General features: G+C 67.6%; 72 protein-coding genes, 2 tRNA genes and 3 pseudogenes. 32 read left to right on the forward strand and 45 right to left on the reverse strand.

Annotated features, from left to right (window positions below):
* Positions 1-91: 91 nt before the first annotated feature.
* The gene (locus BC793_RS43995; protein ID WP_109602596.1) at positions 92-742 is read right to left on the reverse strand and encodes a PASTA domain-containing protein; all 651 of its coding nucleotides are present in this window, start codon (positions 740-742) and stop codon (positions 92-94) included.
* Positions 743-875: 133 nt separating this feature from the next.
* On the opposite strand from BC793_RS43995, the gene BC793_RS44000 reads away from it, so the two are divergent.
* The gene (locus BC793_RS44000) at positions 876-2099 is read left to right on the forward strand and encodes a Hansenula MRAKII killer toxin-resistant protein 1 (RefSeq protein WP_109602597.1); all 1224 of its coding nucleotides are present in this window, start codon (positions 876-878) and stop codon (positions 2097-2099) included.
* Positions 2100-2111: 12 nt separating this feature from the next.
* Here the strand turns inward: BC793_RS44000 and BC793_RS44005 are convergent, their stop codons facing one another.
* Both BC793_RS44005 and BC793_RS44010 read right to left on the reverse strand, forming a co-directional pair.
* Complete coding sequence (locus BC793_RS44005; RefSeq protein WP_109602598.1) at positions 2112-3584, reverse strand: glutamate-cysteine ligase family protein; 1473 nt, start codon at positions 3582-3584, stop codon at positions 2112-2114.
* 159 nt (positions 3585-3743) lie between these two features.
* Positions 3744-4316 carry a YceI family protein gene (locus tag BC793_RS44010; RefSeq protein ID WP_109602599.1) on the reverse strand — a complete coding sequence of 191 codons (573 nt, stop codon included), beginning with the start codon at positions 4314-4316 and terminating at the stop codon, positions 3744-3746.
* 101 nt (positions 4317-4417) lie between these two features.
* Between BC793_RS44010 and BC793_RS44015 the strand changes: the two genes are divergently transcribed.
* Entirely contained in the window at positions 4418-4906 is a 489-nt protein-coding gene (locus BC793_RS44015) for a MarR family winged helix-turn-helix transcriptional regulator (protein ID WP_109602600.1), read from the forward strand.
* 7 nt (positions 4907-4913) lie between these two features.
* Here BC793_RS44015 and BC793_RS44020 read toward each other — a convergent pair whose 3' ends face one another.
* From BC793_RS44020 to BC793_RS44090, 14 genes are all read right to left on the reverse strand, one after another.
* Positions 4914-6071: an acyl-CoA dehydrogenase family protein gene (locus BC793_RS44020; protein ID WP_109602601.1), complete on the reverse strand. Its 1158-nt coding sequence runs from the start codon at positions 6069-6071 to the stop codon at positions 4914-4916.
* 12 nt (positions 6072-6083) lie between these two features.
* On the reverse strand, positions 6084-7607 hold the full coding sequence (locus BC793_RS44025; protein WP_109602602.1) for an acyl-CoA carboxylase subunit beta: 1524 nt from the start codon (positions 7605-7607) through the stop codon (positions 6084-6086).
* A gap of 225 nt (positions 7608-7832) precedes the next feature.
* Positions 7833-8954: a hypothetical protein gene (locus tag BC793_RS44030; RefSeq protein WP_109602603.1), complete on the reverse strand. Its 1122-nt coding sequence runs from the start codon at positions 8952-8954 to the stop codon at positions 7833-7835.
* A 753-nt stretch (positions 8955-9707) separates the two neighbouring features.
* Positions 9708-10586, reverse strand: a complete 879-nt coding sequence (locus BC793_RS44040) for a hydroxymethylglutaryl-CoA lyase (RefSeq protein ID WP_109602605.1) — start codon at positions 10584-10586, stop codon at positions 9708-9710.
* Positions 10583-11911, reverse strand: a complete 1329-nt coding sequence (locus BC793_RS44045; protein ID WP_109602606.1) for an acetyl-CoA carboxylase biotin carboxylase subunit — start codon at positions 11909-11911, stop codon at positions 10583-10585. The genes BC793_RS44040 and BC793_RS44045 overlap by 4 nt, the downstream gene beginning before the upstream one ends.
* A gap of 223 nt (positions 11912-12134) precedes the next feature.
* Positions 12135-12740, reverse strand: a complete 606-nt coding sequence (locus BC793_RS44050; RefSeq protein WP_109602607.1) for a TetR/AcrR family transcriptional regulator — start codon at positions 12738-12740, stop codon at positions 12135-12137.
* 32 nt (positions 12741-12772) lie between these two features.
* The gene (locus tag BC793_RS44055) at positions 12773-15739 is read right to left on the reverse strand and encodes a tetratricopeptide repeat protein (RefSeq protein ID WP_109602608.1); all 2967 of its coding nucleotides are present in this window, start codon (positions 15737-15739) and stop codon (positions 12773-12775) included.
* Positions 15736-17637, reverse strand: a complete 1902-nt coding sequence (locus tag BC793_RS44060) for an HSP90 family protein (RefSeq protein ID WP_109602660.1) — start codon at positions 17635-17637, stop codon at positions 15736-15738. The genes BC793_RS44055 and BC793_RS44060 overlap by 4 nt, the downstream gene beginning before the upstream one ends.
* A 241-nt stretch (positions 17638-17878) precedes the next feature.
* On the reverse strand, positions 17879-18556 hold the full coding sequence (locus tag BC793_RS44065; protein WP_109602609.1) for a hypothetical protein: 678 nt from the start codon (positions 18554-18556) through the stop codon (positions 17879-17881).
* Positions 18553-20031 (reverse strand): hypothetical protein, encoded by a 1479-nt coding sequence (locus BC793_RS44070; RefSeq protein ID WP_109602610.1) that lies wholly within the window; start codon positions 20029-20031, stop codon positions 18553-18555. Before BC793_RS44070 ends, BC793_RS44065 begins: the two co-directional genes overlap by 4 nt.
* Positions 20028-20888 (reverse strand): ABC transporter ATP-binding protein, encoded by an 861-nt coding sequence (locus BC793_RS44075; protein ID WP_109602611.1) that lies wholly within the window; start codon positions 20886-20888, stop codon positions 20028-20030. Before BC793_RS44075 ends, BC793_RS44070 begins: the two co-directional genes overlap by 4 nt.
* The gene (locus BC793_RS44080; RefSeq protein ID WP_109602612.1) at positions 20885-21712 is read right to left on the reverse strand and encodes a hypothetical protein; all 828 of its coding nucleotides are present in this window, start codon (positions 21710-21712) and stop codon (positions 20885-20887) included. The genes BC793_RS44075 and BC793_RS44080 overlap by 4 nt, the downstream gene beginning before the upstream one ends.
* Positions 21709-22284 carry an RNA polymerase sigma factor gene (locus BC793_RS44085; RefSeq protein WP_109602613.1) on the reverse strand — a complete coding sequence of 192 codons (576 nt, stop codon included), beginning with the start codon at positions 22282-22284 and terminating at the stop codon, positions 21709-21711. Before BC793_RS44085 ends, BC793_RS44080 begins: the two co-directional genes overlap by 4 nt.
* Positions 22285-22386: 102 nt before the next feature.
* Positions 22387-23286, reverse strand: coding sequence for a sulfurtransferase (locus BC793_RS44090; RefSeq protein ID WP_109602614.1), 900 nt, complete (start codon positions 23284-23286; stop codon positions 22387-22389).
* Between the two features lie 194 nt (positions 23287-23480).
* Between BC793_RS44090 and BC793_RS44095 the strand changes: the two genes are divergently transcribed.
* From BC793_RS44095 to BC793_RS44110, 4 genes are all read left to right on the forward strand, one after another.
* Complete coding sequence (locus BC793_RS44095; protein ID WP_109602615.1) at positions 23481-25214, forward strand: proline--tRNA ligase; 1734 nt, start codon at positions 23481-23483, stop codon at positions 25212-25214.
* A 34-nt stretch (positions 25215-25248) separates the two neighbouring features.
* Positions 25249-25641, forward strand: coding sequence for a CBS domain-containing protein (locus BC793_RS44100; protein WP_109602616.1), 393 nt, complete (start codon positions 25249-25251; stop codon positions 25639-25641).
* A gap of 384 nt (positions 25642-26025) precedes the next feature.
* Entirely contained in the window at positions 26026-26469 is a 444-nt protein-coding gene (locus BC793_RS44105) for a SufE family protein (RefSeq protein WP_109602617.1), read from the forward strand.
* A gap of 1 nt (position 26470) precedes the next feature.
* Positions 26471-27112 (forward strand): DsbA family oxidoreductase, encoded by a 642-nt coding sequence (locus BC793_RS44110; RefSeq protein WP_109602618.1) that lies wholly within the window; start codon positions 26471-26473, stop codon positions 27110-27112.
* Positions 27113-27141: 29 nt separating this feature from the next.
* On the opposite strand, the gene BC793_RS44115 is transcribed toward BC793_RS44110, so the two are convergent.
* A complete protein-coding gene (locus BC793_RS44115; protein WP_109602619.1) occupies positions 27142-27702 on the reverse strand; it encodes a YbaK/EbsC family protein in 561 nt (186 codons plus the stop codon).
* Between the two features lie 716 nt (positions 27703-28418).
* Here BC793_RS44115 and BC793_RS49275 point away from each other — a divergent pair.
* The gene (locus BC793_RS49275; RefSeq protein ID WP_146246740.1) at positions 28419-28823 is read left to right on the forward strand and encodes a hypothetical protein; all 405 of its coding nucleotides are present in this window, start codon (positions 28419-28421) and stop codon (positions 28821-28823) included.
* Here the strand turns inward: BC793_RS49275 and BC793_RS44120 are convergent.
* Positions 28709-29224 carry an NUDIX domain-containing protein gene (locus BC793_RS44120; protein WP_170167354.1) on the reverse strand — a complete coding sequence of 172 codons (516 nt, stop codon included), beginning with the start codon at positions 29222-29224 and terminating at the stop codon, positions 28709-28711. The genes BC793_RS49275 and BC793_RS44120 overlap by 115 nt on opposite strands.
* Positions 29225-29317: 93 nt before the next feature.
* Positions 29318-29986: a DUF6461 domain-containing protein gene (locus BC793_RS44125; RefSeq protein WP_109602621.1), complete on the reverse strand. Its 669-nt coding sequence runs from the start codon at positions 29984-29986 to the stop codon at positions 29318-29320.
* Positions 29987-30120: 134 nt separating this feature from the next.
* Here BC793_RS44125 and BC793_RS44130 point away from each other — a divergent pair, with 134 nt between their 5' ends.
* Both BC793_RS44130 and BC793_RS44135 read left to right on the forward strand, forming a co-directional pair.
* On the forward strand, positions 30121-30609 hold the full coding sequence (locus BC793_RS44130; RefSeq protein WP_109602622.1) for a GNAT family N-acetyltransferase: 489 nt from the start codon (positions 30121-30123) through the stop codon (positions 30607-30609).
* 121 nt (positions 30610-30730) lie between these two features.
* A complete protein-coding gene (locus BC793_RS44135) occupies positions 30731-31471 on the forward strand; it encodes a cell wall anchor protein (RefSeq protein ID WP_109602623.1) in 741 nt (246 codons plus the stop codon).
* Positions 31472-32284: 813 nt separating this feature from the next.
* On the opposite strand, the gene BC793_RS44140 is transcribed toward BC793_RS44135, so the two are convergent.
* The 3 genes from BC793_RS44140 to BC793_RS44150 all read right to left on the reverse strand — a co-directional run bounded on the left by BC793_RS44140 (position 32285) and on the right by BC793_RS44150 (position 34037).
* Positions 32285-33037, reverse strand: coding sequence for a hypothetical protein (locus BC793_RS44140; RefSeq protein WP_146246742.1), 753 nt, complete (start codon positions 33035-33037; stop codon positions 32285-32287).
* A 375-nt stretch (positions 33038-33412) separates the two neighbouring features.
* Positions 33413-33658, reverse strand: coding sequence for a hypothetical protein (locus BC793_RS44145; protein ID WP_109602625.1), 246 nt, complete (start codon positions 33656-33658; stop codon positions 33413-33415).
* A 175-nt stretch (positions 33659-33833) separates the two neighbouring features.
* Positions 33834-34037: a hypothetical protein gene (locus BC793_RS44150; protein ID WP_109602626.1), complete on the reverse strand. Its 204-nt coding sequence runs from the start codon at positions 34035-34037 to the stop codon at positions 33834-33836.
* Between the two features lie 274 nt (positions 34038-34311).
* On the opposite strand from BC793_RS44150, the gene BC793_RS49280 reads away from it, so the two are divergent.
* Positions 34312-34962, forward strand: coding sequence for a hypothetical protein (locus BC793_RS49280; protein ID WP_146246743.1), 651 nt, complete (start codon positions 34312-34314; stop codon positions 34960-34962).
* 345 nt (positions 34963-35307) lie between these two features.
* Here BC793_RS49280 and BC793_RS49285 read toward each other — a convergent pair whose 3' ends face one another.
* The 4 genes from BC793_RS49285 to BC793_RS44165 all read right to left on the reverse strand — a co-directional run bounded on the left by BC793_RS49285 (position 35308) and on the right by BC793_RS44165 (position 38693).
* Positions 35308-36153, reverse strand: a complete 846-nt coding sequence (locus tag BC793_RS49285; protein ID WP_146246744.1) for a hypothetical protein — start codon at positions 36151-36153, stop codon at positions 35308-35310.
* The gene (locus tag BC793_RS49290; protein ID WP_146246745.1) at positions 36153-36395 is read right to left on the reverse strand and encodes a hypothetical protein; all 243 of its coding nucleotides are present in this window, start codon (positions 36393-36395) and stop codon (positions 36153-36155) included. The genes BC793_RS49285 and BC793_RS49290 overlap by 1 nt, the downstream gene beginning before the upstream one ends.
* A gap of 613 nt (positions 36396-37008) precedes the next feature.
* On the reverse strand, positions 37009-37791 hold the full coding sequence (locus BC793_RS44160; protein ID WP_109602628.1) for an inositol monophosphatase family protein: 783 nt from the start codon (positions 37789-37791) through the stop codon (positions 37009-37011).
* On the reverse strand, positions 37788-38693 hold the full coding sequence (locus BC793_RS44165) for a DUF5919 domain-containing protein (protein WP_109602629.1): 906 nt from the start codon (positions 38691-38693) through the stop codon (positions 37788-37790). The genes BC793_RS44160 and BC793_RS44165 overlap by 4 nt, the downstream gene beginning before the upstream one ends.
* Before the next feature lie 658 nt (positions 38694-39351).
* On the opposite strand from BC793_RS44165, the gene BC793_RS44170 reads away from it, so the two are divergent.
* The 10 genes from BC793_RS44170 (at position 39352) to BC793_RS44215 (ending at position 46944) form a co-directional block, all read left to right on the forward strand.
* Positions 39352-39591: a hypothetical protein gene (locus BC793_RS44170; protein ID WP_109602630.1), complete on the forward strand. Its 240-nt coding sequence runs from the start codon at positions 39352-39354 to the stop codon at positions 39589-39591.
* The gene (locus BC793_RS44175) at positions 39588-39902 is read left to right on the forward strand and encodes a hypothetical protein (protein WP_146246746.1); all 315 of its coding nucleotides are present in this window, start codon (positions 39588-39590) and stop codon (positions 39900-39902) included. Before BC793_RS44170 ends, BC793_RS44175 begins: the two co-directional genes overlap by 4 nt.
* A gap of 155 nt (positions 39903-40057) precedes the next feature.
* Positions 40058-40786 (forward strand): GntR family transcriptional regulator, encoded by a 729-nt coding sequence (locus BC793_RS44180; protein ID WP_109602632.1) that lies wholly within the window; start codon positions 40058-40060, stop codon positions 40784-40786.
* A 100-nt stretch (positions 40787-40886) separates the two neighbouring features.
* Entirely contained in the window at positions 40887-41318 is a 432-nt protein-coding gene (locus BC793_RS44185; RefSeq protein ID WP_109602633.1) for a hypothetical protein, read from the forward strand.
* A gap of 97 nt (positions 41319-41415) precedes the next feature.
* The gene (locus BC793_RS44190) at positions 41416-41745 is read left to right on the forward strand and encodes a hypothetical protein (protein ID WP_109602634.1); all 330 of its coding nucleotides are present in this window, start codon (positions 41416-41418) and stop codon (positions 41743-41745) included.
* Between the two features lie 2 nt (positions 41746-41747).
* Complete coding sequence (locus tag BC793_RS44195) at positions 41748-43178, forward strand: FtsK/SpoIIIE domain-containing protein (RefSeq protein ID WP_109602635.1); 1431 nt, start codon at positions 41748-41750, stop codon at positions 43176-43178.
* Complete coding sequence (locus BC793_RS44200) at positions 43175-43696, forward strand: hypothetical protein (protein ID WP_109602636.1); 522 nt, start codon at positions 43175-43177, stop codon at positions 43694-43696. Before BC793_RS44195 ends, BC793_RS44200 begins: the two co-directional genes overlap by 4 nt.
* Positions 43693-45486: a replication initiator gene (locus BC793_RS44205; protein WP_109602637.1), complete on the forward strand. Its 1794-nt coding sequence runs from the start codon at positions 43693-43695 to the stop codon at positions 45484-45486. Before BC793_RS44200 ends, BC793_RS44205 begins: the two co-directional genes overlap by 4 nt.
* Positions 45483-45704 (forward strand): helix-turn-helix domain-containing protein, encoded by a 222-nt coding sequence (locus BC793_RS44210; RefSeq protein ID WP_109602638.1) that lies wholly within the window; start codon positions 45483-45485, stop codon positions 45702-45704. The genes BC793_RS44205 and BC793_RS44210 overlap by 4 nt, the downstream gene beginning before the upstream one ends.
* A 169-nt stretch (positions 45705-45873) precedes the next feature.
* Positions 45874-46944: a tyrosine-type recombinase/integrase gene (locus BC793_RS44215; RefSeq protein WP_109602661.1), complete on the forward strand. Its 1071-nt coding sequence runs from the start codon at positions 45874-45876 to the stop codon at positions 46942-46944.
* Positions 46945-47008: 64 nt separating this feature from the next.
* Here the strand turns inward: BC793_RS44215 and BC793_RS44220 are convergent.
* The 6 genes from BC793_RS44220 to gyrB form a co-directional block, all read right to left on the reverse strand.
* Positions 47009-47081, reverse strand: a tRNA-Ala gene (locus tag BC793_RS44220).
* Positions 47082-47094: 13 nt separating this feature from the next.
* Positions 47095-47223, reverse strand: coding sequence for a DLW-39 family protein (locus tag BC793_RS50870; RefSeq protein WP_211340665.1), 129 nt, complete (start codon positions 47221-47223; stop codon positions 47095-47097).
* A gap of 162 nt (positions 47224-47385) precedes the next feature.
* A tRNA-Ile gene (locus BC793_RS44225) sits at positions 47386-47459 on the reverse strand.
* 76 nt (positions 47460-47535) lie between these two features.
* Positions 47536-48432, reverse strand: coding sequence for a DUF3566 domain-containing protein (locus tag BC793_RS44230; protein WP_109602639.1), 897 nt, complete (start codon positions 48430-48432; stop codon positions 47536-47538).
* A 3-nt stretch (positions 48433-48435) separates the two neighbouring features.
* Positions 48436-50949 (reverse strand): DNA gyrase subunit A, encoded by a 2514-nt coding sequence (gene gyrA / locus BC793_RS44235; RefSeq protein ID WP_109602640.1) that lies wholly within the window; start codon positions 50947-50949, stop codon positions 48436-48438.
* A 109-nt stretch (positions 50950-51058) separates the two neighbouring features.
* A complete protein-coding gene (gene gyrB, locus BC793_RS44240) occupies positions 51059-53008 on the reverse strand; it encodes a DNA topoisomerase (ATP-hydrolyzing) subunit B (protein ID WP_109602641.1) in 1950 nt (649 codons plus the stop codon).
* 542 nt (positions 53009-53550) lie between these two features.
* Here gyrB and BC793_RS44245 point away from each other — a divergent pair.
* A complete protein-coding gene (locus tag BC793_RS44245; RefSeq protein WP_109602642.1) occupies positions 53551-54117 on the forward strand; it encodes a hypothetical protein in 567 nt (188 codons plus the stop codon).
* 96 nt (positions 54118-54213) lie between these two features.
* Here BC793_RS44245 and BC793_RS44250 read toward each other — a convergent pair whose 3' ends face one another.
* From BC793_RS44250 to dnaA, 6 genes are all read right to left on the reverse strand, one after another.
* Positions 54214-54678: a hypothetical protein gene (locus BC793_RS44250; RefSeq protein ID WP_109602643.1), complete on the reverse strand. Its 465-nt coding sequence runs from the start codon at positions 54676-54678 to the stop codon at positions 54214-54216.
* Between the two features lie 32 nt (positions 54679-54710).
* The gene (locus tag BC793_RS44255; RefSeq protein ID WP_109602662.1) at positions 54711-55172 is read right to left on the reverse strand and encodes a DciA family protein; all 462 of its coding nucleotides are present in this window, start codon (positions 55170-55172) and stop codon (positions 54711-54713) included.
* A gap of 262 nt (positions 55173-55434) precedes the next feature.
* Positions 55435-56565 (reverse strand): DNA replication/repair protein RecF, encoded by a 1131-nt coding sequence (gene recF, locus BC793_RS44260; protein ID WP_109602644.1) that lies wholly within the window; start codon positions 56563-56565, stop codon positions 55435-55437.
* A 3-nt stretch (positions 56566-56568) separates the two neighbouring features.
* The gene (gene gnd, locus BC793_RS44265; protein WP_109602645.1) at positions 56569-57441 is read right to left on the reverse strand and encodes a phosphogluconate dehydrogenase (NAD(+)-dependent, decarboxylating); all 873 of its coding nucleotides are present in this window, start codon (positions 57439-57441) and stop codon (positions 56569-56571) included.
* 39 nt (positions 57442-57480) lie between these two features.
* Positions 57481-58614 (reverse strand): DNA polymerase III subunit beta, encoded by a 1134-nt coding sequence (gene dnaN / locus BC793_RS44270; RefSeq protein ID WP_109602646.1) that lies wholly within the window; start codon positions 58612-58614, stop codon positions 57481-57483.
* Positions 58615-60272: 1658 nt separating this feature from the next.
* Complete coding sequence (gene dnaA, locus BC793_RS44280; protein WP_109602647.1) at positions 60273-62129, reverse strand: chromosomal replication initiator protein DnaA; 1857 nt, start codon at positions 62127-62129, stop codon at positions 60273-60275.
* A gap of 570 nt (positions 62130-62699) precedes the next feature.
* Between dnaA and rpmH the strand changes: the two genes are divergently transcribed.
* The 8 genes from rpmH (at position 62700) to BC793_RS44320 (ending at position 68896) form a co-directional block, all read left to right on the forward strand.
* The gene (gene rpmH / locus BC793_RS44285; RefSeq protein ID WP_093620811.1) at positions 62700-62837 is read left to right on the forward strand and encodes a 50S ribosomal protein L34; all 138 of its coding nucleotides are present in this window, start codon (positions 62700-62702) and stop codon (positions 62835-62837) included.
* A 36-nt stretch (positions 62838-62873) separates the two neighbouring features.
* Complete coding sequence (rnpA, locus tag BC793_RS44290; protein WP_109602648.1) at positions 62874-63230, forward strand: ribonuclease P protein component; 357 nt, start codon at positions 62874-62876, stop codon at positions 63228-63230.
* Positions 63227-63484, forward strand: coding sequence for a membrane protein insertion efficiency factor YidD (gene yidD / locus BC793_RS44295; protein WP_109602649.1), 258 nt, complete (start codon positions 63227-63229; stop codon positions 63482-63484). Before rnpA ends, yidD begins: the two co-directional genes overlap by 4 nt.
* A 1-nt stretch (position 63485) precedes the next feature.
* Positions 63486-64511: a membrane protein insertase YidC gene (yidC, locus tag BC793_RS44300; protein WP_109602650.1), complete on the forward strand. Its 1026-nt coding sequence runs from the start codon at positions 63486-63488 to the stop codon at positions 64509-64511.
* A gap of 128 nt (positions 64512-64639) precedes the next feature.
* Positions 64640-65224, forward strand: coding sequence for a Jag family protein (locus tag BC793_RS44305; RefSeq protein ID WP_109602651.1), 585 nt, complete (start codon positions 64640-64642; stop codon positions 65222-65224).
* A 50-nt stretch (positions 65225-65274) separates the two neighbouring features.
* Positions 65275-66216 (forward strand): 16S rRNA (guanine(527)-N(7))-methyltransferase RsmG, encoded by a 942-nt coding sequence (rsmG, locus tag BC793_RS44310; RefSeq protein ID WP_373871316.1) that lies wholly within the window; start codon positions 65275-65277, stop codon positions 66214-66216.
* 524 nt (positions 66217-66740) lie between these two features.
* The gene (locus BC793_RS44315) at positions 66741-67775 is read left to right on the forward strand and encodes a ParA family protein (RefSeq protein ID WP_373871317.1); all 1035 of its coding nucleotides are present in this window, start codon (positions 66741-66743) and stop codon (positions 67773-67775) included.
* On the forward strand, positions 67772-68896 hold the full coding sequence (locus tag BC793_RS44320) for a ParB/RepB/Spo0J family partition protein (protein ID WP_109602654.1): 1125 nt from the start codon (positions 67772-67774) through the stop codon (positions 68894-68896). Before BC793_RS44315 ends, BC793_RS44320 begins: the two co-directional genes overlap by 4 nt.
* Before the next feature lie 3879 nt (positions 68897-72775).
* Here BC793_RS44320 and BC793_RS44325 read toward each other — a convergent pair.
* A pseudogene (locus tag BC793_RS44325) lies at positions 72776-74175 on the reverse strand (IS3 family transposase).
* Positions 74176-75708: 1533 nt separating this feature from the next.
* Here BC793_RS44325 and BC793_RS52595 point away from each other — a divergent pair.
* Positions 75709-75831 (forward strand): hypothetical protein, encoded by a 123-nt coding sequence (locus BC793_RS52595; RefSeq protein WP_275416309.1) that lies wholly within the window; start codon positions 75709-75711, stop codon positions 75829-75831.
* 627 nt (positions 75832-76458) lie between these two features.
* Positions 76459-77034: pseudogene (locus tag BC793_RS50875) on the forward strand (hypothetical protein); the annotation flags it as partial.
* A gap of 768 nt (positions 77035-77802) precedes the next feature.
* Here the strand turns inward: BC793_RS50875 and BC793_RS44335 are convergent.
* Together BC793_RS44335 and BC793_RS44340 are read right to left on the reverse strand one after the other, a co-directional pair.
* Positions 77803-78765, reverse strand: a complete 963-nt coding sequence (locus BC793_RS44335) for a D-alanine--D-alanine ligase family protein (RefSeq protein ID WP_373871318.1) — start codon at positions 78763-78765, stop codon at positions 77803-77805.
* Positions 78766-78773: 8 nt separating this feature from the next.
* Positions 78774-80087 carry an aminotransferase-like domain-containing protein gene (locus BC793_RS44340; protein ID WP_109602656.1) on the reverse strand — a complete coding sequence of 438 codons (1314 nt, stop codon included), beginning with the start codon at positions 80085-80087 and terminating at the stop codon, positions 78774-78776.
* Between the two features lie 151 nt (positions 80088-80238).
* Here BC793_RS44340 and BC793_RS44345 point away from each other — a divergent pair, with 151 nt between their 5' ends.
* Positions 80239-80901 carry a GNAT family N-acetyltransferase gene (locus tag BC793_RS44345; RefSeq protein WP_109602657.1) on the forward strand — a complete coding sequence of 221 codons (663 nt, stop codon included), beginning with the start codon at positions 80239-80241 and terminating at the stop codon, positions 80899-80901.
* A gap of 25 nt (positions 80902-80926) precedes the next feature.
* On the opposite strand, the gene BC793_RS44350 is transcribed toward BC793_RS44345, so the two are convergent.
* The 3 genes and pseudogenes from BC793_RS44350 to BC793_RS44360 form a co-directional block, all read right to left on the reverse strand.
* A complete protein-coding gene (locus tag BC793_RS44350; protein ID WP_109602658.1) occupies positions 80927-82078 on the reverse strand; it encodes an N-acetylmuramoyl-L-alanine amidase in 1152 nt (383 codons plus the stop codon).
* 90 nt (positions 82079-82168) lie between these two features.
* Positions 82169-82492 carry a thioredoxin gene (gene trxA / locus BC793_RS44355; protein ID WP_109602659.1) on the reverse strand — a complete coding sequence of 108 codons (324 nt, stop codon included), beginning with the start codon at positions 82490-82492 and terminating at the stop codon, positions 82169-82171.
* A 16-nt stretch (positions 82493-82508) separates the two neighbouring features.
* A pseudogene (locus tag BC793_RS44360) lies at positions 82509-82622 on the reverse strand (thioredoxin-disulfide reductase); the annotation flags it as partial.

The raw sequence follows: 82622 nt of genomic DNA on the forward strand, positions 1-82622 counted from the left end.
GAACCCACGACGAGGCTTTTCTATCGCTATGTCCTTCTAACCGAGCATGTTCCAGCCGGAGCCGTTACGTGCAGAACCTCTGCTTACGTGCTTAGCGGGTGGCGCCGTTCGAGGGCGTGGTATTCACGGGCGCCGACGTCGTCGGCGCGCCCGCCCTCGCCGACGCGACGATCAGGGTCACCCGGGTGTCCGACGGCACCTGCTGTCCCTCCGCGGGGTCGCAGTCGATCACCGTATCCGGTTCGGCGTCACTCTCCCGGCGGATCACCCGCCAGCCCAGACCGGTACGCTCCAGCGCCGCCTGCGCGTCGATGAGGGGCATCCCCCGCAGCGCCGGCACGTTCACCTCCTGATCGGCCGCATCGGTCGTCGGCGGGGTGCTCACCGGGGTGGTCACCGTCGGGGTGGTGACGCCCGCCTCCGTCCCGCCCGGCAGCTGACCGGCCGTCGGCGTGGCCTCGGGCGTGTCCACGTCGTCACCGATGCTCTGCACGATCACCATGACGCCGAAGCCGAGCAGGACGAGCAGCACCACCGAGATGCTGCCGACCGCGATCGGTGTCCACCAGCGCCCGGACGGTTCCACCTGGTTCGGGTCGGCCCAGTCACCGTCCTGGTCGTACTCACTGCGTGGCACCGCGCCGTAGGGACGGACTCCGGCCCGGCCGGTCCACACGTCACGGTCGCGATCGCCTGACTCAGGACGATCGCCCGTCGGGTCCGGATCGTGCTCCTCGGGCATCACCGGTTCCTTCCGCTCCGTACATCCGCGATCGCCGCAGCGTCAAGGTATCGAATCTTGCTCGGTCAGGACGGTTTCCACCAGCGTAAAGCGCATTTCCCAGACATCGGCGGTGAGCAGTACAGTGCCCGACATGGCCGAGAAGGGCTGGACAACACAGGCTGCCACCGCGGCCGGGATCGCCGCCGGTGCCGGGGCCGCACAACTGGGTCTGGGCTACGGGCTGGGTGTGATCGCCTGGCCGGTGAGCGCGACCGAGGCGGACAGCGTCTGGCTGGGCAGCCTCGGCTGGGCCGCGTGGATCACGGCGAGTGCGACGGTTCTCGGGGCGGTCATCGCCGGCCGGCTGCGTGCCGAGCGCTCGGATCGCTGGCGTGGGCTGTGGCGGTTCGCGCTGGCGGCGTCGGCCGCGCTGGGCGCGCTGGTGATCGTCGCCCTGGTCGCGTTGCCTGCCCGGGACGCGGTCCGTCCCGGCTCCCTGTCACCGCAGGCGGTCGCTGCCGGCTATGCGACGGCCGGTCTGCTCGCCGGACTGGTGGTGGCGTTCTGGGCGGTCTCGTCCGGGCCGGTCGCCGCCAATCTGATCGGGACCGCGGTGTGGCTGTGGGCACTGGCGATCGCCGGTGTGGTGGCCGAGTTGGTCACCGGGCGCGATTTCGCCACCTATCTGACCAGCTGGCAGTTCGCCGAGTCGGTCAGCCCGGTGCAGTATGGCGGGATCTACTGGCCGAGCGCCCTGCTGACCCTGATCGCGGCGTTCGGCATCGGCCTGGTCGCGGCCGTCCCGGCGGCGTGGCGGGGCGAGCTCGGCCTCGGTACGGCGATCTCCGGCGCGGTCGGGCCACTGCTGGTGGCGTTCTCGTTTCTCACTCTCGCTCCACTGTTGACCGAGGCGATGGGGCCGATCGAGTCGGCGTACCTCATCGCCCCCTATGCCGTGCTGGCCGGGCTCGGCGGCTCGGCGCTGACCGTGGGCATCGTGAAGGGCCGGCGCAGCCGCCTGGAGCGGAGAGAGCAGCCCGCACTCGCGGCGGCGGAGCCGCCGCGGACGGTGGTGCAACCGAGGTTGTCCGAGCAGTCGAAGGCCCCGGAGAAGCCCCCAGCGGCGGCCGAGCCCGTGAAGGACAGGGCTTCCGGGCGCGCGACGCCCACACAGCGGGCCACCGTTCCGCCGAAACCGGCCACCCCGGCGCCCGTCGTCGACCCGGAGATCGCCGCGGCCGTGCGACCCGGCGGGCGGCCCCCGGCGAAGCGGAAGAACGGTAACGGCGAGCCGCCGCGTCCCACGATCACACCGCCGCCGGCGAACCCGACCGTGGCCCGGATCAACCCGGACAAGCCGCCGACCGGCAAGTGACCCGCCCGGCGCTCAGCAGGGCCAGGTGTGCACCGGCTCGTTGGTCTGCTGGTGGTCGAGGTAGCGCTGGGTCATCTCGCGCAGCGCCGCCGGACGGTCCAGGCCGCGCTCCTCGGCGGCCCGGACCGCGGCGGTCTGCCAGGTCGCCCCGTTCCGTCCGGTGCGGCAGCGACCCTCGATGATGCCGAGGAATCGGTCACGCTGAGTGGGGCACACGCCCAACAGATCGAGACCGGCGTACGCGTGTGGCAGCAGCACGTCGAGCATCAGGGTGCTGACCGGCACTTCGCCCACTCCGGGCCAGGTCAGGAAGGCCTCCATGCCGTCGCGGGCACCGGCCCGGAAGTTCGCCTCGGCGGCGGCGAAGCCGAGTCGGGACCAGATCGGCGGATCGTCCTCGGCGAGCCTGCGGACGAGTCCGAAGTAGAGCGCGGCGTTGGCGACCAGGTCGGCGACGGTCGGGCCGGAGGGCAGCACCCGGTTCTCCACCCGCACGTGGGGCCGCCCACCGGAGACGTCGTAGACCGGACGGTTCCAGCGGTAGACGGTGCCGTTGTGCATGCGTAGCTCGTACAGATGCGGGATCTTTCCGGCGTCGCGGACCGCGACCGGATCCTCCTCGTTGAGCTCCGGCAGCAGCGGTGGAAAATATCGGACATTCTCCTCGTAGAGGTCCAGGATCGAGTCGATCCAGCGATCACCGAACCACACCCGGGGACGTACGCCCTGCGCGCTGAACTCGTCCGGCCGGGCGTCGGTGGCCTGCTCGAAGAACGGGATCCGGGTCTCCGCCCAGAGCCGCCGGCCGTAGAGGAAGGGCGAGTTGGCGCCGAGCGCGAGCTGTATGCCGGCGATCGCCTGCGAGGCGTTCCAGTAACGGGCGAAATCGTCCGGTGCGACCTGGATGTGGAACTGGGTACTGGTGCACGACGCTTCCGGCGCGATGGTGTCGCTGCTGGTGATGAGGCGTTCGGCACCGCGGATGTCGATGCGGAAGTCGTCGCCGCGGGCGCCGGCGATCTCGGCGTCCAGGGCCCGGAAGCGCTCGTTGTCGGAGAGGTTGGCCAGCACCACGTGGTCCTGGGTGAGGGTGGGCAGCATGCCGACCAGCACCAGCCGGCACTCGTCCTTGCCGGCGCACTCGGTGGCGCCGAGCAGGGCCCCCAGGATGTCCTGCTCGAATTCGCCCAGGCCGTCGCCGGACAGCGGCCGGGGCGGGACGTTGAGTTCCAGATTGAAGCGACCCAGCTCGGGCTGGAAGCGGGGATCGCCGAGGTCGGCGAGCACCTCGGCGTTGCGCATGGCCGGGGCGGCGTCCGCGTCGACCAGGTTGATCTCGATCTCCAGGCCGGCGGTCGGGCCGTCGGCCTGGAACGGCACGGTGCCGAGCATGTCGGCCAGCACGTCCAGGCAGCGGCGCACCTTCCGGCGGAAGACGACCCGGTCATGCGGCGAGAAGGCGGCGGCCACCAGATCCTTGCCCATGATCCCTCCCGGGGACGGCTGAGGACGAACCGGACGTCGATCACCGCTCTGTGAACGAACGCATGCGTTCGGTTCACCCTGCCATCTTGCGCTGTGGACCGCCAGAGATTCGAAAAGCGCCGCCCGGGACCCCGGACGGCGCTCTCGACAGTGGAGGGATCAGCCCTGCTGGAGGATGGCCTCGCCCTCGATCTCGATCTTGACCTTCTTGCCGATCATCACGCCACCGGCTTCCAGGGCCATGTTGTAGGTCAGGCCCCAGTCCTCACGGTCGATCTCGGTGTGCGCGCTGAAGCCGAAGAGGTGCTGCCCGTACGGGCTGGTGGTGGCGCCCTCGAACTCGACGATCAGCTCGACCGGCCGCGTCACGTCCTTGATGGTGAGCTCACCCTCGAGGACGAACTCGGCGCCGGCGTGCGACTTCACGCGGGTGCTCCGGTACTCCATCGTCGGGTACTTCTCGGCCTCGAAGAAGTCGCCGGTGCGCAGGTGGTTGTCCCGGTCGACCTGGCCGGTCTCGACACTCGCCGTCTTGATCGAGGCGGTGACCGCGGAGTCGAGCGGATTCTCTCCGACCACGATGGTGGCGCTTGCCTCGGCGAACTGACCGCGGACCTTGCTGACCATGAGGTGCTTGACCACGAACCCGACCCGCTTGTGCGCCGCGTCCAGCTCGTAGGTGCCGGCGGCGGGGATCTGGAGGCCTTCGAACGCACGGGTGCTGACGGTCATGACACTGCCTTCTTTCGAAGCTCTGTGGGGATGCTTGTCTGACGGAGCAACTATATGCTCGGCAATATTCCTCCTGTCAAGTGCCTGGTAGAGTTCACCCCGTGAACAAGGACCTGGACGACCCCCGCCTCACCGCAGTCGGCCTGCTCGCTGAGGCGTACACGGGATTGATGAACCGGCTCGCCGCGCAGTTCGAGGAGCACCGCCTCTCCCAGGTGGAGTTCGAGGTGCTGATGCGACTGGCCCGGTCCCCCGGCAACCACCTGCGGATGACCGATCTGGCTGGTCAGACCACACTTTCCACGAGTGGCGTGACCCGGGTCGTCGACCGCATGGAGCGCACCGGCCTGGTCCGGCGGGAGGCCTGCCCGAGCGACCGGCGCAGCTCCTACGCCGTGATCACCGACTCCGGGATGCAGCGTCTCGCCGACGTCCTGCCGGGCCACCTGGAGCTGGTCCAGAGGTGGTATGTGGGATTGCTCCCCGAGACGAAGCTCACTGAGCTGCTCGACTCGCTGCGCACGATCCGCGACGCGGTCAACCCATGCGCGACGGCGGGCAGCGCGGAAACCGCACTGCCCGCCGCGTAGGACAGGTCTACAGCCCGAGGCCCCGGGCGATGAGCATGCGCTGCACCTCGGAGGTGCCCTCGCCGACCTCGAGGATCTTCGCGTCCCGGTAGAAGCGGCCGACCGCCGACTCGTTCATGAACCCGTACCCGCCGTGCACCTGGGTGGCCCACCGGCTGTTCTCCATGGCGGCGTTGCTGGCGTTCAGCTTGGCGATGGCCGCATACCGCTTGAAGTCCTCACCGGCCAGCATCCGGGCCGCCGCGTCGTAGTAGCCGAGCCGCGCCGTGTGCGCACGCAGATCCATGTCCGCGATGAGGAACTTGACCGCCTGGTAGTCACTGATCGGGTGGCCGAACGCGTTGCGGTTCTTCGCATAGGTGATCGACTCGTCGACGCAGCCCTGGGCCAGCCCGACCGACAGCGCCGCGATCGCGATCCGGCCCTCGTCGAGGATCCGCAGGAACTGGGCGTACCCGCGGCCGCGCTCGCCGAGCAGGTTGGCGGCCGGCACCCGGACGTCGTCGAAGGACAACTCGTGGGTGTCCGACGCGCACCAGCCGACCTTCGAATATCCCGGCGCAACCGTGAAACCGGGCGTCCCCGAGGGCACGATGATCGTCGACAGCTCCTTGCTGCCGTCCGGGTTGGTGCCCGTCACCGCCATGACGTTGACCAGGCAGGTGATGTCGGTGCCGGAGTTCGTGATGAACGCCTTCGTCCCGTTGATCACCCATTCGTTCATGCTCTCGTCCAGCACCGCCCGGGTCAGCGTGCCGGACGCGTCCGAACCGGCACCCGGCTCGGTCAGCCCGAACGCGGCGAGCGCCTCACCGCTGGTCAACCGGGGCAGCCACTCTCTGCGCTGCTCATCGGTGCCGAACCGGTAGATCGGCATGGCACCCAGCGAGACGGCCGCCTCCAGGGTGATGGCGACCGAACTGTCCACCCTGGCCAGTTCCTCCAAGGCGATGCAGAGCGCGAAGTAGTCACCGCCCATCCCGCCGTGCTCCTCCGGGAACGGCAGGCCGAACAGGCCCATGCCACCCATCTGGCGAATGACCTCGTACGGGAAGGTCTTCTTCTCGTAGTGGTCGGCGATGACCGGCGCGACCTGCTCACGTGCGAACTGGCGCACGCTGTCGCGCAACTCCTCGTACTCCTTGTCGAGCCGGAAGTCGACCATCTCAGCCTCTCTCTACACAGGATTGACGCCGTGCCGGCGCCGTGAGAAGGAGCGGTCCCGGCCCCGCGCGGCGGAGAACCGTCGCACCAACTCGGCCCGCAGGTCGCCCGGCTCCACCACGGCGTCCACCACGAGCTCGCTGGCCAGGCGCATGATGTCGATGTCGCGCTCATACTCGGCGCGGCGCTCGGCGACGAACGCGGCCCGTTCCTCCGGGTCCTCGATCGCCGCGATCTTCTTGGCATAGACGGCGTTCACCGCCGCCTCGGCGCCCATCACCGCGATCTTGGCGGTGGGCAGGGCGATCGTCGCGTCCGGGTCGAAACCGGGACCGGCCATCGCATACAGACCGGCGCCGTACGCCTTACGAACCACCACGCAGATCTTCGGCACCGTGGCCTCGGAGATCGCGGTGATCATCTTGGCCCCGTGCCGGATGATGCCCTGTTTCTCCACCGCGGTGCCGACCATGAAGCCGGGCACATCGGTGAGGAACAGCAGCGGGACGTTGAAGGCGTCACAGAGCTGCACGAACCGGCTCGCCTTGTCGGCCGAGTCGACGAACAGCACACCGCCCTTGAACATCGAGTTGTTACCGACCACGCCGACCACCTCGCCGTCGAGGCGGGCGAATCCGACGGTCAGCTCACGGGCCCACAGCGCCCAGATCTCGAAGTACGAGTTCTCGTCGACCAGGCCCTTCACGTACCTCCGCATGTCGAAGGCCTGACGCTCGGAAGCCGGGACCAGAGCGGCCAGATCGACCGCGGCGGGCTTGGCGGCGGTGGCCGCCGGCGGCTGTGCGGTCCAGTTCGACGGGAGGTAGGACAGGTAGGTCCGGACCACGTCGAGCGCCTCGCGCTCGGACTTGCAGAGGAAGTGGCCGACACCCGACTCGGTGCAGTGCACCCGGGCACCGCCCATCGCCTCGAGCGTCGTCTTCTCCCCGGTCACCATCTCGACCATCCGGTCGGAGCCGAGGTACATACTCGCGTTGCCCTCGACCATCGCGACGACGTCGCAGAACGCCGGAATGTACGCCCCACCGGCGGCCGACGGCCCGAACAGCGCGCAGACCTGCGGGATCGAACCGGACGCCTTGACCTGGGTGTGGAAGATCTTGCCGGCGCCGCGACGGCCGGGGAACAGGTCGACCTGGTCGGTGATCCGGGCGCCGGCCGAGTCGACCAGGTAGACCATCGGGACACTCTGCTGGTAGGCGCGCTCGATGATGCGGATGATCTTCTCGACCGTACGGGCGCCCCAGGAGCCCGCCTTGACCGTCGAGTCGTTCGCCATCACGCACACGTCGCGGCCGTCGATCCGGGCGGCTCCGGTGATCACACCATCCGCGGGCAGCCCGTCGGCCAGACTGTTGGCGAAGAGTCCGTCCTCGACGAAGGAACCCTCGTCGACCAGCAGCGCGATCCGCTCGCGGGCGAAGAGTTTGCCCTTGTCGGCGTTGGCGGCGTGATAACGCTCCGCACCGCCCGCCAGCACCCGCTTGCGCGCTCCGGCGAGAGCCTCCGCGTCCATGCCTGCCTCCGCATCCGTAGCCGACGATGTCGACTTAACGAGCGTTAGGTTATCTCACCAAGTGGACGGCGGGCAATGCCGAACGGGAGCCCCCGTGGCTCGGGGGCTCCCGTTCGTCTTCACTGCTACCGGCGCTGTGGAGGAGCGCCGGCGATCATCGGCGCCGAAGCGAACCGATGCGGGTCACGCCCGGGACCGGCGCAACCCGGTCTTTCACGCGCTGATTCAGCGCAGGCCACCCAGCAGGTCCAGGGCGCCCAGGCCGCTCAGACCGCGGGGGAAGCTGGTGGCGGAGAACCGCTCGGCGTCCCGGGCGCTGCCCTGGTCGTAGCCGGTGACGTCGTCGACCAGCGGGATCTCGACGTCGCGGGCGCCGCCCTGGTCGTAACCGGCCTTGTCGTCCTGCACGTCGTTGTAGCCCTGGGCGCCACGGACGTCGCCCTTGTCGTCGTAACCCTGGGCGCCACGGACGTCACCCTGGACGTTGCGGTGCCGCTTCGGGCCCTTGTGGCCGTAGCCCTGGCCGCGGACGCCGGGGGCGTAGGCGTTGTTGTGGCCGTAGGCCGGACCCCGGACGCCGGCGACGTAGGCGTTGCCGCCGCCGCAGACCTGGACGCAGTCAGAGCCACCGAGGACGTAGGCCGGGGTAGCGGTGTAGACCGGAACGATCGGCTCCACGTACTGCACCGACTGGGTGTAGACCACGTCGGTGCCGCCGCAGGAGCCGTAGGCACCGGCGTAGCCGTACATGCCGAGCGAGCTGCCGCACGTGTCGACCGGGATGGCGACCGGCTCGACGTACTGGGCGGCGTCGTAGGCCGCGTAGTCGACCTGGTCGTAGCCGTAGTCGTAGCTGTCGACGACACCGTAGTCCGCGACAGCGTAGTCGGCGACACCGGCGGCACAGGCGCTGTCGACCACGTAGGCGGAGCAGCTCGAGTAGTTGTCGGCCCGCACGAACTGCTGGCGGACCGGGACCTCGACCGCCTGCACCGCGTGCACGGCCTGGCTGGCGTAGCCGAAGCTGCCGCCGCCGGAGCACGAGCCGTAGGAGCTGCCCGCGCCGAGCAGGGCGAACGAGCTGCCACAGCCGCTGACCGGCATCGAGACCGGCAGGGCGATCTGAGCGCCGTCGATGGTGCTGAAGTCGTTGAAGCTGACCTGGCTGACGCTACCGAAGAGCCCACTGATCCCGCCCAGGCCACCGAGGAGGCCGGACTCGGTGATGCTCTCCACCCGGTTGGTCTTGTCGACGGTGGCCTGTGCCATGGCGGCCGGCGCCAGCAACAGGGCACCCGCGGCCAGGATTCCGACACTCAGAGCCTTACGAACCCAAGTCTTCTTCATCAGAAAAGAGAAGCCTTTCACAAATGGTCAGCATTGATTTTGCTTATTCAGTTGACTGCTCTGTTTTTGGGCACAGTGATGCCCGAGACGGTGATGAACCGCGATCAGGTGAGGTCTCGGGCACTCGTACGATTCGCCGCCTGTACGCAAACGGTTCAGGAATCGCATGTCCCGGAAAAGACGGAACTACGCCACAGGTTCGGGGTTCATCCGCTCAGAGGTGATCACTGGTTCCGCGACGGGCCCCGACGGCGCGGGCAGCGCTCGGCCGTCCGCCGTTCCACCGCTGGTGCGCGGGGAGGCGGACGCCGTACACGGCAGCGCGCCGCCGGTCTCGTCAAGCGGTACCACCGGTGTCGTGAGAATCAACAGGTGGTTCTTCGGTTCGGGCTCCGGCGGCTGGACAGCCGCTTCGAGGAGCCCGTCGACCGCGGGTTCACACCTGGCCAGCCCACAGACGACGAGTGCACGCCGGCGCCACCGGGATCCGGTGCGTCCGGCGCGGCGCTCCGGCCGCCGCTCCGCCCCCTGGCTGTGGGACGGCATGAGCGGGGAGCCGCCGTGGGGATTCACCGCGGACCGGCGTGCCGTGCGCTCGAAGCGCTCAGCCTCCCAGTCCGTCATGATCTTCCCCTCGTCGTCAATAGATGACCGTTCCGGCGGTATTGGTCACTCGGTATTGGTAACGACGCGGAAGAGCCGGAAGTCACGCCGGGAAATCGGGAAAATGGCTATAGAAAATCGCGCGCAGAATCACACCAGACGGGTTCGCGGGCCCGCCCGGAGAACACCGGACGGTAACGGGCGCCCTACCAGGCGTTCCGCCAGAACAGCCGCCTCCAGGAGGGCGTCCAGATCTATTCCGGTGTCGATGCCCATGTCGTGCAACATGTGGACGACCTCCTCGGTGGCCACGTTGCCGGAGGCACCCGGGGCGTACGGGCAGCCGCCCAGTCCGCCCACGCTCGCGTCGAACTCGGTCACGCCCAGGTCCAGGGCGGTCAGGATGTTCGCGAGTCCCGTACCCCTGGTGTTGTGGAAGTGCAGCAGATCGGGCCGCACGGCGGTGAGGAGATCGCGGACCCGTCGCGGGGTCGCCATGCCGGTGGTGTCGCCGAAGGCGATGCGATCCGCGCCGTCGGCGCGGACCCGGGCCACGATGCCGGCGACCCGGTCCGGATCGATGTCGCCCTCGAAGGGGCAGCCGAAGCTGGTCGCCACGATGACCTCCAGCGTCGCGCCGGCCTCGTGCACCAGCGGGATGAGCTGGGCGATGTCGTCGAGGGACTCGTCGGTGGAGCGGTTGAGATTGCGCCGGTTGTGGGTGTCGCTCGCCGACACCACCACCTCGATCTCCCGGAATCCGGCGGCGAGTGCCCGCTGGGCACCGCGGCTGTTGGGGATCAGCGCCGAGTAACGCACGTCGGGGTTGCGCCAGGCAGCCGCCCACACCTCGTCGGCGTCGGCCATCTGCGGAATGGCCTTCGGGTGGACGAACGAGACCGCCTCGATCCGCCCCACACCGGTACGGCTGAGCGCGTCCAGCAGCCGGATCTTCGCCTCGGTGGCCACCGGATCCTCGTTCTGGAGGCCGTCCCGCGGACCGACCTCGCGGATCGACACCGTGGTCATCGCATCCTCCCGACGATGCCGGTGTCGTAGTCGCCGGCGAGGAACTCCGGGTTCTCCAGCAGCTCGGCGAAGAACGGCAGATTGTTCTTGGGACCGGCGATCTCGAAGCCGGCCACCGCGGCACGCGCCTTGGCGATCGCGTCGTCCCGGTCGGTGCCGAAGACGATCAGCTTCGCCATCAGGGAGTCGTAGTTCTGGCTGACCGTGTTGCCCGCGGTATAGCCCGAGTCGACACGGATCCCGTCACCGGCCGGCTCGACCCACGTGGTGATCTTGCCGGGGCCGGGGAAGAAACGCTTCGGGTCCTCGGCGTTGACGCGCAGCTCGATCGCATGCCCGTTCTGTCCTTCTACGACGGGCACCTCCTCACCGGAGGCGATCCGCAGCTGCGCCTCGACCAGGTCGATGCCGTGGATCAGCTCGGTGATCGGGTGCTCGACCTGCAGACGCGTGTTCATCTCCAGGAAGAAGAACTCGCCGGTCGCCGGATCCAGCAGACACTCCACAGTGCCCGCGTTGCGGTAGTTGACCGCTTCGCCGGCCTTGATGGCGGCTTCTTTCATCCGATCGCGCAGCTCAGGGCTCACCGCCGGGGACGGGGCCTCCTCGACCAGCTTCTGATTGCGGCGCTGGACCGAACACTCCCGCTCGGAGAGGGCGATCACCCGGCCGTCGGCCAGGCCGAGGATCTGCACCTCCACGTGCCTGACCCGGGGGAAGTACCGCTCGATCAGCACGTCGCCGCTGCCGAACATCCGCTCCGCGAAGGTGCGGACCTTCTCGTACTCCTTGATCAGCTGCTCGTCGGTCTCGGCGACGGCCATGCCCATCCCGCCGCCGCCCGCGGCGGCCTTCACCATCACCGGGAAGCCGATCGCTTCGGCCGCCGCCCGGGCGGCCTCGACACTGTCGGCCGGATCCGGCGATCCGGGTGCGACCGGCACGCCGGCCGCGGCCATCAGATTCCGAGCATTGATCTTGTCGCCCATCGCGGTGATCGCGTCGGCGCCGGGTCCGACCCACACCAGGCCATTCGCTTCGACGGTACGGGCGAAGTCGGCATTCTCACTCAGGAAGCCGTAGCCGGGGTGCACGGCTTGAGCGCCGGTCGACTTGGCGGCGGCGAGAATCGCCTCGGTGTTGCGGTAGCTCTGGGCCGGGTTGGCGGGGCCGATACACACCGCCTCGTCCGCTTCCAGGACGAACGGCATGTCGGCGTCCACATCGGAATGGACGGCGATGGTACGGATGCCGAGACGCTTGGCGGTACGGATGATCCGCCGGGCGATCTCGCCACGGTTGGCGATGAGCAGGGACTCGATCATGAGTGCTCTCCGTTGGGGTCAGGCTGCCTTGTGGGCGCTTACCCTTTTTATTCTGTTGTGCGGTTTTTGTGAAGTGGATCTGGTCGATCAGCTTTTGTGAAGGGCATCTGATCGATCAGCGCCTGATCGGCGCTTCGCCGAGGTCAGTGGCCGATCAGCGCATGGATCGCCGCCTCGCGGAGGCCAGTGGCCGATCAACGCATGGATCGTCGCGTCGCCGGGGTCAATGGCCGATCAGCGCATGGATCGTCGCGTCACGGAGCAGCGCCGCGCGGCGCACCCGGTCGACCTCGCCGCCCAGGAAGGGCGTCGAGTTCATCAGGCCGAACGCGGCATGGGCGAGCACCCGGGCCTCCGGAGCGGGCAACTCCGGGCGCACCCGGGACAGCACGCTCACCCACTCCTCGACATAGAGCCGCTGGAGCCGCCGGATCTGCCGGCGCGGATCCTCCGGCAGCCGATCCAGCTCATGCAGGTGCAGAGCGATCACCGCGGGGTTGGCCAGCGCGAAGTCGACATGGAAGTCGATCAGATCGGCCAGTGCGGCCTTCGCATCGTCCGGATGCCGGGCGACACGCTCCTTGCCACCCGCCAGCAGGCCCTCGCTGACCGGGATCAGCGCGGCCACCAGCATCGCCTCCTTGCCGGCGAAGTGGTGATAGAGCGCCGGGCCGGTGACGCCGGCAGCCGAGCCGATGTCGTCCATCGACACACCGTGGTAGCCGCGGGACGCGAACAGCCCCACGGCGATCTCCAGAATCTCGTCGCGGCGCGACCGCCGCCTCGGCGCCGGCGGGGTGGTCCGATGCCGCTGATCTACCGTCGTCACCTCGCAACTGTAACCCGTCGTCAAGGGGTTGCTTAACGGTCGTTCAGCCGATGGAGGACCTCGTCGTAAAGCTCACTCGCCAGGTCTCTGGTCGGAGCGTCCGGTCGCATCCGCTTCAGCAGAGCACCGAGGATCCGCTCCGCCTCCTTCGGCGAACCCGACCGCAGCAGCGCCTCGGCGAGCATGCCGTCCAACCGGTCGGCATCGTCGACGGCGCCGATCTCACGAAGGCGTTCCGGCGCACCGTACAGGTGTGGCAGGGCCTCCGCATAGCGGCCACGGCGCATCAGCAGGTTGCCGATCTCGAAAGCGAAGACCGACCGGCCCCAGATCACCCCCGGCTCCGCGGCCGATTCGGCCGGCAGCTCGGCATAACGCCGGGTGGCCAGCTCGATGACCTCCTCCGCCTCCGGCACCTCGTCGGCGTAGTTCAGCGCCATCAGCCTTTTACGCAGCACACGCAGCTCACCGACCAGGTCACCGGCATCACGCAGAGCCTCGGCCGCCGCCCGGAAGGTCAGTGCCGCCTCGCTGTCCCGGTCCACGTCGTAGAGCAGCTGACCGGCCTGCTCACCGACCTGGCCACGGCCGGCCGGATTGCCGTCCAACTGCTCGATCAGGTCGTGGTAGATCTTCAGCGCCCGATCGGTGTCCTGTAGATCCCGGTAGACGGCGGCCAGCAGGAAGCGGGTGTCGGCGGCCGGCTCGTCGAAGCCGAGCCGTTCGAAACCGAGCAGGGCCTCCTCCGCCACCTCGGCGGCCTCAACCGGACGGTTCGCCTGGTGATAGGCCTGCGCCAGCTCCTGCCTGACGAACAATCCGGGCGCGATCCACGCGATCTCGTCTTCGCCGTTTTCCCCAGCCTTCTCGGCCTTTTCGACCTTTGCGGATGTGGCTTGGCCGGATGCGGCTTGGCTGGATGCGGCTTCGCCCGGGGCGGCTTGGTCGCGTGCGGCTTGGTCGCGTGCGGCTTGGTCGCGTGCGGCTTGGCCCGGTGCGGCTTGGTCGCGTGCGGCTTGGCCCTGCTCGGCGCAGAGGGCGACTGCTTCGACGAGGTCGTCGATCGCCTCGGCTGCGCGGTCCAGTCGCATCAACGCTCGGCCCCGGGTGACCCGGACCGGCAGTTGTGCACCCTCCAGACCGAATGCCAGCGGCACACCGAGCGCGGTGACCGCCTCCTCCGGATCGTCGGTGAGCTGGCCGAGAACCATGCCGGCCTCGGCGGTCTCCCGGATCGGGCCGTGCTCGCGGTAGAACACCCACGCCGACCGGGCCGCCTCGATCGCCTCCTCGCTCCGGCCCGCCATCGCCCGGTTCTGCGCCCGGACCATCGCGTGATGCGCCATACGCCGCTGGTCACCGGTCTCCGCAGCCACCCGGTCCGCGCGGTCACCCACCTCGTTCGCGTCATCCAGACGGTCGAGCAGCCGGTAAGCCTGCGACAGGCGGATCAGTGCACTCGCCCGGCTCCCCGGGTCACCGAGCTCCTCCTGCACAGCCACATCCGCGTCGAGCACGGGCAGCAACTCGGCACTCGGCTCACCGTCCCGCGCCCGGTACAGCGCTAGCCGGGCACGCACCGCACTCGCCCGTGCGGTGTCGCCGGCCTCGGTGAACAGGTCTGCCGCCCGCTCCCACGCCGCCGCCGTCCCCTCGACCGCGTCATCGGGCAGGACGAACCCACGCAGCGTCCACAGACGGCCGGCCAGCGACGGATCGCCCGGGTCGTCATGCCGGGCGTCGTAGGCCGCCAGAACCGCCCGGAGTGCATCACCCTGGTCTTCCCGGTAGTGCTGCTCCGCCAGATCGATCAGCTCCGCAGGCGTCGCCGCCTCGTCGATCGTGACCACCGGCTCCTCCCGACGGACCGGCTCCGGCGTCCCGACCGGCACCCGCCGGGCCGTCGGAGACAGCGGAACCTCCACCCCGTACGGCTCGGCGGACATCCGCTCCCGGATCACCTCGCTCTGGTGGCCGGTGCCGTTACGGGCGTCGAACCGGGCCGCGAGGTCGGTCGCGAACGTCTCCAGCTCGACGGCCAGCTCGGCGGCCGGTGTGTCCGGCCGGCCCGCCCGCCGAACCGGGGAGTCGCCGTGCCCGATCGCGGTGATCCGGCGCAACAACTGCACCGCGCAGGCCGCGAAGTTCATCGCCGCGGCAGGTGAGGGCGCCCGGTCCAGCCAGTCGATGTGCCGCTGCAGGATCTCCAGGCCACGGTGCTCGTTGCCGGTCCGCGCGCAGAAGTCGATGTGGTCACCGATGCCCCACAGATCAGCCAGATTGTTCCGTTCGACCAGGTACGAACGCCGGTGCGCGTCCGCCGCCTCCTGGAGCCGGCCCGTCTTGAGATAGACCACCATCAGCTCGCTCAGGATGCTCTGCGGCTGCTCGCTGCACGACAGGTCACCGGCGAGCACCGGTGTCGCCAGCTCGACGGCCTCCTCGAAGCGCCCCTCTGCGGCAAGGTGGTTGACCAGGCTCGTCGGATCACAACCCGCACAGTCGGACAGCGGGTTGCGCGGAGCGGCCTGCCACTTGCGGAACCAGTCGGCCGCCTCGTCGGTCAGCCCCACGTGCTGGGCCACCAGGTAGCGGTGCTTGTAGACGGGCTGCAGGCCGTGACCGCTCTCCCGGTAACGCCGTTCCATGTCGTCGAGCACCGCATACGCCCGTTCCAGCGGCAGTTCCGGGAACCTGGTCATCGAGTGGACCATGTTCTTGAACAGCCACAGCAGGTTGTGCATCCACCGCTCGTGGTACGGGCTCGGATTGCGGTCGAAGTCGGCTACGCACCAGGAGAACGTCGGGAACGCCCGCACCGGCTCGCCGCCGTAGATGTAGGCGGTCGTCGCATACAGGCGGGCGGAGAACTTGAGCGCCGCGTCATCGGTCGTGTCCACGTGCCGGAGCACCTGGTCGATCAGGGCGATCTGGGCGGCGCCGTAGGGCAGCTGCTGTGCCTCGCCGAGCAGGCCCCAGAGTTCCGGAGCAGTCTTCATCGGGTCTCCTCCCCGTCCTGTTCCCCGGTGTTCCGGCCGGTCTGTTCCCCCGTGCCGCGCCCGGTGGTCTGGTCACCCGAGCCGCTCCCGGTCTGGTTCCCCGTGCCGCTCCCGGTCTGGTCGCCCGGGCCGCGGCCGGATGGCTCTGTGCCGGTCTGGCCGGGGACCGCCCGGTCGAGCAGGCCCAGGAACGATGTGGTCAGCAGGGCCGCGTCGGCCGGGCGGATCGGGTGGTGGCCGAGCAGCAGCGCCTGGCCGTACAGCGACTCGACCGCCAGGCCGGACAGTTCGGCGTCGCCGAGCGCGGCCACCCGGCGGACCAGCGGATTGCGGTGGTTCAGTACCAGCTGTGGCCGATCGGTGGGCACCGTCCGGGACAGTGCGTCCAGCACTCCTCCCCACAGGTCGTCGGCCTGATCACGGCTCGCCGTGAACTCGTCGCGGAACGCCGCCGCCCGGCTGACCAGGTAGAGCGCCGGTGTCGTCACCGGGTCGAAGGCGCGCACCACGACCTCGCAGCCGAGCCTGTCCAGCCGGCGCTGCGCGGCCGCCAGGAACGGGCGCATCTGCAACTCGGCCTGTGCGTCCACAGTGGTGAAGCGCGTTGTCAGGTCGGTCGGGTCAAGGCGTTCCGCGTGGACCTCCGGATCGAGGGCCGCCAGCCGCTGGATCAGCTCGGCGTCGTAGACGTAACCGCCGTTGATCAGGCCCAGGTCCTGTGCCGCCGCAACCCCCGCGAGCTGCCGGAACTCGTCGGCGGTGGCCGCATAGCGCAACATGCCGTACCGGGCGCGGAACTCGGCCAGCGTGACCTCGCCCATGTTCGTCTGCATCGGGTACCACTGCTCGACCAGGCGCAACATCTCGTCGTCGTGCAGCGCCAGAGCCTTCACACCGAGATGGTGGATGCTCAGGAACTCGCCGAGCCGACGCGGATCGGTCGCCGACAACCGCACCAGCCAGCCGCGCAGCTGGTCGGCGATAGCCTCCCGGGTCTCGGCCAGCATGCCGTCGTCGTAGAGCGCCTCCCGGCTCGCGGTGGGACGCAACTCGGTGCTGTCCACGACGCAACGGGCGAAGAACGCCCACTCGGGCAGCAGGCCCTCGACGCTCTCGGAGAGGAGCATCCGCTTCAGGTAGACACGGTGACCGCCGCGACTCGCGGGGTTGACCGGGGTCGGCAGCACGAACGCGGCGCCGGTCAGGCCGGCCGCGGGCACGTTCAGCTCGATCACGTCGAACGGGCGGAACCCGAGAGTCCGCTCGGCATAACTGAGGCGGGACTCGGTGGGCAGCTCCCACGGCACCGTGCCGGTGGTGACCTTCCGGCCGTCTACCGACACCGTGACGGGCAACAACGACCCATACGTACGTGCCAGGTCGGTCACCGTCTCACCGGTCAGGTAATGCTCGGCTCCCCGGCGGGGCAGCAGGGTGACCGTGGTGCCCGGCTCCCGCTCGTCGCCGGGGCGGACCGCATAGCGCCCGTCGGAGAAGCCGGTCCAGAGCACCGGGGCGGCGCCCTCGCGGCGGGTGTGCACCCGGATCTCGTCGGCGACCAGGAAGCAGGAGAGGAGGCCGATGCCGAACTGCCCGAGGAACTCGTGCCGGGCGAACCCCAGCTCGTCCCGTTTCGAACTGCGCCCGATGGTGGCGAGCAGCTCGTGCACCTGCGCCTCGGTCAGGCCGATGCCGTTGTCGTCGATCCGCAAAGTGCCATCACCGGTGCCGTCGGACGAGACGACGGAGATCACGCCGGAGTGCTCGGGGCCGACCGCGGTGATCGCGTCGACGGCGTTCTGCAGCAGCTCACGGACGTAGACGCGGGGGCTCGCGTAGAGGTGGTGGCTGAGCAGATCGACAATGCCCCGTAGGTCGACCTGGAACGTGTTGCTCACGCGCGGCACGGTACCGGTTACCACCGACAAAATCCGACCGATATCACTCGGTGAGCCTCGGCGGATGGATCTTGCCGGGTGCCGACCGCGACAACCCCCGTCGGCCCGGTCACCCAGGCGCGCCGCCGCAATCGGCACCGGCTGCCCCGTCCGCAGCTGCCCGGCCGACATCTTTCTCCGGACATCGCCACCCATACGGCGCCTGAGTCCCATCAGCCGTCGCCCCGTCAAGTGCCGGTCATCAGGCGCCGGCCGGACTTGTTGATTCGCGGTTGGCCAGCAGAAGCATGATCAACAAAAGCACCAGGGCGATCGGCCAGACCTGCTGTGCAGCGGTCCAGCCGGTGGGGCCCGGCATCAACCAGGGCGAGGCCTGCTGGGTGAAGAACAGACTTCCGACCAGCAGCACCCCCTGTGCGGCCGGACCGACAAGGGCGCCGGTCGTCGTCTCGCGGTAACGCGCCCCGACCGCGGCGGCTGCCACCGGCAACAACCCGCACACCGCCGCCTGAAGGATCACCAGGCCCGCCGGCCACGTGATGTGCGAAGCAACGGCCTGCCGCACCCCGATGTAAAGCAGTGCCCACACGGCGACCGCCGGCAGCAGCACCAACGCCGCTCGCAGCCACTGCCGCACCCATCGGGACACCGGCGTGATCACTGTGGACCCCATCGCGTCGGGGAGCGCGAACCCGGCCCCGGCCCCCAGCGCACCCGCCGCCAGCCACAACCCGGACAGCACCGCCCAGTCCAGCGGATTCTCGACCAGCACCGACATCTGTGCCAGCACCGCGAGAAGGACCGCTGCTCCGAATGGCCACCACGGCACCGCCCGTACCAGGTGCGGGATCAACAGCCTGGTCGTCGTCAGCAGCCCGCTCAGCGGAAACCCGGCCGTCGTCGGAAGCCTGTCGGTCATCGGCAGACGCCCGCTTCGCTGCGTGGCTCGCCCTGGGACTCGGCCGCGGGAACTGCCGGCGGAGTGAGAGTCACACCGAGGCCGGCAAGTGCGGTCGACGACGGGTCGCGCAACTCCGTCCAGTGCTCCGCCAGATATCCGGCGACCTCGTCATACGGCCGGTCCAGCAGGGTCACGGCGGCGTCCAGTTCAGCCTGGCCATACCGCGCCCGAGGAATCCGGAGCTCACCGTTACGGACCTGTTCGACGCCGTTCGGCAGACTCTGTGCGAGCAGCCACAACGCGGCGGCTGTGCGGTGCTGGCCCGAGGCGTCGCAATCGGTATGGAAGAACCCGCCCGTATACATCTCCACCGACGCTGCCGCGTAGTCCCGCGCCATCCTCGTCCGGGAGTCCGCTGCCCAGCCGCCGATCCGGCCCCACGAGTGGGAGGTGACGATCTCCGGGATTCCCGGGGTGATCGGCTCCCGGTCGTACCCGGTGCCGATCTGCCGCACCGTGGGCCGCTGGGCACCGGGTGGCAGGTGTGCCGCGACCGGCTCCACCGCCTCCCTCCAGTTCTCGATCCAATCCTCGAAGTGGGGCAGCGCGCAGTAGTGGACCTGCTGATGCGTCTGGCAGGACAGGACCGCGGGACCGGTGTACTGATTCACCAGGTCCATGCTGATCACCGTCGGTGTCTCCGCTGTCTGCCGCTCGACCGACACACCGGCGCATGCGACGGCCGCCACCAGGACTGTCGCCGAGGCTTTCGGCCAGGCCCGCCACGCGACGGCCGCGGCCAGCGCGATCAACACCCCGACCAGGTAGATCAGGTGCCATCCAGAAGGGCGGGGTGCCCCGATCTCCCATGGCGGCTCCGGAACCGGCCACAGCGCCCCGGTGTAGTTCAGCGGATAGTTGGGCAGAGCCAGCAACGCGATCAGCAGAGCGCAGAGCGCGACGACGGTGAGCGGCCCGGCCGCGGGCCCCGGTAGCACGCGGCCCACCAGGACACCGATGACCGCGCCGATCGGTGGGATCACCAGGACCACCGCGGACGCCCAGGGATCGAACTCACCGACCGGCCAGGTGGGCAACAGCAGCAGCAGGGACAGCAGCTGGACCGCCGCACCGGTGAGCATGGCGACCGGCACCGACACCAGCATCGCGAGCGCCCGGCGGGCTGGACCGGCAGGCATGGCACTGGTGCTCTCCTCGGCGCCGGCCCTTCGATCCCGGCCGGCGGCCAGGTGCGTGGCCATCAGCAGACCGGCGGACAGGACCAGCGAGCTCATCCCGGAGTTCTCGGCGAAGGTGGCCCAGGTCGGCATCCTCGTCCAGGCCCAGACGACACCGAGTGCTGTCGCCAGGAGAGCCCCGCCCCAGTAGAACGGGCTGTGCAGCAGGCGTCTGGCCTCGGCCCGGCCCAGTGCCACCGTCGCCGCTCGCGGGGTCGCCATCGCCTGCCCGGCAGGCTCCATCGTGACGGTCACCGGGTCGCTCCGGTGGTCACCGCGTTGCCGAGCAGCAGCAGGTATCCGTCCTCGATGGACGGCCTGGCCGCCTCGGCGCCGGCCGGTTGGTGCCCGATCGTCCGGTAGAAGCCGTCCGCGTTCCGCCAATAGGCCGCATTGCCCACCGGCGGCTGTTCGGAGAGCCACACCTGCCCTTCGGCGACGCCGGCCAACTCCCGTGGGCTGCCCTCGAAGACCACCCGGCCGCCGCTCATCACCACGACCCTTTCGCACAGGGCACCGACGTCCTCGGTCTGGTGGGTGGAGAGCAGCACGGTCCGCCGCTCACCGAGCCGGGAGATCAGCGCCCGGAACAGCATCCGCTGCTCCGGGTCGAGACCGACGGTCGGCTCGTCCAGGACCACCAGGGCCGGATCACCGAGCAGCGCCTGGGCCAGGCCGAGCCGCTGGCGCATCCCCCCGGACAGCTTGCGGACCTTGGTCTTCGCCCGATCGGTGAGCTCGACCTCGTCCAGCACGCGGCGCACCTCGGCCCGGCGCTGCCGACCGTCGGTGATCTCCTTGAGGACCGCGACGTAGTCAAGCAGGTCATACGTGGTGAAGTTGGGGTAGAGCCCGGGGTTCTGCGGCAGATAGCCGATCCGTCGCCGCACCTCGGTCCGCTGGGCGGCCACGGCCGGGTCGAGCCCACCCACCCGGATCGTCCCGGCATCCGGGGCGAGCGCGGTGGCCAGGCAGCGCAGCAGAGTGCTCTTTCCGGCGCCGTTCGGCCCGAGCAGGCCGGTCACTCCCACCGTGATCTCCATGTCGACGAAGTCGAGCGCGACCGTCGCACCGTAGCGTTTGGCGAGGCCCTGAACAGCAACGATGGTCATCGGTTTTCCCCCAGGTCGAAGCGGCGGCGGCGCAGGATCAGGACAGCGGCGGCGAGCACCGCGGACACCAGGTAGGCGAGTTGCGCGGTGGGACCGAACATCGACGCCACGGCCCGCTCGTCACTCGCGGCAGCCAGCACACCGGTGATCCAGAGCCCACCGAGAATCCCGGCCGCGACCGGCAGTGACAGGACGGTGGCCAGCGCCAACGTCCCGGTGCAGAGCAGGAGGGCGGGGAGCAGCCAGGCCGCCGCATACCACCCGGGGCCGGGCAGCAGCACCGCGGCGACGGTCGCCATCAGGACGGCGACGCCGATCACCGAGACCGCCCGCCACAGCACCAGGGCCGGCCCCGCGGCGGGAGTGGTGCCGGTGATCTCGTGCATCGGGTCGGCGGGTGGACCGTAAGCCCCCGAGACGGCGATCACCGGGAGGATCGGGGCCAGCACCAGGAAGGCCTGGGCGATCGGCACGGAACTGTCGGCGCCGACCCGGGCTGCGGCGACCGCCAGCATCAACACGGCGGCCGTCGCCAGCACCCACGACCAGCGCAGCGTGGGCGTGGCGGTGAGCAGGCGAAACCGGTGCTCGGGCAACCCGGCACGGGTCAGCAGCCGCTGGATCGAACCGACCCGGGGCGCGTGGATGTCGTCGTAGACAGCGGACCAGCTGTCGGCCAGCCAGGCGTCGTCGGCCGGGATCAGGGCCCGGCAGCCGGCGCAGGCCAGCAGGTGCGCCTCCACCGCCATGATCCGGCTGGGACCGAGAACACCGGTCTCATACTGCTCGAGCAGGCCTGGGTCGAGATGCCAGTCGGTGGTCATGTGAGCAGCTCCCTCAGCCGGGTCCGGGCGCGCATGAGACGTGTTTTCGCGGTGCCCTCGGCGATGCCGAGCAGTTTTGCCGCCTCGCGGACCGAGAGGCCGTCGAGCGCGGTCGCCTCGATCAGCCGGCGCAGCTCGGGGGAAAGCCGGTCAAGGGCCGGGCCGAGAGCGCCGTGCTCGACGCCGAGCAGCACCAGCTCCTCGGCGGAGGGGGTGGTGGCGACATCGGGCAGCTCGTCTGCGGGACCACTCAGCCAGCGGTGCGCCGGCCCGCGCAAGGTCGAGAGGAGCCGCCGGACGGCGATGGTCCAGAGCCAGGCTGCGGCGTCGGCGCTCGTCTCCACATACCGATCGGAGTCTTTCCACACCGCGACGAACGTGTCCTGGATCGCCGCGTCCACCACATCGGGGTCGGCGCATCGCCGGCGCAGTCGGGCACGGAGCCAGCCGGCATGCCGGTGGTGCAGCAGGCGCAGCGCCGACGTCTCCCCGGCGGCGATGGCGTGCAGCAGCTCCGCGTCACTGCTCTGCTCGCTGACCGGGGGTATCGGTCGCTGTCTTCTTCGTCGCACATCTGGACTATCGCGGACGACCCCGGATTTGGTTCACGCAAAGCGGCGCCGCCTGTGGAAGGCGACGCCGCTACGGTTTCTCCGGATGCGGTGGACCAGAGGTCAGCTGAGCCCGCCGGGCTCCGCGCCCTTGGCGATCGGGGCACGGACCAGGTTGCCCCACTCGGTCCAGGAGCCGTCGTAGTTCCGGACCTGGGGATAACCGAGCAGGTGATGCAGCACGAACCAGGTGTGGCTGGACCGCTCGCCGATCCGGCAGTAGGCGATGATGTCGTCCGCCGGTTCGAGGCCCAGCTCGTCACCGTAGATCTTGACGAGTTCGTCGTGGGGCTTGAACGAACCGTCCTCGTTCGCCGCCGACTTCCACGGCTTGCTCACGGCGCCCGGGATGTGCCCGCCGCGCAGCGCGCCCTCCTGTGGATAAGCCGCCATGTGGGTGAGCTCACCGGTGTACTCCTGGGGCGAGCGCACGTCGACCAGCGGCCGCCCGCTGGAGATGTGGCCCATCACCTGGTCACGGAAAGCGCGGATCTCCGCGTCGTTGCGGACCGGGGCCGGGTAGTCGGCCGGCGGACGGGTGGTCTTGTCCCTGGTCAGGGTGCGTCCCTCGGCTGCCCATTTCTGCCGGCCGCCGTCGAGCAACCGCACGTCGCGGTGACCGAAGAGGCTGAAGACCCACAGCGCGTACGCCGCCCACCAGTTGAAGTTGTCGCCGTAGAAGACGATCGTGTCGTCGCGGCTGATGCCCTTGGCGGCGCACATCTCAGCGAACGCCGCCGGGTCCAGGTAGTCGCGGGTGAGCTGGTCGTTGAGCTCCAGGTGCCAGTCGACCTTGACCGCGCCGGGGATGTGGCCGGTGTCGTAGAGCAACACGTCCTCGTCCGACTCGACGACGACCAGGCCGGCAGTGTCCAGATTCGCGGCAAGCCATTCAGTGGTGACCAGTTTGTCAGGATGCGCGTACGCCTGAAGCGCCTGCGCCGGATCGTTCGGAACGGACATGCCTGTCACGCTAGCGCTTATCCGCCGCCGATCGGGACCGGCGACGAACGCTTTGCGACGCCGGGATCGCCCGGAGCAGCCAGGTCAGCGCCGGCTCACCTCGAGGCCGGGTGATCTCGGGCGAAACTGATGTGACGCCGGTGACATGTGGATAACCGGGTGAATTCGTCGTACCCGGTGCCTAGGCTCGCCACATGTTGCTTCGGATGTCCACCTTGCTGCTCAAGACCCTGCGTGAGGAGCCGGCGGACGCGGAGGTGCCGAGTCACCGCCTCCTCGTGCGCGCCGGGTTCGTCCGTCGCGCCGCTCCGGGCGGCTACACCTGGTTGCCACTCGGCAAGCTGGTCCTCGACCGGGTCGTCGCGGTCGTCCAGGAGGAGATGGTCACGGCCGGCGGACAGGAGATCTCGTTCCCCGCACTGCTGCCGAGGGAGCCCTATGAGACGAGCGGCCGCTGGACCGAGTATGGCGATGACATCTTCACGCTGAAGGACCGGCGCGGCGCCGATCATCTGCTCGCGCCGACACACGAGGAGATGGTCACGCTTCTCGTGCAGGACATGACCGGGTCCTATCGGGACTTTCCACTCATCCTCTTCCAGATTCAGACCAAGTTCCGCGACGAGGCACGGCCGCGGGGCGGCCTGCTGCGCGGCCGCGAGTTCCTCATGAAGGACGCCTATTCCTTCGACCTGACCGACACCGGCCTCACCGAGGCGTACGCACGGATGCGTGCCGCCTACCAGCGGATCTTCACGCGCCTCGGGCTGGAGCACTCGATCGTCTCGGCGGTGTCCGGAGCGATGGGCGGCTCGGCGTCCGAGGAGTTCCTGGCCACGGCCGAGGTCGGCGAGGACACCTACGTCGGCTGCACGGTCTGTGACTACGCCGCCAACACCGAGGCCGTCACCACACCGGCCCCGCCCGCCCGCGAGGTGACCGCGGCCCCGACGGCCGTGCACGACACTCCCGGGACCCCCACCATCGCCTCCCTGGTCGAGCTGGCCAACGAGCGAGCACTCGGCGGGCGGACCGACTGGACGGCTGCTGACACTCTGAAGAACGTGGTGGTCACCGTGCAACATCCCGGCCGCGAGCCGGAGTTGCTGGCGATCGGCCTGCCCGGCGACCGTGAGGTCGACCTCAAGCGGCTCAACGCCGCCCTGGCCCCGGCGACCGCGGTCCTCTTCGACGGCTTCGACGCCCGCCCCGACCTGGTCAAGGGCTACATCGGACCGCAGGGCATCAAGATCAGATATCTGGCGGATCCCCGCGTCGCCCCCGGCACCGCCTGGTTGACCGGCGCCAACGAACCCGGCAGGCACGCCACCGACGTGGTCTGCGGCCGCGACTTCACCCCCGACGGGACGATCGAGGCGGCCGAGGTCCGGCCCGGTGATCCCTGCCCGGCGTGCGGTGACGGCAGTCTCACCATGCGCCGCGGCATCGAGATCGGCCACATCTTCCAGCTGGGCCGCCGCTACACCGACGCGTTCAAGGTCGACGTGCTCGGCGCTGACGGCAAGCCGGCCCGGCCGACGATGGGCTGCTACGGCATCGGCCTGTCCCGGGCGGTCGCGGCCGTCGCCGAGCAACACCACGACGATCGCGGGCTGATCTGGCCGGACTCGATCGCCCCCGCGGACGTGCACATCGTCGCAGCCGGCAAGGACGGCCAGGTCGAGGCGGCTCTCACCCTGGCCGGAACGCTGTCAAAGGCCGGGCTCCGCGTTCTCGTCGACGACCGGCCCAACGTCTCGGCCGGGGTCAAATTCACCGACGCCGAGCTCATCGGCATCCCCCGGTGCGTCGTGGTCGGCCGCCGTCTCCCCGAGGGGTACGTGGAGGTACGCGACCGTCGCACGCAGGAGCGAAAGGAAGTGCCCCTTGTGGACGTCTCGGGTGTAATGACAGCGGAGCTCGGGTAACCCCGTGAGGCAACGGCGGTGGAGGAGCAGAGCAATGGTCAGGCTGGTCGCGGACGCGATGACCCGGCGGGTCGTCTACCTTCCCGAGGACACCCCACTCGACGAGGCCGCCCAGGTGATGAGCGACCAGGGCATCGGCGACGTCGTCGTCACCCAGGGCCCGACCATGGCCGGCATCGTCACCGACCGGGACATCGTGGTCCGGGCGATAGCCGAGAAGTTGTCGCCGGCCACCACGACGCTGGGGGCGATCGCCACTCGTGAGCTGTTGATGATCGAGCAGAGCGCAACGGTCGAGGAGGCCGTTCACGCGATGCGAGATCGAGGCGTCCGCCGGCTCCTGGTCTGCGATGCCGACCGCAAGCTGGTCGGCATCCTCAGCCTCAGCGACGTAGCGCTCCTACCGACGTCCTCAGCCGCCGCCTGATCCCACCCGCAACGTGGTCGGCCCGCTTGGAGGCCCGTTCCGCCCAGCGCCCACTGGGATTCCGGCTGTCCGCAATTGACGTCGGTCCGGCATCACGGGCCAGTCAAATGGTGGGCGGCCGGAATCTCGGGCCGGCCACACCACGGACCACCCACGCCACGGACCACCCGCACCACGCACCGCCCGCAGCACGGACCGCCCGCACGACGAGCCGCTCGCACCATGAACCGCCCACCACGAGCCGCCCGCATCACGAGCCGCCCGCACCACGGGCCAGCCGCGACGCCGGTCGCATCGCCGGCCGGGGGAATTGCGGGCGGCAGGGTGAGGTGGTGAGGCAGCGCACGGCAGGCGCTGCGGAGATCAGCGCGTAGGGTCGATGGTGTGAGTGATATGCCGCCGAAGCTGGCTGAGATCGTCGATGAGTTTGCGACCGCTCCGCGCGATGTCGTGCTGGAGATGCTGCTGGAGTTCGCCGATGCGATGCCTCCGCTGCCGGAAGACCTGGCCGGGCATGAGGGCATGGAGCAGGTTCCCGAGTGCCAGACGCAGTTCTTCCTGAAGGCGGTCGTGCAGCCGGACGGCAGCGTGGTGTCCCTGTTCGACTGTCCGCCCGAGTCGCCGACCACGCGCGCGTTCGCCGGCATTCTGGCCGAGGGCCTGGCGGGAGCCTCCGCCACGGAGGTTCTGGCCGTACCCGATGATCTTTATTCTCGGATGGGTCTCGCCAACGCGATCAGCCCGCTGCGGGTGCGTGGCGGGACAGCGATCCTGGGTCGCCTCAAGCGGCAGGTCGCCGAGCAGGTGACCCCTCTCCAGGCTGAGTGACGTGGATATTCAGGTCTGGTCCGACGTTGTCTGTCCGTGGTGCTACCTCGGCAAGGTGCGGCTGGAGAAAGCGCTGGCGACCTTCGGCCCCGAAGCGACGGTCACCTATCGGGCCTACCAACTGGACGCCGCGCCGGTGCCGGAGCCACTGCCGATCAAGCACGTGATGGCCGAGAAGTTCGGGGGACCGGCGCGGGCCGAAGAGATGTTCGCGCGGGTGAAAACAGTGGCCGCCAGCGAGGGCCTGACGCTCGACTTCGATCGGGCACTCGCCGCCAACACCTTCGCGGCACACCGGCTGATCGCCTGGGCGGCAACACAGGACCGGCAGGCCGACATGCTGGACGCCTTGCAACGCGCACACTTCACCGACGGCATCGACATCGGCTCATTACCGGCACTCGCCGACGTCGCCGGCTTGATCGGGCTGGACGCCGCGGCAGCGCTGGCTCACCTCGAGTCGCAGGCCGGAACCGCCGCGGTCAACACCGACATCGAAGAGGCTCGGGCGCTCGGCATCAGCAGCGTTCCCACCTTCGTAATCGACGGGAAGTACGTGCTTTCGGGCGCTCACGACACCGAAACGCTGCTGGCCGCCTTCGAGGAGATCGCCCGACGGGAGAGCGCCAACGCCGGTCTATGACGTTTCACGTGAAACGACATAGACACTCGTCAGTGCACCTCGGGTACGGACCGCGCGAGACCGTCGATGACCTCCGCGCCAGGTAGGGCGCCGATCGCTGGGCCGGCAATAGCGATCTTGCTGTGCCGGAGACCCGAGCCGATGATCACGTGCGGGGTGGCCACCACGCGGGCATCGACCAAGATCGGCCAGTCGACGGGCAGCCCGATCGGGGTGATGCCGCCATATTCCATACCGGTCAATGACACCGCTTCGTCCATCGACGCAAAGCTGGCCTTACGTACGTCGAGGTGCCGGCGGACCACACCGTTCACGTCCGCCCGCGTGGTCGCAAGGATGATGCAGGCCGCATATCTGGTGACTCCACCCCGGGCGCCGGCCACGATCACGCAGTTGGCGGATTCGGCGAGGGCAACGCCGTACGCCTCACAGAAAGCCGCGGTGTCCGCCAGGTCGGGATTGATCGGTGCCACCAGTACGTGGTCGGCGTCGATGGGACCTTCGGGCGGCCAGACCGCAAGAGCCTTGGCGACCGGCGGAGCGAGCAGATCGGGGCGGGACTGGGCGGGTTCGGTCTGGAGGCTTCCCATCATCCCGCCATCCTGACCCAATCCGATGATCACGGCACATCGGGCCACTAACGAGATCCGGCATGCGGAAGGAGCCGGCCGCCCGGATAGCGAAGCCACCCAGGCCGCCAGGTCTATGAGGGAGCTGAGTGGCCCACGCACGCCGTTACTGCCGCCCGCAGGACCAGAACCGCACTGGCGCCTGCTCGCAGGATCAGCGACACGGCCCCTGCTGGGCCTCGGAGCGACTTAACGCCTCAAAATGCCCGAGGCCCAAGCCCGAAGCCCAAGCCCGAAGCCCAAGCCCGAAGCCCAAGCCCGAAGCCCAAGGCCCGACGGAACCGGGAACGAATCCAGGGGGAGCCTACGAGGCCAACTTAGGAGCCTGCGGCGCCCGCGCGTAGAAGCACGCAGCAACGAATCCCGCCCGCAAACCGACGAACCACACGAACCCGCTCCCGAGGCTGACCAAACGAACCGCTCACAAGGCCGATCAACAACGAATCCCACTCGGCGAACCGATGAACAAGGAAGCCGGGGCAGGCGGCCGCAAATCGTGGGGTGCGGCGGACAATAGTCCTGAAATACACCAGATGCAGCCAGATCGGCGTCGGTGAACGCGTTCCGAGCGGGAAAGAGCCGGAAAGCGCTCAGATTCGGCCCGATCATGCCGACCGTCAGGGGTTGTGGAGGATCGTCGGCAAGCGCGCGTAGGGACCGTCAGTGGTCTCGCGTTGATGGTCGGTGCCACAGCGCTGGTCGCCGTCTCCGGCGGCCAGCACTCGGTCTTCGCGGTCCTCGTCCTCGGCATGCTGGCGCTGGTGATGGCGCACGCCCTGGTCGTCGAGATCCAGCGCCAGGCCCGCCGTCGATCGCAAATCGTCTGGTACCGGACCGACACGGTCAACACCATCCTGCTGGGATGCTGGGCCTTCATCGCGGCCGTGACCGCAGTGACACCGTTCGCCGCCCCGCCAGTACGAGCCGTCAGCGCCCTGCTGGCCGCCGGTTACACCGCAGCCTGCCTCTACTTCGTCGCGGAACGCCGACGCGCCGTCACGTCCCCGCTCCGGCCGGCACCCGCGCCCGCCCCGGCCGTCGACTCCAGTGATCCGCTGGCGGGCTCGACCCCGTCGGTCTGACCGTCAAGGGTCGGCAGCACCACCATCAACGGTGGCACCGGCACACCAGTGGTCTCGATCGGCAACTCCGGCACCGGCAGCCAGTCGACCCCGAGCTGTTCGGGCCCGAAGCCGTCATCGCGCCCGACCCGCGGCTCCCCATCCGCCACGGTCACCGCGAAGACCGACGTCATGCCCGACGGATAGGGCATCTCGAGCACGTAGCGGGCGTCGCTGACGATGAGGCCGGTCTCCTCGAAGACCTCGCGCCGCAGGGCCTCCTCGGCCGTCTCACCGGGGCGCAGGCCCCCGCCGGGCAGGGTCCACCACTCTCCGCCACCGGAACGCCGGCTGCGCTCGTGCACCATCAGCACACGGCCGTCTCGGACGATCACGGCGGCGGCCCGTCTTCGTTCATCCACGACATGCAGGCTAACCGCACGACCTGCGCCGTGCAGGCTTCCGTCATTCCCCTGTGGATAACCCGGCACACTCAGGTGCGGTCAAATGCGCATCTATGCCTTCGGAACGGTGACCAGCAGATACGACACCTTCTCCAGCCACGGCTCAGCCAGCTTGATACCCGTCTTGGCGGCGATGAAGGCGAGCGCCGACGCGGTCGGGTCAGCCGGTCCCTTATCTCCGGACAAGCCCGCTGCCAGGAGATCTGGCCGGAGCTCGCGCGCCTTGGTGCCGATGGCCCGGTCTGGCGCGGAGGTATCGAGATCAAGTGCGAGATCTCCGTCACGGAAGATCATGAGTTGTCCGGGGCGGCCGCCGCCTCCTCGGTACCCGAGCACGAGGCCACGCGGCGCGGACAGCGGCTGAACGATCTCCGGGGTCACCCCGAGGGAGCCGTTGTCCTCCACGATGATCGACCAGTTCCCGACGCGCATGATCCCGACGAAGAACCGGGTCCGCACACCCGCCTCACCGTCGCCGGGTCCGAGGACCCGTTGCCATTCCACCCGCTCCAGTTCCTCACCGCCCATTCTCTCGATGAGCGGATGCGGCATGATGCCCCGCACGATGGTGAAGCAGAACCCGCGGGTGAGGTCCGGATGCCGGTCCGGCCAGGTGTAGTCCGGCACGGCGGCGGAGGACGGACGTGGCTCGGCAGCACCGGGTGAGCCACACCCGGCGGCAGCGAGTGGCAACAGGAGCAGGACCGAACGGCGTTTCACCTGCCTAGTAGATCAAAGATCGAAGGTCCGTAACGTCCCAGTCATGGTTGACGTCGGCCCTTCCGTGCCACCTGGCCGTTACCGCGGTGCAAAACGCCTTGCCCGGCCCTCCGATGGTGCGACAGCCTTCGGCGATGATCGAAATGCGCGTACTCGCGGAAAACGACTGGAAGGTGTGGCGTGAATTGCGGCTCGCCGCGCTCACGGAGGCGCCGTACGCCTTCGGCTCCCGACTGGCGGACTGGCAGGGTGACGGCGACGGTGAACAGCGCTGGCGGGACCGGCTCTCCGTTCCCGGCTCGTACAACGTGGTGGCGTTGCTCGACGGACAGCCCGTCGGGATGGCCAGCGGAGTGCCGACTGATCAGGACGGCGTCGTCGAGTTGATCTCGATGTACGTGACGCCGGCGGGCCGTGGCCGAGGCGTGGGCGATCACCTGCTGCACGCGGTCGAGCGGTGGGCTCAGCAGGTGAAGGCGGGGACGCTGCGTCTGGCCGTGGCCGAAGGCAACCGGAACGCGATCGCCCTCTACGAGCGGAACGGCTTCCACGACACCGGAGAACCCGGCGATCTGATGCCCGACGGGATACGCCGGGAGCACATCATGACCAAGCGGCTCTGAAGGTCGGATGTGACGCGGAGTCGAGATGACCTGTGCCCATCGCAAAATCGCCGGGCACACCTCTGCACCCATCGACGGTAGTATCTCCGGGTTTGGCGTTCTACGGGGGAGGAAGAACCACATGCGACGAGGAATTCCGGCCGGCGTACTGATAGCGCTGGCTCTGCTGGTTCCGGCGGCACCGGCGGCCGCCCAGGCCGAAACGCCCGGGCTCAACGCGGCCTGCCAGACGGTCGAGCGCAAGCTCTACAAGGACATCCGCGAGCTGGTCACCATCGACCTGGACACCGCCACCGATGGGGAGGTCCAGCTTGTCGGCAACCAGATCATGGCCGCGGTGAGGACCGACGAGCTGCCCGTCCTGCTTCCGGCGATACAGAAGCATCTGGACGGCACCGCGGAGGACTTGCGGGCCTTCCTCAAGAAGGGCGTGTACAGCGCCAGGACGGCGGATCTGCGGATCGCGGTCGGCCGAACCATGACCGACGCCGGCGCCAACGTGCAGGCGGCCGCGCAGAAGGCGCTCAACAGCGGAACCATCAACGCCTCACTGGCCTATCTGAACGAGGAGTTGTACGCCGCACGTGCGCTTGACTGCGCGTCGCAGCCCACACCGTCGGCGAGCGTCAATCCCAGCGCCACGTCCAGCGTCACACCCAGTGTCACGCCCAGCGCCACGACGACCGCCGCGCCGGTTCCCACCGCCTCCGCCAGCACGGACGCCCCCAGCGGCGAGGGTGGTGGGCTGGCCGTGACCGGTGCCGACATCGGGACGGTGGCCGGCGCCGGCGGTGCACTCCTGCTCCTCGGCGGCGTCGGCTACGTGATCGGACGCCGCCGCCGTTCCCGCTTCGTGGCATAGCGACTTGATCACGCCCGGCTGGATGCTCCGTCGAGCCGGGCAACGGCGTACCGTTTGCTGCGCAGTTATGCCGACGCCAAGCCGAGCAAAAGCAGAAACCCCAGGTCATTGACCTGGGGTTTTCTCGTGGAGCCGCCTATCGGAAGAGGATGCCGACCCTCCGAGAGACCAGTTTGTTTGGTGGAGCCCAGGGGACTTGAACCCCCAATCCAAGATCATGGATCAATGGATAGTTGGATCATCTCCTGAGCTGGCGTTCCTTTAGATCATCTTCTGATGCCTGACAGCACTTTGCAGGCTCATGTGGTCCCGATATGGTCCCGTTGATCTTGCGGATCGGTCGACCTGGCGTCGAGCAGCGCCCCGCACACTCGCCACCAGAGCCACCGCTTCCGGTGGCAAGCCGCGAAGCGGCGCGGCAGCAGCTTGAGCGCAACCCCACGCGAACCCTGAACCTAAGGATTACCCGCGACGCGGTTTGATCAAGCGTCGTACGAGGTCAGACAGCTTGATCAGGATCGGTCCCGGTCGGTCCGACTGCTGGCGTTGCTGTACTTCACTGCTGTACAGCAGTGAAGCCGCCGGGCTGGCCGGCCCCACCGCCCGCCGGTCACCGCCCGGCGGGCGCTGCGCCGTATCCCGGCCCGGCAACACCCGGACCACCGTATTCAGTGGCAAGCCGCGAAGCGGCGCGGCAGCAACTTGAGCCGGACTCACGCCAGACCGACGCCTTCGGGTTGTCCGAGACCCAGATGGGACGAACGCCCGCTTCATGCGGGAAGAATCTGTCTGTCGCTGAGCGCGACCGTGCAGCTATTCGGAAGCACTGCGGTCGGGGTCCGGATCCGCCGACGCCTGTCGCTGCGAGAGGAAGTTCAGGCAGTTCTGCCCGAAGGGACTGAGCTGCCAATAGGGCTCGTAGTCGATGCGCCCGATCCCCTCGTCATAGACGAAGCCAAGGCTGACCAGCTTCGCGACCAGCGCTGGCAACGCTTCCCCAGTGCGAGCCTCAGCAGCGAGTTCCGGCTCCGGCCACGCGTTGATCTGGCCACCATCGCCGGCCTTCAAGACTCGGGGGCCGTGCGTTGCGAGCACTTGCATCACCCTGAGGTGCGGTCCCTCAATCTGGCGGATGCTGTCGACCAGGATGCTGCTCTCATCGATCAGTGCCTGGTCATGGACTCCCACGACATAGACACGAGCGAGGAGGTCAATCTTCTCCTCGTCAAGGGCACGCGATGCAGCCTCAACTGCTCGCGCGAGAACCTCAAGCTTCCGCGGGTCGGTCAGGGCATCGTCAAGCAACTCATCCAGCGACGTTCCCGACTGCTCAGCTACCGTGACGCCGAACCGCTCAACACGTTCCGCGCGGTCCGCCCATCGCTTGGCCAAGAACTCGGTCATTCGCTCGGTCGTCGCTGCGGTGATCGCTGGGGCGCCAACGACCAACAGGGGATTCGCCGTTCCCAGCCCGGCAAGAACCAGTAGGCCCCCAACACCAGCTCCGGCAAGCGCACCAACAGTCTTGGCGCCGATCGGCACTACCCAGCTCTGACCGTCACTCATGAGGCCATTGTGTGCACAGCAGCCAAGGCCGCGAACATCGGCCGGCGCGCTGGCCGATGCCGGGCGGAGCCCGCCAGCAGGCCGAGCGCGACCGGCCAGCGCCGCGCTTGCGCGGCGCCTTGATCCCAAAAAGAGGAATTCGGCAGTACTACATGACCTACACGCCTGGACTGCATCGGCAACCCGAGGGTGACTCCCACACTGCCAGGACGGTGCTCGCTCAAGATTGCTGACCTGCATCGCGCTGACCAGCGGCGGCATAGATCGACTCACCGCCGTTCCCCGCTGGTCGCCGCGAAGGACCGACCCGTCTGGCACGGATCCGGCACGAAACTAGGTGACTGGCCACCCACGCCCCGAGGGCGCACCTCCCGCTTAGCCAGCGTGCGATGCCGACGCAGGAACCACTCGAACGCTCAACCGCCCTTCTATGGCCTCCGGGCTATCGACGTCGAGCGTGATCATCGAGTACGCGAAGTAGGTGGGCAGCCACCGAGCACCGTCGTCGCTGCGCGTCCAGCCGATGAGAGGGTGACGTTCGGTCTCGTCTTCGACTCCCCAGACAGCTTCGATCAGCCAACCCGGTCCGACGGGCCTGAAGTCACTGGCATCAGCAGTCATGCGGCGACCCTAGCGTTTCAGGTCGATGCCTTGACGCGAGCGTTGGGGACTCTTTGACCCCCAGGCACTTTTCGATCTTGGGCGAACTGGCACATCCGGCCCTCGAGCTGCACGCCGCCGTCCACCGTTGTCCATGGCCGTCCACCATGATCACCAGTGATCGTCACCCAGTTAGTCACTCAGGCAACGGATAGGACGCAAACGCGGCCACCGCATTGACCCGTACTACGAGGTACTGCCGCTTGAGTCCCTTCGACGCCGCCTTTTCCGCCGCAGCTTCCGCGTCTCGTTCAGCCTCGGCTCGGTTGAACTCTGAGTCAGCGTAGGTATCGCCGAACTTCGCCATCTCGGCATTGGTCGGGTCGAACTCCATGATCATGATGTGGGAGCTAGACAGCGCACCATGTTCGACGGGGACTCGATGGGCCGGCATCTACGGATCTCCTTCGCTCGGCTTCACTTCGCCACTGCGATCGTATCGATGACTACCCTTGCCCTCTCAGCACTGGACTGTCAGGAAACCGACATACCGCCCCACCCTTGTTGACCGGTATTGACTCCCGCGTCGGGCACGGGACGGGCACGACAGCCTGCATCAAGGAGCGGTCCGGGCGGAAGCGCTCAGAGTTGATTGCTTCGGTCACTCTGGCGGCATGCTGCTGCTCGCTCCCGAACCTAGCACTGCCCCATCGTTGGCCCCGGCCACTGTGCAAGCGGTCAACAACGCCAACCTGGCGCTACTCATCGCCGTCCTCGGCGTTATCGGAAGCCTTATTGTGGCAATCGTCAATCATTTCGCGACGCGAAACCGCGAAAGGGAACGGTGGGCATTAGAGGAGAAGCGGGAAGCCATCCGCTGGGAACGAGAACGTCAGGAACGACGCGAGCAATGGGAACGTGAGGATGCAGCGCGATGGAATCACGAGAGACGGGATTCCTACTCTAACCTTCTCGGCCTCCTCGCTAATTATATTCACATCCTCGAGGGAGGTCTTCCCGCGGAGCTTGAGGACGGTGCTCGTTACGATGCGGACCCTGAAATTTCTAAGGAAGTCCTAGCTGAGCTTGATAAACTCAAGTCTGCCGCGAGAAACGTCTCCATTTGGGCGCCCATGAATATGATGAGTGATGTATGGGAAGCTCTTGCACAATGTGCTGCAGCCTCTATAGATTTCGACAAATTAGAGTCAAGTCCAGTCAGCAACAATGCGGCGGGAACCGAACTCAAGGGACATATAACAGTAATGGAAGCCAACTTTGATGCGCTGAAAACCAGCATCCGGCGAAACCTAGGCGTTACCTAGCCGTCTGACCCGCAGTCAGAAGGCGGCAGACGTTAAGTCATCGGTTAGCGTGTAGGGCCTTGACCAGCGGTACGACATCGCCCCCACTGCGGACGTCACGGACGAGCGGCCGGCCAAGTTCGGAACAGCGCTGGTGCTGCCACTGCACCACCGCTGTCATGAGTCGCCTGCCTCGCACCGAACGTACACAGTCTGGCAGATGATCACCGCAACCTCTGAGTGATCTAACGCAGCAGCGGATATCGCCAGGTCAAGCGTTAATGGCGAAGTTGTCCGACGCCGCGCTAACCGTACTTGCCCCCTGTTGACCGCCTGATCGGGCACGTGGCGGGCACGCGGCGCTTATCACTCTTTTTCGCTGTCTTGTTGGTCTTCTGTCAACGCGGGGAGAGATTCCGGTTCGCCTGCGGGATTAACTGTTGGCGATTCTGGTGCGGGCAGTTCAGGATCTTTCTTGCGGCCAAGTACGCGATCGTTGATATCTTCCAGCCGCTGGAGGTCCTCAGGAGTTAACTTCCTTGCTTCATCTTTAGCGTCGCCGTCGCGCGAAAATACCTTGAGGCCGCCTCCGAACTCGCTCCAACGACTTACTGTCGAGCTAATCTCGCGCAGTGCCTTAGCGGCATGATGCTGACCGTATGTAGAAACCCACATGCGGCTTTTGTATACCGTCCAGTCCAGAACCGCCTTTGTTGGTTTCATTTCTTTACTATGCGAGTCTTTGTAGTAAATCGTGATCTCGAAACGGTCAGGGAGTCCTGCGTCTTTGCGCCTAAGGGTGGAGTCCCAGAAAATCCGCCATTCCTGCCCAGGGGCCATCACTGGCATGATGTCGAATAGTTTCACCGTCTCGGACTCTTTTTCATGCTCAGAAGCGGTCCGCACAAGCGGGGGATTCGACTCGACTCGAACATCGTGAGCGGCCGTGGTTCCGAAGTTCTTGATGGCGAGCTCTAAGATGTGCTGTTCCGCCTGACTCGGCTCCATAAACGCCACCACATATGGTTGAGCTTGTTCTTCGCGAACTTCTCTCGCAATTCGAACTTGCCTGAAAGCGGCCACGCTTGCGATAACAGCTATGCAGGCCGTAGTCCACCCGGCAGCAGCTGCCCACGTATCCGGATTAGTTTTACCAATCCATTCCCAAAAGTCATGACTAGTGCGGGCGATCCAATCCAGAATTTCCGACATCAAAGGACCGAAATTCGGTAAGCTGGGGCAGGGTTTAGGCGGTCGACTTGGATACGACCCCGTTGCAGAAGAATTTCTGCGGCTTCTACCACTTTTGTCGCAGGAACTTCCGTGCCGAGAGTTTCGCTTAGCGCTTTCGCTACGATGCCCGCTGACGTATGAGGGAACTTCGCCGGATCGTTGTCAATCTGGCTCTTCGCCTCGTCAAGGACCATCTGGATGAAGGCTTCAGTCGGTGCCATGCGGATCAGGGTAGGCGATAGCGTCACACTCTTGTCTGACTAAATCCACTGTCAAGACGCGGTTGACGCGGTGCGAGCTGGTAAGGCGGGGCCGGGGCGGCGACGCGCGCACGAAGGCGGGCAGGACACTTGCCTGCCCCTTGACCCCTGATCGCTAGGGCCGCAGAGGCTCCGAGCTCAAGGGCGGCCGCGTGCGGCCGTCGCTTGCGACGCGAAGCGCCCTTGACCTCGGAGGGGCGGCCCGGACACACCGCGCGCCGCCGCCCCGGCACCGACGACCGCAACGCGCTGCGGTTCGGCGCGGCAGCTCGGCCGCGTCGCCCTGGCCGTGCCGGTCGGATGCCGGGCCAACCTAACCCCACACGATGCAACACCGCTGTCACTGTCGTAGCTGCGGCCCGACTCCGCTCCTGCACGCGAGCCGACGGGCTGCCTGCGTGTCCCGGGCCAAGCGACAGCGGCGGCACGGGGCACGCGCCCTGGCGGCGGCGTGAGCGGCCCGTTTCGGGCCGCCTTGAGGACGTACAGCAAGTTTGAACGGCTCCGACCGGCCCGTGTCTCGTTTTAGCGTTCGCTGTAGGGACGCTGAGACGCGGTTCGGTCAGGGTGGCCGTCAATCGGTGAATAGCTCAAGGACTCTGGGCAGCAGTTTGGCGTTGGATGCGATCGTCACGCTCGAATGGATGCTGTGGGGTGATCCGTCGTGGTCGACAATGAGCGCTCCAGCTTCGCGGGCGATGACGACGCCTGCTGAGGTGTCCCATGGTTTGTTGGCGAGCATGATGACGGCGTCGATGTGGCCGGCGGCGAGCCAGGCTAGGTCGATGGCTGCTGAGCCGTGCATGCGGATGCGTTGGACGTTGTTGGCGAGTCGTTGGGTGAGGGCGAAACGAGTTCGGTTCTTGTGTTCGGCGTCATCGCCCACGGCGTAGTCACCAAGGGCGACCACCGCGTCGGCGATCCGGTCGGTGGTGCTGGCGGTGATGGGTTCGCAGTTAGCGTGGGCGCCGTTGCCTTCTGCTGCTGAGTATCGGGCGCCGAGGAATGGCAGGTCGATGACGCCGAGGACCGAACGGTTCTCCGTGATCAGACCGAGTGAGATTGCGCAGAGCGGCGACCCGTGGACGAAGTTGACCGTGCCGTCTACTGGGTCAAGAGCCCAGACCAAACCGCCAGTGGCTCCGCTGGTGCCGTTCTCCTCGCCGAGGAAGCCGATGTCGGGAGTCTGATCTGCCAGAAAGGCGCGGACCTGTTCCTCGATGGCGTAGTCAACCTCGGACGCCATGTCGCGATCGCCCTTGGCTGTCAGTGCGCCGGGTTGCATGGTGCGCATGACGTTGTGGGCAAGGTCAACGGCTTGGTGCGCGATGGGAAGTAGGTCGGCGTAGTCGGTCATCGGGGCTGGCCACCGCTCCACAGTTCGTCGAAGGTGCGCTTGAAGACGTGGTAAAGCCCGGCGGCCGGCCATCGCTTCTTGATCACCATGGTGGGGGACTCGACGCCTCGGGCGTGGGGCAGGTAGTGCTGCGCGATGCAGAGCGAGTCGTTGATCAAGGTGATGTTGGCACGGATGGTCTGGTCGTAGGTGGCCACCTCGATGCGGTCCCGGATGTCGGCGGGGAGTCGGTCGCGGACTCGGAGGACGCCTTGGAGGTTGAGAGTCGTGAGGGCGCCGAGAGTGCCGGCGGTCATGTCTTCCTCGATCTCGCGTTGCCGGATCGCGTTGCCGGCGGGGTCGAGGAAGAGCAGGCGGAGGTGGGCGCCGTTCTGCGCGAGATGGGCGAGCTGGCTGTCCGCGTACTGCTGGCATATCAGGTTGAGGGATAGGCCAACGGCCCGGATGTCGGTGGCGTTGTCGAACAGGTCGTGCGGTGGCATACGGGAGGTGAACTCCGACCGGCTGGGGTAGACGGCCTCGACGTCGCCGTACCGGGCGGTGAGTTCCTGTTCCGTAGCTTGCTGCTCGGCTGAGCTGGCAGCGAAGGCGACGGGTGCGCTGGTGCGGTTGCGTTCGCCGAGTAGCAGGGTGATGCGGGCGCGGCTGGGCATACCGAGGCCGGATGCGATGCGGGTGAGCACGTCGATGCTGCTTACCCGGCGGGAGCCGCTGATGATCTCGCTGACCTGGGCCTGGCTCAATCCGGTGGCGACCCCGAGGTGGCTTTGACTGACCTTGGTTTCACGTTGAACAAGGCGAAAGAGCTGGGCGATGTCACGGGCCGCCAGGGCGTCGAGCACGGGGTCGGTGTCCCAGAGCGGCGCCGGAACAGTGAAGGTTGCGGTGTTTCGGCTGCTCACGTGCCCTCCCGGGCGGCTCGATCCGCGCTGCGGATATCAACCACACATCTCGATATCCGGTCACCGGATAGAAGTTACTCCTTGATGGACTATCGCGGGTGATGGGTTGAAAACCGACAGGCGGCCACGATCGAAGTCATGGCGAATTCCTCGGGGGTGTGCCGGTCCTGTGAAGGGCGTGGCTGGCGGTTGGCGTCAAAGCGTCGGGTGATCCGCGCTGACGAGACCGTCATGCGGATGGTTCGTCGGGCATGTCCTGACTGTTCACCGATCCGCCCGACCCGGAAGTCGTGACTGTGCTGGCCGCTGTCACAGGAATCGCCGATCTGTTGCTCTGGCCCGACCTCCGCTCGCGCCTACCAGGCGATCCCTGCTGGCCGATGGCGCTTCGGCTTGCCTGCCAGGGCTCCCAACGACCGGATGGGGCCGTGATGCACCGGAAAGCCAGACGGAATCTGTTTCGCCGCGCTCGTTGTACGTGCGGGCTGCCGTGGCCGTGCCTGGAATTGCGGCTGGAGAAGATCCGCTCCCAGCCACGACCGGCATTGCCGGACTGGACCGCCCCGACGGAAATGTTTCCCCAGGTTGGGCGGGCCGGGCGGCTCACTCCCGCGCAGGAGTACCGCGCCGGCGGCCGCGCCCCAAGGCGGCGACCGGCATGACGGCCGACGTAAGTACCGGCGCAGAGCATCAGCCGGATCCGGCGACGTACGCATGTAGCGCCTGCACGCTGCCGTGGCCGTGCGCACCGGCGCGGGACTACCTGATCGCCAGTACACCCGACGAGGTCCAGCTTGCGATGCGGATGTGGGACGAGTTGGAGCGGGCCGCTCGCGCGCTTGCCGACCGGCATCCGGCGGACCTGTTCGATCGGTTCCTGCGGTGGACGATGCGGTGAGCGACGACGAGTGGCCCGGAGCCGAGGACCTGCGGCAGCAAATGCGAGCACAGCTTGCTCTGGAGGCCCGGTTTCCCGGGTGGCAGGTATTGCACGCGATGAACGACAGGTGGGTCCGGTACGTGCGCATCCCGGAAGGGTCGTTCTACGCGGTGCACGACCGGCTGGGTGAACTACCGCTATGCGCACCAGATTTGGAAAAGCTCGCGGCCCGCGTTGAGCAGCGGCAGGACGAGCTGCGGAAGATCGCGCGTTGGGTGACCCGGTCGGACCTGACGACCATCATCGCGATGATCCGCCGTCTGCCATGACTCGTCTCACTTAGGTATGCCGGTTGCGTCTGCGCAGCCTGGGCAAAGTCCCTGGCAGGCAGTTGTGGCAGACGGGCAAGGTTCCCTGAGCCCACGTCTTGCTTTACTGTGTTGACAAGTTGAGTTGTTGTCTCATTGAGCGGGCGGAGAGCCGGATGGCCATCAACGTGCCACCGCCGAAGTATGCGGTCGTCGTGAACGCTGTACAGCAGCGCATCGAGGACGGGACGTATGCACCTGGCACGACCATCCCCAGCGAGACGCAACTGATGGCCGAGTTCGACACCTCGCGCCCTACGGTGGTGCGGGCACTCGGCATCCTCCAGCAAGACGGCTGGATCGAGTCGCAGCAGGGCAAAGGCCGGTTCGTGAAAGGCCGGCCCTCCCCTGCCGCTCAGCAATCCGCCGACCGGATGCTCGAACTCCTCGACCAGGGCGAGGAAGCGGATGTGACCCTGCTACGAGTCGGCGCGATCATGACGCCGAACCGGGCGGCCGTAGCTCTGGAACTGGAGTCGGATACCCCGATCATCCTGCGACGGCGTCTCGTCGAGTCCGAGGTCGGCCCCGTTGAGCTGAGTTCGCTCTACGTCCCCGTGGAACTGGCGGCCGGCACCGACATCGGCCGTAAGGCACCTCTGCCCGACGGCGTCCTGCAGCATCTCAAGGCGCGCAAGGGCATCGATTTCGACCACGCCACGGAACGCATCTCAGCGCGGCTTCCCACCGCGGAGGAAGCGGAACTCCTGCGGATCGAAGACCGAGACGCGGTACTAACGGTGCTGGTCACGGTGTTCGACCGGAGTGGCGACCCCCGGTTCGCGGTCGACGTCGTGATCCCGGCTGTCCGGCATGAGATCGAGGGCTCGTTCCCCATTCGCTGATCTTTTTCCATCGACAACCTTGCCGATAGAGGATCGCGAGCTACAATCGTCCATACATAACAAGTCAAGTTGTCGACTTGATAGCCAGACGGAGGATTAAGTGGTTCCCAACTCGATCAAGGTTCCGGTGCCGTGGGACTACGTAGCACCGCACGGCGTGCTCTGCCTCGGGGTGGAGCCGGCCACCGACTTCGACAAGCGCGGCCAGGGCGACGACCAGCTCCGCGACAAGGAGACCGGCGAACGGGTCTGGCTTGTCCGGGTCCTCGACCTGGATCCGGAGGCCGGGAAGTTCGGGGCGTCGAAGGAGTTCAAGGTCAAGGTCACTGCGGCGCAGCAGCCGGTTCCGCCCGCGTCGGCGGTGCCGGGCTATCCGCCGATGGTCGAGTTCACCGACGTGATGCTCACGCCGTATGTGGACTCGCAGCGCTGCAAGGGCGGCGCCAGCAAGTGTCGGTCGCGGCTGGCCTGGTCGATCAAGGCCAGCGCCATGACCGCGCCGCAGCAGGCCAGCCGTGCGACGGCCGCCTGACCAGAAAGTCGCGTCCGGGAGCGGGGCCAACAACCGCCAAGAAGTCATCCCCGGTCCCGGGCGCTCAACCACCCACCTGCAAAAGGAGACGGCTGTAATGGCCAAGGTAGTCGACGCTGCCCGCGTCACCACACCGAGCAACACCGTATGGCGTACCTGCATCGGCTGCACCCAGCCCAAACCCCTCACCGCGGACATCGACCGCTGCGACGACTGCGAAGACGCGGCTGATCAGGAAGCCCTTGAGGAGGGCCTTCGGGAGCACGCGCTCACCGGCTGGGAGCACGTCAACCGGTACGCCGGGGCGATCGGCCGGATCGAGGCGTGGGCGCTGCTGATCCCGAACGTCACCGACGCCGAACGCATCGCCAGCATCCGCGACGTGCTCGCCGCCCTCAACGAGGGTGCCGACAAGGCGGTGAGCTGACCATGCCGCTGATTAACATCATCCGCGGTGAGACCATCCCGGTCGCGCCGCTCAACGTCCGCACACCAGTCTTCCGGCTACCGATCTGGGCGGTCGTCGTCTGGGAGACCGTCAAGGCCCTGGCCTGGCTGGTCGCCACCTACGTCCGCCACTGGTACGTCACCCTCCCAGCGACCGGCTTGACCTGGCTCTATCTCGCCCACGGCTGGCAGGCCCTCGCCGCACTCGTCTGCGGTGTCACGGTCGTGGCGACGGGCTGGGCGTTCGGGCATCGGCCGTCGTGGCTGCGGTTCGGCTGGTGGCCGATCCTCGCCCGTATCCGCAGGCTGGTGTACCAGCGGCGGTGGATGGCCGCGATGGTCACCGCGAAGCTGTCGGTCTCCTACGACAAACGCACGATCATCCCGGAGATCCGCCGGGTCCGCTGCCGCACGGGCTGCGATGAGGTCACCGTGCGGATGGTCACGGGGCAGATCCCCGACGACTTCGCCAAAGCCTCCGAACGACTGGCCCACACGTTCGGGGTGCGGCAGGTCAAGGCCATACCCGGCCCGACCTACGCCACCGTGGTTCTGGTCCTCATGCGCGGGGACTCTCTGCACGAGACGGTGGAGCCGCTGCCGGTGCCCGCCCGGCCGGACTTCACTGCGCTGCCGATCGGTGTCCAGGAAGACGGCGAGGAATACCGGCTGCGGCTGTTCGGCACCCAGGTCCTCATCGTCGGCGCCACCGGTTCGGGCAAGGGGTCGGTGATCTGGTCGGTCGTCCGCGCGTTGGCCGGCGGCGTGGCTGATGGGCTGGTCGAGCTGTGGGGCCTCGATCCCAAGGGCGGCATGGAGCTGGGGATCGGGCGGCCGTTGTTCGCCCGGTTCGCGTCGCGGGATTTCGCCGAGATGGCCGCCATGATCGAACAGGCAGCCAGCACGGCGCAGGAACGGGCCGCCCGCCTGGCGGGCCAGACGCGACAGCACATCCCGACGCCGGATGAGCCGCTGATCGTCCTGGTCATCGATGAGTTGGCGAACCTGACCGCCTACCTCACCGAGCGACAGCTCAAGGACCGCATCAAGGCCGCGCTCGGCATCGTCCTGACCCAGGGCCGCGCCGTGGGCGTGCACGTGGTCGCCGCCATTCAGGACCCCCGCAAGGAGGTGCTGCCCGCGCGTGGGCTGTTCCCGACCCGGATCGGGCTGCGGCTGTCAGAGCCCGCGGAGGTCGACATGGTCCTCGGCGACGGCATGCGCGACCGCGGAGCGCTGTGCGACCGCATCCCCCAAACCCAACCCGGCATCGGCTACGTCGTCCTCGAAGGTGACCCGACACCGATGCGAGTCCGGCTGACCTACTGCGACGACACCACGATCCGCGACATGGCCCACGACCACGGACGACTCCGGCTCGTCAACGGCAAAGCCACGGGAGGTGCGGCATGAAACTCAACGCCGACCGTGTCGAGGGCCTGACCCTGACCGCGATCCTCACCACCGTCGCCCTGGCCGCCGGGTGGGCGTCCTTCTCCCACGTCCACGACTGGACCATGCGCCACGCCCCGACGGGCACGCCGGACGCATTCGGCTGGGTCAACGCGGTCATCTCCGAACTCGTCCCCGTCGCGGCGCTGCTGACGATCAAACGGCGGCGCCGGGCCGGGGCGCCGATCGGCTACCCGCTGTTCCTACTCATCGCCGCCGGCACCCTGTCGCTGTCTGCGCAGCTCGCCGTGGCCCGGCCGAGTCCGTCGGGGTGGCTGCTGTCGGCGGTGCCAGCGCTGGCGTTCATGGCCCTGGTCAAACTCGTCTTCACCAGCCCTACGGCGGCTCCTGAACCCGCCGCCGCTCCGGCTCCGGCGCCGCAGCCCGTGCCTCCTGCGGCCGCGGTGGTGCCGACCGTTCCCGTCCGGCCGATCACCCGCCCCCACGGAGTGCCGGTCATCGGGCAGGTGACCCGATGACCGGCACCACCCTGCCCATCTCGGCCGAGACGACGGCGCCTCGGCCGGGCTCGCGGGCCGCCCGCCTCGCTCTCCCCCGCGCCGTTGACGCGCTCAAAGACCTGGCTGTCGATCACGGCGTCTGCATTCATCCGGTGGCGCTGCGCCGGACCGACCTGGCGACCGGGAAGACGGAGCTCGTCGACCTGCCGTGCGGCGCCACCCTGGAAGCCAAATGCCCGCCCTGCGCCAAGCGAGCACGACGGTTGCGGCAGGTCCAGATCCGGGAGGGCTGGCACCGCAGTGACGAACCGCTGCCCGGTCCGGCGCCAGCCACCCCTCGGCAGCGGGATCTGATCACTGCTCGGGCGCATCTGGAGTTCGAGCGGGCCGCGCTCCAGCTCGCCGCCATGAAACCCGACCAGCGGGCCGCGGAACTGGACCGCATCGACACGGCGATCGGGGCTGTGGAGCAGGAGATCGCGACGGAGGGCCTGCGGGGCAGCGTCGCGCCGGGCCACAGCCGTGACGCACAGGGCGACGACGACAACGGCCCGCGGCGGGTCCGGTCGACCAAACGGCGGCAGGACGTGCCTGACCTGCCCCGGCAGAAGGTCGAAGCGCGCACGGTCGGCCGGACCTACGTCGGCGCCGATGGTGTCGAGCACCGGCCGTCGATGTGGCTCACCCTGACCCTGGACAGCTACGGCCCAGTCCACTCCATCCACCAGGGGCGGCCGTGCACCTGTCGGCGGCGGCACACCGAGGATGACCCGCTGCTGGGCACCCCGGTCGACCCGAGCAAGTACGACTACCGGCGGGCAGCGTGGGATGCGGTGCACTTCCCGCGGCTGCTCGACCGGTACTGGCAGAACCTGCGCCGCGCCGTGGGCTGGAACGTCCAGTACGCGGGGTGTGTCGAGCCGCAACGGCGGCTCGCCCCGCACGCCCACTTCGCAATCCGCGGCACCATTCCGCGGTCGATGCTGGAACTGGTCGCCACCGCCACCTACCACCAGGTGTGGTGGCCCGCGGCCGACCGGCTGCGCTACCCGATCGACCGACCACCGGTCTGGGACAGCAAGGCCGAGACGTGGGTGGACCCGGACACCGGGCTGCCGCTGTCGACCTGGGCTGAGGCCCTGGACGCGATCGACGACGACCCCGACGCTGAACCGGCGCACCTGGTCCGGTTCGGCGCCCAGGTCAAAGCCAAAGGCGTCGACCCCGGCACGCGGGATGCCGAGCGGACGATCGGCTACATCACCAAGTACGTGACCAAGTCCGCCGCCGACTGCCACACCACCACCAGCGACCCGCAACGCCAGCACCTCGACCGGCTCTGGCACGAACTCCGCGTCACCCCGTGCTCCGAACGGTGCTCCAACTGGCTGCTCTACGGCGTCCAGCCCAAGAAGGCCAACGGACGGCTCCGGCCCGGCCACTGCAAGGGCCGGGTGCACCAGAAAACGACCCTCGGCATCGGCGGACGCCGGGTGCTGGTCTCGCGCGACTGGTCCGGCAAGACCCTCGCCGACCACCGCGCGGACGCCCACGCCTGGGTCAAGGCCCTACTCGGCATCACCACCGAGGAACCCGCGCCTGACACCGAGCAAAAGCCGGCGGTCGCCTGGGAGATGGCCCGACACGACGATCCGGATCTCCCGGCGCTCGAACACCGGCTCTTGCGGGCGATCTCCGAACGCATCCACCGCCGCGGGCAGTTGAACGCAGCACGACAACGGGCCAGCGGCGATCCGCCAGGGGATGTCTCGGCAACTGCAACCAACGACATGGGGGAGACACGATGAGCAGGCACCTGACTGTGGTTCCAAGCCCAGACAGCACGCCGGACGGCCCGGAAGAGCTGTGGTCCATCAACGATGCCGCCGCCTACTTGCGCATCCCTCCCGGAACGCTCTACCAGTGGCGCCACCGCCGGAAGGGTCCGCCGGCCTTCAAGGTCGGCAAGCACCTCCGCTACGACCCGGCCGCGGTCCGTGCCTGGGTTCTGGGGCAGGTGGCCTGACGTGGGCGTACACGATCTCTGGTACCTGTCCAAGAAGGACGAGAACAAAAAGCCGATCAAGTCAGGCAAGTACGGGCGCGGCAAACGCTGGCGTGTCCGCTACACCGATGCCACCGGCGAGACCAAAGACAAGGTCTTTGCGCGCAAGACCGACGCTGAAGCCTTCGATGTGGCCTGCCGGGCTGGCACTGCGCCGGACACCGACCTGGACCAGGGCGAGAAGTACATCAAGTTCGCCGCCTACGCCGAACGCTGGCGTCAAGCCAGGGTCATCGGCTGGGCACTGGAGACCCAGACCCGAATCGAGTCGAACCTTCGGCTGCACCTCGTGCCGGCGTTCGGCAACCGTGCACTCCGCTCGATCACTCAGACAGATGTGCTGTTGTGGCTGGCGGAACGCCTCGGCGCGGGGATGGCGCCGTCCAGCCTGCGCCTGTACTTCGAGCTGTTCGACGCAGTGATGTCCGGCGCCGTCACGGACAAGATCACCCCGGACAACCCCTGTGACGGGATCAAGCTCTCCCAGGTGTTCCGTGGGCTGAGCCGCGCCCCGAAGTGGGTTCCCGAGCGGGAGGACGTGCTCCGTCTGTTCGGCAAGGTGCCCGAGCGGTATCACGGCCTGCTCTGGCTCGGCGCTGGTGCCGGGCTGCGGATCAGCGAAGCGCTCGGCTTCGAGCAGGGACCGCGCTGCCTGGACCCCAGCAACGAGGAGTTGCACGTGGTTCAGCAGCTCCGCTACGCGCCCAGGGAATACGGCGGGTTCTATCTCAGCCTGCCCAAGGGCGTGCGGTCCTTCGATCCGGCCGCGGGGGCTGTGGACCTAGACCCGATGGTCGCGGCGGCTCTGGACTACCACGTCCGGGAGTTCCCGCCGGTTGAGGTCGAGATGCCCGACATCACGTCCGGCCCCACGGTCCGGCGCCGGGTGCCGCTGCTGTTCACCACGGTGCACGGCAATCCGTTCACGGACCGTACATGGTCGGCGGAGTGGGTGAAGTGGCGTCGGGCGGCGGGCTGGCCGGAGGAGCACGGCGGCTTTCACGCGCTGCGGCACTTCTTCGCCACCACGCTGATCACGAACCACGCGGACCCGAAGGACGTTCAGCGGGCGCTACGGCACTCAACGCTGTCGATCACGCTGGAGACCTACGTGCACTTCTGGCCGCGCCGCGAACGGCGTCGAGGAATCGTCGGCGAGGCGCTGAAAGAGGCCGTCGCGGGCCGGTGGGACCTGAACTGAAGTGGTCCCGATGTGGTCCCAATGATCTTGGTCTTGCGTTTGGCCTGGTGAGAGGCCGATTTTGTGGAGCCCAGGGGACTTGAACCCCTAACCCCCGCCTTGCAAAGGCGGTGCTCTGCCAGTTGAGCTAGGGCCCCGTGACCCGCAGAACTATCGCAGGTCGGGAGCGGTCGTCGCCTCGTGCCAGAGGGCACGCTCGTCGCTGGAGGCCTTGACCTTCTTGACGACCAGGGCCGCCGCGCCAATGACGCCGGCAATGATGAGGAGCTTCTTCAACACTGAACTGCTACCCCCAACGCACCGCAGGAAAGAACTGTCGCCCACACCAGAGATGGTGCCTCGGCCGTGAGACGAACACCCACCGCAACCGGGCCTCCGGCGAGGATATAACAAGTGGCCCCCGGCCGTGTTTTCCACGGACAAGAGCCACTGTGTCACTCGTGGGGCTAGATGGAATCGAACCATCGACCTCAGAGTTATCAGCTCTGCGCTCTAACCGACTGAGCTATAGCCCCTCACCTGCGAACAGAACGTTACCGCATCGGGTTGCGAGTCTCCAAAGCGGGGGTCCCCGCAACCCGATACGGCTCGTCAGTCGCGTTCGGCCAGTGTGAGCTCAATACCGCCAACCAAATCGGCACAAACGTTGTAGATGAATGCACCCAGAGTCGCCAGTGCAGTGAAAAGCACCACATTGACCGCGCCGATCAGCATCGACGTGCCGATGACGCCCCAGGCGGTGATCCGGAAGGCGCTGGTGGTGCTGCCCTCGGTGCCACCGCTGGCGGTGACGAGCTCCTGGAGGTTGCCGTTGACCGAGCTCCAGACGCCCATCGTGTCGAGGGCGAGGTAGAGCACCGACGTCGCGACGACCACCACGATGAAGAGCACGATCGACACGGCGAACGAGAACTTCATCACGGACCAGGGATCGATCCGCTTGAGGTTCAGCCGGGCACGGCGCGGGCCGCGGGCGGCGGCCGACGACACCGTGGAGCGGGCCGATCGCACGGCCTCGGAGACACGGGCCGCCCCGACGGCTGCCGCACCACCGGCCGTCGGCGTCGACCCGGTGCGCTGCTTCGCGGCTCCGGGTGCGGCCGCCTGCGGCGCCGGCGGGTTGGTGGGCCGCGGCGGAGTCCCCGCCGCGGTCGCCGCGGGAGCACTGACGGGGGTACGACCGGAGGTCGAACCCGGAGCCGCGCCCTTGCCCTTGGTGACGACCGGCACCGACGCCGAGCCCTTCACCGGTGGCTGCGCGCCTGGACGCTTGGGATCGGCGCCGTCGGTGTTGCCGGCGGCCGGTTCACCGGGCGGCGGGGCCATACCCGGCGCCCTGGTGAACTTCGGCGGGGACGGGGCATCGGCGGGGACAGAGGCGCGCCCTGTGCTCTCGCGACCGGCGGGTGCGGCAGCGTCTTTCTTCGCCGCATCGTCCGGAGTCGCTGAGGTCCCGGGGCCCCCCGACTTCGCCTGTGTCTCCGGCATCAACTAGTCCTGTTCGTCAGGCTCGTCGGCATTGCGAGCAAGCGCCACGATGGTTACACCTTCTGGGAGGTCCATCAGCTTGACCCCCATTGTGTTCCGATCCCGTGTGCGCCGTACAGGCTTCACGGGAGTCCGGATGACACCACCATTGCTGGTGATGGCAAACAGTTCATCCTCCGGGCTGATCACCAGAGCGCCGACAAGTCCACCACGACGCTCGGTGATCTTGGCGGTCAGTACCCCCTTGCCGCCACGCCCCTGCACCGGATACTCCTCGATGGGCGTGCGCTTCGCATACCCACCATTGGTGGCGACCAACACATCCATGTCCGGCCGGACCACTTCCATGGCCAGGAGCTCGTCGTTGTCACCGAAGCGCATGCCGATGACACCGGACGTCGCGCGGCCCATCGGGCGCAGCGCCTCGTCGGTGGCGTTGAAGCGGATGGCCTGGGCTTTCTTGGACACCAGGAGGAGGTCGTCCTCCGGAGCCGCCAGCGCCGCGCCTACCAACTCGTCATCCTCCCGCAAGTTGATGGCGATAATGCCACCGCTGCGGTTGGAGTCAAATTCCTCCAGGCGCGTCTTCTTCACGAGCCCATTCTTAGTGGCGAGCACAAGGTAGGGCGCGACCTGGTAGTTCGGGATCTGGATGATCTGCGCGATGTGCTCGTCAGGCTGGAAGGCCAGCAGGTTCGCGACGTGCTGACCCTTGGCCACGCGGGCGGCTTCGGGTAGTTCGTACGCCTTCGCCCGGTAGACCCGGCCCTTGTTCGTGAAGAACAGCATCCAGTCGTGTGTCGAGATGACGAAGAAGTGCGACACGATGTCGTCCTGCCGCAGCGTGGCGCCGCTCACGCCCTTGCCGCCGCGCTTCTGCGACCGGTACAGATCGGTCTTCGTCCGCTTGGCGTAACCGGTACGTGTGATGGTCACCACAACGTCTTCCCGGGCGATGAGGTCCTCCATGGAGACCTCGCCGTCGAACGGGATGATCTGGGTGCGGCGCTCGTCGCCGAACTTCTGAACGATCTCGGCCAGCTCGTCCGAGACGATCGCGCGCTGCCGCTCCGGCTTGGCGAGGATGTCCTTGAAGTCGGCGATCTCGATCTCGATCTTGACCAGCTCGTCGACGATCCGCTGCCGCTCCAGGGCGGCCAGGCGGCGCAGCTGCATGTCGAGGATCGCGGTCGCCTGGACCTCGTCCACCTCGAGCAGCTGCATCAGGCCCTGACGCGAGTCCTCGACGGTGGGCGAGCGCCGGATCAGGGCGATGACCTCGTCCAGCATGTCCAGCGCCTTGGCCAGACCACGCAGGATGTGCGCGCGTTCCTCGGCCTTGCGCAGCCGGAACGCGGTCCGCCGTCGGATGACCTCGATCTGGTGCTCGACGTAGTAGCGGATGAACTGCGCCAGGTTGAGCGTGCGGGGCACGCCGTCGACCAGCGCCAGCATGTTGGCGCCGAAGGTCTCCTGGAGCTGGGTGTGCTTGTAGAGGTTGTTCAGCACCACCTTGGCGACCGCGTCACGCTTGAGCACGAGGATCAGGCGCATACCGGTACGGCCGGAGGACTCGTCCCGGATGTCGGCGATACCGGTGAGCTTGCCCTCCTTCACCAGCTCGGCGATCCGCTCGGCGAGGTTGTCCGGGTTCACCTGGTACGGCAGCTCGGTGACCACGAGACACGGCCGGCCCCGGGCGTCCTCCTCGACCTCGACCACCGCGCGCATCCGGATGGACCCACGACCGGTCCGGTACGCGTCCTGAATCGCCTGCTGTCCGACGATCAGGCCCTTGGTGGGGAAGTCGGGGCCCTTAACGAATTCGAGCAGCGCCTCGAGCGTGGTGGCCTCGTCGACCTCCGGGTGGTCCAGGCACCACTGCACGGCCGCCGAGATCTCGCGCAGGTTGTGCGGCGGGATCTTGGTGGCCATACCGACCGCGATGCCCTCGGAGCCGTTGACCAGCAGGTTCGGGAACCGGGCCGGCAGGATCGTCGGCTCCTTCGTGCGCCCGTCGTAGTTGTCCTGCATGTCGACGGTGTCTTCGTCGATGTCCCGCAGCATCTCCATGGCGAGCGGGGAGAGCTTCGCCTCGGTGTACCGCATGGCGGCCGGCGGGTCGTTGCCCGGCGAACCGAAGTTGCCGTTGCCGTCGATCAGCGGGTACCGCAGGGACCAGATCTGACCCATCCGGACCAGGGCGTCGTAGATCGACGAGTCGCCGTGCGGGTGGTAGTTGCCCATCACGTCGCCGACCACGCGGGCGCACTTGACGTAACCGCGGTCCGGACGGAAACCGGCGTCGTACATCGCGTAAAGGATCTTGCGGTGCACCGGCTTGAGGCCGTCGCGGACGTCGGGCAGCGCACGGCCGACGATGACGCTCATCGCGTAGTCGAGGTACGAGCGCTGCATCTCGACCTCGAGGCCGACCGGCACGACGCGCTCGGTCACACCGCCGCCGGTCGCTTCCGGAGTCTGGTCGCCGTCCGGGGGTTCGGGAGTGTCAGTCACTTTTAACCCTTACTCAAGGTGATGCCAGGCAAATGCAGCCAGAACGGGCATATGGCTGTGGATAACACTGTGGAAATGCCGTACACGCTGTGGATACGGCTCACCGGACTCAGATGTCGAGGAACCTGACGTCCTTAGCGTTGCGTTGAATGAACGACCGCCGAGCCTCGACGTCCTCACCCATCAGCACGCTGAAAAGCTCGTCCGCCACCGCGGCGTCGTCCAGGGTCACCTGGCGCAGGGTGCGGGTGTCCGGGTTCATCGTGGTGTCCCACAGCTCGTGGAAGTTCATCTCGCCGAGACCCTTGAACCGCTGGATGTCGTCCGGCTTCGCGTTCGCCTTCTTCTCCTGCCGCAGCGCGATCAGCCCGTCCCGCTCGCGGTCGGAGTACGCGTACTGCGCGTCGTCACCCCGCTTGTTCCACTTGATCTTGTAGAGCGGCGGGGAGGCCAGGTAGACGTGACCCTGCTCGACCATCGGCCGCATGAAGCGGAAGATCAGGGTGAGCAGCAGCGTCTGGATGTGCTGGCCGTCGACGTCGGCGTCGGCCATCAGGATGATCTTGTGGTACCGCAGCTTCGAGATGTCGAACTCGTCGTGGATACCGGTGCCCATGGCCGTGATCAGCGCCTGGACCTCGTTGTTCTTCAGCACCCGGTCGATCCGGGCCTTCTCCACGTTGAGGATCTTGCCGCGGATCGGGAGGATCGCCTGGATGCGGCTCTCCCGGCCGGACTTGGCCGAACCGCCGGCCGAGTCACCCTCGACGATGAACAGCTCGGTCTCACGCGGGTCGGTGGACTGGCAGTCGGCCAGCTTGCCGGGCATCGAGCCGGACTCCAGCAGCGACTTGCGCCGGGCCAGCTTGCGGGCCTGCTGAGCGGCGATCCGGGCGCGGGCCGCCTGGTCGGCCTTCGTGATGATCAGCTTGGCGTCCGCCGGGTTCCGGTCGAACCAGTCGGCGAGCTGCTCGTTGCAGACCTTCTGCACGAAGCTCTTCATGTCGGTGTTGCCGAGCTTCGTCTTGGTCTGGCCCTCGAACTGCGGGTTCGCCAGAGTCACCGAGATGATCGCGGCCAGGCCCTCACGAATGTCCTCACCGGACAGCTTCTGATCGGCCTTGAGGAACTTCTTCTCGACGCCGTACTTGTTGACGATGGTCGTCAGTGCGGAGCGGAAGCCCTCCTCGTGAGTACCACCCTCGTGCGTGTTGATGCGGTTGGCGAAGGTGTAGACCGACTCGCCGTACGACTCGTTCCACTGCATCGCGATCTCGACGGCCATGCCCTCCTCGGGGGCGTCGGCCTCGAACTGGATCACGGTCCGGTGGATGGCGCTCTTGGTGGCGTTGAGGTGCCGCACGAAGTCGGCGATGCCGTCCTCGTACATGAACGTGACGCTGCGCGGCTCACCGTTCTCGTCGACCTGGTCGGGCCGCTGGTCGGTGTAGTTGATGGTGAGGGCTTTGTTGAGGAACGCCATCTCCTGGAGACGGCGATAGATGGTCTGGTAGTCGAAGTCGACGGTCTCGAAGATGTTCGGGTCCGGCCAGAACTGGACGGTCGAGCCGAGGCTGTCGGTCGGCTCACCCTTGACCAGTTCGCCGGGAACCGAGTAGTCGTACTTCTGCCGCCACCAGAAGCCGTCCTTCTGGATCTCGACGGCCATCCTCGTCGAGAGCGCGTTCACCACCGAGACGCCGACGCCGTGCAGACCGCCGGAGACCTTGTAGGCCTGGCCGTCGAACTTGCCACCCGCGTGCAGCACGGTCAGCGCGACCTCGACACCCGGCTTCTTCAGCGTCGGGTGCAGGTCGACCGGGAAACCACGGCCGTTGTCGGTGACCGAGACACCGCCGTCGGGCAGCAGGACCACGTCGATGGTGTCGCAGTAGCCGGCCAGTGCCTCGTCGACAGCGTTGTCCACAACCTCCCACACCAGGTGGTGCAGGCCGCGCTCACCGGTGGAACCGATGTACATACCGGGACGCTTGCGGACCGCTTCCAGGCCTTCGAGCACGGTGATGGAGCCGGCACCGTATTCCTGATTGTCTGACACCCTCGGCCACTTTCTCGCGCCGGGCCGGTGAGGCCCCGCAACGGGGTTGGCGGGCTCGTCGACGACGGCACGCGCGCGCAGCCGGAACCGGAGATGACACCGCGGGAAGAAGCGGACCACCGGTGGAACCGTGCGCGCCGGTCGCCGCGGACAGCCCGCGGATCGTGATCGGCTGGAAAAACCGCATAGCGTGACGATGAGGGCTGGCACGGTGGCCGTCCGCAACATCAAGCACAGTTTTCCCGGTCGCCGTCGATTCTACTCCGCCGGAACGAATCGGCGAGGGTCCGGCACCCCTTCCGGGTGCCTGAGAGTGCCGTAGCGCGATTTGAGGCGCTACCCACGTAATCCCCTACACGGCACAGTCGCCCCACGCAATGGCAAACGATGCGGCAGTTCCCGCGGTCGGGCGCGCCTGCCGTACCTCGCCCACACTCACTGCGACACTGCTCGACAGCGTCCCGCGCCCGTGTCGTAACCTCGCCCGCGCGGGCCGGAGTTGGCCGGGTGGCCGCAGGGCAGGTCGAGGAGGGGTGGCCCCAATGGCGCACGACAAGGGCCTGGACAACGTCGCGGTGCACTGGCCGCGGACGAACCAGTACTACGACCCGGTGGCTCCCGCCGAGTTCGTCGACTTCGGAGCAATCGCGGACCGGCCCGAGATCGCGGCGCCGACCGGTGCGCTCGCGCTGCACATCGCCAAGACCGGCACGGTGCGCGCGACCGCGTACACCGAGTTGATCGATCTTCTGCTCGGGCTCGAGGGTGTGCTCTACGCCACCGAGGCCGCCGCCGAGGACGAGGACCCGGTCATCGACCCGGACGGCTGCGCATGGATCGCCGGCGGCCTGGAGCGTTTCGTCGAGGGGCACGAGAAGTTCGGTGACCTGGTCACCTTCGACACCGTCACCGAGGTGCTGCGCACCGCGATCTCCACGGGCCGGCTCGCCGAGCAGCAGCTGCGCTGGCTGGACCAGCGGCTCGCGGCGCTGCGCGACGACGCCGGGAACTCGCCGCACTGGAGTTTCGCGCGCACCGAACTGGCGGTGCTGGCCGGCTTCTACCGCCGCTGCGCGGAACGCGGTTTCGCGATCTTCGCGGATTACTGAGCCGGACCGCTGACGCCCGCCGACCGAGCAGGCGGACTGCTCAGCCCGGCTTCCTCGACCCGGCTCCTCCGGCCCGGCTCCCTCGGGCCGGTTCCTTCAGGATCGACGGATCAGCCAGGTCACCCCACCGGCGACGACGATCAGGACGAAGACCGTCCCACCCCAGAAGATCGTCCGGGTACGGCCCCCGCCGCCGTGCCCGGTCGACAGCAGTTCGTTGCCGTCACACGACCACGTCTGGCCCTCGTTCGCGTACACCCGGTACCTGCCGCCCTCGACGAAGTCGTATCCACAGGACGCGCTGTCCTTCATGGTGACCAGTGTCACCGTCTGGCCGGCAGCGCCCTTCAGCACCGACTCGACGGTGAACTCCACCTGGACCTCGTTGCCGAACCAGTCCGGGTCCACCTGGTCGGCCACCCCCACGAACGCCACCTGAGCCTGCTCGAACGGGTCGAAGTCGACGGCACACGAACACGCCCACGCGGGACGGGCGGCGACCGGGATCGGCGCCAGGACGAGTAACAACAGGACCAGGACACGACGCAGATGCAGAGTCATGCCGGTCCGACGCGGCGCGGGCCGGTTCGGTTTCAGCCGTACGTGTCCCGGGGGCCGCGCCCCTGCACCCGACGTGGTCCACGACTCCACGACGGTGCCGCCGGCCCGTGGATGTTGAGCCTGGTCACCACGTTGTGGCCGACCTCGCCCGCGATCTGGCGGAGCAGGGTGGCGGCGAGCATCCGCAGCTGGGTGGCCCACGCGGTGGACTCGGCCTCGACGGTCAGCACCCCGCCCTCGAGCCGCACCGGGCGGCTGTGCGCGGCGATGTCCGCCCCGACCACCTTTCCCCAGGCCCCGAAGACGGTCGCCTCGGCCTTCGGCTTCTCCCAGCCGCGGGCCTTGACCAGCCGCTCCAGCATCGCCCCGAAGAGCTGCGGATCGCGCGGATCCGGCCCCGGCCCGGAATAGCCCCGCAGCCGCCGGCCACTGCCCTGACCGGTCCCGGCCCGGCGTTTCGGCGCCCGGGCCGCCGCCTCACGGCGATGCGCCATCGCGGCGTCGAGCACGGCGCGGGCAAGTTCCGGCCCGGCCAGATCCCCGTTGTCCACAGGCTGTGGAGAAGCTTTTTCCGGGGTACGGCCTGCGCCCGGCCCACCCGGCGGACGGGAAACGCCCTCAGCGCCCCGTGACGAGCCCCGAAGCTCCCTGTCCTCATCCACCCCCGCCCAGAGGTCCCCCAGGGCCTCGGTGAGGCGCTGAGGCGGTTCCTGCGACCGTCGGCGGTCATCACCGGACGACCGATCGCGATCAGGCTCAGGAAACACGGTCCACCGCTCCCGTCACGACGTCGAAGCGCGCACCACGCAGGCTCGCCGGCACGTCCTCCGGAACCGCGCACGTCACCAGCAACTGTGCCGCGTCGGAGACCAGTGCCGCCAGCCGATCCCGCCGTTGCCCGTCCAACTCGGCGAAGACGTCGTCGAGAACCAGCACCGGCTCGATGCCGTCCGAGCGCAGCAGGTCGTAGGCGGCAAGCCGCAGCGCCAGCGCGAACGACCAGCACTCACCGTGGCTCGCATAGCCCTTCACCGGCAGGTCGCCGAGACTCAGCGCCAGATCGTCACGGTGCGGGCCGACCAGGGTGGTGCCGCGTTCGATCTCCACCGGCCGCCGCTCCTCCAGACGCTCCAGGATCGCGGCCTCCAACGCCGGCCGGTCCGCCTGCAACGCCTCACCGAGACGCGAGGTGTAGACGATCGCCGCGGTACCCCGGCCGGGAGCGACCGCGTCGTACGCCTTCGTCAGGTGCGGAGCCAGCGCGGCCGCCAGCTCCAGCCGCCCGGCCAGCAACTCGGCACCGTGATGGGCGAGATGGTGGTCCCAGACCGCCAGCGTCGACAGGTCCTGTCCCCGGGTGCCGCCCACCTTGCGATTCAGGTAGGCGTTGCGCAACAGGGCGTTGCGCTGCTTGACCACCCGGTCGTAGTCGGCGCGCACGCCCGCATACCGCGGCTGCCGCGCCACCAGCAGGTCGTCGAGGTAACGCCGGCGCTCGGACGGGTCGCCCCGGACCAGTTCCAGATCCTCCGGGGCGAACAGCACCATCCGCAGCGCACCGAGCACCTCACGCGGCCGGCGGACCGGAGACCGGTTGAGCCGTGCCCGGTTCGCCCGGCCCGGCACGATCTCCAGCTCGACCAGCAGCTCGCGTCCCTCATGGACGATCGCGCACCGGATCACCGCCGAAGCGGCACCGGCCCGGACCAGAGGCGCGTCGGTGGCCACCCGGTGACTGTCCAGAGTGGCCACATAACCGAGCGCCTCGATCAGGTTGGTCTTGCCCATCCCGTTCTGACCGACCAGCACCGACACGCCGGGATCGAGATCGACCGCCACCCGCTCATACGAACGGAAGTCGGTGAGCTCGACCCGGCGTACGTGCATCGATCAGCGCTTGACGGCGTGGCCGCCGAACTGCTGGCGCAGCGCGGCGACGGCCTTCATGGCGGGCGAGTCGTCCTGGCGGGACTGGAAACGCGCGAACAGCGACGCGGCGATGACATGCGCCGGCACGGCGAGACGCACGGCCTCGTCGACGGTCCAGCGGCCCTCGCCGGTGTCGTCGGCGTAACCCTTCAGAGCCTCCAGCTCCGGGTCCTCGTCGAGAGCCCGGTCCAGCAGGTCCAGCAGCCACGACTTGACGACACTGCCCTCACGCCAGCTCTTGATCACGGCGGGCACGTCGTGGACGTACTCCGAGGCCTTCAGGATCTCGTAGCCCTCGGCGTACGCGTGCATCAGGCCGTACTCGATGCCGTTGTGCACCATCTTCGCGTAGTGGCCGGCACCGTGGGTCCCGGCGTGCGCGAACCCGAACTCACCGAGCGGCTTGAGTGCCTCGAAGATCGGCTTGCAGTGCTCGACCTGCGCGGCGTCACCGCCGACCATCAGGGCGTAGCCGTTCTTGATGCCCCAGACGCCACCGGAGACGCCGACGTCGAGGTAGTGGATGCCCTTGACGGCCAGGCGCTCGGCCCGCGGGGCGTCGTCGGTGAACTTGGAGTTGCCGCCGTCGATGATGATGTCGCCGGCCTCGAGGACCTCGGCGAGCTGGTTGATCGTGTCCTCGGTGATCTGGCCGGACGGCACCATGGTCCAGACGAGCCGCGGCGCGGCCAGTTTCTCGGCCAGCTCGGCCAGGCTGGCGGCGTCGCTTACTTCCAGGTTCTGGTCGTATCCGACGACTTCGTGCCCCGCTGCACGGAGTCGTTCCCGCATGTTGCCACCCATGCGGCCGAGACCGATCAGGCCGAGTTGCATGGTGATCTCCCTAGATGAGCGATTGGTTCAAGCTCAGTATCAGCGAGTTACCCGGATCGGCATGATCAGATAGCGGTAACCCGGGATGATTTCTCCACTTTCGCCAGCGGGCGAGATCACAGCCGGCTTGAACGCGTCGACGAACGAGAGCAGCGCCGTCGGTGCGCCCAGGTTCTGCAGACCATCGATCAGGTACTGCGGGTTGAAGCCGATCGTCAGCGGCTCACCGGTGAACTCGGCCTCCATCGCCTCGCTGGCGCGGGCCTCCTCGGTGCCACCCGCCTCGACCACGAGACCGTCCTCGCTGAAGCTCAGCAGCACCGGCGTGGTGCGCTCGGCGACCAGGGCGACCCGTCGGACCACCTCGACCAGCGCCGACACCGCCACCCGCGCCTCAGCGTTGTGCGAGGCCGGGAAGAGCGAACGCACCGGCGGGTAGTTGGCGCCGTCCAGCAGGCGGCTCGTCGTGCGTCGCGCACCACCGGCGAAACCGATCATGCCCTCACCGGCGCTGCCCTGGGCGAGCGCCAGCGTCACCGCGCCACCGATCGGGCCGAGCGCCTTGGCGGTGTCGTTCAGAGTCTTCGCCGGGACCAGGGCGTTGAGGCTGATCTCCGGGTCCTCCGGGGTCCATTCGATCTCGCGCATGGCCAGCCGATACCGGTCGGTGGCCAGCAACGCGATGTTCGATCCGTTCAGCTCCAGTCGCACACCGGTCATCATCGGCAGGGTCTCGTCCCGGCCTGCGGCAATCGCGACCTGGGAAACCGCTGAGGCGAACGTGGCCGCGTCGATCGTGCCCGCGCTGGACGGCATCTCCGGCAGCGTCGGATAGTCCTCCACCGGCATCGTGGGCAGGGTGAAACGGGCACTGCCGCAGACCAGCTCGAGATGTGCACCGACGGCGGCGATGTCGACCGGCTTGCCCGGCAGCGCCTTGGTGATCTCAGCGAGCAGGCGCCCGGAGACCAGGGCCGCGCCGTCCGCGTCGGCCTGCACCTCGACCGTCACCTGGCTGGAAACCTCGTAGTCGAAGCCGGACACCTGCAGGCGGCCGTCGGTGACCCGCAGCAGGACACCGGCGAGCACCGGCACCGATGGCCGGCTGGGCAGGCTCTTGGCTGTCCACGCCACGGCGTCGGCGAGCGCGTCTCGCTCCACCCGGAACTTCATGCTGTCCTCCGCGATGCGTCCTCATACAGGGGCATGGACCCCCACTGAACTCTATGGCTCCGGCATCGCCCCTGCGTGCCCGACCCCGGTCCGCCTTCATACACCGATCGGACCTCGGGACCCCAACCCTGCTTCTCGGTGCTTGCTTGAAGGCCGGCCCCCGGGGAGCCGCGAGACGCGGATCCACACCTTCCACAACGCTGATGATTGGTTTTTGTTTTCTTAGAAGAGATAACTAGTCGTCTTCATCGGTCCTGTGCATTCTGTGGAGAACCCGAGTTTTGCCTGGTGACAGGGTTATCCACCGGTGATTCACATGTGGGTAACCGGGGTACAACTAGGGGTCTGTGTCCACAGTTCCCGACGCGGCGAGCGTTGTCCACCGTCGTCCACAGGCTATCCACCGGTAATCCACCGGTTCTATCCCCTGCGCTGTGGATTACGCAGGAACGCTACCGGCTCGTCGTCCCCAGAACCTTCAACAGGATATCCACACTCCTCCACAGGCTGTGTGATCTTTTGTAACCGTCCGTGTCTGTCCACATCGATTTCCCCAGGGTTAGTCCACATCTGTGGACGAAGGTGTCGGGAGATTTCCACCGTCTGGGGACGAAGCCTGTGGACGCCTGTGGACAGCTGTGGAAAACGTTGGCACGAAACTGTCACGTCGCGACGTTGACAAACGGCCATTGAGGTCCCTTGGGGAAGGACATCGATCTGCACCTATTTAAGGCGGATCGGCGGATGATCTGGGTACAACCTGTGGACAACCCCGTGTAGAACCGGTGGACAACTCGAGAATTCTCTTGTTTTAGCAGCTCACAGTGTATTCACCCGATCGTGGACAGCCTGTGGGTAACTTCCAAACCGCCAGTGCAGCCGTCGAAGGCCGTCCCTGCGTGCCCGGGCCCTGTGAATTGTGGAAATCCCACGGCGGAGGCGGCCGGTCGCGGTCTTCACCGCCGTCCTGCATCACCCGCAACGTCAACCCCTCATCGGGTACGGGCACGCGCCGCTGAGTCTTCCCACGTCTCCCGTGGCTGTCGGCGCGATCACTCGCCCACTCCCGGGCGATCACTTGCCCACTCCGGGGCGAGCACTTGCCCATTCCCGGGCGATCCGCCTCCCGGGCGATCCGCGACCGCCCGCCACGTCGCCGGCCGCACCTCAGCGTGGTCTCGCGGTCGAAATGCGGCGCCTGGTCCTCCGGGCGGCGGGCTCAGGCCCTGGGATCACGCTGCGATGCCCGGGAGCCGAGGGCGGGACACCGGGATTTGTTGCTACGACTTGGGGCCCGGTTGGGTGGCCCCGGAGCTGGACAGGCGTGACCCCGCGCGTTTGCTATCGGCTGTGGGCGGATCTCGTACACGTGCTCGCGGTCCTTCGACGCCGCCCACCGGCCGGGACTGATCTTCCGCGAGATCGGCTTGGGCGGTGCGCTACCGCGCCACGTCGGTGCGTGGGTGGGTCCTCGGTGAACGGGCAGCAAGCCCGGCAGCGAGTGGCAGCCCGGCAGCGAGTGGCAGCCCGGCAGCGAGTGGCAGCCCGGCAGCGAGTGGCAGCCCGGCAGCGGCGTGGCCGCCGTACCGGGCAGCCACGCCGAAAACGCGAGGTGAGAGCGCTGTGGTGCGGTTGAGGGGTAGTTCACCCGTACAACCTCAGGTGTTCTGTTTGATCCTGTTGGTGAGCTCGGCGATCTGGTTGTAGAGCGACCGCCGCTCCGCCATGTGCTGCCGGATCTTGCGGTCGGCGTGCATGACCGTGGTGTGGTCGCGGCCGCCGAAGGCCTGTCCGATGCGGGGCAGGGAGAGATCGGTGAGTTCGCGGCACAGATACATCGCGACCTGGCGCGCGTTGACCAGCACCCGGCTGCGGGAGTGGCCGCGCAGATCCTCCAGGCTGACGCCGAAGTAGTCCGCGGTGGAGACCATGATCTGGTCGGCGGTGATCTCCGGGCCGGCGCCGTCGGGCATGAAGTCCCGCAGCACCTCCTCGGCCAGCGACAACTGCACCGGCGAGCGGGTGAGGCTGGCGAACGCGGTCACCCGGATCAGGGCGCCCTCCAGCTCCCGGATCGAGTTGGAGACCCGGGACGCGATGAACTCCAGCACGTCGTCGGGGGCGTACATCCGCTCCTGTGCGGCCTTCTTCTGGAGGATCGCGATACGTGTCTCCAGGTCCGGCGGCTGGATGTCGGCCAGCAGACCCCACTCGAAGCGGGTCCGCATCCGGTCCTCGAGGGTGGCCAGCTGCCGTGGCGAACGGTCCGAGCTGATCACGATCTGCTTGTTGGCGTTGTGGAGCGTGTTGAACGTGTGGAAGAACTCCTCCTGCGTGCGCTCCCGGTTCTCGAGGAACTGGATGTCGTCGATCAGGAGGATGTCGACGTCGCGGTAGCGCCGCTGGAACGCCTGCGTCTTGTCGTCGCGCAGGCTGTTGATGAAATCGTTGGTGAACTCCTCGGTCGAGACGTAGCGCACCGACCGCGCGTGCCCGAGGGTGGTGGCGTAATGCCCGATCGCGTGCAGGAGGTGGGTCTTGCCCAGCCCGGAGCTGCCGTAGATGAAGAGCGGGTTGTACGCCTTCGCCGGGGATTCGGCGACCGCCACCGACGCCGCGTGCGCGAAACGGTTGGACGAGCCGATGACGAACGTCTCGAACATGTACTTCGGGTTGAGCCGGTTGCCGTCCTGCCCGCCGGGCCGCGGCGACGTGCCCGGCCCGCGCAGGTCGACCGGGGGGCGCCCGGGACCGTTGTCGCCGGCTCGCACGGGCATCTGGTCCCGCCGGTCCGGGCCGGGCATCTGCCGGTCGTCCGGATGCCGTCGGTTGTCCCGCAGCTGGGCCGCATCGGTCGCCATCCGGTGCGCGACCGAGTCGTTCGGCGTGTCCTGATCGGCCGGGTGTGTCGCGGGCGACCGGTTCACCGGCGGCTGCGGGGCCTGCTGCGGCATCGGGTCGGCGAAGAGCGCCTCCTGGCCGTCCCGGGCCGTCGGCACCCCTCGCGAATACGGCGCCTGCGGCGCCGAGTGCTGGGCGGATCCGGTTGGGTACGGCTCGGGCGCGTGCTCGGCCGGACCGAAGGCGGCCTGCTGGAACGGCGGCTCCGGCATCCGCTGCGGACCGGTGTATCCGGGCAGCTCAGGCTGGTACGGGCCGGGATCGGCATAGTGCCGTGGCTGCGGCTCGACGATGGGTGCCGGCGCCTGATCGGCGGGTTTTCCATACACCGTGCCGGGCATGCCGGAGCCGTCCTCCGGAGGACGGACGGTGACCGCGACCTGTATCGGCCGGCTCAGACGTTTCGTCAGAGCCTCGGTGATCGCCGGGCGCAGCCGGGACTCGATGATGTCGCGGGTGTAGGTGTCCGGAACCGAGAGAAGTGCCGTGTCCTCGACGATGGCCCGCAAGCGGGTGAACTGTAGATAGGCGCGCTGCTGCCGTGACGCGATCTCGTCGGACAACTCTTCCAACGTGTCACGCCACAACGTGCCCAGGTCGACCTGATCGGCCACCGCCGCGCCACCCCCATCGCCACCGACCCCCGGTGGGCCTTGTCCGGCCTCTCGCCTGTGCCTGTCGGCTCCCCCGAACCCAGCACAGTTAACGTGCTGAACACGCACGGCGCCAACCGGCTATCCACAGGTTATCCACAACCCGTGGGGGTGCCGGTGGCCGCTCCCGGCCGGACGGTCGGCAGATTTACCGGAGCCTGGAGTGGCGCGGGCGGTAAACAGGCTCACCGTGGCGAACGATCCACCTGCTTGTCCGGTTTTGGCCGCCGCCTCGCGGTCTGCGAACGGCCGGTAAGACCAGCAACCGCGCACGCTAACAGCGGCGAGAGGTCGACTACAACCGCCGTCCGGGCCATCCGCTGCCCAGAGCGAAGAAAAGATTCACTTTGTGCACGGAAAGACCTGGTCGGATGAGGGTGCCCGCCCATGTCGGCGTGCCGACCCAGGATATGGTTGACCGCCCAGGGGGGCCTGCGTAGGGTTGGGCGGTTGCTCCGCCGCGCTCTGCTAAAGTGGCGTCTTGCAGCGCACGATGCCCCCAGAGTCGTAGTACGAAGACGGAGTTTTGACGTGAGCAAGCGCACCTACCAGCCGAACAACCGCCGGCGTGCCAAGACCCACGGCTTCCGGCTGCGCATGCGCACCCGCGCCGGCCGTGCCATCCTGTCTGCTCGCCGGGCCAAGGGCCGTGGCGAGCTGTCGGCCTGAGCCGACCGTTAGTCCGGTCGGAATGCCCAGGTAGTCGTGCTTGCCGCGGCGCAACGACTGCGGCGTAGTGCGGACTTCGCCGCAGCGATCCGCGGTGGCCGTAGGGCCGGCCGCGGGACCCTGGTCGTCCACCTGCTTGTCGACGAGCCGGCGTTCGCCTCCACGGCGCGCGCCGGCTTTGTCGTGTCCAAAGCGGTGGGCAACTCGGTCGTCCGCAACCGGGTCCAACGACGGCTTCGGCACCTGATCCGGCCGCTGCTCAGCGAGCTTCCGGCGGGCGCGACCGTGGTCGTCCGGGCACTACCCCCGGCGGCCGGGGCCACCTCCGCCACTCTCGCCACCGACCTGGAGGGCGCGCTCGCGTCCGCCCGTAGACCCCGGCGGCAACGATGAGCCTGGCCGCCCGGCTCCTGACCGCTCCGGTCGTCGCGTACCGTCGATACTTGAGTCCGGCGCTGCCGGCACGTTGTCGGTTCTATCCCTCATGCAGTGCCTACGCCCAGGAATCACTGGCGCGGCACGGCGCCCTGCGGGGGACGGGCCTGGCGATCTGGCGGCTCCTACGATGCCATCCCTTCCACCCTGGCGGGTATGACCCGGTGCCTGACCCGATCCGTCACCGTCCTGCCGATGTGACTGGAGCTTAGATTGAGTCTCGACCCGATCTACTACGCCATCTCGTGGATTCTTCTGCGCTGGCATTCCCTGTGGGACGCGATCGGCATACCCGACGGCCGCGTGATCGGCACCAACTGGGCGTGGATCCTCTCCATCTTCTTCCTCGTGGTGACCCTGCGCGTCATCCTCTTCCCGGTCTTCGTCAAGCAGATCAAGAGCCAGCGCGCCATGCAGGCGCTCCAGCCCAAGGTCAAGGCGCTCCAGGAGAAGCACAAGGGCGACCGGGAGACGCTCCAGAAAGAAATGATGGAGCTGTACCGGACGGAGAAGGCGAACCCGCTGATGGGCTGCCTTCCGATGTTCCTGCAGATTCCGGTTTTCTTCGGGCTCTTCCACGTGCTTCAGCACCTGAAGCCCAGCCTCTCCGACGAGATGAAGCAGCTGTACGGCTGGCCGCTCGCCCAGTTCAACAGCGCCGCCGACGCGCACCTCTTCAACGTCCCGATCAGTGCCAAGTTCGGCTCATCGGCCGCTGAACTGTCCGCCCTCGGCGCCAACGGCACGACCGTCAAGATCCTGGCAGCGGTCCTGGTGCTGGTCATGATGGCCACCACGTTCCTCACCCAGCGGCAGATGATCCTCAAGACCGGCTGGGCCGAGGACCCGCAGCAGCTGATGATCCAGCGGCTGATGCTCTACGGCATCCCGTTCACGCTGCTGTTCTCCGGTGCGCTGTTCCCGATCGGTGTCGTCATCTACTGGGTGACGAACAACCTGTTCACCCTGGCGCAGCAGCAGTGGGTGCTCCGTAAGTTCCCGCCGCCCCAGATGGCGAACAAGGGTGGCCCCGGCGCCCGTCCGGCTGCCGGCACCAAGGTCGCGGGCGGCCCGAAGAGCCCGGTTCAGCCCGCCCGGACAGGTGGCCTCTTCAGTCGCAAGACCGAGCCGGAGCCGGTGAGTCCGGTGGTCGACACCAAGGCCCTCGCACCCAAGCCGGGCGCTAAACCGGTGAATCCCAAGAAGGGCGCCCGACCGGCGAACAAACCCAAGGGATGATCGCAGCTCGGGTGCTTCCCGCGGGTGCCCGAGCGCTCCCCTCGGTTTTCAGTGACCTCCCCGCGCTTCACCGCGCGGGAAACAGCGGACCGACTTCGGTCCGGCCCGAACACAACGGAGATGAAACCGTGACCGACACCAGCACTCCCCCTTCCGCCGACTCGTCAGCAGAAGACATCGCTGCCGAGCCGGCCGGCACCGACGAGGCAGGCGCCTCGACTGAGGCCAAGAAGTCGGAGAGCGTCGCCTCGGACGGCGACCTGTTCCGCCAGAGCGAGATCGCCGCTGACTACGTCGAGGGTCTGCTGGACATCCTCGACTACGACGGCGACATCGACGAGCTCGTCTCCGCGGGCCGGCCGATGGTCGAGGTCGTCGGCGGCCGTCTCCAGCCGCTCGTCGGCCAGCGCGGCGCGACCCTCGAGGCGCTGCAGGAACTCACCCGCCTGGCGATCTTCCGGGCCACCGGGTCGCCGAGCCGGCTGCTGCTCGACATCGGCGGCTACCGGGCTGCCCGCCGTAAGGAACTCGCCGCCGTCGCGCGCAACGCGGTCGAGAAGGTCAAGGAGCACGGTGACCCGGTGCGCCTGGAGCCGATGTCGGCGTTCGAGCGCAAGTGCGTTCACGACGTCGTCAACGCAATCCCGGGCGTGCAGAGCGAGTCGGAAGGCGTCGAGCCGAGCCGCCGCATCGTGGTGCGTGTGGCGGACTGATCGTGACTGATACCCGCTACGGCGCGGGTGACTCCGGCCCGGGCGATGGGATGCCCGGGCCGTCGTCTTTCCCCGCCGACTCCTCGCCCTCGTCGGCAGACTCCTCGCCTGCATCGGCCGGTTCCGTGCCTGCATCGGCCGGTTTCCCGCCCTCATCGGCCGGCTCCTCGCCCCTGCCCCCTGGCTCCTCGCCCCTGCCCGCCGGTTCCTCGTCCCCATCCGCCGGCTCCGAGTTAGGGGAGCCGCCGCCCGCTGCCGCTGCCGTCTTCGGTGAGCGACTCGAACTTGCTCGGCGGTATGCCGAACTGCTCGCCACCGAAGGAGTCCTCCGTGGGCTGATCGGGCCGCGTGAGACGCCCCGACTGTGGGAGCGGCATCTGGTCAACTGTGGGGTGATGGCCGAGATGATCCCCGTCGGCGCCGGCGTGGTGGACGTCGGTTCCGGTGCCGGGCTGCCCGGACTCGTGTTGGCGGTGGCCCGGCCGGACCTCGCCATCACGTTGGTCGAGCCGTTGGCACGGCGTACCGCCTTCCTCGATGAAGCGGTGGAAGTTCTCGGTCTGGACAACGTCATGGTCATCCGCGGGCGGGCCGAGGAGGTCGTGGACCACCTGCCCGGTGCCGATGTGGTCACCGCGCGGGCAGTGGCGGCACTCGACAAGCTCACCGGGTGGTGTCTGCCACTCGCGGCGGTCGGAGGGCGGTTGCTGGCCATGAAGGGGTCCTCAGCCGCGGAAGAGATCGCCGAGCATGCGGCGGCGATCGAGGCACTCGGCGGTGGGTCCGTGGAGATCCGGCTGTGCGGCAGCGGGCTGATCGATCCGCCGACGACCGTGGTCGAGATCGTCAAAGAACGGCATGTCCTGCCTGGGCGGCAGAAGGCCGGTCCGGTGTCGGCCCGCAAGGCCGCACGGTCATCCCCCTCCTCGGGTACGGGTGGCGCCAGGAACAGTGGCCGTGGCGGCGGGCGTGGGAGATCGCGTAGAGGGTGAGTTACCGGCCCGTAGGCGATTCTCCCGTGGCTGGAGGGTCTGGTGGGACTCCGCGACGGGACGGGCTTCGTTGAGCGGTCAACGTGGGGCTCAGAGGGCCTGGCGGTTCGACTGCGAGATGTCGTCGGTGCCCCGGGGGTGCGGCTCTGGTCGTACCCCCTCGGTGGTGTTGATTTTCGGGGAGCGCAGCGAGCCGCGAGACGGCCCCCGTATGTTCGCGGCAGGCCTGTGCTCGGCGTCATGGTGTTTGAGGCGTTGTTGGAAGACGATGGAGCGACATTGTGCTCGCTCCATCGGACAGACGACGATGGCGACACATGCCCGACACCCGTAGGCTGGCCGGATGTCGATAGTGTGGACCGGATCTCCACTGCCGGAGCCACGTTCTGCCGGCCAACCCCTTCCTAACCATCAGGGATGAAGCGGTGCATGAGTACGGTGTTTCACGTGAAACCGAGTCGCCTCTCGACAGGCCGTCGGGAGTGAGCGTCGGCGGGCCGCATGCGAGCGACCAGAATGTTCCGCTGCCCCGCCCGGGCGGATATGGCTCCCCATCAGCGCACGAATACGGCGCGCCGATGCCCCATCAGGGCGCGTCCAGCCCAGGTCCGGCGGCCGTGGCTCCTTCTTCAGGGGTGCCGGTTCAGTCGACCGAGCATGTTTCACGTGAAACGCCAGCCGCGGATGAGGACGATCCGCCCCTTGCTATGGAAGCGTTGCGAGCTGTGCAGATCCTCAACCCGAGCGGCGAGATCATCATGCCGCGCCCAGACCACCCCCGGGTGATTTGCGTCGCCAACCAGAAGGGCGGCGTCGGGAAGACGACCACGACGGTCAACCTGGCGGTGGCGCTCGCGCTCCATGGCAACCGTGTGCTGGTGGTTGACCTGGACCCGCAGGGCAACGCGTCGACCGGCCTGAACGTGCCCCACCATGCCGGAGTGCCGGATGTCTACGACTGCCTCATCGACAACGTGCCGCTGGCCGAGGTCGCTCAGCAGGTCGAGGGCATTCCGAACCTCTTCTGCGTGCCGGCCACCATCGACCTCGCCGGTGCGGAAATCGAGCTGGTCTCGGTGGTGGCTCGTGAGTCCCGGTTGGCCCGGGCGATCGCCGGTCACCCGGAGAAGTTCGACTACGTCTTCATCGACTGCCCGCCCTCGTTGGGCCTGTTGACGGTCAACGCCCTGTGCGCGGCGCAGGAGGTTCTGATCCCGATTCAGTGCGAGTACTACGCGCTGGAAGGTCTCAATCAGCTGATCAACAACATCAACTTGGTGCGTCAGCACCTCAATCCCACCCTCGACGTCTCTACGATCTTGCTGACGATGTACGACCGGCGTACGCGACTGGCAGATGCGGTGGAACAGGACGTGCGGAACCACTTCGGCGCAAAGGTGCTGAACGCGGTGATCCCCCGAAACGTGCGCGTATCGGAGGCTCCGAGCTACGGCCAGTCGGTGATGACCTACGATCCGGGTTCACGAGGAGCCACCAGCTACTTCGAGGCTGCCCTGGAACTCGCCGTTCGTGGGGTCAATACGGGAGGCACTGCATGAAGAACCGGCGGGGTGGCCTGGGCCGCGGCCTGGGCGCACTGATCCCGACGGCGCCCGCCGGCGAAACGGCAACCTCGGTCGAGGTGTTGCCGGATCCCGTTGTTGAGCCGTCGACGTCAGCGTCGGCGCCCGCTCCGGTGCCTGGTTCCGTGTCCGGGTCGGTACCCGCTTCGGTACCCGCCCAGCCGGCCGCCGTATCGCCGTCAAGTTCGGAGACGGCTTCCGTGGGCTCCTCCGCAGCGTCTTCCACGGAGTCGGATCTCGCCCCCGTTCCTGGCGCCCGGTTCGCTGAACTACCGGTGTCGGCGATCGAGCCGAATGCCAAGCAGCCGCGGCACGTCTTCGACGAAGAGGCACTGGAAGAACTCAAGACCTCCATCCAAGAGGTCGGCTTCCTCCAGCCGATCGTGGTGCGGGAACTGGGTGACGGCCGTTACGAGCTGGTCATGGGTGAGCGCCGCTGGCGTGCCGCCCAGGCCGTCGGACGGGAGACCATTCCGGCGATCGTCCGTGACACCCCGGACGACGCGATGCTCCGGGACGCGTTGCTCGAGAACATTCACCGCGCCAACCTCAACCCACTCGAAGAGGCGGCCGCTTATCAGCAGCTGCTCGAAGAGTTCGGGGCTACACACGAGGAACTGGCCCGGCGGATCGGGCGCAGCCGACCGCAGATCTCCAACACGATCCGGTTGATGAACCTGCCCGCTGCCGTGCAGCGTCGCGTGGCTGCCGGCATCCTGTCGGCGGGTCACGCGCGGGCGCTGCTCGGGCTCGACAACAGTGCGGCTCAGGATGCGCTTGCTGAGCGGATCGTTCGGGAAGGGCTGTCGGTTCGGGCCACCGAGGAGATCGTGCATCTCGCGGCCTCCGAGGAGGCGACCGCTAAGAAGGCGGCGCCGACTCGGCGGGCGAAGGTACACGCGCCGGCGCTGAACGACTTGGCCGAACGGCTGTCGGATCGGTTCGACACCCGGGTGAAGGTCGACATCGGACGGAACAAGGGCAAGATCACGATAGAGTTCGCGACTGTTGACGATCTTGAGCGCATCGTCGGCATGATTGGTGTTGAGGAAGAAGGCGCGGGGGCGGCTCGGGAGAGCGGCGAGCCTGAGGACTGACTCCTCCCTCTGGGGGTGCGAGGCGCGTGGTTGATCACGCGCCTCTTTCTCGTTTGCGATGGGTCTTCGGATTAAAGGGGCAAAGTTCGCGTTCCGAAGTGTCGATTATGGGGCGTAGCGGGATCCTGAAATCCCAGGAGAATCGTTCTGAGAGAACCGGAACTGACGCTGGTTGGGCGTCTCTCGACTACGGCCGGGCTTGCCAATACGAATGTGAGTCGCTTTCCGGGCTCTCGCGAAACTGGTCGGGAGCTGATGGTGCGGCCAGCTTTGACGGCTGCGGGAACGTCACGGGACATGAGCCTCGGCCGTCGGATGCGTCGCCCGTCGAAGTGCCTTCCGTTCAGTTCCCTTCGTGATCGCGGGTTCGCCTGTGGACTCGATAGTTGCTGACGCGAGCAGTCGGTGGCCTATTCGGTAGTCACCAGTGACTTGTTTGGTTGCCCGCCTTCGGCTAGCCATAGGCGGTGACGATCCCTCGGCGGGTGGCTCTAGGGTTCATGCCGGTCGCCGGTCGCCGGTCGCCGGTCGCCGGTCGAGGGCCGTCGGTCGAGGGCCGTCGGTTGTCGGTTGCTCTTCGATGCGGTGGGCCCGCCTGGCGCCTATGACCTAAGTCGCCAGCGTGCCGAATGCTTCGATGCGCGCGGAACAGGTGAGTCGCCTTCGGTCATTGCGGGCCGAAGGTGTTGCGGCCCCGTCAGCCTTTGGCTACGCCGGCGGATCGGATCGGTCCAGCGGAAATCTCGCTTGGGCATAGCTGGGGGCGTCGCCCCGTCTCAGTGCGAGTTCCAACGGGTGACCCTTGGGCGGCGCTCGCGGTCTGTTGGAGATGTAGCAGGAGAGCCTCGCGTCTTGAAATCATCCCGTCTCTGTTGAGGTGAGCGGGGATGGGTTGTGTATAGCCAGGCGCCTTCTGTCGTGTGGTCCACGCCTTGGTTGGCGACGGGTGCGACGCTGCGGTCGGTGCCTTGAATCGCTTGAGTGCTCTGCGGAACCTTACGGCCGCCCGGACCTGTCACGCTCCGCGGGCCCGATCGTTTTACTCGCCTACGGGCTTCGCTTGCTTCCTGACCAGGTTTGCGGAATGGTCCGAGAACGAGCCCCTGGTGGGAACCCAGTCCGGCCGCTCAACAGAACTGGACCTAGAGGTCTGGCGAGCGCCCGTGTCCCGCCGCCTCCGCTGAGAAGCAGGTGCAGCTGCCGTCGGCCTCAAACCAACCCTTCCTGTTTGAGGTTGGATCTCGGGTCCTGTCGTTTTGACACGGGAGAGGTTAGGCCGGTGCCTTCCGAGCGGCTTACCGAGGAGTCTCCCGCCACTCCTTGGTCTGCGCTTGCCGATTGATCTCAACGGCAATTCGCGGCATCAGAGTGAGGCCTCCCTTTCGCCTATCTGGGACTACTCGTCGACGGGCGGGGGCTGCGATGTTCGGTCGTCACTGCATCCATATGTTGAGGGAGCAGCGGGTCAGGTGCGCTGCCTCGCGTCATGTCAACGCGCCAGCGTCGGGGCGTTTCACGTGAAACTTGGTGATCGACATGGCCGGCGCCGACTTCGATGGCCTGGCTGACCTCGGCGGCAATCCACGACGGCATCTTGGCACTCAGGTTACGGTCCTGCTTGTGGTCGGAGGACGCGGCGACAGGCGTGTTTGAAGTCGTGACCGAGTTATGGAGCTTCTAGTCGAGAAGGCTGCAATTGCACTGGCCGGGCCCATGCTGGATTCCGGCCAGGAGATCATCATCGCCGAGCCGAGCCGAGCCGAGCCGAGCCGAGCCGAGCCGAGCCGAGCCGAGCCACCAGGCCGCGGTCCAGCGGGTAGTTGGCACGGACATTGTTATATGCCGGCACTCGTCGGCTGGCGTTTTCCCGTCCCCATCATTCGAGACTGCCCAGGAAGGACGCATCGTCGATCGACCGGTAGCCCGCGGCAGCTGTTGAGCAAGCGGTCGCAGTGCACTGCTAGGGAAGCACCGAGCCGCGAAATCGTGGCTTCAGTGAGCACCTTGGCGCGGGCGTTTCACGTGAAACAACGCAGACAGTCCTCCGAGGAACGCGCGGTATGGCGAATGTTGGCCTCACTTCGCTCAACTCGGGGAGGACGGCACGGCATGGCCACGCATACGGGAGTAGCGGCGGCTAGATGAGGTGAAGCAGAGGCGTCGCTGCCTCAGCACTTCCGGATGCCTTTCGAAAATGAATGGTCGACGGGTCGACGGGTCGACGGGTCGACGGGTCGACGGGTCGACGGGTCGACGGGTCGACGGGTCGACGGGTCGACGGGGCCCAGAGATCTCCGCCTAGACCTTCTTGGCTGACTCCGTTGGCACTCCGGGGGGAAGAAAGCCGGCGGATGCCTTGCCGTGGCGTGCCTTCCAAGTGGCAGATACGGATCCTTAAGGGGCCTTGGCTGCTTCTCTGGGACAGGAGTTGGAGTGGCACTGCCTCGTCGCGTGACGCCGAGGACCTTCTTTTAGCTGTGTTTGTGAACAGAGGCCAGAGAGGCTAGCGACGGAAGGCCTGCGTTTCACGTGAAACGGCGGCATGGCAAGCTCGCCCGGTGCCCGGTGCCCGGTGCCCGGTGCCCGGTGCCCGGTGCCCGGTGCCCGGTGCCCGGTGCCCGGTGCCCGGTGCCCGGTGCCCGGTGCCCGGTGCCCGGTGCCCGGTGCCCGGTGCCCGGTGTGTTTCACGTGAAACGGCGGACACAAGGTCGCAAGTGCAATCTCTGGTTCATGGCGCTTATGGGGTCCTAGCCGAGTTGTATCTCGATAAAGGAACACCGCGCAGCCGGAGATTGAGACCGTGACCAAGTCGAGAACCACAGACGCCAGCGCCGTGTGTGCACCTCAGCCGTCGGTCGATCGTGAACCTCCTGAGCGCTGGTAGAGCCGTGACCTACCGAGTCGGAGCCCATGTCGCGGGCTTTCCTGGCTGTGTGCACGGGGCGTCTGAGCTGTTATTGCCGCTGTGCGCGACACACCGTGCCCCGGCCGGAAAACACGTCAGTAGCAGCTTGTGTGGGCGACGGCAGAGGGAGTGGTCCCCCTGGACTCTTCTCGATCGCCACCGTTGCTAAGACCGGAGATGGCTGTTCTGTTGGCCTCGTTGAGCCGGCTCGGACTGGTAGGCCGACTGGCCGGTGCATCCTTTGACAACTCGTCTCTGGGGACAGCTAGAGCTAGGCAGCCAAGGGTGGCTTGGGGAAGGTGGAACCTTGCGAGCAAGGGCATGCTGACTGGAGCCACGAACCAAACGACGGCTTTCGGGAGAAGTACCCGGACGACCCGACTGGCTGGGACCGTGCCAGCGACCATGGCCTACTCAGGAATCAGGGGTCAGGATTTGAATCTTGGTCACTTGGGGATGGAAAGAGGGCGCAAGACTAACCGCGGCTACACGATTCTTCTGGCTTGGGACAGTTGCGGGAGTGATCTCGATAGGAGGTTGGTAGAGCCGGACACTATGGGTTGGATGAAGCCTTGGGCGGGTGGTTTGAATAGCCCCGCTCTCTGATGCGCGTTCATGCGGTGTGCGTGTCGGCCTCATGGGAGGCAGTTGAGGTGTGGCTGGCTTCGCCGAGCCAAGGGTTGGACTGTGCCGGCCGGGCAGGTTGGTCCTTGACGTCATGGCAGGTTGACTTGTGAGTTAGCCGTTCTTGGACAGAGTCTCCTCGCTCTGGAGTCTCTGGCTTGGTGACGTGGCGGTCTGGGCTTTGGTGCCGGCCGCCTGTGATCCAGAGCCACCATCCTTGGATGAGTTTTGTGGCGATGGTTTGTGGAGCCATGCCACTGCCAGTCGAACGCGATCATGACCGAATGGCATATCCGCGACCCCATGAAGTAGAAGAACGGTACGTGTCAAGGATTTGAGGCCAGCGGGAGTTATGCGGCCTGAGGTTCCGGCTCTGGTTTATTGATCCAGACCTGCTCAGGCAGGTCGAGGATCTTGGGCAGGCGCCGGCTTGTGCTGAAGCGTTCCGGGTGTGCTGCCCAGGCTGCGGCGAGGGTGTCCTCGCGGCCGACGCGGACCGTGTGGTGGCGGCCTTGGTGCACCTCGGCCGGAGTGTGCAGGCCAATCCCAGAGTGTCGGTGGCAATTGTTGTACCAGGTAACGAAGTCGGCCATGAAGGTCCGGGCCTGGGCGAGGGATGCGAACCGGTCCGGGAAGACCGGCGCGTACTTCAGCGTCTTGAACCAGGCCTCGCTGTACAGATTGTCGTTCGACACCTTCGTCCGTGAGTGCGACCGGGTCACGGTCAGGTCTTCGAGCATGTCAGCGACCGATTTCGAGGTCATCGACGTGCCCCGGTCGGCGTGGACGACGTGCGGAACGCCGTGAACGTCGAAGATCTCACGCATCATCGACTCGGCGAGGGGTCCTGACTCGCGGGTGTGGACACGGGCGCCGACGATGTATCGGGAGTAGATGTCGATCATCACGTAGGCGTCGAAGTAGGAGCCCTTCACCGGGCCGGCCAGTTTCGTGATGTCCCAGCTGAACACCTGCCCCGGCCCGTCAGCGACCAGCTCCGGGCGGGTGCGAGCCGGATGCCGGGCCAGCCGGCGACGCTCGCGGACCTGCCGGTGCTCCCGCAGGATCCGATACATCGTCGCGACCGAGCCGACGTAGACGCCCTGGTCCAGCAACGCGGCGTAGACCTGCGCCGGCGCCGCGTCGACGAACTCCGGACCGTCCAGCACGGCCAGGACCTGGTCGCGTTCACCCCTGGTCAGTGCGTTCGCCGGCACCGGACGCGGCCGGCGTGACGGGCTCGGCCGGCGCCGGTCGCGATCGGCGCTGGACCGGGCGATCCCGGTCATCACCGCCGCGGTTCGGGTCGTGGTCCCCGCACCCGTCAGCGCCTGGAAGGCATCCATCAGCGTCTGCCGAGCCCGAACACGTCCGGACCGTCCGGCTCGCTCCTGGAGATGTCCTCCAAGAGCTCTTGCGCTTTTCCCATAATCGTCAGCGCCGTCTCCGTTCGCGCCAGCTTCGACCGGGCCTGAGCCAGCTCATGCCGCAACCGGGCAATCTCGGCCTGCTCCGCCGACGGGCGCCCGACCGTCTCACCAGCCGGTTTGCCCTACAGCAAGCCCGCATCCCGGGCACGGCGCCACTCCGACATCAACGACGAGTACAAGCCCTCCCGCCGCAGGAACGCCCCGCCCTCACCAACCGTGACGGCCTGCTCGTAGCCGGAGAGCAGTTCCAGCTTCTGCCCCGGAGTGAACGACCGGCGTGCCCGCGGACCATCCGAACGCGGACCTTTCCTACGACTCATGACCCCATCCTGGGCCGTCACGACGTCAACAGCAGTACTCAACGACTCTCGATCCTGAACTCGCCCTGTCCGGCGGACTTGCTATGAACCGCTGGCCTCAACTCACCCTGACAGACAGGGGAACCGCGTGGCCTGGTGCAGGCAAGGCCGGGCGTCTCGATGGCTTGCCGCGGACAGTTTGAGTGGAGGCGAGCCGGCCTATCGGTCGTTGCTGCCACCGGGCCGTCGCGAGCCATGAGCCGGACGATCGAGCTCTCCGAGCCGAACGCGGAACGCCGATCGCCTGATACTTAGACACCGTCGGATCGGCAAGTCGCCGAATCGCCATCCCGTAGACATCCGCCGGATTGCCGAGATCTGAGCGCCGGTCGCCGAAATCCAGACACCGCGACATGGCGAACAATGTCTTCGGCTGCGTCCTCGCACTCGGTTGCCGCAAGTCGGTACTGGATGCGGTGAGTGTCATATGCGTTCGGAGAGAACACCGTGTCGAGCGACCTATCGGTAATGCCGCGGCAGGAATCGGCGCTGAGAAACAGGCATACAGATGGTCGTCGACCGCAGGGGCGGCCGCCGGAACCGCGACCAGGGAGGCGCCGGCCATCGCACCAAAGGTTAGAGAAACAGGCCTCTGAAAACCGCGAGTGAGCTGATGTGGCTCATGGCTGTTGGCATGGGGTGTGCTGCTGGCGGAAACGGGCAGAGTCTCAGCCAGACCGGTGACCGACACTCGCCAGGGTTCCGCCGGCCGGTTGGCCATGGTCGCCTCTATCGTGCTGAGACGAGGGCGGGCGGAGGCGTACCGAGGATGGCGCGAGAGCGGTGCGTTGACGTCTGCGCAGCCGGATTCGAAGATTCTGGCGAGTGGACCGCCTGAGACTGCTCACGTTGAGCGCGTCGATTCCGCGTGGGCAGTCGTGGTGCCCGCTGAAGTTTCGTGGCCAGAATCAGCGGAGGACGCGGTGGCCATAGAGGGAAGCCGCGTGCCTCGGTGAGCATGTGTGTCACGGGCAGAGACTGTTTGCGGTTTCGCGTTGGACGGTGCAGTTGTCTGGCGACTGCACCGACAGCCTTCGAGTATGAGCTGTGCACGCGGGTGTCCGAGTAGAGGTCAGTTTTGATCGGGGAGGTAGGCCGATCGGTTCCGCCGTGAGGACGTCACCACCTGGCGAGCTGGCGGTCACGCCGTGGGCCTCGGCGACGGAGGTGAGTACGACTCCCTGATGATTCGTTCCGCTCTGGCGAGGACTTCGGCCCGGGGAGATTCTCTGTGAACGCGCTGTCCGGGGCGCGAGTTACTGAACGAGTCAGATGGCCATCCCAGTACGTCCAGCCTCAGGCTTGAGAAGGTGAGCGTTGGTGGACTGGAACGCGGTTGCGACGGTGCGGATACGTAAGACTGGGTCTGCTCGGGCGGCAACGCGGGGCTGATATGCGAGCTGCAGTTCGCGACTGACAAGGGTGATAGGCGCTTACCACCCGAAAAACGGTCATGGGCCGACCCCTAGTAGGGCCGGTAAGCCGCTGCGCCAGATGATCGCCCGAGCCGGCTTGGACGCCGACTGGTGTGTCGACATCGACCGCGGCGGCGACGTCGACCTCGGCCTCGACATCGAGCGGGCGTGGGCACTGGCCTATAGCGAGCGCAGTCCATAGAGCCAACGCCAGCCAGTGCCGGGAGCAGAGGCAGAGAAGTACGGCACGCCCTCGCAGGAGATCAAATTGAGGACGGCGCCGGAGAGGGTGCGCATCGAGTGGGAACTGCCCGCGAGCCCCCCGCTTAGCACGAGTAGGACTCGCATATGCCGGGCCGTCGGGCCGCGCACCGAGCCAGTCGGCGGGGTGACGCGAAGAGTCAGCGGCGGGCTAGCGCTTCGACGCGCGCCGCTGTCTTGGCCCGGAGCCTCGCGGTCGCCGCTGCGCCTTGGGTTGGTGAGAACCGATGCCCACGAGGCTGGAGATATGCGTGAGGGCCACTATCCACAACCTGTGTGTTGCGCCTGTTGATTCTGGGACTGCTGGTGTTTCACGTGAAACGACGCCGATGTTGTGAGGGTCGTCCACTGCTCTATCCACAGGGCGCGCAAGCGTTCTACGTCGCGTTTCACGTGAAACGAGCGTGCCTGTGGATAACTCCTGTGGATAACTTCGGGGCCGGTGTGGGGAAGCACTCATTTTCATCATCGTCGACATGGGGCGGGTCCCTCCGTCGTGCGAAATTGACCCGGGACAGCCTGTCCTGGGCTGGGCTAAGGTCACGTCGTGTCTGAGAACACCTCCTCCCTGCCTGACTTCACGCGCTGGCCGTCGTTCCCGTTCGAGGGCGACATGCGAGTCAAGAAACTCGCTCCGCCGGTGGAGGTGGAGCCACCGCGGAGTGGGGAGGACGGTTCGGAGTGCGTTGCCTGCGGGACGCCTGACGACTCGTACATCTGGGTCAGTGAACGATGGCGCGTCCGTGCCATGGACCGGCCCACCGGTCTGCCGATGGTGTTGATCCTGGAGTGTCGTTCGCACCTGGACCTCGGGGACCTGCCCAACCTGCTGGCCGCGGAACTCGGCGTCATGACGGTTCGGTTGGAGCGCGCCATTCGGTCGCTGGACGGTGTTGCCCGGGTTCACGTGAATCGCTGGGGAGACGGGTCCGCGCACCTGCACATGTGGTTTCTGGCCCGGCCCTACGGCCGGCTCCAACTGCGGGGGACCTTCCTGTCGCTCTGGGACGACATACTGCCGGTCATTCCGGAAGCGCAATGGCGGGAGAACCTGTCACTCGTCGCGGCCTGGCTCGCTGACTTCGGGGGCCAGGCCAACGCCGGCCCGGCGCACATCGAATGGGAATCCCCCGCCACGATCAACGTCCCCACCACCATGGACTCGGACCCCGACGGCGGCCGCCGCCCGGCGACGCTCGGCGACGTGGAGGCGTCCGAAGGTTAGATCGGAGGCGGAGCCGGTACCAGGGCGGATGCGGGACTCCGGCCGGGGAGGGCATCTGGAGTAGGCCAACGATCGAGACGGATCAACGACCAGAATGAGACCGGGCCGGAACAGGCGGCGGCCAGGTAGGCACGCTTCGGAAAGCACGCCGTGGGAGCACGAGTCCACCGGCAAGACGAGGCCGCTGGAAAGACGGGCCGCTGGAAAGACAAGGCTGCTGTAGGCCGAGTCGGTGACTGCGAGGCCACCGCAGACAAGGCCACCGGCAGACAAGGCCACCGGCCCACCGGATGGGCGCGGAGCCCCAGAGGACGCGGAGCCGCAACTGCGAGAAGCCCGACAGGCGGCGAAGAGCCCAAGGAGCCGAGCATCTGCGAGGGCGGTGCGGCCGGAGAAGCGAGCGGCCGGAGAACCGAGCGGCCGGAGAACCGAGCGGCCGGAGAACCGAGCGGCCGGAGAACCGAGCGGCCGGAGAACCGAGCGGCCGGAGAACCGAGCAGCCGGAGAACCGAGCAGCCGGAGAACCGAGCAGCCGAAGAAGCGAGCAGCCGAACAGACCAAGCCCTCGGATAGTTAAGAGCCCAAGGCGAGCAGCCAAGTCCGCGCCGAAGGCGACCCAAAGACGCAAGCCCCGGAACGGCGACAGGCCCGGCGATAACCGCCAGACCTGTCACGTGAAACCAACCGTCACTGCCCCTGCCGAGCCACCGCCCGCTCCACCAGAGAACTCAACACCGCGCCGAGATCCGCCCCGGCCGCCTGGACCGCCAACGGCAGCAGCGACGTCTCGGTGAGCCCGGGCGACACGTTGCACCCGAGAACATGGGGCTCCCCATCCGCGGTCACGATCACGTCGATGCGGGACAGGTCCCTCAACCCCAGAGCTTTGTACGCCGCCAGCGCCGTCTCCGTGACCCGCTCCGCGACCGTCGGCGACAGGCGGGCCGGCACGTGCCAGGTGGTGAGGCCGGCCGTATACCGGGCCGCATAGTCGTACACCCCGTCGCGCGGAACGATCTCCACGATCGGCAGTGTCTCGGGCCCGGCACCCCGGTCGACGATGGAGACGGCCACGTTGGTGCCGGTCACATACTGCTCGACGAGCGCGGTCGAGTCGTAGGCGAAGCATCCGACCATCGCGGCCGGAAGGTCACTGGCGTCCCGGACCACAGCGGCCCCCAGCCCGGACCCGCCCTGTGCCGGTTTCACCATGAGGGGCAGCCCGAGCCGTTCGACGATCCGGTCGAGGACGGCGACGGCGCCGAGCTCGGAGAACCGGTCGTGCGGCAGCGCCACCCAGTCGGGCGTGGGGATCCCGGCTTCGCGCAGCATCGACTTGGCGGACGGCTTGTCCCAGGCGAGGCGGGCGGTCCGGGCGTCGGCGCCGACGTACGGAACCCCGCACAGGTCGAGGACACCACGCAGCGACCCGTCCTCGCCGGTGGCGCCGTGCAGGGCGATGACGACGGCATCCGGCGGGTCGGCCCGTAGTGCCGGCAGCAGGGACACGTCGGCGTCGTGGAGTTCGGCGGTCAGGCCGACGGACCGGAGCGCGTCGAGCACCCGGCGACCGGACCGCAGGGACACGTCCCGTTCGTAGGACAGCCCGCCGGCCAGGACCAGAACTCGCAGTTCGTCACGCGTACCCATGCGTGTGATCATGCCAAGTCGGGGCCGGGGGCATCCGCGGCGGCCGGGCCACGACGGCGCTGATGTCCCGGCTGAAGGCCGGCGCCGCCGAAGACGGCGCGCATGGCCAGCTCCTGCTCCATGACCCCGGACAGGCGGCGCACGCCCTCACGTAGCCGGTCCGGCGCGGCGAAGCTGAAGTTGAGCCGCATGTTGCCGCGCCCGGTCCCATCGGCGTAGAAGCCCGTTCCGGGCACGTAGGCGACCCGTGCGGCGATGGCCCGGGGCATCATCGCCTTCGAGTCGAGACCGGCCGGCAGGGTGGCCCACACGAAAAGGCCACCGGTCGGGTGGGTCCACGTGGTACCGGCGGGCATCAGGTCCGTCAGAGCGCCGAGGAGCGCGTCCCGCCGCTCCCGGTAGATCTCCCGGTAGACCTTGATCTGCTCCTGCCACGGCATGGTCGACAGGTACTGCGTGACGGCGGCCTGGGCGAACGCGCTGGGGCACAGCACGTTCGCCTCGCTCATCATGACCAGTTTCTCCCGCACGGCGTGCGGCGCGAGGATCCAGCCGACCCGCAGACCCGGCGCGAAGGTCTTGGAGAAGGTGGAGCAGTAGAAGACCCCGTCACGGCGGCGGGCCCGGAGCGGCAGCGGGGCGTCACCTTCGAAGGAGAGCATTCCGTACGGGTCGTCCTCCACGACCAGCAGGCCGGCCCGCTCGCAGATGTCGAGGACCTGCTCGCGCCGCTCCTCCGACAGGGTGACACCGGCCGGGTTCTGGAAGGTCGGGATCGTGTACAGGAATTTCGCCTGCCGGCCCTCCCGTGCGGTGGCCCGGATGGCCTCCTCCAGCGCTGCCGGGATGAGGCCCTCGTCGTCCATTGCCACGTGCCGGACCTGTGCCTGGGCGGCCTGGAAGACGCCGAGTGCGCCGACGTAGGTCGGCCCCTCGGCGAGTACCACGTCGCCCGGGTCCAGGAAGAGGCGGGCCAGGAGGTCGAGGGCCTGCTGTCCGCCGACGGTGACCACCACGTCGTCGGGGGACGCGTTCGTGATGCCGGACACCGACATCACCTCGCAGATCCGCTCCCGCAGGTCGATGGTGCCCTGGCCGATGCCGTACTGAAGGCTGGTGGCGCCCTGCTGTGACGCCAGGTCGCCGAGCATCTCACCGACCGCGTCGAGAGGCAGCGCGGCAATGTACGGCGAGCCGCCGGCCAGTGACACCACCTCCGGGCGGCTGGCGACGGAGAACAGGGCCCGGATCTCCGATGTGGTCATCCCGCGCACCCGTCGCGCGTACCGATCGGTGTAATCGTCCTGAGTTGTACCGGTCATGCGAATCACCCCTTGAAAATGAGACTGAAGCGATCCTAATGCCGTCCGGCACTTGCCCGACCTGCTCCCGTTCATGGTGGTTCCCACGTAGGATTCGGCGGGGGCGCGGCGGCGTCCGGTCCATGCCCGTGCGAATGCAAGGGGTCGGCATATGTCGCGACGCCTGGTCAACCTGACCCTCGACACACTCGAGGATCTGCCCCGGCCCTGCCGGCAGTGTGTCTACTGGGAGCTCGACCCGGTCTCGGCGGAGCGCGCCTGCGCCACCGGTGATCCGGGCCTGGAGAAGGAAGCCTGGGTCTCGCAGACCCTGCTGGAGTGGGGCTCGTGCGGCAAACTCGCCTACGTCGACGGGATGCCGGCCGGTTTCGTGATGTATGCGCCGCCCGCCTACGTCCCTCGCGGCATGGCGTTCCCGACGTCCCCGGTGAGTGCCGACGCCGCACTGTTGACTACGGCCAAGGTGGTGCCCGCCTTCGCCGGCGGCGGCCTGGGCCGGATGCTGGTCCAGGGAGTGGCCCGTGACCTCACCAAACGCGGGGTGAAGGCGATCGAGGCGTTCGGTGATGCCAAGCCCGACGAGAGCGGCGAGGAGACGGCCTGTATCGCGCCGGTCGACTTCTTCCTGTCGGTGGGCTTCAAGACGGTCCGCCCGCATCCCCGTTACCCGCGGCTGCGGCTGGAACTGCGGACGGCCCTGTCCTGGAAGTCCGACGTCGAATACGCGCTGGAGAAGCTGCTCGGCTCGATGAGCCCGGAGACCCTGCTGCGCCCGGTCCGCCCGGTCGCGGCGACGAGGTCGGCGGAGAACTGAGCCTCGGCTCTCCGCCGGGCAGGCGTCAGCCCTTTTCGGCCAGGGCGAGGCGCAACTGGCGTACGTCGATCGAACCGGTCGGCACATCGCGCTCCACCGGGAAATACATCCGCTGCACCGCGGCGAGCAGTGCCTCGACGATCTGCTCGCGGAACATCGGGTCGATGAGCCGGGCCCGGTCCGCCGGAGACGTCAGATAGCCCAGGTCGACGCGCACCGTCGGCATCCGGGTGAGCCGCAGCAGATCCCAGGCCTTGGCATGGGTACGGCAATCGTGCATGCCGGTCCGCACGACGATCTCCCGCTGCACCAGGTTGGCCAGCCGCTCACCGACCGTGGAACTCAGGCCGTTACCGGTGCCGTAGTGGTAGGACGCCACGCCCTCGGCCGACTCGGACGTGTGCCCGTCCAGGTGCAGTGAGATCAGCAGGTCCGCGCCGAGCGTGTTGGCCAGAGCGGCCCGCTCGGCGCCGCTCATCGGAGCGGCGGGCGACGGGCCACGGGTCAGGTGCACCCGCATACCGGCCGCGGAGAGCCGGCCCTCGAGACGGGACGCCACGTCGAAGGCGAGGTCCGCCTCGTTCCACCGCAACGGGCCGTCGGGCACCACGACGCCGGTGTCGTCACCGCCACCGTGGCCGGGGTCGATGACGATGGTCTTGCCGACCAGGTTGGGACCGGACTGGCGGAACGCCTCGGCCTCGCGCAGCCACTGCGGGCGGCCGCCGACGACCTTGCGGCCGAGCCGGCGCAGTGCCTTCATGGTCTGCGGGCCGCAGGAGCCGTCCTGGACGAGACCGACCTCGCGCTGGAACTGGGCGACCGCCCGAGCCGTCCGGGCGCCGTAGATCGCGTCGGGACGGCCGGTGTCGTACCCCATCTCCAGGAGCCGCTCCTGAAGCGAGCGGACGTCCTCGCCGACCAGGGCGTCGGGGACCGAGTGGAAGAGCGCCCGGGAGCCGAGCCGCCAGCGGGCCGCGTCGAGAGCGCCCCAGGTCTCGTCACCGACCAGACCGTCGACGCCGAGGCCACGGTTCTGCTGGAAGGCCCGCACCGCGGTCTCCAGCGCCTCGTCGAAGACGTCGGGCTCAGGCTCGGCCAGCAATTCCAGACCGACCAGAATCGACCGGATCTCGGAAACTGCCACGCCGCTGTCTCCGCGTCGGATGGACCGCACTCACGACTCCCTAGGGCGAGAAAGGACGACCTCCCGGAGAGTACGCCCCGCGACCCAACCGGGTCGCGGGGCGTTCACAAGAGAGGGTTTCTACAGCGCCGTCTCGATGAAGTTGACCAGGAAGCTCTTCGGCTTCGCGCCGGTCACCGAGTTGAACGGCTCGCCACCCTTGAAGATGGTGAGGGTGGGGACCGTCATCACGCCGTACTTCATGGCGGTCTCGGGGTTCTCCTCGATGTTGACCTTGACGATCTCGACCTGGTCACCCATCTCGTTGGCGATCTCCGCGAGCAGCGGGTCGACCTTCTTGCAGGGCACGCACCACTCGGCCCAGAAGTCCACCAGGACCGGCTTGTCGGACTTCAGCACGTCAGTGTCGAAGGTGGTGTCGGTGACCACCTTGGTTGCTCCCACGAGGACCTCCCGGGCCTTACAGCTCTACGAATGAAGCGATGAAGCGCTCGGCGTCGAGCGCCGCGGCACAGCCGGTGCCGGAGGCGGTGATGGCCTGCCGGTAGGTGTGGTCGACCAGGTCGCCGGCAGC

This window comes from Actinoplanes xinjiangensis, from assembly GCF_003148685.1.
In the GTDB taxonomy this organism is placed as follows: domain Bacteria; phylum Actinomycetota; class Actinomycetes; order Mycobacteriales; family Micromonosporaceae; genus Actinoplanes; species Actinoplanes xinjiangensis.

What these genes read in the sequence shown, in the direction of transcription:
- BC793_RS43995 (WP_109602596.1), bottom strand. Translation starts at nt 742, where the DNA reads ATGCCCGAGGAGCACGATCCGGACCCGACGGGCGATCGTCCTGAGTCA.
- BC793_RS44000 (WP_109602597.1), top strand. Translation starts at nt 876, where the DNA reads ATGGCCGAGAAGGGCTGGACAACACAGGCTGCCACCGCGGCCGGGATC.
- BC793_RS44005 (WP_109602598.1), bottom strand. Translation starts at nt 3,584, where the DNA reads ATGGGCAAGGATCTGGTGGCCGCCGCCTTCTCGCCGCATGACCGGGTC.
- BC793_RS44010 (WP_109602599.1), bottom strand. Translation starts at nt 4,316, where the DNA reads ATGACCGTCAGCACCCGTGCGTTCGAAGGCCTCCAGATCCCCGCCGCC.
- BC793_RS44020 (WP_109602601.1), bottom strand. Translation starts at nt 6,071, where the DNA reads ATGGTCGACTTCCGGCTCGACAAGGAGTACGAGGAGTTGCGCGACAGC.
- BC793_RS44025 (WP_109602602.1), bottom strand. Translation starts at nt 7,607, where the DNA reads ATGGACGCGGAGGCTCTCGCCGGAGCGCGCAAGCGGGTGCTGGCGGGC.
- BC793_RS44030 (WP_109602603.1), bottom strand. Translation starts at nt 8,954, where the DNA reads ATGAAGAAGACTTGGGTTCGTAAGGCTCTGAGTGTCGGAATCCTGGCC.
- BC793_RS44040 (WP_109602605.1), bottom strand. Translation starts at nt 10,586, where the DNA reads ATGACCACGGTGTCGATCCGCGAGGTCGGTCCGCGGGACGGCCTCCAG.
- BC793_RS44045 (WP_109602606.1), bottom strand. Translation starts at nt 11,911, where the DNA reads ATGATCGAGTCCCTGCTCATCGCCAACCGTGGCGAGATCGCCCGGCGG.
- BC793_RS44055 (WP_109602608.1), bottom strand. Translation starts at nt 15,739, where the DNA reads ATGAAGACTGCTCCGGAACTCTGGGGCCTGCTCGGCGAGGCACAGCAG.
- BC793_RS44065 (WP_109602609.1), bottom strand. Translation starts at nt 18,556, where the DNA reads ATGACCGACAGGCTTCCGACGACGGCCGGGTTTCCGCTGAGCGGGCTG.
- BC793_RS44075 (WP_109602611.1), bottom strand. Translation starts at nt 20,888, where the DNA reads ATGACCATCGTTGCTGTTCAGGGCCTCGCCAAACGCTACGGTGCGACG.
- BC793_RS44080 (WP_109602612.1), bottom strand. Translation starts at nt 21,712, where the DNA reads ATGACCACCGACTGGCATCTCGACCCAGGCCTGCTCGAGCAGTATGAG.
- BC793_RS44090 (WP_109602614.1), bottom strand. Translation starts at nt 23,286, where the DNA reads ATGTCCGTTCCGAACGATCCGGCGCAGGCGCTTCAGGCGTACGCGCAT.
- BC793_RS44095 (WP_109602615.1), top strand. Translation starts at nt 23,481, where the DNA reads ATGTTGCTTCGGATGTCCACCTTGCTGCTCAAGACCCTGCGTGAGGAG.
- BC793_RS44100 (WP_109602616.1), top strand. Translation starts at nt 25,249, where the DNA reads ATGGTCAGGCTGGTCGCGGACGCGATGACCCGGCGGGTCGTCTACCTT.
- BC793_RS44115 (WP_109602619.1), bottom strand. Translation starts at nt 27,702, where the DNA reads ATGGGAAGCCTCCAGACCGAACCCGCCCAGTCCCGCCCCGATCTGCTC.
- BC793_RS49275 (WP_146246740.1), top strand. Translation starts at nt 28,419, where the DNA reads ATGGTCGGTGCCACAGCGCTGGTCGCCGTCTCCGGCGGCCAGCACTCG.
- BC793_RS44130 (WP_109602622.1), top strand. Translation starts at nt 30,121, where the DNA reads ATGATCGAAATGCGCGTACTCGCGGAAAACGACTGGAAGGTGTGGCGT.
- BC793_RS44135 (WP_109602623.1), top strand. Translation starts at nt 30,731, where the DNA reads ATGCGACGAGGAATTCCGGCCGGCGTACTGATAGCGCTGGCTCTGCTG.
- BC793_RS44140 (WP_146246742.1), bottom strand. Translation starts at nt 33,037, where the DNA reads ATGAGTGACGGTCAGAGCTGGGTAGTGCCGATCGGCGCCAAGACTGTT.
- BC793_RS44145 (WP_109602625.1), bottom strand. Translation starts at nt 33,658, where the DNA reads ATGACTGCTGATGCCAGTGACTTCAGGCCCGTCGGACCGGGTTGGCTG.
- BC793_RS44150 (WP_109602626.1), bottom strand. Translation starts at nt 34,037, where the DNA reads ATGATCATGGAGTTCGACCCGACCAATGCCGAGATGGCGAAGTTCGGC.
- BC793_RS49280 (WP_146246743.1), top strand. Translation starts at nt 34,312, where the DNA reads ATGCTGCTGCTCGCTCCCGAACCTAGCACTGCCCCATCGTTGGCCCCG.
- BC793_RS49285 (WP_146246744.1), bottom strand. Translation starts at nt 36,153, where the DNA reads ATGTCGGAAATTCTGGATTGGATCGCCCGCACTAGTCATGACTTTTGG.
- BC793_RS49290 (WP_146246745.1), bottom strand. Translation starts at nt 36,395, where the DNA reads ATGGCACCGACTGAAGCCTTCATCCAGATGGTCCTTGACGAGGCGAAG.
- BC793_RS44160 (WP_109602628.1), bottom strand. Translation starts at nt 37,791, where the DNA reads ATGACCGACTACGCCGACCTACTTCCCATCGCGCACCAAGCCGTTGAC.
- BC793_RS44170 (WP_109602630.1), top strand. Translation starts at nt 39,352, where the DNA reads ATGACGGCCGACGTAAGTACCGGCGCAGAGCATCAGCCGGATCCGGCG.
- BC793_RS44180 (WP_109602632.1), top strand. Translation starts at nt 40,058, where the DNA reads ATGGCCATCAACGTGCCACCGCCGAAGTATGCGGTCGTCGTGAACGCT.
- BC793_RS44190 (WP_109602634.1), top strand. Translation starts at nt 41,416, where the DNA reads ATGGCCAAGGTAGTCGACGCTGCCCGCGTCACCACACCGAGCAACACC.
- BC793_RS44195 (WP_109602635.1), top strand. Translation starts at nt 41,748, where the DNA reads ATGCCGCTGATTAACATCATCCGCGGTGAGACCATCCCGGTCGCGCCG.
- BC793_RS44200 (WP_109602636.1), top strand. Translation starts at nt 43,175, where the DNA reads ATGAAACTCAACGCCGACCGTGTCGAGGGCCTGACCCTGACCGCGATC.
- BC793_RS44205 (WP_109602637.1), top strand. Translation starts at nt 43,693, where the DNA reads ATGACCGGCACCACCCTGCCCATCTCGGCCGAGACGACGGCGCCTCGG.
- BC793_RS44210 (WP_109602638.1), top strand. Translation starts at nt 45,483, where the DNA reads ATGAGCAGGCACCTGACTGTGGTTCCAAGCCCAGACAGCACGCCGGAC.
- BC793_RS44230 (WP_109602639.1), bottom strand. Translation starts at nt 48,432, where the DNA reads ATGCCGGAGACACAGGCGAAGTCGGGGGGCCCCGGGACCTCAGCGACT.
- BC793_RS44245 (WP_109602642.1), top strand. Translation starts at nt 53,551, where the DNA reads ATGGCGCACGACAAGGGCCTGGACAACGTCGCGGTGCACTGGCCGCGG.
- BC793_RS44250 (WP_109602643.1), bottom strand. Translation starts at nt 54,678, where the DNA reads ATGACTCTGCATCTGCGTCGTGTCCTGGTCCTGTTGTTACTCGTCCTG.
- BC793_RS44255 (WP_109602662.1), bottom strand. Translation starts at nt 55,172, where the DNA reads ATGGCGCATCGCCGTGAGGCGGCGGCCCGGGCGCCGAAACGCCGGGCC.
- recF (WP_109602644.1), bottom strand. Translation starts at nt 56,565, where the DNA reads ATGCACGTACGCCGGGTCGAGCTCACCGACTTCCGTTCGTATGAGCGG.
- gnd (WP_109602645.1), bottom strand. Translation starts at nt 57,441, where the DNA reads ATGCAACTCGGCCTGATCGGTCTCGGCCGCATGGGTGGCAACATGCGG.
- dnaN (WP_109602646.1), bottom strand. Translation starts at nt 58,614, where the DNA reads ATGAAGTTCCGGGTGGAGCGAGACGCGCTCGCCGACGCCGTGGCGTGG.
- yidD (WP_109602649.1), top strand. Translation starts at nt 63,227, where the DNA reads ATGAGCCTGGCCGCCCGGCTCCTGACCGCTCCGGTCGTCGCGTACCGT.
- rsmG (WP_373871316.1), top strand. Translation starts at nt 65,275, where the DNA reads ATGCCCGGGCCGTCGTCTTTCCCCGCCGACTCCTCGCCCTCGTCGGCA.
- BC793_RS44320 (WP_109602654.1), top strand. Translation starts at nt 67,772, where the DNA reads ATGAAGAACCGGCGGGGTGGCCTGGGCCGCGGCCTGGGCGCACTGATC.
- BC793_RS52595 (WP_275416309.1), top strand. Translation starts at nt 75,709, where the DNA reads ATGATCGCCCGAGCCGGCTTGGACGCCGACTGGTGTGTCGACATCGAC.
- BC793_RS44335 (WP_373871318.1), bottom strand. Translation starts at nt 78,765, where the DNA reads ATGGGTACGCGTGACGAACTGCGAGTTCTGGTCCTGGCCGGCGGGCTG.
- BC793_RS44340 (WP_109602656.1), bottom strand. Translation starts at nt 80,087, where the DNA reads ATGACCGGTACAACTCAGGACGATTACACCGATCGGTACGCGCGACGG.
- BC793_RS44345 (WP_109602657.1), top strand. Translation starts at nt 80,239, where the DNA reads ATGTCGCGACGCCTGGTCAACCTGACCCTCGACACACTCGAGGATCTG.